General features: G+C 68.7%; 116 protein-coding genes and 1 tRNA gene (2 of these 117 running past the window's edge). 51 read left to right on the forward strand and 66 right to left on the reverse strand.

The window, feature by feature from the left end:
• The 11 genes from ACRSBM_RS28100 to ACRSBM_RS28150 all read left to right on the forward strand — a co-directional run.
• On the forward strand, positions 1-437 hold the 3' portion of the coding sequence (locus ACRSBM_RS28100) for a hypothetical protein (RefSeq protein ID WP_434447667.1). It extends 217 nt beyond the left edge of the window; only the last 437 of its 654 coding nucleotides appear in the window; the start codon falls outside the window, past its left edge; its stop codon occupies positions 435-437.
• Complete coding sequence (locus ACRSBM_RS28105; RefSeq protein ID WP_434447669.1) at positions 434-889, forward strand: TadE/TadG family type IV pilus assembly protein; 456 nt, start codon at positions 434-436, stop codon at positions 887-889. Before ACRSBM_RS28100 ends, ACRSBM_RS28105 begins: the two co-directional genes overlap by 4 nt.
• The gene (locus tag ACRSBM_RS28110; protein WP_434447671.1) at positions 886-1,293 is read left to right on the forward strand and encodes a pilus assembly protein TadG-related protein; all 408 of its coding nucleotides are present in this window, start codon (positions 886-888) and stop codon (positions 1,291-1,293) included. Before ACRSBM_RS28105 ends, ACRSBM_RS28110 begins: the two co-directional genes overlap by 4 nt.
• 45 nt (positions 1,294-1,338) lie before the next feature.
• On the forward strand, positions 1,339-1,743 hold the full coding sequence (locus tag ACRSBM_RS28115) for a hypothetical protein (protein ID WP_434447673.1): 405 nt from the start codon (positions 1,339-1,341) through the stop codon (positions 1,741-1,743).
• A complete protein-coding gene (locus ACRSBM_RS28120) occupies positions 1,740-4,544 on the forward strand; it encodes a BTAD domain-containing putative transcriptional regulator (protein ID WP_434447675.1) in 2,805 nt (934 codons plus the stop codon). The genes ACRSBM_RS28115 and ACRSBM_RS28120 overlap by 4 nt, the downstream gene beginning before the upstream one ends.
• A gap of 1,013 nt (positions 4,545-5,557) precedes the next feature.
• On the forward strand, positions 5,558-5,815 hold the full coding sequence (locus tag ACRSBM_RS28125) for a hypothetical protein (protein ID WP_434447677.1): 258 nt from the start codon (positions 5,558-5,560) through the stop codon (positions 5,813-5,815).
• Positions 5,816-5,850: 35 nt separating this feature from the next.
• Positions 5,851-6,057, forward strand: a complete 207-nt coding sequence (locus ACRSBM_RS28130; protein ID WP_434447679.1) for a hypothetical protein — start codon at positions 5,851-5,853, stop codon at positions 6,055-6,057.
• 14 nt (positions 6,058-6,071) lie between these two features.
• Positions 6,072-6,344 carry a hypothetical protein gene (locus tag ACRSBM_RS28135; protein WP_434447681.1) on the forward strand — a complete coding sequence of 91 codons (273 nt, stop codon included), beginning with the start codon at positions 6,072-6,074 and terminating at the stop codon, positions 6,342-6,344.
• 45 nt (positions 6,345-6,389) lie between these two features.
• Positions 6,390-6,653, forward strand: a complete 264-nt coding sequence (locus ACRSBM_RS28140) for a hypothetical protein (protein ID WP_434447683.1) — start codon at positions 6,390-6,392, stop codon at positions 6,651-6,653.
• Complete coding sequence (locus tag ACRSBM_RS28145) at positions 6,650-7,132, forward strand: hypothetical protein (RefSeq protein ID WP_434447685.1); 483 nt, start codon at positions 6,650-6,652, stop codon at positions 7,130-7,132. Before ACRSBM_RS28140 ends, ACRSBM_RS28145 begins: the two co-directional genes overlap by 4 nt.
• Positions 7,133-7,170: 38 nt before the next feature.
• Positions 7,171-7,758, forward strand: coding sequence for a hypothetical protein (locus ACRSBM_RS28150; RefSeq protein ID WP_434447686.1), 588 nt, complete (start codon positions 7,171-7,173; stop codon positions 7,756-7,758).
• An 85-nt stretch (positions 7,759-7,843) separates the two neighbouring features.
• Here ACRSBM_RS28150 and ACRSBM_RS28155 read toward each other — a convergent pair whose 3' ends face one another.
• The 3 genes from ACRSBM_RS28155 to ACRSBM_RS28165 all read right to left on the reverse strand — a co-directional run bounded on the left by ACRSBM_RS28155 (position 7,844) and on the right by ACRSBM_RS28165 (position 9,363).
• Complete coding sequence (locus ACRSBM_RS28155; RefSeq protein ID WP_434447688.1) at positions 7,844-8,137, reverse strand: hypothetical protein; 294 nt, start codon at positions 8,135-8,137, stop codon at positions 7,844-7,846.
• A gap of 114 nt (positions 8,138-8,251) precedes the next feature.
• On the reverse strand, positions 8,252-8,503 hold the full coding sequence (locus tag ACRSBM_RS28160) for a hypothetical protein (protein ID WP_434447690.1): 252 nt from the start codon (positions 8,501-8,503) through the stop codon (positions 8,252-8,254).
• A gap of 152 nt (positions 8,504-8,655) precedes the next feature.
• Complete coding sequence (locus ACRSBM_RS28165; RefSeq protein WP_434447692.1) at positions 8,656-9,363, reverse strand: MarR family transcriptional regulator; 708 nt, start codon at positions 9,361-9,363, stop codon at positions 8,656-8,658.
• 335 nt (positions 9,364-9,698) lie between these two features.
• On the opposite strand from ACRSBM_RS28165, the gene ACRSBM_RS28170 reads away from it, so the two are divergent.
• Both ACRSBM_RS28170 and ACRSBM_RS28175 read left to right on the forward strand, forming a co-directional pair.
• A complete protein-coding gene (locus tag ACRSBM_RS28170) occupies positions 9,699-10,103 on the forward strand; it encodes a hypothetical protein (protein WP_434447694.1) in 405 nt (134 codons plus the stop codon).
• 192 nt (positions 10,104-10,295) lie between these two features.
• Positions 10,296-11,462 carry a hypothetical protein gene (locus ACRSBM_RS28175; protein ID WP_434447696.1) on the forward strand — a complete coding sequence of 389 codons (1,167 nt, stop codon included), beginning with the start codon at positions 10,296-10,298 and terminating at the stop codon, positions 11,460-11,462.
• 195 nt (positions 11,463-11,657) lie between these two features.
• On the opposite strand, the gene ACRSBM_RS28180 is transcribed toward ACRSBM_RS28175, so the two are convergent.
• The 9 genes from ACRSBM_RS28180 to ACRSBM_RS28220 all read right to left on the reverse strand — a co-directional run bounded on the left by ACRSBM_RS28180 (position 11,658) and on the right by ACRSBM_RS28220 (position 23,016).
• Complete coding sequence (locus tag ACRSBM_RS28180; RefSeq protein WP_434447698.1) at positions 11,658-11,999, reverse strand: hypothetical protein; 342 nt, start codon at positions 11,997-11,999, stop codon at positions 11,658-11,660.
• A 148-nt stretch (positions 12,000-12,147) separates the two neighbouring features.
• A complete protein-coding gene (locus ACRSBM_RS28185) occupies positions 12,148-13,119 on the reverse strand; it encodes an NlpC/P60 family protein (protein ID WP_434447700.1) in 972 nt (323 codons plus the stop codon).
• Positions 13,119-14,177, reverse strand: a complete 1,059-nt coding sequence (locus ACRSBM_RS28190; RefSeq protein ID WP_434447702.1) for a replication-relaxation family protein — start codon at positions 14,175-14,177, stop codon at positions 13,119-13,121. The genes ACRSBM_RS28185 and ACRSBM_RS28190 overlap by 1 nt, the downstream gene beginning before the upstream one ends.
• A 15-nt stretch (positions 14,178-14,192) precedes the next feature.
• Positions 14,193-16,718, reverse strand: coding sequence for a type IV secretory system conjugative DNA transfer family protein (locus ACRSBM_RS28195; protein WP_434447704.1), 2,526 nt, complete (start codon positions 16,716-16,718; stop codon positions 14,193-14,195).
• Positions 16,719-16,748: 30 nt separating this feature from the next.
• Positions 16,749-18,566 (reverse strand): VirB4 family type IV secretion system protein, encoded by a 1,818-nt coding sequence (locus ACRSBM_RS28200; protein WP_434447706.1) that lies wholly within the window; start codon positions 18,564-18,566, stop codon positions 16,749-16,751.
• 5 nt (positions 18,567-18,571) lie between these two features.
• Positions 18,572-19,576 carry a PrgI family protein gene (locus ACRSBM_RS28205; protein ID WP_434447708.1) on the reverse strand — a complete coding sequence of 335 codons (1,005 nt, stop codon included), beginning with the start codon at positions 19,574-19,576 and terminating at the stop codon, positions 18,572-18,574.
• The gene (locus tag ACRSBM_RS28210; protein ID WP_434447710.1) at positions 19,573-21,477 is read right to left on the reverse strand and encodes a hypothetical protein; all 1,905 of its coding nucleotides are present in this window, start codon (positions 21,475-21,477) and stop codon (positions 19,573-19,575) included. The genes ACRSBM_RS28205 and ACRSBM_RS28210 overlap by 4 nt, the downstream gene beginning before the upstream one ends.
• A gap of 108 nt (positions 21,478-21,585) precedes the next feature.
• On the reverse strand, positions 21,586-21,906 hold the full coding sequence (locus tag ACRSBM_RS28215; RefSeq protein WP_434447711.1) for a pilin: 321 nt from the start codon (positions 21,904-21,906) through the stop codon (positions 21,586-21,588).
• Between the two features lie 243 nt (positions 21,907-22,149).
• Entirely contained in the window at positions 22,150-23,016 is an 867-nt protein-coding gene (locus ACRSBM_RS28220) for a hypothetical protein (protein ID WP_434447713.1), read from the reverse strand.
• A gap of 554 nt (positions 23,017-23,570) precedes the next feature.
• On the opposite strand from ACRSBM_RS28220, the gene ACRSBM_RS28225 reads away from it, so the two are divergent.
• Both ACRSBM_RS28225 and ACRSBM_RS28230 read left to right on the forward strand, forming a co-directional pair.
• Positions 23,571-24,569, forward strand: a complete 999-nt coding sequence (locus ACRSBM_RS28225; RefSeq protein ID WP_434447715.1) for a hypothetical protein — start codon at positions 23,571-23,573, stop codon at positions 24,567-24,569.
• Positions 24,566-25,492, forward strand: a complete 927-nt coding sequence (locus ACRSBM_RS28230; RefSeq protein ID WP_434447717.1) for a TRM11 family SAM-dependent methyltransferase — start codon at positions 24,566-24,568, stop codon at positions 25,490-25,492. Before ACRSBM_RS28225 ends, ACRSBM_RS28230 begins: the two co-directional genes overlap by 4 nt.
• A gap of 230 nt (positions 25,493-25,722) precedes the next feature.
• On the opposite strand, the gene ACRSBM_RS28235 is transcribed toward ACRSBM_RS28230, so the two are convergent.
• Complete coding sequence (locus ACRSBM_RS28235) at positions 25,723-26,049, reverse strand: DUF3024 domain-containing protein (protein ID WP_434447719.1); 327 nt, start codon at positions 26,047-26,049, stop codon at positions 25,723-25,725.
• Positions 26,050-26,219: 170 nt separating this feature from the next.
• Between ACRSBM_RS28235 and ACRSBM_RS28240 the strand changes: the two genes are divergently transcribed.
• Together ACRSBM_RS28240 and ACRSBM_RS28245 are read left to right on the forward strand one after the other, a co-directional pair.
• Entirely contained in the window at positions 26,220-26,486 is a 267-nt protein-coding gene (locus ACRSBM_RS28240; protein WP_434447721.1) for a helix-turn-helix domain-containing protein, read from the forward strand.
• 59 nt (positions 26,487-26,545) lie between these two features.
• On the forward strand, positions 26,546-27,790 hold the full coding sequence (locus ACRSBM_RS28245; RefSeq protein ID WP_434447723.1) for a tyrosine-type recombinase/integrase: 1,245 nt from the start codon (positions 26,546-26,548) through the stop codon (positions 27,788-27,790).
• 83 nt (positions 27,791-27,873) lie between these two features.
• On the opposite strand, the gene ACRSBM_RS28250 is transcribed toward ACRSBM_RS28245, so the two are convergent.
• From ACRSBM_RS28250 to ACRSBM_RS28270, 5 genes are all read right to left on the reverse strand, one after another.
• Positions 27,874-28,923, reverse strand: coding sequence for an ImmA/IrrE family metallo-endopeptidase (locus ACRSBM_RS28250; protein WP_434447724.1), 1,050 nt, complete (start codon positions 28,921-28,923; stop codon positions 27,874-27,876).
• A gap of 2 nt (positions 28,924-28,925) precedes the next feature.
• A complete protein-coding gene (locus ACRSBM_RS28255) occupies positions 28,926-29,864 on the reverse strand; it encodes a hypothetical protein (protein WP_434447726.1) in 939 nt (312 codons plus the stop codon).
• Between the two features lie 100 nt (positions 29,865-29,964).
• Positions 29,965-30,888 (reverse strand): hypothetical protein, encoded by a 924-nt coding sequence (locus tag ACRSBM_RS28260; RefSeq protein ID WP_434447728.1) that lies wholly within the window; start codon positions 30,886-30,888, stop codon positions 29,965-29,967.
• The gene (locus ACRSBM_RS28265) at positions 30,885-31,259 is read right to left on the reverse strand and encodes a hypothetical protein (RefSeq protein ID WP_434447729.1); all 375 of its coding nucleotides are present in this window, start codon (positions 31,257-31,259) and stop codon (positions 30,885-30,887) included. Before ACRSBM_RS28265 ends, ACRSBM_RS28260 begins: the two co-directional genes overlap by 4 nt.
• Positions 31,260-31,347: 88 nt before the next feature.
• Positions 31,348-31,488 (reverse strand): hypothetical protein, encoded by a 141-nt coding sequence (locus tag ACRSBM_RS28270; protein WP_434447731.1) that lies wholly within the window; start codon positions 31,486-31,488, stop codon positions 31,348-31,350.
• A gap of 417 nt (positions 31,489-31,905) precedes the next feature.
• Here ACRSBM_RS28270 and ACRSBM_RS28275 point away from each other — a divergent pair, with 417 nt between their 5' ends.
• The 5 genes from ACRSBM_RS28275 (at position 31,906) to ACRSBM_RS28295 (ending at position 35,305) form a co-directional block, all read left to right on the forward strand.
• The gene (locus ACRSBM_RS28275; RefSeq protein ID WP_434447733.1) at positions 31,906-32,526 is read left to right on the forward strand and encodes a DUF433 domain-containing protein; all 621 of its coding nucleotides are present in this window, start codon (positions 31,906-31,908) and stop codon (positions 32,524-32,526) included.
• Positions 32,523-32,975 carry a hypothetical protein gene (locus ACRSBM_RS28280; protein WP_434447735.1) on the forward strand — a complete coding sequence of 151 codons (453 nt, stop codon included), beginning with the start codon at positions 32,523-32,525 and terminating at the stop codon, positions 32,973-32,975. Before ACRSBM_RS28275 ends, ACRSBM_RS28280 begins: the two co-directional genes overlap by 4 nt.
• Before the next feature lie 208 nt (positions 32,976-33,183).
• On the forward strand, positions 33,184-33,723 hold the full coding sequence (locus ACRSBM_RS28285) for a hypothetical protein (RefSeq protein WP_434447737.1): 540 nt from the start codon (positions 33,184-33,186) through the stop codon (positions 33,721-33,723).
• A 99-nt stretch (positions 33,724-33,822) separates the two neighbouring features.
• Entirely contained in the window at positions 33,823-34,323 is a 501-nt protein-coding gene (locus ACRSBM_RS28290) for a hypothetical protein (RefSeq protein WP_434447738.1), read from the forward strand.
• Positions 34,324-34,444: 121 nt separating this feature from the next.
• Positions 34,445-35,305: a hypothetical protein gene (locus ACRSBM_RS28295; protein ID WP_434447740.1), complete on the forward strand. Its 861-nt coding sequence runs from the start codon at positions 34,445-34,447 to the stop codon at positions 35,303-35,305.
• Between the two features lie 146 nt (positions 35,306-35,451).
• Here ACRSBM_RS28295 and ACRSBM_RS28300 read toward each other — a convergent pair whose 3' ends face one another.
• Entirely contained in the window at positions 35,452-35,694 is a 243-nt protein-coding gene (locus tag ACRSBM_RS28300; protein ID WP_434447742.1) for a hypothetical protein, read from the reverse strand.
• 575 nt (positions 35,695-36,269) lie between these two features.
• Here ACRSBM_RS28300 and ACRSBM_RS28305 point away from each other — a divergent pair.
• Positions 36,270-36,722, forward strand: coding sequence for a hypothetical protein (locus ACRSBM_RS28305; protein ID WP_434447744.1), 453 nt, complete (start codon positions 36,270-36,272; stop codon positions 36,720-36,722).
• 527 nt (positions 36,723-37,249) lie between these two features.
• Here ACRSBM_RS28305 and ACRSBM_RS28310 read toward each other — a convergent pair.
• The 11 genes from ACRSBM_RS28310 to ACRSBM_RS28360 form a co-directional block, all read right to left on the reverse strand.
• Positions 37,250-37,323, reverse strand: a tRNA-Pro gene (locus ACRSBM_RS28310).
• Positions 37,324-37,497: 174 nt separating this feature from the next.
• The gene (locus tag ACRSBM_RS28315) at positions 37,498-38,613 is read right to left on the reverse strand and encodes a sensor histidine kinase (protein ID WP_434447746.1); all 1,116 of its coding nucleotides are present in this window, start codon (positions 38,611-38,613) and stop codon (positions 37,498-37,500) included.
• Positions 38,607-39,239, reverse strand: a complete 633-nt coding sequence (locus ACRSBM_RS28320; protein WP_434447747.1) for a response regulator — start codon at positions 39,237-39,239, stop codon at positions 38,607-38,609. Before ACRSBM_RS28320 ends, ACRSBM_RS28315 begins: the two co-directional genes overlap by 7 nt.
• Before the next feature lie 48 nt (positions 39,240-39,287).
• Positions 39,288-40,709: a ribosome biogenesis GTPase Der gene (gene der, locus ACRSBM_RS28325; RefSeq protein ID WP_434447749.1), complete on the reverse strand. Its 1,422-nt coding sequence runs from the start codon at positions 40,707-40,709 to the stop codon at positions 39,288-39,290.
• On the reverse strand, positions 40,706-41,338 hold the full coding sequence (locus ACRSBM_RS28330; RefSeq protein ID WP_434447751.1) for a lysophospholipid acyltransferase family protein: 633 nt from the start codon (positions 41,336-41,338) through the stop codon (positions 40,706-40,708). The genes der and ACRSBM_RS28330 overlap by 4 nt, the downstream gene beginning before the upstream one ends.
• Positions 41,335-42,021 (reverse strand): (d)CMP kinase, encoded by a 687-nt coding sequence (gene cmk, locus ACRSBM_RS28335; RefSeq protein ID WP_434453242.1) that lies wholly within the window; start codon positions 42,019-42,021, stop codon positions 41,335-41,337. Before cmk ends, ACRSBM_RS28330 begins: the two co-directional genes overlap by 4 nt.
• A gap of 140 nt (positions 42,022-42,161) precedes the next feature.
• The gene (locus ACRSBM_RS28340; protein ID WP_434447753.1) at positions 42,162-42,689 is read right to left on the reverse strand and encodes a hypothetical protein; all 528 of its coding nucleotides are present in this window, start codon (positions 42,687-42,689) and stop codon (positions 42,162-42,164) included.
• A gap of 58 nt (positions 42,690-42,747) precedes the next feature.
• The gene (locus ACRSBM_RS28345; protein ID WP_434447755.1) at positions 42,748-48,828 is read right to left on the reverse strand and encodes an RHS repeat-associated core domain-containing protein; all 6,081 of its coding nucleotides are present in this window, start codon (positions 48,826-48,828) and stop codon (positions 42,748-42,750) included.
• 270 nt (positions 48,829-49,098) lie between these two features.
• Positions 49,099-49,461: a chorismate mutase gene (aroH, locus tag ACRSBM_RS28350; RefSeq protein ID WP_434447757.1), complete on the reverse strand. Its 363-nt coding sequence runs from the start codon at positions 49,459-49,461 to the stop codon at positions 49,099-49,101.
• A gap of 106 nt (positions 49,462-49,567) precedes the next feature.
• On the reverse strand, positions 49,568-49,888 hold the full coding sequence (locus ACRSBM_RS28355; RefSeq protein WP_434447759.1) for an STAS domain-containing protein: 321 nt from the start codon (positions 49,886-49,888) through the stop codon (positions 49,568-49,570).
• 249 nt (positions 49,889-50,137) lie between these two features.
• Positions 50,138-51,268 carry a DUF1015 family protein gene (locus ACRSBM_RS28360; RefSeq protein WP_434447761.1) on the reverse strand — a complete coding sequence of 377 codons (1,131 nt, stop codon included), beginning with the start codon at positions 51,266-51,268 and terminating at the stop codon, positions 50,138-50,140.
• An 18-nt stretch (positions 51,269-51,286) separates the two neighbouring features.
• On the opposite strand from ACRSBM_RS28360, the gene ACRSBM_RS28365 reads away from it, so the two are divergent.
• The 5 genes from ACRSBM_RS28365 (at position 51,287) to ACRSBM_RS28385 (ending at position 54,939) form a co-directional block, all read left to right on the forward strand.
• Entirely contained in the window at positions 51,287-51,760 is a 474-nt protein-coding gene (locus ACRSBM_RS28365) for a cation:proton antiporter regulatory subunit (RefSeq protein WP_434447763.1), read from the forward strand.
• A 26-nt stretch (positions 51,761-51,786) separates the two neighbouring features.
• Complete coding sequence (locus ACRSBM_RS28370; protein ID WP_434447764.1) at positions 51,787-52,938, forward strand: cation:proton antiporter; 1,152 nt, start codon at positions 51,787-51,789, stop codon at positions 52,936-52,938.
• Positions 52,939-53,002: 64 nt separating this feature from the next.
• Entirely contained in the window at positions 53,003-54,160 is a 1,158-nt protein-coding gene (locus ACRSBM_RS28375; RefSeq protein ID WP_434447766.1) for a S8 family peptidase, read from the forward strand.
• The gene (locus tag ACRSBM_RS28380) at positions 54,157-54,378 is read left to right on the forward strand and encodes a hypothetical protein (protein ID WP_434447768.1); all 222 of its coding nucleotides are present in this window, start codon (positions 54,157-54,159) and stop codon (positions 54,376-54,378) included. The genes ACRSBM_RS28375 and ACRSBM_RS28380 overlap by 4 nt, the downstream gene beginning before the upstream one ends.
• Positions 54,379-54,471: 93 nt before the next feature.
• On the forward strand, positions 54,472-54,939 hold the full coding sequence (locus ACRSBM_RS28385) for a DUF6319 family protein (RefSeq protein ID WP_434447770.1): 468 nt from the start codon (positions 54,472-54,474) through the stop codon (positions 54,937-54,939).
• A 94-nt stretch (positions 54,940-55,033) separates the two neighbouring features.
• Here the strand turns inward: ACRSBM_RS28385 and ACRSBM_RS28390 are convergent, their stop codons facing one another.
• Positions 55,034-56,002 carry a quinone oxidoreductase family protein gene (locus ACRSBM_RS28390; RefSeq protein WP_434447772.1) on the reverse strand — a complete coding sequence of 323 codons (969 nt, stop codon included), beginning with the start codon at positions 56,000-56,002 and terminating at the stop codon, positions 55,034-55,036.
• 1 nt (position 56,003) lies between these two features.
• The gene (locus ACRSBM_RS28395) at positions 56,004-56,804 is read right to left on the reverse strand and encodes an SDR family NAD(P)-dependent oxidoreductase (protein WP_434447774.1); all 801 of its coding nucleotides are present in this window, start codon (positions 56,802-56,804) and stop codon (positions 56,004-56,006) included.
• 129 nt (positions 56,805-56,933) lie between these two features.
• Between ACRSBM_RS28395 and fabG the strand changes: the two genes are divergently transcribed.
• Complete coding sequence (fabG, locus tag ACRSBM_RS28400) at positions 56,934-57,686, forward strand: 3-oxoacyl-ACP reductase FabG (protein ID WP_434447776.1); 753 nt, start codon at positions 56,934-56,936, stop codon at positions 57,684-57,686.
• 10 nt (positions 57,687-57,696) lie between these two features.
• Positions 57,697-58,149, forward strand: coding sequence for a MaoC family dehydratase (locus ACRSBM_RS28405; protein ID WP_434447778.1), 453 nt, complete (start codon positions 57,697-57,699; stop codon positions 58,147-58,149).
• Positions 58,150-58,152: 3 nt separating this feature from the next.
• Here ACRSBM_RS28405 and ACRSBM_RS28410 read toward each other — a convergent pair whose 3' ends face one another.
• Positions 58,153-58,719 (reverse strand): TetR/AcrR family transcriptional regulator, encoded by a 567-nt coding sequence (locus ACRSBM_RS28410; RefSeq protein ID WP_434447780.1) that lies wholly within the window; start codon positions 58,717-58,719, stop codon positions 58,153-58,155.
• A gap of 38 nt (positions 58,720-58,757) precedes the next feature.
• Here ACRSBM_RS28410 and ACRSBM_RS28415 point away from each other — a divergent pair, with 38 nt between their 5' ends.
• Entirely contained in the window at positions 58,758-59,804 is a 1,047-nt protein-coding gene (locus ACRSBM_RS28415) for a DUF2855 family protein (protein WP_434447782.1), read from the forward strand.
• On the opposite strand, the gene ACRSBM_RS28420 is transcribed toward ACRSBM_RS28415, so the two are convergent.
• Positions 59,805-59,981 carry a DUF397 domain-containing protein gene (locus ACRSBM_RS28420; protein WP_434453245.1) on the reverse strand — a complete coding sequence of 59 codons (177 nt, stop codon included), beginning with the start codon at positions 59,979-59,981 and terminating at the stop codon, positions 59,805-59,807.
• A 17-nt stretch (positions 59,982-59,998) separates the two neighbouring features.
• Positions 59,999-60,811, reverse strand: coding sequence for a helix-turn-helix domain-containing protein (locus tag ACRSBM_RS28425; RefSeq protein WP_434447784.1), 813 nt, complete (start codon positions 60,809-60,811; stop codon positions 59,999-60,001).
• Positions 60,812-60,867: 56 nt separating this feature from the next.
• Here ACRSBM_RS28425 and ACRSBM_RS28430 point away from each other — a divergent pair, with 56 nt between their 5' ends.
• Complete coding sequence (locus ACRSBM_RS28430) at positions 60,868-61,143, forward strand: hypothetical protein (protein WP_434447786.1); 276 nt, start codon at positions 60,868-60,870, stop codon at positions 61,141-61,143.
• 2 nt (positions 61,144-61,145) lie between these two features.
• Here the strand turns inward: ACRSBM_RS28430 and ACRSBM_RS28435 are convergent, their stop codons facing one another.
• The 4 genes from ACRSBM_RS28435 to ACRSBM_RS28450 are packed head-to-tail and all read right to left on the reverse strand — an operon-like array spanning position 61,146 to position 64,847.
• Entirely contained in the window at positions 61,146-61,688 is a 543-nt protein-coding gene (locus tag ACRSBM_RS28435) for an exonuclease domain-containing protein (RefSeq protein ID WP_434447788.1), read from the reverse strand.
• 46 nt (positions 61,689-61,734) lie between these two features.
• Positions 61,735-62,493, reverse strand: a complete 759-nt coding sequence (locus ACRSBM_RS28440; protein WP_434447790.1) for an SDR family NAD(P)-dependent oxidoreductase — start codon at positions 62,491-62,493, stop codon at positions 61,735-61,737.
• A complete protein-coding gene (locus tag ACRSBM_RS28445) occupies positions 62,493-63,689 on the reverse strand; it encodes an acetyl-CoA C-acetyltransferase (RefSeq protein WP_434447792.1) in 1,197 nt (398 codons plus the stop codon). The genes ACRSBM_RS28440 and ACRSBM_RS28445 overlap by 1 nt, the downstream gene beginning before the upstream one ends.
• A 12-nt stretch (positions 63,690-63,701) precedes the next feature.
• On the reverse strand, positions 63,702-64,847 hold the full coding sequence (locus ACRSBM_RS28450) for an acyl-CoA dehydrogenase family protein (protein WP_434447794.1): 1,146 nt from the start codon (positions 64,845-64,847) through the stop codon (positions 63,702-63,704).
• A gap of 91 nt (positions 64,848-64,938) precedes the next feature.
• Between ACRSBM_RS28450 and ACRSBM_RS28455 the strand changes: the two genes are divergently transcribed.
• Complete coding sequence (locus tag ACRSBM_RS28455) at positions 64,939-65,559, forward strand: TetR/AcrR family transcriptional regulator (RefSeq protein ID WP_434447796.1); 621 nt, start codon at positions 64,939-64,941, stop codon at positions 65,557-65,559.
• On the opposite strand, the gene ACRSBM_RS28460 is transcribed toward ACRSBM_RS28455, so the two are convergent.
• Together ACRSBM_RS28460 and ACRSBM_RS28465 are read right to left on the reverse strand one after the other, a co-directional pair.
• Positions 65,552-65,824 (reverse strand): GlsB/YeaQ/YmgE family stress response membrane protein, encoded by a 273-nt coding sequence (locus ACRSBM_RS28460; RefSeq protein WP_434447798.1) that lies wholly within the window; start codon positions 65,822-65,824, stop codon positions 65,552-65,554. The two genes, ACRSBM_RS28455 and ACRSBM_RS28460, sit on opposite strands and share 8 nt — an antisense overlap.
• Before the next feature lie 89 nt (positions 65,825-65,913).
• Complete coding sequence (locus ACRSBM_RS28465; RefSeq protein WP_434447800.1) at positions 65,914-66,693, reverse strand: sporulation protein; 780 nt, start codon at positions 66,691-66,693, stop codon at positions 65,914-65,916.
• A gap of 136 nt (positions 66,694-66,829) precedes the next feature.
• Between ACRSBM_RS28465 and ACRSBM_RS28470 the strand changes: the two genes are divergently transcribed.
• The 5 genes from ACRSBM_RS28470 (at position 66,830) to secA2 (ending at position 74,336) form a co-directional block, all read left to right on the forward strand.
• On the forward strand, positions 66,830-69,901 hold the full coding sequence (locus tag ACRSBM_RS28470; protein ID WP_434447802.1) for a carboxyl transferase domain-containing protein: 3,072 nt from the start codon (positions 66,830-66,832) through the stop codon (positions 69,899-69,901).
• A 54-nt stretch (positions 69,902-69,955) separates the two neighbouring features.
• A complete protein-coding gene (locus ACRSBM_RS28475; protein ID WP_434447804.1) occupies positions 69,956-71,212 on the forward strand; it encodes an MFS transporter in 1,257 nt (418 codons plus the stop codon).
• A gap of 59 nt (positions 71,213-71,271) precedes the next feature.
• Positions 71,272-71,592 (forward strand): hypothetical protein, encoded by a 321-nt coding sequence (locus tag ACRSBM_RS28480; RefSeq protein ID WP_434447805.1) that lies wholly within the window; start codon positions 71,272-71,274, stop codon positions 71,590-71,592.
• Positions 71,589-71,981: a PIN domain-containing protein gene (locus tag ACRSBM_RS28485; protein WP_434447807.1), complete on the forward strand. Its 393-nt coding sequence runs from the start codon at positions 71,589-71,591 to the stop codon at positions 71,979-71,981. The genes ACRSBM_RS28480 and ACRSBM_RS28485 overlap by 4 nt, the downstream gene beginning before the upstream one ends.
• A 69-nt stretch (positions 71,982-72,050) precedes the next feature.
• Positions 72,051-74,336 (forward strand): accessory Sec system translocase SecA2, encoded by a 2,286-nt coding sequence (secA2, locus tag ACRSBM_RS28490; RefSeq protein ID WP_434447809.1) that lies wholly within the window; start codon positions 72,051-72,053, stop codon positions 74,334-74,336.
• 3 nt (positions 74,337-74,339) lie between these two features.
• Here the strand turns inward: secA2 and ACRSBM_RS28495 are convergent, their stop codons facing one another.
• From ACRSBM_RS28495 to ACRSBM_RS28515, 5 genes are all read right to left on the reverse strand, one after another.
• The gene (locus ACRSBM_RS28495; protein ID WP_434447811.1) at positions 74,340-74,699 is read right to left on the reverse strand and encodes a hypothetical protein; all 360 of its coding nucleotides are present in this window, start codon (positions 74,697-74,699) and stop codon (positions 74,340-74,342) included.
• 40 nt (positions 74,700-74,739) lie between these two features.
• Entirely contained in the window at positions 74,740-75,852 is a 1,113-nt protein-coding gene (locus ACRSBM_RS28500; RefSeq protein ID WP_434447813.1) for an aromatic ring-hydroxylating oxygenase subunit alpha, read from the reverse strand.
• Positions 75,849-76,955: an N-methyl-L-tryptophan oxidase gene (solA, locus tag ACRSBM_RS28505; protein WP_434447815.1), complete on the reverse strand. Its 1,107-nt coding sequence runs from the start codon at positions 76,953-76,955 to the stop codon at positions 75,849-75,851. The genes ACRSBM_RS28500 and solA overlap by 4 nt, the downstream gene beginning before the upstream one ends.
• Position 76,956: 1 nt before the next feature.
• On the reverse strand, positions 76,957-79,323 hold the full coding sequence (locus ACRSBM_RS28510) for a GcvT family protein (RefSeq protein WP_434447817.1): 2,367 nt from the start codon (positions 79,321-79,323) through the stop codon (positions 76,957-76,959).
• A 219-nt stretch (positions 79,324-79,542) separates the two neighbouring features.
• Entirely contained in the window at positions 79,543-80,313 is a 771-nt protein-coding gene (locus ACRSBM_RS28515) for an IclR family transcriptional regulator (RefSeq protein WP_434447819.1), read from the reverse strand.
• Between the two features lie 120 nt (positions 80,314-80,433).
• On the opposite strand from ACRSBM_RS28515, the gene ACRSBM_RS28520 reads away from it, so the two are divergent.
• From ACRSBM_RS28520 to ACRSBM_RS28540, 5 genes are all read left to right on the forward strand, one after another.
• Positions 80,434-80,754 carry a bifunctional 3-phenylpropionate/cinnamic acid dioxygenase ferredoxin subunit gene (locus ACRSBM_RS28520; protein WP_434447821.1) on the forward strand — a complete coding sequence of 107 codons (321 nt, stop codon included), beginning with the start codon at positions 80,434-80,436 and terminating at the stop codon, positions 80,752-80,754.
• Entirely contained in the window at positions 80,751-81,863 is a 1,113-nt protein-coding gene (locus ACRSBM_RS28525) for an NAD(P)/FAD-dependent oxidoreductase (RefSeq protein ID WP_434447823.1), read from the forward strand. Before ACRSBM_RS28520 ends, ACRSBM_RS28525 begins: the two co-directional genes overlap by 4 nt.
• Positions 81,864-82,331: 468 nt before the next feature.
• Positions 82,332-83,762 carry an aldehyde dehydrogenase family protein gene (locus ACRSBM_RS28530; RefSeq protein WP_434447824.1) on the forward strand — a complete coding sequence of 477 codons (1,431 nt, stop codon included), beginning with the start codon at positions 82,332-82,334 and terminating at the stop codon, positions 83,760-83,762.
• A complete protein-coding gene (locus tag ACRSBM_RS28535) occupies positions 83,759-85,231 on the forward strand; it encodes a GMC family oxidoreductase (RefSeq protein ID WP_434447826.1) in 1,473 nt (490 codons plus the stop codon). Before ACRSBM_RS28530 ends, ACRSBM_RS28535 begins: the two co-directional genes overlap by 4 nt.
• Entirely contained in the window at positions 85,231-86,691 is a 1,461-nt protein-coding gene (locus ACRSBM_RS28540; protein ID WP_434447828.1) for an APC family permease, read from the forward strand. The genes ACRSBM_RS28535 and ACRSBM_RS28540 overlap by 1 nt, the downstream gene beginning before the upstream one ends.
• On the opposite strand, the gene ACRSBM_RS28545 is transcribed toward ACRSBM_RS28540, so the two are convergent.
• The 10 genes from ACRSBM_RS28545 to ACRSBM_RS28590 form a co-directional block, all read right to left on the reverse strand.
• A complete protein-coding gene (locus tag ACRSBM_RS28545) occupies positions 86,671-88,218 on the reverse strand; it encodes a helix-turn-helix domain-containing protein (RefSeq protein WP_434447831.1) in 1,548 nt (515 codons plus the stop codon). The two genes, ACRSBM_RS28540 and ACRSBM_RS28545, sit on opposite strands and share 21 nt — an antisense overlap.
• On the reverse strand, positions 88,215-89,513 hold the full coding sequence (locus ACRSBM_RS28550; RefSeq protein WP_434447833.1) for an MFS transporter: 1,299 nt from the start codon (positions 89,511-89,513) through the stop codon (positions 88,215-88,217). Before ACRSBM_RS28550 ends, ACRSBM_RS28545 begins: the two co-directional genes overlap by 4 nt.
• A 10-nt stretch (positions 89,514-89,523) precedes the next feature.
• Positions 89,524-90,255 (reverse strand): 3-hydroxybutyrate dehydrogenase, encoded by a 732-nt coding sequence (locus tag ACRSBM_RS28555; protein ID WP_434447836.1) that lies wholly within the window; start codon positions 90,253-90,255, stop codon positions 89,524-89,526.
• Between the two features lie 306 nt (positions 90,256-90,561).
• On the reverse strand, positions 90,562-91,581 hold the full coding sequence (locus ACRSBM_RS28560; protein WP_434447839.1) for an LCP family protein: 1,020 nt from the start codon (positions 91,579-91,581) through the stop codon (positions 90,562-90,564).
• Between the two features lie 76 nt (positions 91,582-91,657).
• Positions 91,658-92,044, reverse strand: coding sequence for a DUF3037 domain-containing protein (locus ACRSBM_RS28565; RefSeq protein WP_434447842.1), 387 nt, complete (start codon positions 92,042-92,044; stop codon positions 91,658-91,660).
• Positions 92,028-92,795, reverse strand: a complete 768-nt coding sequence (locus ACRSBM_RS28570) for a HipA family kinase (protein WP_434447845.1) — start codon at positions 92,793-92,795, stop codon at positions 92,028-92,030. Before ACRSBM_RS28570 ends, ACRSBM_RS28565 begins: the two co-directional genes overlap by 17 nt.
• A gap of 10 nt (positions 92,796-92,805) precedes the next feature.
• Positions 92,806-93,261: an SRPBCC family protein gene (locus ACRSBM_RS28575; RefSeq protein WP_434447847.1), complete on the reverse strand. Its 456-nt coding sequence runs from the start codon at positions 93,259-93,261 to the stop codon at positions 92,806-92,808.
• Positions 93,258-93,560, reverse strand: coding sequence for an ArsR/SmtB family transcription factor (locus ACRSBM_RS28580; protein ID WP_434447849.1), 303 nt, complete (start codon positions 93,558-93,560; stop codon positions 93,258-93,260). The genes ACRSBM_RS28575 and ACRSBM_RS28580 overlap by 4 nt, the downstream gene beginning before the upstream one ends.
• A 52-nt stretch (positions 93,561-93,612) precedes the next feature.
• Positions 93,613-94,692, reverse strand: a complete 1,080-nt coding sequence (locus ACRSBM_RS28585) for a lactonase family protein (RefSeq protein ID WP_434447851.1) — start codon at positions 94,690-94,692, stop codon at positions 93,613-93,615.
• Between the two features lie 123 nt (positions 94,693-94,815).
• Complete coding sequence (locus tag ACRSBM_RS28590) at positions 94,816-95,646, reverse strand: PPK2 family polyphosphate kinase (protein WP_434447854.1); 831 nt, start codon at positions 95,644-95,646, stop codon at positions 94,816-94,818.
• A gap of 140 nt (positions 95,647-95,786) precedes the next feature.
• On the opposite strand from ACRSBM_RS28590, the gene rocD reads away from it, so the two are divergent.
• Complete coding sequence (rocD, locus tag ACRSBM_RS28595; RefSeq protein ID WP_434447857.1) at positions 95,787-97,022, forward strand: ornithine--oxo-acid transaminase; 1,236 nt, start codon at positions 95,787-95,789, stop codon at positions 97,020-97,022.
• 74 nt (positions 97,023-97,096) lie between these two features.
• The gene (locus tag ACRSBM_RS28600) at positions 97,097-98,476 is read left to right on the forward strand and encodes a DUF2252 domain-containing protein (RefSeq protein ID WP_434447860.1); all 1,380 of its coding nucleotides are present in this window, start codon (positions 97,097-97,099) and stop codon (positions 98,474-98,476) included.
• Here the strand turns inward: ACRSBM_RS28600 and ACRSBM_RS28605 are convergent.
• Positions 98,442-99,050 carry a hypothetical protein gene (locus tag ACRSBM_RS28605; RefSeq protein ID WP_434447861.1) on the reverse strand — a complete coding sequence of 203 codons (609 nt, stop codon included), beginning with the start codon at positions 99,048-99,050 and terminating at the stop codon, positions 98,442-98,444. The two genes, ACRSBM_RS28600 and ACRSBM_RS28605, sit on opposite strands and share 35 nt — an antisense overlap.
• 55 nt (positions 99,051-99,105) lie before the next feature.
• On the opposite strand from ACRSBM_RS28605, the gene ACRSBM_RS28610 reads away from it, so the two are divergent.
• Positions 99,106-99,510: a GNAT family N-acetyltransferase gene (locus ACRSBM_RS28610; RefSeq protein WP_434447863.1), complete on the forward strand. Its 405-nt coding sequence runs from the start codon at positions 99,106-99,108 to the stop codon at positions 99,508-99,510.
• Here ACRSBM_RS28610 and ACRSBM_RS28615 read toward each other — a convergent pair.
• The 3 genes from ACRSBM_RS28615 to zapE form a co-directional block, all read right to left on the reverse strand.
• Positions 99,507-101,102 (reverse strand): ABC-F family ATP-binding cassette domain-containing protein, encoded by a 1,596-nt coding sequence (locus ACRSBM_RS28615; protein ID WP_434447864.1) that lies wholly within the window; start codon positions 101,100-101,102, stop codon positions 99,507-99,509. The two genes, ACRSBM_RS28610 and ACRSBM_RS28615, sit on opposite strands and share 4 nt — an antisense overlap.
• A gap of 49 nt (positions 101,103-101,151) precedes the next feature.
• On the reverse strand, positions 101,152-101,397 hold the full coding sequence (locus tag ACRSBM_RS28620) for a DUF3040 domain-containing protein (protein ID WP_434447867.1): 246 nt from the start codon (positions 101,395-101,397) through the stop codon (positions 101,152-101,154).
• Positions 101,398-101,519: 122 nt separating this feature from the next.
• The gene (gene zapE / locus ACRSBM_RS28625) at positions 101,520-102,506 is read right to left on the reverse strand and encodes a cell division protein ZapE (RefSeq protein WP_434447869.1); all 987 of its coding nucleotides are present in this window, start codon (positions 102,504-102,506) and stop codon (positions 101,520-101,522) included.
• A gap of 66 nt (positions 102,507-102,572) precedes the next feature.
• Between zapE and ACRSBM_RS28630 the strand changes: the two genes are divergently transcribed.
• Entirely contained in the window at positions 102,573-103,226 is a 654-nt protein-coding gene (locus ACRSBM_RS28630; RefSeq protein ID WP_434447871.1) for a dihydrofolate reductase family protein, read from the forward strand.
• Positions 103,227-103,243: 17 nt separating this feature from the next.
• Entirely contained in the window at positions 103,244-104,308 is a 1,065-nt protein-coding gene (locus ACRSBM_RS28635) for an ATP-dependent DNA ligase (RefSeq protein WP_434447873.1), read from the forward strand.
• On the opposite strand, the gene ACRSBM_RS28640 is transcribed toward ACRSBM_RS28635, so the two are convergent.
• Positions 104,305-105,174, reverse strand: a complete 870-nt coding sequence (locus tag ACRSBM_RS28640) for an EamA family transporter (RefSeq protein ID WP_434447875.1) — start codon at positions 105,172-105,174, stop codon at positions 104,305-104,307. The genes ACRSBM_RS28635 and ACRSBM_RS28640 overlap by 4 nt on opposite strands.
• Positions 105,175-105,318: 144 nt before the next feature.
• On the opposite strand from ACRSBM_RS28640, the gene ACRSBM_RS28645 reads away from it, so the two are divergent.
• On the forward strand, positions 105,319-106,821 hold the full coding sequence (locus tag ACRSBM_RS28645) for an alpha/beta fold hydrolase (protein WP_434447877.1): 1,503 nt from the start codon (positions 105,319-105,321) through the stop codon (positions 106,819-106,821).
• A 568-nt stretch (positions 106,822-107,389) separates the two neighbouring features.
• Here the strand turns inward: ACRSBM_RS28645 and ACRSBM_RS28650 are convergent.
• The 5 genes from ACRSBM_RS28650 to ACRSBM_RS28670 form a co-directional block, all read right to left on the reverse strand.
• On the reverse strand, positions 107,390-108,079 hold the full coding sequence (locus ACRSBM_RS28650; RefSeq protein ID WP_434447879.1) for a DUF6319 family protein: 690 nt from the start codon (positions 108,077-108,079) through the stop codon (positions 107,390-107,392).
• Between the two features lie 116 nt (positions 108,080-108,195).
• A complete protein-coding gene (locus ACRSBM_RS28655) occupies positions 108,196-108,423 on the reverse strand; it encodes a hypothetical protein (RefSeq protein WP_434447882.1) in 228 nt (75 codons plus the stop codon).
• Positions 108,424-108,761: 338 nt separating this feature from the next.
• A complete protein-coding gene (locus ACRSBM_RS28660; protein ID WP_434447885.1) occupies positions 108,762-109,139 on the reverse strand; it encodes a hypothetical protein in 378 nt (125 codons plus the stop codon).
• Between the two features lie 246 nt (positions 109,140-109,385).
• Positions 109,386-110,387: a non-homologous end-joining DNA ligase gene (ligD, locus tag ACRSBM_RS28665; protein ID WP_434447887.1), complete on the reverse strand. Its 1,002-nt coding sequence runs from the start codon at positions 110,385-110,387 to the stop codon at positions 109,386-109,388.
• Between the two features lie 9 nt (positions 110,388-110,396).
• Positions 110,397-110,996, reverse strand: a complete 600-nt coding sequence (locus tag ACRSBM_RS28670) for a TetR/AcrR family transcriptional regulator (protein ID WP_434447890.1) — start codon at positions 110,994-110,996, stop codon at positions 110,397-110,399.
• 39 nt (positions 110,997-111,035) lie between these two features.
• Here ACRSBM_RS28670 and ACRSBM_RS28675 point away from each other — a divergent pair, with 39 nt between their 5' ends.
• Both ACRSBM_RS28675 and ACRSBM_RS28680 read left to right on the forward strand, forming a co-directional pair.
• Complete coding sequence (locus ACRSBM_RS28675) at positions 111,036-112,181, forward strand: acyl-CoA dehydrogenase family protein (RefSeq protein ID WP_434447893.1); 1,146 nt, start codon at positions 111,036-111,038, stop codon at positions 112,179-112,181.
• Positions 112,182-112,191: 10 nt separating this feature from the next.
• Positions 112,192-112,903 carry the 5' portion of an acyl-CoA dehydrogenase family protein gene (locus ACRSBM_RS28680; RefSeq protein ID WP_434447896.1) on the forward strand. 458 nt of this gene lie beyond the right edge of the window, so only the first 712 of its 1,170 coding nucleotides appear in the window; its start codon is at positions 112,192-112,194; its stop codon lies beyond the right edge, outside the window.

Below are 112,903 nucleotides of genomic sequence, written 5' to 3' on the forward strand. Positions count from 1 at the left end.
TGATCGCTCGCTATGACTACTTGCGGTTCGGCCACGACCTGTCGGACCGGACGGCCGCATGGCGTATCGACCGAGGGCGAGGTGAGTGGTTCTTCCGTGCCGGCGATCTCACCGATCACAGTCCGGCGACGAGCGCAGCCACACAGATCATCAATGCGGTGCACCTGTGTCACAGCGGGCCTGCCGCGGCCTGGCTCGACCGGACACATCTCGGCATGCTGCACCAGTTGGCGTGGAACACCTTGGTTCAGCTCTACGACACGCCCACGGCGCACGAGGACCTGCAGCCACTGGTCACGCGCCTGAACCAGGTCGCCGGCCAGGTACGCGAATCCAACCGGCGGCTCTATCACGCCGCCGCCACAACCGGAACAGACGGGCTGATCGCGCGCCTGGCCGCGATGCGCGACATCCTCACCGCGCAGGTGACACCGTGACCGCCCTCAACCGCCGGCCGTGGTGGCGCGATGATCGGGGCTCCTCGACCGCCGAAACCGTGCTGGTCATGCCCGTTTTGGTGATGTTGCTGCTCGTGGTCGCGGTGGTGGTTCACCGTGGCGTGGACGCACGGCTGCGGATCAACGACGCCGCACACCAGGCGGCCAGAGCCGCCAGCATGGAGCGCACCGCTGCCCGCGCTACCGCCCGGGCACAGGAGACCGCGGCTACCGCGCTCGCCGCGGCAGGAGTCACTTGCCAGGCGATGGACGTGAACATCGACACCGGCGATCTGCGGCCAGGCGGCACCGTGCGAGTGGTCGTCAGCTGTGCTGTCGACTTCAGTGACGCGCTGGTGCTCACTGTCCCTGGCCAGAAACGCTTGTCCGCCACGGCGATCGAGCCGGTGGACACCTATCGGTCCGTGGCCGTTTCCGGCGGTGGCACATGAAGCGTAGTTGGTGGCAGGCCGACGAGGGCCAGGTGACCGCGTTCGTCGTGGTGCTCGCCGTCGGGATCCTCGCGCTCGCGGGATTGACGCTCGACGGTGGGCTTGCACTGGCGGCCAAGGTCAAAGCGACCGGGCACGCCGAGGCCGCCGCTCGTGCCGGTGCGCAGGCGATCGACCTCAGCACCTACCGCGCTACCGGCACCGTACAACTCGTACCCGCACAAGCCATCGCAGGCGCACAGGAGTATCTGGCGGCGGTAGGCGCCACCGGAACCGTGACCGTCACCGGTACCACCGTCACCGTGACCGTCATCGCCTCACAACGCACCCAGCTGCTGAGCCTGGTCGGCATCAGCAGTCTTTCCGTGCACGGCACCGGCAGCGCAAGCCCCAACACCGAGTGAAGGCAAGCCGCGTGCCCACAACGATGTCGACGAGAGGACAAGACGATGGCAACGACCGACGAGATCCGCGAACGCATCAAGCAGGCCGATGCCGCGCGGAGCGTCCGCAGGCTGGCGGCCGCACAGCGCGTGGGCGAACTCGCCAACCGCCGCAAGGCACTGGCCTCCGAACTCGAGGAGGTCGACCTCGAACTGGGCGCGGTGCTCGCCGAGAACGAGGACGTGATCAGCGTGCCGGAACTCGCCGTGGTCACCGACCTGTCGGCATCCGACCTCACAGACTGGCTCAGCAGGAGGAAAACGGCCCGCACCAAGCGAAAGAGGCACACAGACGGCGGGACCGGCACGAAAACCCAGACACGCCAGGCACCTACACCCAGCCAGGCCTCCATGCCTCCCGCGCCTCGCTCGGAGGCCGCGCCGGCGCCGGTCCTGGCTCCGGTGACATGACCTCGCCCGGCGCGGTCCGGCGCGTCTGGTGGGTACTGGTCGGGGGCGTCCGGATCCTGGGCCGGATCGCCCGAAGCCTGATCGCCGCCGCGGTGCTGCTCGCGCTCGTGGTGGGGTTGCCGTGGGCGTTGTGGCACTACATCGGCTGGCCGCTGCCGGATCTCGTCCCGACCTGGGACGAGGTCCAAATCATGTTGCTGTCGCCGATGACGCCGACGTTCCTGCTCGACGTCCTGGCGTGCCTGTGCTGGATCACCTGGGCCGCCTTCAGCATCGACGTGCTGCGCTGCGCGACCGACTTGGCCCGCGACGGCATCGATGCTGCCCGCTCGTCCGACTGGTCGGCATCCGGCCCGGTGCACGCCCTGGCCGGAGCGTTGGTCGGCGCAGTCCTGGTATCCGTCCTGGGCAACCGCCTCACACCGGCACCGGCGGCCTCATCGTCGGCCGCGCTCGTGTCCGGCTCGCAGGTCGTGGCGACCGCCCCGGCCTGGCACACCCCCGCACACGATGCTGAGGCGGAGATCCTCCGTGCCACGTTCACCAGCTACGCACCAGACACCGAGCGAGTTCCGAGCGGTCGCGCGTATCCGGAGTCGGTCGTTGTGCTGGCACCGCATGACGGCGTCCACGACTCGCTGTGGCGGATCGCGCAACGCACCTTGGGCGATGGCGCACGCTGGCCGGAGATCTTCGAGCTCAACAAGGGCAAACCACAACCGGACGGCCGCCCGTTCACCCAACCCAGCCTGATCTTTCCCGGCGAGGAACTGGCACTACCGTCCGAGGCGCCGGTGCAGCCAACACCGCCACAACTTCCACCGACGACACCCACGCCCCCGACTACCCCGCCCCCAAGCCTGGCACCGGCCTCGCCGCACCTGACCGGCACGAACACCGCTCCGCAGGTACCACGTGAACCAGGCTTCATGTGGGGGCCAGAGCTGTTCGTCGGCTCCGGCCTGGTCGCGGCCGTCAGCGCGGCGCTGATGGCCGCCCGCCGCCACTACCGCAGCCGGTACCGGCCCGGCAGCGGCGACCGCGACGACCTGCCGGTCGCCCCCGTGGTCTACCAACTGCGCCTGGCACACCTGCGCGAGCAGGACAACGACAGCGACTTCGACGAAGACGGCGAGGACACCGCACGCCCACGGCGTGGCCCGGCACCACCGGCTGTCGTGGTCGGTGACTGCGCCGACAATCCCGACAAGTGGCCCGCTCTGGTTGCGGGGCTGGGTGTCCGGGACGGACGTGAGATCGCGCTGAACCTCGCCATCGCTCGCGGTCTCGGCCTGGTCGGGCCCGGTGCACCTGCGGCTCTGCGCGCGCTGCTTCTCACCGCGCTCACCACGTCCATGGGTCACCCCACCGGGACACCCCGCCCGCGTGAGACGACAGTGGTGGTCCAAGGGGACGACCTGGCCGGTGTACTCGGGCACAGGGCCGCACACGCACACCTGCCCACGGCGCTGCGTGTCGCGACGAGTCTCCATCACGCGCTGGACGCGCTGGAGGCCGAGATCCTGGTGCGGGCCACGGCCGCCCAAGAGCAAGCTTCGAGGACGGAGTCCTGGCCAGTGTTGGTGCTGGTGGCCGAGCCGACAGAACAGCAACGACAACGGCTGCAGGCGGTTCTGGACAACGGCGCGCCGTTCGGCGTCACCGGGCTGCTGCTGGGCCAGTGGCAACCCGGCGTGACCGCCTACGTCCGCAACGACGGAACGATCTCAGCCACCGGCCCTGGTCTGGGGGAAGTCCTGCGCGGAACACGGATGTTCCGCCTCGGTGACGACGACGCCACCGAGATCCTCACGCTCCTGCGCCAAGCCGATCCCGACGCCGCAGCGCATGCACCTGGCGGCACCGAGCCGGTCGCGGAAATCGATCTGGTCGCGGCGGGCGGCGACAGCGGCCTGGAGATCCTCGGCGCCGAGGAGATCACCGAACCATCCGGCGACCAACTGCCCGCGGCGCCGATCGACCACCTGAGCCAGACACCGCGAGAGCAGCGGTCCATTGTGCTCACGGTGTTCGGTTCGCCGGCCGTGCACTACCGCCGCTCCGGCTCCGAGGTGCAGGAGATCACCGGTGCGATAGGCCCCCGCATGCGCGAACTGCTGATCTTTCTCGCCCTACATCCCGCCGGAATCAGCCGCGAGGCACTGGTGGGCGCGTTGTGGAGGAACAACACGCAGCGACGTCCGACGAACGCCCTCAACACCACGCTCTCCCGGCTGCGCCGCACACTCTCCGCCGCCACCGGCGCGGCGAGCGGCGACATCGTCGTCAACGGGGACGGCCGCTACCGGCTCGATGCCGACATGGTGCAGGTCGACTACTGGCGTTTCGCGAACGCCGTGACCGCACGCCGCGCCGCGGTCGACGACCGCGCACGTGTGGCCGCCTACCGCGAGATCGTGGACAGCTACGGCGGGCAACTGGCCGAGGGCATCGGGGCCGAGTGGCTCGAGCCGGTCCGCGAGGCGACTCGTCGCGACGCCGTCGACGCCGTCGCTGCGCTCGCCCGCGCCCTGGTGGACACCGATCCCCAGCAGACCCTGGACCTGCTGGAGATCGCCCGCGCCTTCGACCCGCACAACGAGCGTGTGTACCGCGACATCATGCGGCTGCAGCACAAGCTCGGGCACCGCGACGCCGTTCCACGCACGCTGGCGCTGCTGACGACCCGGCTGGCAGAGATCGATGCACGACCGGACGCGCAGACGCGAGAGCTCGCGGCTCGTCTGCGGGATTCCGCAGAGCCCGGAGGTGATCGGTGTGACCAGACGCCTGTGGCATGACAGCTTCCTCGGCTGCGTCCGGAAACATCTTCTCCAGAACGGCCACCAGGACGCTATTCTGAATACAGAAGAACAAAGCGCAGCCTTATGCCCTGCCGAAATGTCCGCCGGAGGACATTACTCGTGTCCAGCGACGGCTCGACAGGTTGCCACGCACCACGATCGATGTAATCTCACCACTGACACCGGGGTATCAGGGTCGGCCGGAGCGCCGGAAGGCAGGAGCGACAGCGCCGATCCGTTGAGGGGGCCCGTGATGGATCCCCCGAGGGATCCGCTGGGGGATCCGATTAGAGGATCGCCTTCCCCGTTCGGTGATGCTGCCGGTAGCACGGCTGAAAAGGGATCCGGTGGCGTCCCAGGCTCGCTTGGCCACAAGCGGGCAGACACGTCGGGCGGGGCGGTGAAGACAGGCCGGGACTCAGAGAGAGCAGGCCTGGCCTGGTGGTCGCGAGGTGCCGATAGTTGGTGACGACAAGGTCCTGCTGGCGGCTTCACGCCGGCGTTTGCCCCTCGGCCGCGGCCTGACACTGGCCACCACACCCCCTACCACGGACCGAGACAATTTCTTTTACCCACCGGCCGACTTTCGAAATTTAAGCGCAATTCACTTCGCGGCAATTGCATTCCCGAAAAGAGTCTTGAAAATGTCGCGCCCCGCTATTGCATTTCCGCTGGGGTCGAGCTAACTTTGAATTGTCACCGGAAACGCCCGGAACATCAAAACGAATAGGGCACCCGGCGCGAGCCATGTCCGACGCACACCGCGAACGTTCGCCGCGGGAACCGTGAAACGAAACGGGGGCAGTGCCATGTGTTACACCGAAACCATGATCACCGGCGATATCGTCACCGCGTTTTGCTACTGCGGTTGGACCGAAGACCACGCCACCGAACACGACGCGGACACCGCCGCCGAACGGCACGAACACCACGCGAACTGACCCCCGACGCCACCGGGCCGGCCAACCGGCGGGCCCGCGATCACAACCACAACCGACTGGGAACTCGTCATGATCACCGCCCCGGAGTACACCGTCCGCCGGTTCGTCGATGGCCCGGCGCACGTCACCACCGTCATGTCGATCATCGCCGACACCGAGCAGATCGTGTTCGGGTTCGCCACCGACTCCGGTGGCCGGTTGCTCGGCGCGTACTACCCCGGCGATCACGCCCGCCAGACCGACTGGCGCGTGGTCACAGCGATGGGCCAGACCCACCACGTCACCGACGAAGGTCACGCCGTCGGCGGGCTGATCTCGCTGGCCTGACCACGCCACCGCACCCGCGAAAGGGGTTACCCGCAATGGGCACACGAGCCGACGCCGGGCTGTGCGCACGAGCGATCGAGTCCGGACACCACGACGACTGGACGCACGCCGCCTATGTCGACGCCTACGGCGGTGACCCGCACGCCGAACCCGTTGTGCCGCAACGGTTCACCTCGGTCGCGACCTACTACACCGCCGCCTACACCGACGGCGTCACCACCTACTTCGACGACACCGACTGACCCGGAGACCCGCTATGCCCGCACCCGCTACCGATCCCGCGCTGACCCGCACGCAGTTCGTGCACGGCATCCGCGACCTGATCAGCGACACCAGCCACACCGACCTGCCCGACCCCAACCGGTTCGACGTCGAGATCTACGACGGCCCCGAAGGCGCGGCGTTCATCAACGTGATCGCCCGGTTCCGCAACAACGCGGGCGAAGATCGCCGCCAGCACTGCCTGCTGCGCGTGGTCGAGGTCAGCACCCCGGAATGGAACCACGACTACGGCGCACCCCTCGACTGACCAACACCGCAAACCCCTACACCGCAACCGAAAGGACCCGCTGTCATGGATGTCTGGCCGGACCAGATCGACACCGTCGGCGACCTGCAAGACGCGCTCGAACAGTACGACCGCGCCACCCCGATCCGCTGGGCGGCACGACCCTCCTACCCGATGGAGTACACGATCGGGCAGGTCGTGTGCACCCCCGACGACGCCGAAGGCGACGGCACCGTGCGCCACGACCCGCCGGTCGTGTGGCTCGGCGAACGCGCCCAAGTCGGCTACCTGCCCGAACTCGCCGCCAACGCGCTGGGGTGGTCGCAATGACCACCACACCTCACGGCCTGGCCGACCGCGCGATCGCCGAGGCCCGACACCTCCGCACCACCGACCCCGCCAGGTTCGCCGCCCGCCACAACGACTGGCCACAGTGGACACGCCGCGCCGATCTCGCGCGCACCATCGCGTGGACGTTGGGAATCCGCACCGCCGACGTGATGGTGACCGACGACCCCGACCGGCACTACGGGCTGAGCCATCAGCAGCCCGGTGACCTGATCACGGTCACCGACCCGGTCACCGCGCACGCGGTGCGGTTCGTGCCCGACTTCACCGCCCAGGGCAACCGGTGGCTGCTGATCGACGAATGCCCCGGCTGCGGCGGCACCGTACCCATGGCACGCGTCGCCACCGTGGCCGATCTCGGCGACTATCTCGACCCCGACAACGACACCCAGTTCGACCACCTGCCCCTCGAACACTTCGGCGACCCCGCACACCGCACCGACTGCTCACACCGCGACTGACCACCCGTACCCATCACGCCACAACCGGGGAGGACACCGTGACCACCAAAGCCGACTTCTACGATGGTTCCGGCCACCACGCTGTATGGCTGGGTTCGCTACAGGGCAACGCCGACCCCGCAACCGTACGCACGGTCGCATGTGGACGGTTGGCGTTGGACGCAGCCGACCCGCTCACCTACGCCGACGCCGTGACCGACCTGCTCGACGTGTGGGCCGACGAGGACCACGGCCACGGCTACCACCCGCGCGACGGCTGGCCGTGGCTGTGGCCGGACAGCCGCGACACCGACTGGGTGTTCGCCTTCACCCGCGGCCGCGTGCAGATCACCACCGGCCGCGCCTGGCAGGCAGGCCCGGCGACCCGACAACCGCGTCGCGGGAATTGTCTCGCCGAGTCGGCATCCCGTTCCGCAATGGCGAGCCATGTACCCCGCCCAGGCCGTACGCCCGCACCACTGTTCACGCCGATCAGCGCGGACGACGAGCAGTGCACGGCCTGCGGAGCGACCAACACCTGCGAACGGGACTCGTTCCCCAGCTTCGGCGGGTGCACCGACTGGTGGGAACGTTGCACCGCGTGCGGCCACAGCGTGAGCGGCAGCGACATCTCCGCCATCCTCTGACGTGAACACCGGATCACCAATCCCGCCACGGACTCGTCGACGGCCCGAGCGCGTGGTCACGGCGCCTGCGCACGCCCGTGACAGCTCACCGCACCGGTCGACCCTGTCCGTGGTTGACGCGTAGGTCCGGCCACGCCGAGGGCAACTGACCGGGGCCCTGAGTGACGATCCGCCGTGCAGTACCGAGTCGCCACACCCGGCAGAGCCGGGCCACCACCATCGCTCCGACGGCACCGCACCCGGCGACCACGACAGGCCACAGCACCGCGTCGACCACAGCTATCGCCGCATTCACCGCCGCGACCACGACGAACCCCAGTACCAGGACAGCAGGCAGCACACCGCCCTCGATCCGCGTGTCCTGGCCGCGATGCCTCACGCCACATCAGTCGGGAATCCCCGCGTAGCCGTTACCCTGCACGGTAAAGCGGGACCGCGTGAGCCACCACCCCGAAGCCGCACCGCCTCGTTGATCGCGAACCCGTGCACGTGCTCACCGGGTGTCCTCTGTCGGGGGCGGTGTACCGGTTGCCGGCTCGGTGTCGTCCTCCCGATACACGAAGTCCGGCGGCAGGTGCGCGGTGCCGTAGCCGCCGCACTCACCGCACCGCCACACGTACTTCTCGGTCGCGGACATCTTGACGCTCGCCCCGGCGAGGATCGCGGGGCCGGTGACCTGCAGGCGGCGAGTCAGGTTCACCCCGTGGTGCCCGCAGTTCGGGCAGGGCGGATCGGTCACGTACATGACGAACACTCCCAGCTTTTCCGGAATACCAACACAAAATTCTGGTCTGGAGCCTGGCGGCTTCGCGACCGACGTCTCCGGTCCGGCGTGACGAGGCCGTGTTCCGGCCAGGGTCGCCCCGGCCGGAACACCCTCCACCGCCCTCACACTGGTCAGTTCGCGGACTTGGCGGTGTAGCGCTTGGGCGCGTCCTGGACCTTCACCGCGTAGCCGTCGGCGACCAGCTTGTCCACCGCGTTGGCCACCGCACCGGACGACCGGCTCAGCACCTTGGCGATCGCGCCAGGGCTGAACGACTCGCTGGCGTGCTCTGCGAGGAAGTCTTCGACCATGCCCCGCAGCGCCCCCTTGCCCAGCCGCGCCGCCTTGCCCGGGCCACCAGCGGACTCCGCTTCCGGAGTCCCTCCGCTCGCAGCGTCTACAGTGGACAACTCCGGTGGCTCGATGCCGATTGCACCGGGGTCGTCGGCTGCGGGCTTCGCCGGTTCCGGAGCGACCACCGCGGCGATGTGCGGAACAGGTTCGGGCTCACCCGGCTTACCGTCGTCGTCAACGGACTCGTCCCCGGTTTCAAGCGCGCTGATAGTCCAGGTGTCGGCGGCACGTCGGCCGCCCTGTGCAATGCCCGGCATCCGGGTCGCGCTGCCGTCGGTTGCCCAGGCGGCAAGGATCTTTCCTGCGGTAGAGCGACCAATCGCAGCCTGATCGGCCAGCTCTGCAGCGGTGGATCCGGGGTGGGAGTGCAGGGCCCGCCACAGTTTGTCCTCCGCCGCCGTGTGCTGACGCCCCGCCGTGGTGCCAGCGTCGGGCACGACGTGCAGCGGGGTGCGCAGCCGCGCGTTGTTGTTCTTCCTCGGCATGACAACCGTCCTCTTGTCGTGAAGCGTGCGTGGGGTGGTCATGCCCCTGGGGCATGTAGCCCGCCGGTGCGCATCCGGTGGTTCGGGCTACACGACTATGGACGCTTTGTCGGCAGCCAGAAGTCAAGCTGGATTTGAACAAGGACGTCTGTCTTGTTAGGACTGTCGAAGCCCGGGGCGGTTCGGTTAACCCAATCCGGTCCCTTGCGGCACACCGCTTGACACGCCCCGGCGTATCGAGCGTGGATGGACATGCCGAACGGAACCCAACATCGGTAACCATCCGCTTGCGTGGCAAGAAGATTGTGCCGCGCCCCTCACGAAGGAGCTACGCAATGACCACCGACACCGCCACCGCGACTCGCGGCCGCCTGACCGGAGAACACCACGCCGATACCGCCGACCTGACCGTCGACGACATCGCGGCCCGGCTGGTCAAGAACCTTCGCAACATCCAGTACGACGGCTTGCTGCCCGCCGACGCCGAGTTCAGCGTCACCGCCGACAACGCCGGGGACCAACCGGTGCTGCGCGTCACCGTCACCTGCGACACCGACATCAGCGACGCCATCACTGGGATCGCCGCTCACCTCGCCGCGCAGGTGTTCGGCCTGGCCAGCCACTACAACGAGGTCGACCTTGACCAGCCCGGCCACGCCCGGTTCCTGCAGCACGTCCACGTGAAGTGTGGTGACACGGCAGCAGCCACCCTCGTCGGCGCAATGGTGCAGACCGTATGACAACCGCTAACAACCAGGGCGCGCAGGACGCTTGTCGCCCTGCCTAACCAGACCGCGCAGGCAAGGTCGCGAAACCCGAGCGTGCTTACCCGGTCGAACCCGCCGACGTAACCACTCGCGTCGACATCCCGGCACCAGCCGGATATCCACGGACATCGATAGCGACCGGAAACCTGAAGGGGGACAATAATCATGTCCACCACCGACAACGCCGTAGAGTTCCACTCTCTTGCCGCCGGCACGTCCGGCACAGTCATGTCGACCGGTGACGCCCTCACTCCATCGCCACCGGGCGCCGGCTCATTCGACGCGATCGCCGTCCGCGCACGCGAGGCTTTGCCCGCTGAGACCGTGGTGATCGTTGCTGACGGCCATTCCGCCGCGCCACGACTACCTGCTGACGTGTGGGGCCTACAAGTGATCGCCGCGGACACCGCCATCGACGGCGGACAGCTCGCGCTGTTTGCCGCCCTTCCTCTGGCCGCACAACCCGACGCCCGCGTTCATGACGGTGACATCGTAGTGCGGCTGCGACACGGAGCCACCGCGCCCGCCGATAGTCCCACGTTCACCGATGTCGATGTTCTGATCGCGCGGGAAGACCAGTGGGCGCTGGCGGGAACATGGACCGGGATGGATGCCGAGTGGCCACAGCGCATCGCCGCCACCGTCACCCGGCTCATGGTGTGCGATACGAGCCCTGTGATCAAGTCGCCCGCACCGGCAGCCGCCAACGGCCGGTTCGGCGCGTTGCGCGAACTGGTGGCCGCGGGCAAGCTCCGTGACGGCGAGAAGCTGGTCTGCGCGCGTCCCGGTACGGGAGTCCGCTATGAAGCGCACGTGATCGACGGCGGTCTTCAGTTGCCCGATGGCCGCTGGTTCGCCCGTCCCTCCGGTGCGCTCACCGCGCTCGGCTACCGGCACCAGAACGGCTGGCACTACTGGTGCCGCGCCCGTGACGGCGTGCCGCTGTCCGAGATCCGGCAGGCCCCACCCCCGCGCTTTCCCTACCGACGCGAGCCGCATCTGCTCGGCATGGTGTCAGACGGCACACTGCGCGCCGGGGACGAGTTGCGTTTTGCTCAGCCCCGCAAGGGCATCGTGCACACGGCGCAGGTGCTCACGGACGGTCAGCTCCGGCTGGACGACGGCAGCTGCCATCCCTCGCCGGCAGCGGCGGTGGCAGCAGCCAGTCACGGAAGCGTGACCGAAGGCTGGCGAACGTGGCGACGCGTCCGCGACAACCGCACGCTGGCCGAGCTCCGGGACGAGCACCGCAACCGTGCCGCCCTGTCACACGCGCAGCAGCCACCTGAATCACCCACGTCGGACGGTGCCAGCCAAGAGCTGCTGTCATAAGCGCGCTGACGACATGATCATTCGCAACGGCTCCGTGTCGGAACCCACGACCACGCAAAGACCCTGTGGATTATCGAATGCGTGCACGAAGTTGGCACGTGGCTGGACTTCTTGGGTGTGGGGGTACTTATTGCCCAACCGTGGGCTGCCCCCACGACCAAGGCGACGTAGGCGGATCCGGCGGCGATCCCGATCTCACCCAGACTGATCGTGGGAAGACGCCACCACAACATAACCGCGGGCTCTGACCTCTGGCGGCGTCGCGTCGATCATCTTCAGCGCCGATGCTGTGAGTTCGTCGAGTGTCGGCCACCTGCCGACCGATTCGCTGACGCGTTTGACCTGCAACATCAACAGCCAGGAGATCGGCTCGAAGTCATGCTCGTTCGCTGCACACTCGCCATCAAAGTGCTGCCCGATCTTGTCAGGGTCCTTGCCTTCGGCCCGCATGCGCTTCCGACGCTGGTCGATCTCGGCGCGCATCGCCTTGTGTTCTTCAGAACCAGCGCGCACACCTTCATCCTTGCCGATGGCCACACACCCGCACGTAGCACACCTGATCGGTTCATAGTGCATGACAGTGCATCGGCACTGGAGGGCTCTCGGATTACCCCCGAGCGGGGATTGGGCCGTTCCTGGAAGCCCGGCGGCCTCGAGGAGGCCATGACCACTTGGAAACACCAACTCAGGATGCGTTGGAAGTCGCGGGTCGTGTTGCGGCGAGGTAGCTACCCACGGGGTCGATGCGCACGACAGTGCCGGGTTCGGGTGCGTTGACCATGTGGGTTGGCGAGATGGCGATCCCGACGTGGGTGATGCTCGCCGTGCCGGCGCCGTAGAACACCAGATCGCCCGCTCGCAGTGGCGTTCCGGCGGGCACGACAGGGCCGGCGTTGTACTGGTCTTGCGCGACTCGCGGGATGCGGATGCCTGCGGCGGCATACGCCGCCATTGTCAGTCCGGAACAGTCCCATCCGCCCTCGGCGTCCCCGTCGCCACCCCAGACGTAGGGCTTGCCGAGTTCACCACAGGCGAATCGCACAGCTGCCACAACGGGAGCGATCACTGGTTGTGCGGACGGTTGCTGCGCGACGCAGGCTGCCGCACCGCTCGCCCCTGCCTGCGCGTAGTGAGTCGCTTGATCGAGGACCTTGCGAACGTACCAGTCGGCGCGGTTGTAGGTGAAGATCGCACGGTAGAGGTCTTTGCCGTCACGGGCGCCGGAGTCGCACAGGTAGTAGGCGGCTGCGTAGATGGCGTCGTGCGGGTCGTAGCGCGACGGCGGGATCTGGCCGCCGGGCGGGATGGTGTGCCGGGAGGTCACTGCGGCGAAGGTGGGCGCCAGGAACTGCATCGGCCCACCGGCACCGGCGAAGTTCTCCCCGCTCGTGACGCCGGGGGCGTTGAGCCGCCCATGGTCGCTTTCGATCTTGCCGATGGCGGCCAGGACGCTCCAGTCCAAGCCGGGGCATTCGCCGCTGGCGCGAACGTAGAGGCGGCAGTAGCCCGGCGGGATGTCGGCGACGGGCCCGTCGCAGTTCACCAGGTTCCCGTTGCTGCCGAGCAGGGAACCGAACAGGCCTTGCACCGTCGCGGCGACGAGAAGCATCACCAGGGCAGCACCGGCGAACGTGGCGACTGCGGCTTTGGCGAGCATCACGGCTCACGCGCGGAACGGCGTGGCGGGCTGCTGGGCGCCGGTGGCATCGGGCTCACCGCGGGCAGGAGCGTCCGCCGGATGCCGTGGTCCGTCACGGGGTTGAGGCCGGGTGTGGTGGCCGTCGTGCGTTGCAGATGGGGCCACACGTCCGGGAGTTCGTGCAGGGTGTGGCGGGCCGGCTGGACGCTGGTGGTGTCCAGGGAAAGCCACACGGGGTCTGCTGGGCTGGGATTCGGTGTGCCGGGGTCGAGGAGTTCTGCGGTAGCGGTGGCGACCGGGACCTGGTGCGGGTGGTCGAGGTCGCGCCAGGCACGGGCCAGCAGGCGGCGCGCGGCGGCCTCGCGGTGACTGGTGGGCAGCCACACCAGCAGCGGGGTGGTGATACCGGTGGCGGCAGCCAGGCGAGCATAGCCATGCAGCTTGGCCGCGACCGTGGAGAGCACCTCGGTGCCGAAGTCGTACTCGAGGAAGAACTCGATCTCTCGATCGTGGTGTCGCCAGCGCCCGTAGGCGTCAGGCTTGACCAGGTCACCGAACAGGCGACCGCAGCGAACCTCGGACCACCAGGCGGTCAGGGCGTCGTCCGGGTTGTGCCGGGCGCGGGCGACCAGGGCGGTGAACCAGTCACCGACACCGACGGTGTGCGCGAGGGTGAGGCTGTGCGCGATGCCGAACGCGCGGTGCTGCCGGTAACCGAGGTCCTTGACCTCCAGCCCGTCCTCGGCAGCGAGCACGGCAGCGCCGGCGGGCGCGAGGACGTAGTGCATCGGTGCGGTGCCAAGAGTGACGAACGGCTGGAAGCGGTCCACCACCGCGTACTGATAGAGCTCGCGAAGCCGTTGCCGTGCCAGGCGAGGTGCGGTGAAGGCGAGATCGCTGACCTGGGTCGTGGTGAGTACGCGGTGTTCGTGCAGCATGCGGATGATCCACCGGTCGCGCGGGGTGAGCCGCCAGGCGAGCTGGGCCTGGTGATCCACGTTCGTGACCGTGCGCGGGCTCGGGCGAGCAGCGCGGTGGCCGCGCAACTGCCGCTGTTTCACCGGATTGGTAATCACGGAACTGCCTCCAGGTCAGTATCCGGCACGGCGGGGATCGCCGGGCTGGGTGTCCTCTGTGGTCACGACAGATGCGGTGTCGGCTGGCGGCCGGGCGGTACGGCTTCGGGCGGCGCGGCGGATCTCGCGCGCTCGTCCGGGTGTGGCAGCGGGGAGCGGATCGGTCTGAAGGGTGAAGGGCGGTGCTTGTTCGCCGTGCAGGACAAGGCGGGCGGCGGCGTGGAAGGCGCCGAGGTGGGCCAGGTCGTGTTCGCCCAGCCGGGGCGCGGTGTGACGGGACAGCTCGCGGGCGTCTTCGGGGCTCGCGGTGAAGTAGATCTTCGAGCGGGCATTGGTGCTGATGCCTTCGCGTAGTTCGCGGGGCAGCTGGCCGAGGTGCTGATGCGCGAGCACCATGGACAGCCGGAACCCGCGGGCTTCGGCGAGCATGTCCTCAATGGGATAAGGCAGGTTGAGATAGTTGTGACACTCGTCGATCAGCAGGGCGGCGTCTTTGCGTTGGCGTTGCGGGATGCGGGCGCGGGCGGTCGCGGCTTGCCAGGTGCGGGCGACCACGAGTGAGCCGACCAGGCGGGTGGTCTCCTCACCGAGTGAGCCTTTCGGGATGCGAACGAGGCAGATGCCGCCGTCGAGCACCTCGGCCATGTCCACTGTGGAAGGTCCGGCGGCGATGGCGTCGCGGACGAATGGGCGCAGTAGGAACGCGCGGAGTTTGTTCATCAGCGGGCTGACGACCTGGGAGCGTTGCGCGTCGGTCAAGTCCTCGTACCAGTCCCAGAAGCCGCGCAGGATCCGATCGGTGACGTTCGAGGTCACCCGGTCCCGGAACGCCGGTTCGGACAGCAGCGCGGGGAGATCGGCCAGTGAGGCGGTGCCCGGCTGGGCGCGCAGGGTGAGGCAGGCGGCGCGGAGCAGGTCGTCGGTGCGCGGTCCCCAGAAGGCACTGTAGACGCGGCGGAAGACGCTGACGAGATTGTCCACGGTGACGTCGGTTTCGCCGCCGTCCAACGGGTTCAGGCACGGCGGGCGGTGGCGGTCGTCAGCGTCGAACAGCACCACCCGGTCTGCGGCCGAGTGGGGCAGGCGGACCAGTACATCGGTGACGAGGTCGCCTTTGGGGTCGATCACGACCAGGCCGCGGCCTGCTTCGATGTCGGCGAGGATCATGGTGGCGAGCAGGGTGGACTTGCCGGAGCCGGTGGCACCGAGTACGTGCAGGTGCTGACGGGCATCCGGCACGTGCAGGGCGACCGGACGGCGGTGCCCGGTATCGGTGACACCGAGCGGTTTGGCCTGCGGGCCGGGCACCGGGATGCCGGGTGGTGGTGCGATGGCCCTGGCTCCGGCGCGCTGCACGCCAGGAGTGGCGTCATCGATCGGCAGGTGCGCCAGCGCGGCGAGCTCCCGCACGGACAGCAGATCTCCGGTGTGCAGGCGACGGCCGGCCAGCACGTCGACGGGTCGGCGAACGCGGCGGCGGGTGTAGTGGTTGTGTTCGGTGAACGTGGCGAACGCCGTGGCCAGCGCGTGTGCCCGGCCGCGCACGATCTCCCGTGCCTGCCGCACCTCGTCGTCGGTGGTATTCGTGGGCAGGGTGGTGGTGACGGCGTAGCGGATGATCGTCTCGTAGTGGGAGCCGCGTTGCTTCGCCACGATGGCACGGTTCTGCGCGGAGTAGTCCAAGGAGGACTGCGGATCCAGGTGCGCTGTCCTGTGTGCCGGTCGTCTGGTGTGCATGCCGGGTGTGATCCAGTCGAGCAGCTGCCCGACCACGCGGGTGGAGTGGCCGGTGTGGATGCGGCGTGCGGCGTGGCGGGCGCGGGCGAGGCGGCGGCCGGTGACCGGGCGGGCCAGGATCTGCACGCAGGCGTGTTCGTCGCGGCCAAGTCCGACCGGGGCTGCGAGCAGGGCTCGGAGTGGGTCGGTGTCGAAGTCGGTGCGGATGGGCAGGCTCTCAGGGCGGGCCAGCCGCAACTGCCCGCCCGTGCTGACATGCCGTAGTCCCGGTTCAGGTGGGAGTGGTGGGGTAGCGGGGCTGGTGTGGGTGTGCGCGCCGGGCCAGGCGGCTTCGATCGCGCGTTCCACCAGGCCGGGCGGCACGGTGCCGGGCACCCACAGCCGGATCGCGACACCTGCCTCGCTGAAGCAGTACTCCAAACCCAGGTGCGGTTGACCGGTAAGCAGGCGTGCCCAGGCCGGGCGCAGCAACCCGACCAGCTGCGCCCACAAGGCTTCCCCGCCCGCCGGATCGACGGAGGGCGGTGCGAGCACGGTGATGGTGCGGGCGTCGGTGACCCACCGCTGGTGACAACGTCGTTGCCACCAGCACCGTCCAGCTACCACCGCGACGAGCACAATGGCCAACAACGGAACGGTGACCGGCCCGTAGGTCGTGGCCCAGGCGACCAGCCGGGTGAGCACGGCGCGCAGTGCACCGGCGGGGTCACGCAGGTAGTCCTCGAGCCACCCACCGGCCTGCGCGACCGCGGACGGGATGGACGGGGAACTCGCCGCCGTCGCGGCCGAACCGAACGCGGGCATGCCGCACCTCCGTGGGAAAGTGCTGGTGCTTCAGGCGTCTTCGAGATCGATCGATGTGTCGTCGGTGTCCGGGCTCGCTGTGGGGCCGAGGTCGAGATAGGTGCGATCCACGTCGCCGTCGAGACAGTCGACGAGCTCGGCGGGTGAGGACGTGGCGAGAAGGTGCTCGGCCGGTGAAGCCACGGTCTGGAACGCCGCCCGGTGTGGTCCGACCGACAAGAGCGCGGATCCCGGCTCCGCAGACAGCAGGAACTGGCGTTCGCCAGCAGAGATGGCGAACTCGCGAACGATGTCGTCGATGGCCTGGGGCGCCTGACGGAGCAGGATCTGAGTCGCCGCGTTCGAGACGATCGTCCTGCCGAGATCGCTGGCGAGTACGTCGGCGGTGTCTTGGGTGGCGACGGTGAGGCCGGCCCAGTGCTTGCGGAACGTCTTGGCCATCCGCGCCAGGAACTCGGCTCCGGCCTGCTGCCGCATCAGCAGCCACGCCTCGTCCACCACGACGAGATGCCGTTGCCGGATCGCCGGGTTCGCCACCCGCCGCCACACCGAGTCCAAAGTGAGCAGCGTGCCGATGCCTTTCAGTTCCTCGGGCAGATCACGCAGGCTGAACACCACGAGATGCCCGTCGGGCACCACGGTGGTGGGGCCGTCAAACAAAGTGCGGAACGCGCCGTCGACGAACGGGTGCAGCCGAGCGGCGAGAGTGGTGTGCCGCCCTGCGGCGAGCGTGTCGCGCAAGTCCTTCAACAACGGCGCGGGCCGGGTCCAGGTGCGCGGGTCGGAGGTGATCCCGGCCTGCTGATAGGTCGTGGTGATGGCCCGGTCCAGCACCGCGCGTTCGTCCGCGGTCAGCTCGGCACCGAACAGCACGGCGAGCACGGTGTGCAAGTACAGACTGCGCCGCACCAAGGCATCCTTCGGTGCGGTGCGCCGCCCGTCGGGTCGAGTGTGGACCGGCAGGTCGAGCGGGTTGAGGCGGACACCGGGAGCACCGAGATGGAGGTAGGTGCCGCCGACGGAGTGGGCGAGGCGGGCGTACTCGTCCTCCGGGTCGATCACGTGCACTGTGATGCCCCGGTACAGCGAGCGGAGCAGTTCGAGTTTGAGCAGGTAGCTCTTTCCCGCTCCGGAACGCCCGAGCACCACGGCGTTGTGGTTGGGCAGCGCGAACCGGTCGTGATGGACCAGCCGTTGCGAGGCAAGGTTGTAGCCATACAACACGCCGCCCGGCGCACCGGTATCCGTGGGGTTGAGTGGTGGCAGGTCGGGTGAGGTGAACGGGTACGCCGCAGCGAGTGCGCTGGTGTCGAACACCCGCGTCATGCCGATCGGGTCGAGCCCGAGTGGCAGGGTGGTGACCCAACCCTGCAAGGCGCGGTAGCTGACGTACTTGGCATCCATCAGCAGCGAAGCCGCCAACGCGCGGACCGCCGCGGTCTCATCGGCCAAGGCTTGTTCGGTGTCGGCGTGCACGGTCAGGTACAGGCCGAGCCGGAACAACTTGCCTTCGCCGCGGGCCACGCGGGCGGACAGCTCGTGGGCGTCCTGGGCGGCGGCGTCGACGTGCGGGTCGGCCAGCCGGTCGTGCTCGGCGGTGTGTCGCCGTGTCGACTCCAACCGGGCAAGCTGTTTGCGCAGTCGATTCGCGGCGGTGACCGGGTCGACCGGCTCGACGTGCAGCGAAATGTCCAGCCTTCCGGGATGACCGAGCAGCGGGGTGAGCCAGCCAGGATGGACCTCACGCGGGTAGCCGGTGACGGCGAAGCTGGTGACCCAGTCGCCGCCTACCCGCAGGTGCCGGGTGCCGACGCTGATCGAGTCCGGGGTGAACGCCTGTGTGCCCATGCCGGTCACTCCTCGTCCTCGTCAGACCAGTCCTGTGCGGTGGTGATGACCTCGTCACTGGAGGCGATGAGAGCGGCGGGCGGCAGCAGGGTGTCGGGGTTGCACGCGGCGACCAGCACGCTGGTGGTGCGGGCTGCGTCCAGTGGGGTGAGCGCGATCCCTGCCGGGCCCAGTAGCTCGGTGGCTTCGTGCAGGCGTCGCACGAGCCGGGATTCCGCTGCACGGCGGGCGGCGGACGTGCTCGGCCGGTGTCGGGACGGCAGCCACGACGGGTGCGTTGGAGTGGTGGGCAGGGGTTCGCGCAGGATCAGCAGGAGCTCGCGGCGCAGCAGGTCGGTCTGCTCGCCGAGCTGGGCGAGGTAGTCGGCGTGCTCGAGCGCGGCTGCCTCCAGCGCGGGGTGCGGCAGGCCTGCGGCCCGATCGCGGAGCTCGGCGATCTGTGTGGACAGGTCGAGGTGTTCGGTGCGCACGAGCACCTGCACCGGGGCGGTGAGCGAGTGCAGGTAGCGGGCGAATCCCGCGACCAGGGCCTCCTGCTCGGCCGGTGTGCGCAAAGCGAAGTTGATGGTCGAGCAGGAGGCCATCACGGCCAGGCCCTCCGTGCCGAGGTCCACCACGCCGGCTGTATCCACGCCCTCGGTGGGCAGTCGCAGCGGCGCGACCCGCTCCGCGGAGTTGTCGGTGGCGCGGTCCAAAAGCCACTGCGGCGCAGCCTGCACACCGTCCGGCGCGGCGACCCGATGCCGCGGGGTGAGAACGTGGCGGATGGCGGCGAGCAGCACGACATCCAGCGGCATCCCGTCGCGCTGGCCGAACGTCAGGACCACCGCCAGCACACCGACCGGGACGGCCAGGGCGAGGAACACAGGCCACGGCAGAAAGCTCCGTGTGAGAGTCCAGCTGACGTACAGCAGTGCCCCGGCGGTGGCGAGCAGGGTGAGCTGGCGGGCGGTCAGCCCGGCCAGCACCCGGTCCGGCCGGTCGACATCGGCGGGAATGTGCACGGTCATCGAGAACCTCCCTGACTGGGGCCACGACCGCCACGGCGAGCACCGGCGGCGGGCAGGTCCAAGGGCAACTGCAGCTGCGATCCCGTGGGCCGTGGCGCTGGCGGTGGTGTGGGCCGGTCGACGGGTGGACGCGATGTGCGCCGGACGTCCAGCGGCAACGGGTACTGACCGCTGCGCAACGGGCGGTTGCCCTGGTACGGATCGAATGGCAGCTCCGGCTGGCGCGGCGCGCGTCGCCGCGCAACCGGTTGCGGTGGGGGCGGTGGAACCGGCGAGCGGGATGTGCGTTGGACGTCCAGCGGCAGCGGGTACTGCCCGTTGCGCAGCGGCCGATTGCCTTTGAACGGGTCGAACGGCAGCTCGAGCTGACGGCCCGCGGGCCTCGCCGAAGTCGGCGTATCCACATGGGACGGAGGCGTGGTCTTGGCGGTGCGCTGTACCGCGAGCGGCAGCCGATACTGGCCGTCGCGTCCCAGGACAGGCCGGTTCTCCGGCCAGCCATCGTTCAGAGGCAGCGTCAGCTGAGTACTACGCCTGCCCGATGTCGCCACGCTCGGTGACACTCCAGGGCTTGGGACGCTGGACTTCTGGCGACGCTGACGACGCAAGCCGGTCAGTGGCAACAAGTACTGGCCGCTGCCGTCCACACGGGTGCGTGCGTACGGATCTGCCGCACTGTTCCCGCTACCGGCTCGGCTCGCCGCGGAGCCGGCAAGCGCGCTTGAGCCTGCTCCGCCGCGCAACAGACCGAACGTCTTGTACATGACGAACGCCCGCAGCAACGACCCGAGCAGCGACCGGCGCCCACCGCCGAGCTGGATGTGGTGCATAACCCAACTCGGGATCTTGACCAGGATCCACAGCAGCGCGCCGGTGACTATCAGGTTCACGATGCCGTCCGGCGTCGGCCCGAAGATGGTGAAGCCACCCTCGGCGAAGAACACCCGCAACGCCGTGATCAGCGCCAGCGACTGGCCGAGCTGGATGCCCAGCACTCCGAAGAACGCACGCCACCACCAGCGGGCAATCCCGTCGGTGTACGACAAGCCATGGCCCGCCAGCAACAGCGGCGCCCCCGCCAGCAGCACCACAGTCAGCGCGACCCGCACCACATAGGTGCCGACCAACGCGACGAGCAGCACGACGATGCCCAGCGACAGCAACACGCCGAAGACCCCGCCGCTGCTGACCGAGTTCATTACCGTGTGCGTGAACAACGCCGACAGCGTCTGTGCCGCACCACTGGGATCCACGCCCTGCGCGACCAACGCATACGACAGGGCGTTGGCGATCTCGATCGCCTTGGCCGCCAAGAACAGCGACAGGTTCGACGCCAGGAACCCGGCCGCGATACGCGGCACGGTCTCGCGAAGCGCGCTGCGGGTCTGCAGGGTCTCGTACGTCATCAGCACGATCCCGGCCACCATGACCAGCAGCACGTAGCAGGCCACCGCGATGCCGCGAGAGGACTCCCACAACTCCCCCACCCGTGGCAGTTGCTCCAGCGTCGGAGTGGTCAGCAGCGTCTCGCCGACCAAGCGCAGCAACGAGTTCAGAGCCCCGACGACCAACGCCCAGAAGAAGTTCGTGATGCCGTCCGCGATGCAGGCCTCGACATCGGTGATGCCGCAGTCGCCACTGGCCGGGCTCGGCGGCGCCGACGGTGTGGTGACCGGTGGTGCGGTGACCGTGCTGGTGGTGGGTTGTGGGATGCACTGCGGTGGCAGCGGCTGCCCCGGTGCACCTGTACGGCACGGGTCCGGTGGTACTTGGTCCGCCGTACCGCTGGGCTGCGCGGTGCCGGTGGGCCTCGGCGGCACGACCGGATTCGGCTGCGCCACCGCGACCGCAGCCAGGCCGCCGAGCACCACCACGAGCCCGGCCAGCAGCAGCCACACCACCAGCCGTCGCGATACACCACGCCTCCGCCCCTGGGGTGCGGAAGCCGCCGAACGGGCCGAGGCGACGGAGGTGGGCACCGTGTGACCGGACCTGTGCGCGGGCATCGGCTACGCACCCACAATGCCCTTGAGCACCGCCACGATCAGCGGCGCGAGCGCGGCCAGGCCGTAACCCCAGGCGGCGGCCTTGAAGCAGTCCTTGGACTTCTCCTGTTCCCCCGGATCACCCGCGCCGAAGATCCGGCGGACCCCGCCGATGGTGAAGAACACCGTCGCCAGGGCCGCCAGAATTCCCATCAGCCAGTTGCGGATGTTGGTCAGGACCTCGTCGAGCGTCTGCGCCAGCGCGACCACCTGGACGGTCTGCGCGCGGGCTGCTGACGACGTGGCGAGCAATGCCACCACAACCAATTCGGCCGCCAGCACCATCTGCCGACCCCGGTGAGTCCTCCGAGGTGTGTGCTCGGCGATGCCGTGCTGTGCGCGGTCCGGCGAGTCGTGACCGCAGGCCACGACTCCACGCCGCGGCTCCGGTGCGACAGCAGTGCCGGATGAGTCCGAGCGACCGTGATGAGGGCGTTGGCGACGTGGTGTGCGGTGTGGGATGACGCGCATCGGGCACCTCCGGAACGGGCCTGTGGTGACGCGGGTGGCAGTGGTGTCCCGCACCTCTCAACTGCGTTCACAGGACCCGTTTTCGGACACGCGACGGCGACTTTTCTTTGGCCGGCCCGACCCACGACCAGTCACTGGGCGTGATGGCGCGCTGACTCGCGTATTGCGGGTGAAGGCCATCCGCGCAGCCACGCAGTCGACGAGTTCGGCATCGTGAGCGGTTGAGTCGTGCTCGTCGGTGGCGCCGGTGAGGTAGGCGACGAGCTTGCGTTCGGCGCGCAGCCGCGCTCGCAGCAAGGTGTGGTAGTTGATCCCGTGCGCGGCGGCGTAGTCGCGGGCGGAGATCTCCTCGAGCCTGGTCGCGCCGATCATGTCGGCCTGCTGCGCGGTGATGACGCCGTCGGCCACCGCGCGGGCGAGCACGAGATCGGGATGTCCCCAGGGTTCGGGTGGCGGCTCGGAGCGGAACTGCTCATCGATCGGGGCGGGCCGGTCCAGTTCCTCGCGGATCAGCCGCTTCCCGGCGGCGCGGGCGGCGGCCTGCAGCCGCTGCATGATCCACGGTCGGCCGGTGTCGATCCGGGCGAGCTCGTCGAGGAATCCCGCGAGCATCGCGGCGTACACGTCGGCCGGGTCGCCGGCGTACGGGCCGACCAGCCGAGCCGCCGCGGTGATCAACCCCGGCAGCGCCAAGCCGACGCAGCCGACCGTCCACGCACCCCGCTCGGCACGCGCCCGCTCGACCACATGCGCCCACACCTGATCCCGCACCGCAGCCGTGCGGCGGGCCGTCAGCAGCCGCTGTCGCACCTCGTGCAGCGGCACCGGCCGGTCCGGGAAACCGTCGAACAACCGCCCGTCGACCGAGATCGGATTCGGGCCTGACACCAGCAACCAGAATGCCCGCGAGGCGACGTCGAACACCGACCCGCCCGACGATTCCTCCCGCTCGCCACCTGTGAAGTAGTCAGCCATGACACACGCTCCCTTGCGCGTTGATACGAACACGCCAAGGAAGCCACGGCAGCTACTACAGAATTACCACCAAACTACTACCGCGCAACTACGCGAGAACTTCAAAGATCACAAAGAATCCAAAACTCCGCACCGGCGGCCAGTCCGCGGGATCGCGCGACCCAAACAGGGCAACCGTCGAAGTAATGCGCTCTAGCTGCGGTTATCCGACCTCCGTAGTAGATCGATAGTAGGCGTGTAGTAGCCGCCAGTCCGGCCGGTCGCACGCCGATGAACACCTCTTCCGAATTTCATTGAAAAATTTCTTCCGCTCGTCGTTGACCACCAATGCCCGCGGCGTGCGAGGACACGCTCGGCTGCTTACGTACGTGGAATCCTGGCCCCACAGCGGGGTTTCACGCCTCAGGAAAAAGTTCAGGACGGGCGTGTCCGAAAACGGGTCCTTTTCGCGCAGTTGAGAGGTGCCGCACGGATTCATCGACCTCACGGCTGCGGAGGACCCCATGGCCCCACGAGACCACCGACCCGACACCGACACCCGGACCCGCGCATCCCGGACCGGACCGCCCAGCCGAGACACCCGGCGCGAGCCGCAGTCACCCACCCGCCCCGCCACCCGACGCCGCGGCAGCACCGCCACCGCGCGCCGCAGCGGGCCTCCGACCCCGGCCACCGTCTGGGTGTGCGGGCACCCGCCCACCGACCCTGCCGCGATCTGGCCGACACCGGTCGTGAAGAAGGTCGTCACCTCGTTCACCGCTCCCGGCGCACGCGTCGTGCTCCTCACGACCACCGCCCCGCCCGACGCTGCCGGGTTGGCCTGCCCGGTGCCGGTGGCCCGGCCACAGACCGACGACGACCGCGCACTCGCCACCGCCACCGATGCCGTCCGCACGCTCGGCCGCGACACCCACGTGATTCACATCGATCCCGATGCAGCGGCGGCGAGGCATGGCTCGACACCGTTCTGGGCCGACCTCGTCGGCGATCCCCAACCGAGTCCGGACCACACCACCGAGCCGCCGCCGGAACTGTGCGACCGGCCGGAGACAGACACGGCCGCGACCGCGGATCTGGTCATCGCCAACCTGCCGCCCGAGCGACTCGTCGACGGTCTTCGTGATCACGTCGCACTGCTCGCGGCGCGTCTGCTGCGCACCGGCTGCGTCCTCGCCGTGCTCACCCACAGTCACCGCACCGGCGGGCGGCTGGTCGACCCGAGCGGGCCGATCGTGGCCGCTGCACAGGCCGCCGACCTGCTCTACCTCCAGCACATCGTCGCCGTCCACGCCCCCGTTCGCGACGGTGACTTCACCCTCACCGCGAACCCGGTCGAGATCGATCGCGCCGAACGGGAACAGCATCACGCCACCGTCCGCGACCTACCCACGCCGCACCGGATGGCTCACTCGGACGTGCTCGTCTTTGCACAGCCGCGTGATCACGAACCACTGCCCTTGTCCATCGCCGCCGCCGTCCGCGAGAACGGGATCATCCGATGAATCACACCACCGAGACCCGTTCCACGTTGTCGGTATGGGCGACCGCGCAGACCTCTCCAGCCACCCAGCGCAAGGGCCGCTACACACCTGAGTCGACCGCGCATCCCGCCAAGATGCTGCCCGAAGTCGCCCGGCACGCCATTACCCACTACACCCAGCCCGGCGACCTCGTGCTCGATCCGATGTGCGGCATCGGCACCACCCTTGTCGAAGCCGTGCACCTCGGCCGCCACGCCGTCGGCGTCGAGTACGAACCGCACTGGGTTGGCGTCACCGAAGCCAACCTCGAGCTCGCCCGCAATGCCGGCGTGCAGACCGAGGGACGCGTGTTCGACGGCGACGCCCGGCACCTGTCGGCGGTGCTACCGAAGCATTACCTCGGGCAAGCCGCGCTCGTGGTCACCTCACCCCCGTACGGGCCGTCCACCCACGGCCAGGTCGTCACCGGCGACGGCGGGGTGCACAAGTACCACCACCTCTACGGCAACACCCTCGACCGCGGCAACCTCGCCAACATCGGCCACCACCGCCTGCTCGCCGGGTTCACCCGCATCCTCACCGGCTGCGCCGCCTACCTCCGACCCGGCGGACACATCGCCATCACCATCCGCCCCTGGCGCGAACACGCCGAGCTCATCGACCTGCCCTCCCAGATCCTCGCCTGCGGTGAACACGCCGGACTCATCCCGGTCGAACGCTGCGTCGCCCTGCTCGCCCGCGTCGCCGACCACGACCTCGTCCCGCGCGGCAGCTTCTTCCAACGCGACTTCATCGCCAAACAACGCCGCGCCGGACTCCCGCTACACCTGATCGCGCACGAGGATGTGGTGGTGTTCCGGACCGGTTTGAGGCCCGCGAGGGCGCATAGCCAGTCCACTACGGACACAGACGTGTGCCCAGCATCGTACCGGCGGACGACGTGACGCCGCCGCACGCCGCGGCTACACCGGCATCGTCGACCGCGTCTGGCCGCGGCCGGATCGCATGGTGTGCCGACAACGACCCGCACGTCGCCATGCTGCTCGATATCCGTATGCCGGGCGTCCCAGATCTGGGCGACCTACGCGCCGCCGACTGGGACTCAGAGCCCACTGTGGACACCGTCACCGCGGCGTTGCCATGCCTCACTGTCGCGGTTGGTTCGCGAGGTCGGTCACCAGAACGCGCGGTTGGGCTCGTCGATCACATCCAGCAGTGCGGCGGGCGAGGTCTGCGCGGGCACGTCCGGCAGCAGGTGCCAGCGGGTGTTGCGATCGGGCCAGTACAACCGCCAGCGGGTGCCATCGTGGCGCAGCTGGGCGATCGGCCGTCGACTCCACTCGGGTCCGAAGTCTTCTCGCCACGGCGCTCGGACTTCCAGGATCGTCACGTTCGATCCGCGCACGGCGTACTCGACACGCACCTGATGCAGTGCGTGTGCCGGGATGCGCTGCTCGCACCAGCGAGCGATCTGACGCAGGTGGGTGTCCGGGACGGCCATAGCGCTGATCGTCGCAGAACCAGGCGAGCGTCACGCAGCGAGCTGCGGTCAGGCCGCGGCAGTCTGCTCCCTCAGAAAGCAGAAGCCGCAGACGCTGCGTTGGTGACCGATCCGGCTACTCCCGATGTCATGGATGCAACCTGGACCGTCACGGGTCGAGGTGAAGGGACATGAGCGGTCGCATCGTCAGGACCGAGTCGCCGGGTACTCCGGCTTCATTCCGTGAGGACCTCGCCACCATGCTGTACACGCCGGCGCAGGCCGCGGAAATGTTGTCCGTGAAGGAGAGCTGGCTACGCCGCAAAGCGGGTCGCCGCGCAATACCGTGCACGTTCGTCGGCAAGCATCTGCGGTTCTCGCTCGCAGACCTCAGAGGCATCGCCGAAGGTGGTGCGCAGGCCGTGCGCCCCGCACGAGGACGACCTCGTTCCCGCTGATCAGCGTCTTGAGGGCAAGCACGGAAGCGCTTGCCCTCTTGCGTACACAATGCGTCCATATGCCCGTCAAATCGATCGACGGGAGGAAACCGATGGCCTGGGCAGAGAAGCATGGAAAAGGCTGGCGCGTCCGCTACTGGAAAGACGACGGAACACTCGGCTCCATCTCCGGATTCCCCACCAAGACGGCGGCCGACGACCACGCCGACACCATGGAGTCCGACCAACGCCGTGGCACCTGGATCGACCCCGCTGCCGGGAAACTGTCCCTCGCGGAGTGGACCGTCGACTGGCTCGACGCACTCGACGTCTCCCGCAACACCGAGACCCAGTACCGCAGCCTGCTCAACAACCACATCCTGCCCCGCTGGGGCGAGACCTCGCTCTCGGGCATCACAGGGATAGCGGTGGCCGCGTGGGCCAAGAAGGTCCGAGCATCCGGTTACGCCGCCGCCACCGTGCAGACGATGATGAAGATCCTGTCGATGCTCCTCGCCGACGCCGCCGACGAAAAACTCATTGCCGCCAACCCCATACGACCCCGACGACGCGGCAGGCGCCAGCGCACCAAGATGCGCGAGCGCATGTGGGCCACACCCGAAGAAGCGTTGCGTCTCGCCGACAACGCGGCACTCCTTCTTGGCCCCTGGGCCGCGGTCCTCATCGCCACGGCCGCGTGGACCGGAGCACGGTGGGGCGAGCTCACCGGACTGCAACGCACCAACATCCACCTCGACGATGGATGCTTCGAGATCGACCCCGACATCGGCGCCCTGCACGAGATCAACGGCCACTTCGAACTCGGCCCACCCAAGACCGCCGAGTCCGCCCGCACGATCACCCTCCCGCCGTTCCTGATCGATCTGCTGCGCGTCCTTCTCGACAGCCACGACCATCCACACGCGTTCATCTCCGCCGAGGGCGAATACCTGCGCCGCTCCAACTTCGGACGCCGCGCCATGCGCCCCGCCGCCGACGGCAACCTCAACCGCAAAGCCCCGCCCGTGTGGATCCAGCCCGTCAAACCCGGCCTGACGTTCCACGGCCTGCGGCACAGCCACAAAACCTGGATGATCGCCGACGGAGTCCCCGAAATCGCCCAAGCCGCCCGCCTCGGCCACACCCTCGAAGACAAGATGCAGAAGGTCTACTCACACATCGCCGCCGAGGTCGAACACCGCCTCCTCGACGGCCTGCAAGCCAGGTGGACCAACGCGGTCGCCTGTGTCGGCAGTGATACAGGGATCAACGACTGGCGCAAAGACTCACAGTTTGGCGTGGACACTGGCCGCTTCACCGGCTGACGGCGGGAATCAAGGTCCGTTGAGCACATCAACGTACGTAAGCGCCGAACCCCCGCCGAACTTCCTGGCAGGGGGCGTGGGCATCAGTCAGAGCATTCCCGACACATCGATCCGACGAATGAGTGCCCAGGCTTCTCGGTGAAGCACCCCAGACACAGCTTGGCGTGCGGAGCGGCGGCTGCTTGGCACGAGCAACGTCGACAGGTAGGGCAAAAGTGATCGTCGCAAACGCTGCATGCCGCGCCAGTCGGATAGAAGTCGGCGCTGCAGTTGTCACACCACGAGGTCTCGTATCCGGCCGGCACGTTCTGGCGAACTGAGAGCCCGCCCCATGGTGGGCTATCCGTGACGAACACACCGAAGGCATAACCCCCGCTCACCACGACGTCGCCATGCAGCGACTCGGTTCGCGCACGCGAGGGAAACCACAGCTGGTCTTCGCCACGAGCCTGTCCACAGCGAAGACCATCAGCGAGGATCGTGCCTTGTTGCGGTGTGTTGCGCCGGATCGGCAAGGTGCCGTTGGCGCGCGCGGTGAAGCGAGCCACCACGTGCTCGGTCAGGTCCGCATCAAGCTCCACCGTTGCAACGACGACGTAGCCCGGTGTCAGCAACTGCTGCGCCATCGCGACCGCACAGGCTTCGCGGCTCGCGTCCGTGGTCCTGAACAGACGCAACACCGCGGCGGCTGTGACTCCGCCCCCGCCCAGAGCACGCTCAACCGCGTCATCCCCGATGAGGAGCAGCGCGGCCAGCGCGTTGCAGATGTCCTCTTCCAGATCGGCGCGTTCGGCGTCGCTCCAAAGCAAGTCTGCAAGCTCACCGTCGTGGTCAATGAGAAAGTGCGCGAACTCGTGTCCCAGGCTGAAGAGCTCACGCCCAGGGCTGGCGGTCTCATTGAGCACAATCCGCGGCGGCTTCGTGTCACGCAGGTACGCCGCAGCGATCGGGCACGATGATGCGCTTGCGCGAACGCTGTCGTGCTGCAGCAACACATCTGAGCGGCCGGCGATCGCGCCGTACAGGTCCGTACGCAGGCTGTCCGCCAAGCCGGGTTCAATCGTTTCCCGTCGCTGCAACAGTTCGAATGCAAGCTGCCTGACAGCATCGGACGAATGTCTGCTCTTCGGCAAGGTCAATCTCCTCGGCCAAGCTTGTCGAGAATCTCCTCCCAGAACGCAACATCGTCGCGTTCGACATCCTGCCGACGTGCGGCTTGCAAGGAAGGCAACAGCTGTACGGCACTGACCATGTCGATGTCCCGCTCAGCGGCAATCTTTCGGACGACGCTGAAACGCCGTGGGCTGTTGAGTACCTGCCTCAGGCCCTCTGGCAGCGGTCCGACCGAGCGAACCAGCTCAAGTGGATCTATGTCGTCAAGCTCAGGGGCGAGCTGCTCAGCTTGCGCCAATGTGAGCCGGGCATGCCCGTTGGCGATTGCACGTGCATCAGCGAGCTCCACATCCAGCAGCCGCGCCAGTCGTGAAGGTGGCAAATTTGCCTTGTGCAGCATGTCGGGCAACGACACACGTTCATCTGTTTCTGCTTCGTCGTCGAGCTCCGCCACAGCGATTCGGGCAAGCTGGAACGACAGCTGGTTCTGGAACTCGCGTCTTGCCTCCACATCGTCGGCCGCGCGCCCTCCAACAGTCTGTTTCACGGTGGTGACCTGTCCGGTGAGACTTGCTTGCCACAGGTCTAGACAGTCGGATAGGACCGGTGGGCCGACATCACCCAAATACGCTTGAAGGGTGAACAGCGGCACTGGCGTCGCAAGCGCAACGAACACCGCGACAGACACCGGAAGCGGGTTCTCATCCGCGGCCAGCACAGCGGTGAACGGATCGGCATACGTGACGTCAACCGTGACCGGTGCGAACGTTGCATAACCCTCGTCGATCTCCAGCAACGTGCCCAGGACCGACTCGTCGGCCCAGACCGCGCGCCACATCTGTCCGACTTCGACGTTGGGCAACTCACGTGCCAGTAGTCGCCCCAGCTCCCGCACTGCCTCGGCGGCCTCCGCAGACGCATGGGAATAGCTCACGAACACTGCGGAAGTCCTGCGGCTCACGGAGTCATCGTTAGCACGCATCATGCCTCCCGGTTGTCCACATCTTCTCCATCGACGTCGCTGTTCAACGAGCACGCATTGCTAAGACGGCGGACCCCGCTCAACTGTCCACGCTGCTACGCCGCTCTGCTTCCACGCGTTCGGTGAGTGCCCTCAGCATCGCAACGCCTTCGTCTCCTCTCGGCAACAAGTCAGCCAGAAGCGACTTCAACCTCGTCTGAGCGAGGGCCACGGCGGAGTGGCCAAGGCCGATGTGGGAAGCCGCCGCGCGCGAGCTCTCGTCGATGAATGGCAGGACCGCCTTGTCACGCTCGGTCAGCTGTGCCATCACCGCCCCAACCCGATCCGCGATCTCAACCTGCTCGAAGTCCGAACGGGCCGGCGGGTCCAGAGCGTCGATCGGCACGGTGACAGGCATGACGTCCAGGTCGAACCGGCGCGCGATTACGCGAGCGAGCGCCGCAAACGTGACACTGCCCTGCGCGGCCTCCAGCACAGCGCGTACGAGTGCCACCATGTCCGCACGATCTGCCAGCGGCCCTTCCCGTTTCGCATCCGGGCGCCACCGCCGCCGCGTGACGTCGACCTTCATGGCGGCACGAACGAGCACCGCCTCGTCGCCCCCGAACGGCTCCACCGGGCCGTTGGCAAGCCGCAAACGATCGCCTTCAGCGAGCAGGCCGGGTTCGGCGGCGACGACGTCCTTGATCCGCCGGATCTGGGTGCCGACCACCGTCGTGCGAGCGAGGTCGCGCAGATAGTTCAGGACCGCGACCTGCAGCAGGCGCGCGAACGACTCGTCGTCATACGCCTGCGCGGCGAGCTGCACCAAGCGTTCGGTGCTGCGGTGCCCCGTCAGGAAGTCGTGCGCGGCGCTGATGGCCGCCTCGCGATTCCAAGCACGGAAGCCTGCAGGAGGCGGGTGGTTGTGCGAGCGCCCGACTTGCTCGATCGTCTCGTACAACAGCTGTGCCCCCGCGTTGTCGAGGGTGCCGGTGGCGAGAAGTGTGTTGAGGGTGCTCACGCCATCCCCACCATCTTCAGGACCTGACCGATGTAGGGCTCGGGTAGCTGGCCTTGGAACCGAGTGTGTTGCGGCATGGCGAAGAAACGGATGTCGATCCGGCGCATGTAGTGCTTCGCGAAAGCCCCGTCCCTGTCAAGGGCGAGACTCAAGTCAGCCGGGTGCTTCACGTGGCTCCCCCTCACCTCCCCCATGCTGGTCCGCGTCACCACCAGAGCATCGGGGAGCACATCGTTCGGAGCACGTACCACGACAACGGGCCGGGTCGGCTTCTTGTTGCCTCCGTAGACGGTCGTGTCGACCCAGTACACGTCGCCGACACTCGGCACTCCGCTCGGGTGCGGGTTGGCCGCCGGCAGTACGACCGCCACGGGCTGTCCCCTTTCTGGTGGACCGACTCTAGCGTGACCTGTCCCACATACTGGAGCGGCGAGCCGCCCGACCCGGCTCGCCGCCCCCTCACTTGCCCTTGCCCTTGCGGGGCGTCTGCGCGAGCGCCGAACCCGCCGCCGTCTTCGACGCCTTCCCGGTCCGCCCGTCCCGAAGAACCTTGGAGGCAGCCTGCGCCGCGGCCTTACCGGTCTGCTTGCCCTTCGCCATGTCTCACCTCCTCTCGGCCCGCGCGCCCTCGCGCGCTCGCCAAGGCAAGACGGCGAACCGCACGCGTGTGTCCACAAGGCGCCCCGACCGGCTTGTGAACGCAACGCGCACCTCTGCTAGATGCACACCGACCTGCTGCCACACCAGGTACGCGGACATGCGCCCCGTTGACAGCTGCGACACGCCCCTCACCGCGGCTTGAGGTTCCCGAGAACAGGCCTCGTTGCAACCCGGTTGGTACACGGTCAAGGTGGGCTTGCCCGAATGCGGTCGCACCTCAGCTATCGCCTAGCCCGTTCGCGTGACACGTCACTGAATGGGGTAACGCCCCTGATCGGGGGGCCGATCACCCTCTAACCAGGGCTTTGTTCTGCCATGCTGACAGCGTGAGCGTGGCGGACATCAGAAGGGAGGTGGATGTTGTTCCCCGTTGACGTGGCGTCGGTGCTCAGTGGTGCTTCCGTACGACAGCTGGATCACTGGCGCAGGACCGAACTGTTGGTTCCCGAATACTCGACGCAGCCTGTGCGCTACTCCTTCCGCGACCTCGTCGCGTTGCGGATCGTGATGAAGCTGCGCACGGACCTCAGCCTTCAGAAAGTCCGCAAGGCGTTCGGCAACCTCCCGGCGTATAACTTCACGCACCACCCAGGTGAGTACCGGTTCGGCACCGACGGCGACACCATCGCGGTCATGGACCTGGACGACCAGCAGTGGACCGACCTGGTGCGACAACCTGGGCAGCCTCACCTGTTCACCCTCGCCGAGGTGTTCGCTCCGTTCACCACGCAGACCGGCCGCAAGGTCGTCGACTTCATGCGCCCCCGTAAGCGTCTGCAGGTCGACAGCGAGCGGATGGGCGGTTGGCCGACGATCGCGGGGACCAGAGTCGGCTTCGACACGGTCGCCAACTTGATGGAGGACGGCTCGCTGACCGCTGAAGACGTGCACTACTACTACCCGTCTGTGGCCGTAGAGGCCGTGGCCGACGCCGTCAGCTTTGCTGAGGACGTAGTGCTGGCCAGGAGCGTCGCGTGAGGTTCTTCATCGACGAAAATCTTCCCCCACGCCTGACGGACCCCTTGGACGTGATCTTCCGAGGCCATGAGTTCCGATCGTGTATCCACGAGGGACTGAGCGGCACGCTCGACATCCCCTTGTTCGAGATTCTGCGCGCCCGGGAGTTCGAGGCAATCATTACCAAGGACACTGGCCAGGTGGGACGCAACGACGACGAGCGCCGCGCCCTGCACGAATGTGGCGTCCACTGGATCGGTGTGAAAGAGCCGTCCGCGCGCGGCCTCCAGCTCGTGACAGCGTGGGTCGCCAGCATCACCGCCGCGATGCCGCACATCCTGGAAAAGATCGCCCAGGCTGACTGCCAACCTTCGTGGTTCAGCGTGAAAGGCATCACCCACCAGTCGGCGCAGCGTATGGACTCGGGGGAACTGTGGCGCCCACGGTGGGGTTCTCGCCCGGCAGCATGACGCGAGTTGATCACGTACGCCCGGATCTACCTGGGGCACGAGCACACCACAAAGTTCCGGCCGGCCACCGGCTCGCCGACATGTAACCGGGGTGGCCTCGTCATAGCCAGGTCGTACGTTCTTGTCACAAGAGACACGCCGACCTGACTCGGCAAGACAGGGAGTCGGAGTGCCGGACCCAAGCATCTTGCCGAACGTGGTGACGGCCGTGGCGACGCTCGCCGCCGGGCTCGGGGGTGTCAGCCTGACGCTGCGCCACGGCAACCGGCGCTTCGAGCTGGAACAGCGGGACCGGTGGCACGCGGGGCAACGGCAAGCCGTTGCCGAACTCCTCCACGTCGGGCACGAGTGGGCTCTGGCCGCCAACGTGATGCTCATGCGCATCGCGATCACCGCCAACGAGGAAGCGATCGCCGATTCGTCCGAGCAGCGCAAGTACCGCACAAAGCGCGAAGAGTTCGGGCGCGCATTGGTGACCGCACGCCTTGTGGTCACTGAGCCAGGTCCGAACGGTCCCGTGCGGGCGCTGTCCACTCTGTACGCGGACATGCCGATGGCGTTCCGGAAGGCAATGAGATCGTCCTGCGACAAACACCGCAGGGCTGACGAAGTAGCCGTCGACCTCGGGCGGATCATGATCGACGAGGCCGAAGAACACTTGCGGGGTGATCGAGACCGCTGCCCTGGAGCGCTTCTCTCGACCGGCGGCTCCACCGGCAGGCCGACGGTTCCGCCTGTGGCGACGTAAACCCGTAACGGCGGCGGAGCCGTCCTCGACGTGACCAGGGACGGGTCAAGCCGACCCGGTCGGCAAGGAGGCAGGGTTGGACTTCGGTGATGTGCCCGCGTGGGCGGCGGCAGGCGTCGCGCTCGTCGCGGCGATCATCGCGGTGGTCGCCGCCAGGTACTCCAGGCGACAGGCAACGGCCGCAGAAGCCAGGCACAGGCGGCACGCGACCAGGTCGCCTTGCTGCGCAAGCAGATCGACATGGCCGAACAGGACCGGCACGAACAGAACGCGCCGCAGTTCACCATCGCCTACAACCCAAGCTTCGGTCACGTCGGAGAGGCGTCGTGGCACACCATCTCCTACACCTCTGGGCCATCGCAGTTGGACAAGGTCACTATCTCGCCAGCTCCCGGTTCCGAGATCGACGGCGTAGGCGTCGACGAGGACGAACAGAACAAACGCTCGTCGATCGAACTGACGTCGATCGTCAGCGGGGTCGGGCGCGAGTTCATCGCATGGCTCAACGACAAGGACTCCGGCACGGTCTTCCTTGTCAGCGCGGAGACGGCGACCGGCAAGTGGGGGCCAATGGCCGTGAAGGCTACCGACGACTACTGAGGCTCCACACGTACTTCCCCCTGCGTTTTCGACTCATACGGACGATGCACGGCCGTACCCTGCTGGCCAACGTAGAGACGCGCCGAGCTGACTCGGCGAGACAAGGACGACCATGCAGGGAGTGGCAGAGAACGCACCGCTATTCGACACGGGCGACAAGATCACGCTAGGGGCGATGATCATTGCCCTGCTGGCGATGGGGGTTGCCATTTGGCAGGCGTGCGAGGCACGGAAGTCACGGAAGGCAACCGAGGAACAGGCCGACACCGCCAAGAAAGTCCTGGGCGAGACCGAAAAGCAGAGCGCGGCGGCAGAAAAGTCCGCCACCGCCGCGATGCTCTCGCTCGGGTCCACAGAGCGAGCGGCGGGCGCGGCCGAAGAACAAGTAGTCCTCGCACGCCAGGCGGTTCAGACGGCCAAAGACCAGGTGGTCGAAGCACGCAAGGCCGTGGAGGCCGCGGAGGCGCAGGTCGTGATAGCAATGAGGGCGGCTGAGGCCGCCGAGAGATCAGCTCGCGCAGGGGAAAACGCGAACGAACTCGCACAACGTGAAGCCCACAAAGCGATGGCGCCAAAATTCCAGCTCACCCACTACCGAGGAACCGGGCTGAGTGACATCAGGATGGTCATGACAGACGGGCCTCGTCTGTCAGTCGTTACCGTCCGCCCTCAGGGACGGAACGCCGAACTGGTGCAGGGCTTCACGATGAAAGGATCTTCTGGGCCGCCCGTCGCTGTGCTTGAGCTCGAGGACATGCACAAGGGCGACACGTACGAGCTCGTGGTCCACCATCCCCAGGTCCCCGGGACAACCACCATCGCCATTGATCTGCACTGTGTGCCTGTCAACCAAGACGTGGAGCCTTGGACAGTCACCGAGACTTTCGAGCTGGTACCGCCCGTTCGGGTCGCCACTGCTCGTTTCTCGCGAGGCCCACAAAATCCAGGGCGCGGCCTGTTTCACGACGGGGAGCAACTCTGAGCACAAGCAGCGCACCGTGCCACACCGCGCGAAGTGCAGACGCGTGCGCAGCACCACATTCAGCCTTGCGGCCAACCACCTAGCGCTCCAACCGGAGTCGAGCCCCCAGTGCGGCTCCACCCCTTGGCCCGTTCTCGGCGCGGGTTTCAGTAGCCGAGGCTGCCCATCCGGAGGTCTGTCACTGCCCCTTGGACAGCGCCGCACGGCCACGGCTTCGCGCACTCGGCGCACTCGTCCCCGTCAGCGGGAGAGTGCTTGGTCAGCATCTGGTGCACAGCGCTCCACCACATCGTCTTGTCCCGGCAGTTGAGCCGGTGGTCTCGAAGGCTCGCGGACTCCCGAAGGGCCCAGGCGTAGATGGCGCGGCGGTCGCTCTGGTTGTCGGTCATGCCGGGAGCGTGCGGTGCGTGTGTAACCCGTCGGCTTCCTGCCCGTATGTGCCGTAACGGGTCCACCTACAGACCCGATCTGTTCCACATGCGCTCCCGCCGGATGGTGCTCGGTGTCTCGATAGTCCTCGGGGCCGGTTCTGTGGGGTGTTCGTCTCCGACACCAGGAACACCCATGCCGGCGCCAGCCCCGGTCACCGTTGTGTCGACGGTGATCGTGACGCCGACTCTGCCCACACGGCGGAAGGTGTTCATCGCGGATGCTGTCGAACGCTAGGTGGTGGAGATCCTCAAGGACGAGTACAAGATCTCCGGCGTCGGCGAGGCGACGTGCCCCGAGGGTCAGCTGGTCACGCCCCGGCAACTCGTTCGTCTGCATCGTGTCGGTCGGAGGTGCAGACAAGTCGGTGAAGGTCGTCGTGAAGTCCGCCTACGGGGAGTATGAGGTCGGCCAACCTCGTTGATCGGCGACACGATGCCGGTCCAAGACTGCGACAGATCCCTACCTCTATCCCTCTCGTGTACGACTGATGTACAGTTGTCGTGTACATCAGTCGTACACGAGAGGGATACACATGGACATCGCGATCCTGAGGTCGTCGGTCACCGCAGCACTGGAAGACTTGGACTCCGTGCGGAGTCGCCTTGTCGATCTACTGGCGGACATGGATCGGTCGGCCGACTCCATTCAAGTACCGAGACAAGGCCGCTGGACGCGTGAGATGGTGGCGACGCTGTGGGAGAACGTGCAGCATCTCAACGGCGTGCGCGCCCTGTTCGAGGTGACCGCCGAAAACCCGAACACGCCGGTCACGTTCACCGATGTGCTCGCTCGCTCCGGCCTTTCCGAGCAGCAGCAACGCAACGAGCATTCCCGCTTGAGCAGGGTGGCGGCCGAGCTGTTCGGCGAGAAGCGCTGGCCCATCGAGAACTGGCAGGGCAGCACTCCGCGGTCGGGAGGCAAAGCAGAGATGCTGTACCGAATGAGCGGCACCGTCGCCGCGTGGTGGATCGAGTTGACGCGGTAACGAGCGGGCAGCTAAACCCAACCGCGCCGCCCGACCGGCCAATGCGCTCATGCCCGTCACCGCGCAGTGAATACCACGCCGAAGGTCGCACCATCGTCACATCGGCGCGACTCTCACGTAGCCCGACCCAGCGCCGCTCAGCTCAGCGGCCGTAGTCGACGGCATGACCATCCCCTTGCGCTGTGGGCAGCGAGCAACGCCAGCCAGCACATGGCGGGCCGGCACCCAGCACGCCTACGCCAGCGCTGGCGTTGAGGTCGCCAATGAACCACCAGAAACGACAACTGTGCGCCGCAGCGGCCATCGGGAAGCAGTGCAGGAGGAACCACCCGGACGGGGTACGGATTCGCGTTCGGCAACGCGACCCCATTTCACCGCCAGAAAACGGATCCTCCCAAAATCCTCCCAAAACCCGGGTTACCCACCAGTACAGACCACAGTGGACGGTCAGAGGAAGATCGAAAAAGCACACGAAAAAGCCCGCCGACCTGGGCTTTCACCCAGAATCAGCGGGCTGATTCAGACCGTCGGGACGACAGGATTTGAACCTGCGACCCCTTGACCCCCAGTCAAGTGCGCTACCAAACTGCGCCACGTCCCGGCCACACTCCCGGTCTCCCGGCGTGCAGAGGAATCGTACAACACCGCGGACAGAGATCAAAAACAGACCCCCGCAACGGGCTGGGAGCTGCGGAAATACGGCGGGGACCCGAAGTTCGGGTCCCCGCTGTCCCTCGGTCCGACCGATCCCCCGATCCTCGACCGACACCGTGAACTATGCGGTGGCGGCGTCGCGGGCGCCACCGCCGAAAGTCGAGTCTTGACCGTCAACCTTCGACTTACCGGACGGTAGGACGGCGCTGACGCTGAAGCCGCCGTCTGTGCGGTACGAGGTGGTCAGGGTGCCGCCGGCCAGGCGGACGCGTTCTGCCAGGCCGTGCAGGCCCGCGCCTCCTCCGTCTGCCTGGGACGGTAGGTCGCCGGGGCCGTTGACCACCGAGACGCGTACCGGTGAGGCTCGGTCCACGGTCACGGTCACGGAGGCGCCTGGGGCGTGTTTCGTCACGTTGGTCAGGGCTTCTTGGACCACGCGGAACAGGGCGCGGGACACCGCCGGTGACAGTGGGGCGTCGCCCGTTTCGGAGAGGGTCACGGAGACGCCGGCTACTCGGGCTCGGTCGATCAGTTCCTGCAGGGACGGGTAGGTGGTGTCGGAGTTCAGGAGGCCTAGGGCCGCTCGCATTTCGGAGAGGGATTCCTTTGCCAGGGCTCGTAGGCGTAGGGCGGTTTCGCGGACGGCGGGGTCCGGGGCGGTGGCGGCGAGGGCGGCGGATTCCACTGCTATCAGGGTGGCGTGGTGGCCTACGGCGTCGTGGATTTCGCGGGCTATGCGGGCTCGTTCCGCTGCTCTGGCCGAGGTTTCCTGGGCTTCGAGTTCTGCGGCTCTGGCTCTGCGGGTTTCGTAGAGGGACTGGGTCAGTTCCTTGCGGGTGGTGACCAGGGCGCCCAGGACCGTGGGGGCGGCGGCGAGGCCGAACGCGAAGGCTGTGGTCAGGAGCAGCGGGCCCAGGGGGATGGACTCGACGACGATCACCGGGGTGACTGCGGCGATGGTCAGCAGGATGATCCAGAAGACCTGGATCGGGATGGACTTTTCCTTGCGGCCCAAGCGGAACTGGGCTACCAGGGCTGGGGCCCAGCCCAGGCCGCCGGCTACCGCGGGGACGCACAGCAGGGAGGCCAGCCACGGCCAACGCAGGCGTACCGACAGCAGTAGTGAGGCGGCTATCGCGGTCCACAGGGACCATGGGAACGGGCGGTCCTGCGTCAGCAGGACTACTCCCGTGGTGATGCCCACGGTGAGGATCTCGCGCAGGAGCGGTTTCACCACACACCGACCTGGTGCGCGACCAGGGCCGCCTGCACCCGGTTCTCCACGCCCAGTTTGGTGAGGACGGTGGAGACGTAGCTCTTCACCGTCGCCTCGGACAGGCAGAGTTCCCCGGCGATCGAGTGGTTCGAGCGGCCGGCGGCGACCAGTTCCAGGACCTGGCGTTCGCGGGCCGAGAGGGAGTCCAGCTGGCGGTTGGCCCGGAAGCCGCGGAGGCGGGGTAGCAGGCGGGCGGTGATGCGCGGGTCCAGGACGGCGCCGCCGGCGGCTAGGTCCACCACGGCGCGGACCAGGGTTTCCGGCTCGGCGTCTTTCAGTAGGAAGCCGTGGGCGCCGAGGTCCAGTGCCGTCGCCACGTAGTCGTCCAGGTCGAACGTGGTCAGCACGGCGATCGCGGGTGGGGTGGCCCACGTGCGCAGGCGTTGTAGGGCCTCCAGGCCGTCGACGCCTGGCATCTGGACGTCGACCAGCACGACGTCCGGGAGGTGGGCCAGGACCACCTCGATGAGTTCGGCGCCGTCGGCGGCCTCGCCGACCACCTCGACTCGTCCGTCGGCCTCGAGGAGGACTTTCAGGCCCCGCCGGAGCAGGGCCTCGTCGTCGGCTAGCACCACGCGTACGGCCACTGACCCAACCAACCGCACGCCCTGCCAAAGGGCAACCAGGTGGCGGCCCTACTTCTTGCCGGCTCCGGCCTTCTTCTTCTCGCGCACGCGGACGGAGATGCGGACCGGGCTGCCCTCGAACCCGAACTCCTCGCGGAGCTTGCGCTCGATGAACCGGCGGTAGCTCGCCTCCAGGAAGCCCGTCGTGAACAGCACGAACGTCGGCGGGCGGGTCGAGGCCTGGGTCGCGAACAGCACCTTGGGCTGCTTGCCGCCGCGCACGGGCGGCGGGGTCGCGGCGATCAGTTCGGTCAGCCACTGGTTCAGGCGGCCGGTCGGGACGCGGGTGTCCCACGAGTTCAACGCGGTGCGCAGCGCGGGTGCGAGCTTGTGCACGGCGCGGCCGGTCAGGGCCGAGATGTTGACCTTGTCGGCCCACGGCACGCGCACCAGGCCGCGTTCGAGCTCGCGGACCATCTCGTTGCGGCGGTCCTCGTCGACGAGGTCCCACTTGTTGAACGCCAGCACGCACGCGCGGCCCGACTCGACCACCATCGTCAGGACTCGGAGGTCCTGCTCCGCCAACGGCTCGTGCGCGTCCAGCAGCACGATCGCGACCTCGGCGGTCTCGATCGCGGACTTGGTGCGCAGCGAGGCGTAGTACTCGGCGCCGCTCTCGAACTTCACCCGCTTGCGCAGGCCGGCGGTGTCGACGAACCGCCAGATCTCGCCGTCGAGCTCCACCAGCGAGTCGACCGGGTCGACGGTGGTGCCGGCGACCGCGTCGACGACCGAGCGGTTCTCGCCGGTCAGGCGGTTCAGCAGTGACGACTTGCCGACGTTCGGCTTGCCGACCAGGGCGACGCGCCGGGGGCCGCCGTTGCGTGCGCCGAAGTCGTCGCGCGGGGTCTCGGGCAGCCTGTCGAGGATCACGTCGAGCAGGTCACCGGAGCCGCGGCCGTGCAGACCGGACACCGGGAACGGCTCGCCGAGGCCCAGCGACCACAGCGACGCGATGTCGGCCATCAGCCGGTCGTCGTCCACCTTGGACGCGCACAGGATCACGGGCTTCTTCGACCGGCGGAGCACCTTCGCGACGGCTTCCTCGGTCGACGTGGCGCCGACCGACCCGTCCACGACCAGCAGGATCACGTCCGCGGTCGCCATCGCGAGCTCTGCCTGCGCGGCCACGGAGGCCTGCAGCCCGACCGCGTCCGGCTCCCAGCCGCCCGTGTCGACCACGGTGAACTTGCGGCCGTTCCACAGCGCGTCGTAGGCCACCCGGTCACGCGTCACGCCCGGCACGTCCTGCACCACGGCCTCGCGGCGGCCGATGATGCGGTTGACCAGGGTGGACTTGCCGACGTTCGGCCGTCCGACCACCGCGAGCACCGGCTGTGGTGGCGTGGAGTCCTCGCCGGAGGAGCCGTCGAGGTCGTCGAAGGCTGACCAGTCGGCCTCGTCCTCCCAGGTGCCGTCCAGGTCCGTCATCGTCTTCCCTCATTCATGCGTTGTCCATCGAGTTCGGCGACCAGTGTCGCCAGGCGGTCGCGCACCTGCTCGGTGGCAACGCCGAGGGCCGCCCGTCCCTTCCCCTCGGGGAGGTGGAACGGCTCACCGATCAGCACGTCGACCTCGGGCCGCCAGCCCTTGGCCTGGTACGTCCCGCGGCAGGCGATCGGCAGCACCACCGCGGCGGAGGTCTTGGCCAGCCAGGCGGCACCGTTCTGCGCGCTCGCCACGTCACCCTCGCCGCGCGTGCCCTCGGGGAAGACCCCGATCACGCCACCGGCTTTGAGGACGGACAGCGCGCTGACCAGTGCCGTGCGATCGGCTTCGCCCCGTTTGACGGGTATCTGCCCGATCTTGCGCAGGAGGTGGCCGGCGATGCCCCTGAACATCTCCTGCTTGATCAGGAACGTCACGCGCCGGGGCAGCACCCCGAACAAGATCGGCCCGTCAGACATCGAGCTGTGGTTGGCGACGACGACCACGCCGCCGCTCAAGGGTACGCGGTCGAGGCCACGCACCCGAATCCGGAACTGCCAGGCGTAGGGAACGCGCCCGATCCAGCGTCCGAGGTCGAACAACCAGGGCACTGTTCCCTCGGGAACGCTCACCCGGTCACCCGCAGGCCACGCTGCTCCACGAGGCGCAGCAAGGCGGCGATGGTGCCGGCGAGGTCGAGGTCGGTGTTGTCGAGCTCGACCGCGTCCTCGGCGGCCTTCAACGGCGACACCGCGCGCGTCGAGTCGTAGTTGTCGCGCCGTTGCACGTCGGCCAGCACCGCATCCACAGTGGACTGACGACCGGCGGCGTTGTCCTGCTTGGTCCGGCGCGCGGCCCGGGCGTCCGCGCTCGCCGTCAGGTAGACCTTCAGCGGGGCTTCCGGCGACACGACGGTGCCGATGTCGCGCCCCTCGACGACGATTCCGCCGACGTGGTCGACGGCGTCGGCGATGATCGCGCGCTGCTGGGCCACGAGCACCTCCCGCACGTGCCCGGCCGCGGACACGGGCGAGACCGCCAGCGTCACCTCGGGGCCGCGGATCTCGGCCGACACGTCGTCACCGTCGAGCGTGATGCCCGGCCTGCCGGGGTCCGTGCCGACCACGAGCACGGCGTTGTCGGCGACCTCGGCGACCTTGACCTCGTCCGTCGGGTCGACCCCGGCGCGCAGCACCGCCACCGTGATCGCCCGGTACATCGAGCCGGTGTCGAGGTAGCGCGCGTCCAGCGCCATCGCGAGGCGCCTCGCCACGGTGGACTTGCCGGTGCCGGACGGTCCGTCGAGAGCCACCACACCGCGCAACTGACCCTGGCCCACAGCAGCTCCCTCCGAGACACCCACGGCCCACATTGTGCCTGGTGCGGACGCTCACACCGCAGGCGGGACGACCTCGGCGGCAACGGCGTGCCGCCGAACGGCCTCGCGGCGGCACTTCAGCCGGCGGGGTGCAGCACCAAAGCGGCGTCCATCAACCTGAGCCGACCGGCACGGGCCTCGGCGAGCGCATGCGGCCCGACCCGGTACGTGGGCGTCCGGACGTGCTCGCCGGTGGGCCGGTGGTACCGGACCAGGTCGTTGGAGGTCAGCCGGGACAAGATCCGCCACACGGACCGGACGAACTCCTCCAGCTCGGGCTCGACGACGACTCCCAGCGTCCCGGCGGACAGTGTGCCGTCCACCACCCTGCCGCGACGCCACTGCAGGGCCTTGCCCGTCTCGACGCCCCACACCGCACCGTTGCTGCGAACCTCGACCGGAAGCACGGGATGCAACGACGTGGGCCACACGTACGCGATGGACCGGGCCTCGAGAACGGAGCCGAGCACCGGCGGCGTGTCCGCGTCCGCCCACGGGCCGGAGTCGAGGATGCGGACGTCCGGGTGCGCGGCCGTGATCGCGGCCTGCAGGGCCACCTCGTCCTCCGGCAGCAGCAGCACCGGGGACAGCTTCTTCCTAGCCACCGTCACCTCCGCGGAATGGCGGAGGGGGCGCCGAGAACGACGCCCCCGAAAGCCACGATCACCTTATCTTCGGGACCATCATGACGGGCCCCTTGCCCCACAGGTGGATGTCGATCGCGTTGCCCATCTCCCGCGGATTCGCCGTCACGCCGTCGGCGAGCGTGTCGACGGTCTGGACGAAGAACGGTGAGCCGTCCTCCAGCTCGAACTCCAGGTCCGCGAAGCGCACCTCACCGTTCGGGCCGGGGATGCTCTTCTCGGGTTCGCTGCCGCCACCCACGTGCTTCCAGCCGGGGTTCACCTCCAGCATCTCGTCACGGATGTCGTTGAGCTGCTGCTGCGTGGCCGGGCTGCCCTTGCGGCCGTGCGGGTTGCGGACGACCCGCGGGTCCTTGCCGCTCGCGCACTCGCACTTCGACGAGTGCTTGGCGACAGCACCACCGCAGTTGTGCACCAGCAACGGAGTGGCGCCCGCCAGCGCGTAGTAGGTGTTGGTGCCGTTGATGGTCAGGTCGAACGTGCGCTGTGAGGCCGTGTAGGCACGCACCGCCGTGATCTGGACGAACGTGCCGGCAGCCGTCCTGAGCAGGTCGCCGGAGCGCAGCTCGCCCGCGTCCACCCAGCGCCCGGCCGTCACCGACCAGAACGGGTGGTTGTCCGTCGCCGTGATCGTCGCCGACGAGCCGTCCTCGGTCCGCACCGTCACGTCCACATAGGACTTGTCGTGGTCGGTGCGGATGGTGAAGAACACCTGCTGCGAAACGGACTGGCCCGACTGGGGCTCGGTGGCGACGACGGTGTCGCCGGGCTGGACCTCCTCGATCGGCTTGGTCGTGCCGTCGGCGAGCAGCACCCTGGTTCCCGCCGGGAAGCTGTGCTTGGCACCGACCGGACACGCCTCGGGTTTCTTCTTCGTCGCCGCTTTCGCTTTGGCCGCGGCGGCTTTGGCGCGTTCGGCGGCTTGGGCCGCGGCCTTGCGCGCGGCCTCCTCCGCCGCCGCACGAGCCCGGGCGGCCTTCTCCGCGGCTGCCTTCGCGGCCGCTGCGGCTGCCGCACGAGCGGCCTCGGCCGCCTTCTCCGCGCCCTGGATGATGGCGCGCGCCCACTTCAGCTCCTGGAAGAAGGTGACGACGGCCTTGCCCGCCTTGAAGATCGCCGCGATGATCTTCGGGGCCTTGAAGATCTTGCCCCACGGCAGTGCGCCGACGACCATCGACACGCACGCGCCCAGATCGCCCTTGAGGCAGTTCATGATGTCGTTGATCCCCAGGAACTCCATGAGGATCTGGCCGCCCGCCTCGAGGATCACGTCGAGGACGCTCTTGCTCTGCAGCTGTTGCGCCTTCGCGACGTCCTCGGGGCTCGGACCGGTCGGCTCGGTGGCGCCGTTCTCCAGCGTCGAACCACCGCCTCCGCCCGCGTCGACCACCGCGCCGGTCGGGTCGGTGAACGCCAGCGGGTTGTTCTCGGCGTAGGCGTACGCCGAGATCGCGGCGCCCGGCTGCGGCATCGGGTCGGTCGAGGTGAACCGGCCGGTGTCGGGGTTGTAGTTGCGGGCCCGCAGGTAGTAGTTGCCCTCACCGGAGCTGGAGTCCTGGTACTGGCCGGTGTACTGCAGCGGGTTCGCGGGACCTGCCTGCCCCGGCGTCAGGGTCGGGCCCTGGCGCGGGTTGCCGAACGGGTCGTAGTCGTAGCCGGTGAGCGGTTTGCCGTCCGGCGACAGCATGTTCGCGGTGCCGCCGAGCCAGTCGTGGGTGTACGGGTGCACGCCCGCCGCCGGGTCGAGCAGCGCCAGTGGCTCGTCGTCCGGACCGTAGGTGAACGCCCGCTTCTCGAGCTGGGCCCCGGCCGCGTTCGTGGTCGTGTCCACCGCGATCTGCGGGAGGGTGCCGTTGGTGTCCCACGACCAGCGCTTGGTCGTGTCGCCGCTGCTGCCGGCCAGCCGCAGACCCGTCGCGTCGTAGGAGAACGACGTCGTGACACCGGAAGCGCTCGTCGCCGTGGCGAGCGAGTTGTCCAGGTGGTAGGTGGCCTTCTCCCGTCCGGCCTTGGTCTGGTTGCCGTTGATGTCGTAGTCGTAGTCGGTGACCGTGGTGGATCCGCGGTCCGGCTGCACGATCTTCTTGGTGAGCTGGTTGGCGGAGTCGTAGTGGTAGTGCGTGACGTCGTCGCCCGCGGTGCCGGTCCGCTTCTGCTGGGTGCGGTTGCCGACCAGGTCGTACTCGTAGTCGATCCGGCCCGCCGCGGCGGTGTGCCTGCCGCAGTCGGCCGCCGCGTAACAGGCGGACTTCACGCGGTCCACGTCGTCGTAGGCGTAGGCGACCGACTCGGACACGCCACCGCGCGTGGTGACGACCTTGACGGGGTTGCCGACCGGGTCCAGGTCGATCTGGTACTTCGACACCGGGTCCTGCACGTCGGGCCGCGGCGGGCTGCCGGGCACGCGTTCGGTGCCGATGCCGGTGAGCCGGCCCGCGTCGTCGTAGGTGCGGTTCTCCACCAGTCCGGTGGCGGCGGGCAGTGTCGTGCTGGTGCGCCTTCCCGCGGCGTCGTAGCCGAACCGCCAGGTCGCGCCCGCCGTGGTCTGCTCGGTGATCCGGCTGTCCGCGTCGTAGCCGGTGGTGACGCGAGTGCCGTCCGGGTACTCGCGGGAGGTGATGTTGCCGCGGACGTCGTAGTCGTAGGTGAACGTCTCGGTGCGGTCACCGGCTTCGCGCCGGACGACGCGTTTGACCTGGTCTTCGTCGTCGTAGGTGACATCGCGTACGCCGAGCGGATCGCCGTAGGACGTGATGCGGTCCTTGGCGTCGTAACCCCACGTGTAGACGGGGCCGCCGGTGCCCAGCGCCCGGCGCTCACGCCGGTTCACGATGTCGTAGGTGTTGACGATCGTGCGCTTGGCGCGTTCCTCGGGCGAGATGTGCTCGTGCTGCCACCGGGTCATCATCGTGAGGAGGTTGGCTTCGGCGTCGTAGCTCGCCTCTACCCTGCGCCCCAGCGGGTCCACAGTGCTGGTCGGCCGGCCTGCCCGGTCGTACTCGAGCTTCGTCGTGCGGAAGTGCGGGTCCCGCACGGACTTCAGCAGGCCGTCCTCGTAGTAGTCGTAGACGGTGGCGTTGATGTCCGGCGCGTGCGGGAAGTACCGCGCGTCCGCCTGGTGAATGCTGTGGACCTGGTTGTCCTCGCGGTAGCGGTAACGGGTGGTGTGGCCGTTCGCGTCGGTGACCGAGGTCGGCCGGTTGTTCGCGTCGAAGGTCGTGGTGGTGGCCTGGTCGAGTGCGTTGATCACCTTGACGCGGTTGCCGGCCAGGTCGTGCTCGACGTGGGAGGTGAACCTCTCCTTGTCGGCACCCGGCAGGTTGCCGCGTGGTTCGGTGCTGGCCACAAGCAGGCCGTCGTCGCTGTACTCCCACGTGGTCTTGCCACCGGCCGCGTCGGTGCGGCTGGTCTTGTTCCCCGCTTCGTCGTAGGTGTACTTGACCGAGTTGCCGCCCGCGTCGGACTGCGAGGTCTGCCGGCCGTTGCGGTCGTAGGCCATCGTCGTGCCGCGGCCCAGCGTGTCCGTGGTCGACGTGACCTGACCGGTGTTGGAGCGCTGGAACGACGCCGTCTTGCCGAACTCGTCCACTGTGGACGTCGTGCGGTCGAGGTCGTCGACCTTGATGTCCTTGTGCACGACCTGACCGCCGGGATACGGCCGGGACAGGCGAACCAGGTTGTCGTTGGCGTCGTAGCGGTACGTGGTGGTGAAGTCCGCCGGGTTGGCGCCGGGGGCGTTGCCGCGCGGCGACGTGGTCGACTGCATCAACCCCTTGGCGTTGTACTGGTACGACGTGACGAGGTCGGGCTCCTTGCCGCCCATCTCCGTCCGCACGGCGGCGCGCCGGCCCGCGTTGGTGTAGACGACCCTCGTCGTCTTGCGGGGATCGGTCACCGCCTCAAGGCGCCCGTTGTCGAGGTAGCGGTTCCTGATTTCGAGCCCCACGGGGTTGATCGTCGCCCGGACGCGGCCGACCTCGTCGTAGAACGTGCGCGACGAGTGCTCCTTGCCCGGTTCCCGGACCTCGACGGTCCGGTCCTGCTCGTCGTAGCCGAACCTCGTGGTGAACTGCCAGCGGTTCGCGCCCGCGACCGTGCCCCGCGGGTCGGTCTCGGTGACGCGGCGGCCGGACCTGTCGTAGCCGAGCTCGGAACGCCGGCCCTCCGGTGAGACGACGGCCGCGACCAGGCCCGCGTTCGGCTGCCCGTCCGCGATGTACTCGTACCGCGTCACCTTGCCGCGCTGGTCGGTCTGGCTGATGCGCAGGCCGCGCTCGTCGTAGGCGTAGGTGATCGAGTGGTTCTCCGCGTCCGTGCTGCGGATCAGCTCGTCGAACTCGTTGTACGTGTTCTTCCAGACATTGCCGTTGGCGTCGGTGAACTCGATCGGGTTGTTGCGCGCGTCGTACTTGGTTTTCTCGTCGAACCTCATCGCGGCCGGCGCGCGCCGGGTCACCGGGTTGCCGTTGAGGTCGAACAACGTCTCGTGCTGGTTGTGGTTGCCGTTGACGATCAACGCGCGGTTGAGCGACTTGGTGTAGCGGTGGTTGTCGGTATCACCGGCACCGCGGCGGGTGTAGAGCAGCACGTTCCCGCGGTAGCCGTCGCGGACGACCACACCGTCCGCGTCCGTCGTGGTGGCTTCCTGGGTCTCACCGTTCCACGCGAACGTGGTGGCGTTGCCCAGCGCGTCGGACTGCTTGGTGACGCGGCCGTCACCGCCGTACTCGTTGCGGATCAGGATGATCCGCTTGTGGTCCTGCGGGCTCTGCACCTCGGTGAGCCGGTTGTCGGTGCCGTAGCGGTACTTCCACTTGAAGCCGCGCGCGTCCTTGTAGACGCTCAGGCGGCCGGCGTCGTCGTACTCGTAGAACGTCTTGCGGTGGTCGGGAAGCGCGATCCAGCGGATGCGCTCGTTCTCCACCCGCACCTTGACCACGCGACCGGACGGGTCGGTGATCTCGACGCCCTCACCGGTGTACGCGAGCCTCGTGGCGACGCCGCGCGGTGTGCGGACCGCGACCAGCTTGCCCTGACCGTCGAACTCGTAGGTGATCTGGTTGAGCGTCACGAGCTCCCAGCCGGACGCGGTCTTGCGCAACGACGAGCGCACACCGGGCGGCCGTTGGAAACCTCCACCCTCGGCGGTGCGGAAGAGCACCTGCGCGCCGTCGTCGGCGAGCACCATCGCGCCCTCGTCCGTCGGCGTGACGCGCATGCCGTACGACCAGGCCCACCCGGTCCCGAACAGGCCCGGGACCGTCAGGCTCGACGAGTACACCCGGCTCGACGCGAACGGGATGCCGAACGACGCCAGCGACAGGTCGGTCTCGATCCGGGTGTACGCGCCGGTCGCCGTGCTGACGCCGTCACCGCGGAACGCCGGCCGGGCTCCGGTGCTGCTCAGCGCGGTGCCGCAGCCGCAGCCGGACACCTGCTCGACCGGCAGCGGGTCCGGCAGCTCGGTCGTGCGCGGCCGGCTGTTCGGGCTCGGCGCCGACACCAGCTCCTCACCGGAGTCCAGCACGGCCGCGATCGTGACGAAGTAGTCCTTCTCGCTGTCGAGCGCCCAGCCTTCAGCCGCGCCGAACGACCGGCAGAACTGCCGCACCGCTCCACATTGGACGTTCAGGTCGGAGCGCGGCAGCGTGGTCGACGCCTGCTCGGTTCCGCTCTGCGCCTCGAAGACCCGGACGCGCCAGGACTGCCACGGCCGCGGGTCGTCCTTCACGTCGAAGTACGCCACCAGCGAGGTGTCGCCGAGCGCGAAACCCGACCGCAGCTCGACGTTGGCGAACACCTCGTCGGCTTCGGCCCTGACCTGGGCCAGCCTCGCTCCGTCCACTGTGACCGGTGCGCCGGCGGCCTTGACGCCGTACGGCACCACCGGTGGCCACTTGTCCGGCGGTACGGCCTCGTCGGGCCGCGCGGACGCGGGCTCCGGCCGGTCCACCGGTCCGGCACCCGCGCTGACGCCAGGCGCGGCCCCGGCCGCCGGCCCGTACGTCACGGCCTGGAGCAGGCTCGCGCCCATCACCAGGACACAGCTCAGTGCTAGCAGGCGCGCCCGGCGCGCCCGGCGCGCCACCCGAATCCCCACAGCTCCCCCTGCCCCCAAGGTTCCGCCGGTTCGCGCCAACGCCGGTCACGACTTCCCCGAGGTGACCCAGAACAATGCGCGCTACGAAGCAGGCGGGTGGTTTCGCCTCTCTTCCTATCGGCAACGGACCGGCGGGAAAACACCCGTTCGGGGGACTTCGGACATTCCTCTCCGCGTGGGAAAAGCCCCGATTCCGTGAGAAAGCGGTATCGACCGGCGAAATTTCCAAAAGGCTTGCGCGGACCCGGTCGATCAGGTGTAAAGCACGCTTCAGTGGTTCAGATCGGTCCTGAGCGCCGCCGCGCCGCGGAGGTAGACGTGCTTGACCGACGAGCGCGGCACGTCCATCTCCACATGCGCCAGCAGGCGGATCACCCGCGGCATGGAGCCCGGCACGGCGATCTCGGTCGCGGAGAGCAGTGGCACGTCCGACAGCCCCGCCTGGCGGGCGGCATACGCGGGGAACTCGGACACTAGATCGGGTGTCGCGGTGAGGATCACGCTGATCAGGTCGTCCGCCGTCAACGCGTTGCGCGCGAGGACTTCCCGCACCAGCTCGGCCGTGGCCTCCAGCACCAGCTCGCGCGAGTCCGCGTCGATCTGCGTGGCACCTCTGATCGCTCGTACCGCCATGCGATCGAGGCTAGTGGTGTCACTCGGAACGGTGCCGGGCGAATTCGCGGTCGGACGGGTGCGTCACCACGCCACCAGCAGCGTCCTCAGTGGACATCACCGCACGTCATCCGCCGACGACGATGTTCGGGAACCGCACGGTGAGGCCGAGCAGGTTCACGACGTAGGCACCCCAGCCACCGCCGAGCAGCACGAGCCGCCGGCTGCCCAGCACCCTCGCCGTCTCGAGCAGCACGTGCAGGCCGCTCGACCCGATGAACGTCAGCTCGGTGAAGTCGACCACGACGTCACCGTCGCCCTCCCCGAACTCGCAGGCGAGGAGGAGCTCCGAGCGGAGCAGCGCACTGGTGTTCAGGTCGACCTCGCCGCTGAGCGCCACCACCGCTCCGTGGCGCCGCACCCGCAGCTGGCCTGTTTTCTGTTCCATCGTGCGCCTCACCGATCAGGAGACAGCAGGTCGCGCATCGCCGCGAGCACGTGCGGTGCGCTGGTTTCGCTCAGTGAGCATCGGCAGCGGGAGTGTCCGGCTCGATCACCGAAACGGCTACGACCGGACACCCCGGACGTCCGCGCCACCGCCGCGAACCTGGTCCCCTCACCATGAGACGTCAGCGGGGGCCGCGTACGCCAGGGCCGGAGGGCTCTGCGAGAGCCTCCGAGGCGGTGGCCGGACGCCCTACGGCGACAGGTCCGCGAGCAGCAGCCCGCTGCGCGGCTTCGGTGTGAAGTAGGTGCTCTTGCGCGGCATCTTCTTGCCCTCCAGTACTTCCCGCAGCGGCACGGGCGCGATGAGCAGCACCGCCTCGGCCTCGACGGACGGGTCGACGACGGCCCGCACGCCCGAACTCTCCGGATCGAGCCCGAGCGCCTCGCCCAGCAGCAACGACTCCACGACGGCGTGGTCGATGCCTTGCCCCGCAGGCAGTTCGACCCGCAGCACCTCGTCGGGGCAGCGCACCACGACCACTCCCGGCGACGGATCGACGACGTAGGGCAGCGACGACACCGTCAGCCCGACGCGCTCCCACGCCGTCACCAGATCGGCCGCGCCCAGCCCGGTGCCGGCGATCGCGCGGTGGATCGGCCCGACCCGCAGCCCCGGCCCGGACGTGATGAGCGCCAGCAACCCGGACAGGCCCGCCTCCCGCGCCGCCGCCACCCTGTGGTTGCCGTCGGCCACGAGCAACGGATGCGCACCGGCCGCCGCGAGGAACGCCTCCTGCCGCGCACCCGGCCCGACGAGCCACACCCAGTGCCGCCGCCCGCCCGAGTCCACCAGGGACACGGCCGGCTCCTCGGTCATGCCGAGCACCAGCTCCGTCAGCCCGTCGTGCCCAGAGGAGTTCGCCCCAGAGGAGTTCAGCCCGGTGTTCGGGACGAGCATCGCCGCGCTCGTGGCGATGCCCAGCGAGGCCAGCACCCGGCCGCGTTCGGCGACCACGTCGGGGTAGACGTCCTCGGTGTGCGCGATCGCGTCCGGGTCGACCAGGCACAGCAGACCGCACGCCGTCCCGTCCGGTCCGTCCACCCGGTACGGCGCGACGACGTCGGTGACCTCGCGGTAAGCGCGCCGGATGAGCACCGCGAGCTCAGCGCGGGCGTGCGGCAGCGCGTCGAGCAGCCCGGTGCCCGCGGCCAGCGCCGCAGGCGTGCGGTGGGGGTGCTGGACGGCCAGCAACGTGCCGTGCGGGGCTCTCGCCAGCGCCCCGATCACCTGGCCGGGTTCGGCGAACTCGTCGACGTCCGGGCCGGGCACGCGGTCGCGCACCACCCACCCTCGTCGCACCGGACGTACTCGCGGAGACATGCACGTATCATGATCTGTGTGAACGTAGAGATCACGCCCCTGCCGGGCATCGGAACGCGTCAGGACTTCATGATCCGCGCCGGACGCCGGGTCGGTGTGATCACCTACCGCGACGGCAAGTTCGAGCTCATCGTCTCGAAAGCGAGCGATCCCGACTCCTGCTCCGCCTCGATACCCCTCTCACCGGAAGAGGCGAGCACGCTCGCGGGCCTGCTCGGCGCGCCGCAGCTCGTCGCCCACCTGCGCGAGGAGCACCGCGACATCGCGGGCATCACGACCCGTCAGCTGCCGGTCACCGCGTTCGCGAACCACTCGCTCGGTGAGACCGCTCTGCGCACCAGGACCGCTGTGTCCATCGTGGCCGTCGTGCGCGCGGGCAACGCCCATCCGTCGCCCGGCCCGGAATTCCTCTTCGAAAACGGTGACCTCGCGGTCGTCGTCGGCACCGCGGAGGGCCTCGATGCCGCCGCTGAGATCCTCCACGGCGGTTAAGCACAGTGCACGAGACAACAATTGCCATGATCCAGCTCGGCGCGGTGTTCTTCGGCCTCGGTCTGCTGGGTCGTGTGGCTCGGCGTGCCGGAATCTCCCCGATCCCGCTCTACCTGATCGGCGGCCTCGCGTTCGGGCACGGCGGGCTCGTCCCGTTACACGGCATCGAGGAGTTCACGCACCTCGCCAGCGAGATCGGCGTCGTGCTGCTGCTCCTGCTGCTGGGTCTCGAGTACTCGGCGTCCGAGCTCACCACGGGCCTGAAGCGCTCGTGGATGGCCGGCGTGCTCGACCTGGTGCTGAACTCCGCGCCGGGCGCGATCGCGGCGCTGCTGCTGGGCTGGGGCCCGGTCGGCGCGCTGGCGATGGCCGGCGTCACGTACATCTCGTCGTCGGGCATCGTCGCGAAGGTGCTGGGCGACCTGGGCCGGTTGGGTAACCGCGAGACGCCGGTCGTGCTGTCCGTGCTGGTCTTCGAGGACCTCGCGATGGCGGTGTACCTGCCGGTGCTCACCGCGGTGCTGGCGGGCGTGAGCTTCGTCGGCGGACTCACCTCGGTCGGCATCTCGCTGCTCGCGATCACCGTGGTCCTGGTGGTGGCGTTGAAGTACGGCCGGTTCATCTCGGCCATTGTGGACAGTCCGGACCACGAGGTGTTCCTGCTCAAGCTGCTCGGCTCTGCCCTGCTCGTCGCGGGCGTCGCCTCGCAGCTGCAGGTCTCCGCCGCGGTCGGCGCGTTCCTGCTCGGCATCGCGATCTCCGGGTCGACCGCCGAGAACGCGACCCGCCTGCTGGAGCCGTTGAGGGACCTGTTCGCCGCGATGTTCTTCGTCGTGTTCGGGCTGAACACCGACCCGCGCTCGATCCCACCCGTTCTCGCGATCGCGGTGGCGCTGGCCGCCGTCACGACGGTGACGAAGGTGGTCACGGGCTGGTGGGCGGCCCGCCGGCAGGGCATCGGCAAGATGGGCCGGATGCGGGCCGGCGCGGCGCTCGTGGCGCGCGGCGAGTTCTCCATCGTCATCGCCGGACTGGCTGTGGCGTCCGGTCAGGTGAACGGCGAACTGGCGGCGCTGGCGACCGCGTACGTGCTGCTCATGGCGATCCTGGGCCCCATCGCGGCCAAGTACGTTGAGCCAATCGGTGAATTCTTTCAGCGCAGAAGGCAAATGGCCTGAAACAAGTGCCCCGATGTGACGACTCTCTAGTGAGGGCTAGTACGGAGAGTAGGGGCGAATCGTCATGACCGAACCCGCGGAAGTGGAGACCACCGGCCGGTTCCTGGTGCTGTTGCAGGAAGACGCCATCGAAGAGGGGGTGGCCGAGCTCGGCGCGATCGCCGGGTTCGACCCCAACAGCGGTGATCTGGACCCGGAGGCCGTCCAGGTCTTCCCGGAACTCGGTGTCGCGGTGGTGTCCGCCGACCCGAACCTGCTGGCCGAGCTGAACGGCGCCGCCGAGCGCCCCGGCCCGGTGCGGATCGTCGAGCCGGAACGCGTCGTGCACGTGTTCGCGGCACCGGCCGAAGAGGAGGCACCGGAGGCAGCGGCCGACGAGTCCGCGCTGACCTGGGGGCTGCAGGCGGTCGGCGCCGACGTCAGCACGGCCACCGGTAAGGGCGTCAAGATCGCGGTACTCGACACCGGCTGGGAGACGAAACACCCGGACTTCGAGGGTCGCGCGATCACCACGAAGTCGTTCATCGCCGGCGAGGACGTGCAGGACGGCCACGGCCACGGCACGCACTGCATCGGCACGTCCGCGGGCCCGCGCAAGCCCGCGACGCTGCCCGGTTACGGCGTGGCGCACGAGGCCGAGATCTTCGCGGGCAAGGTCCTGTCGAACGCGGGCTCCGGCTCCGACGGCGGCATCCTCGCGGGCATCGACTGGGCGGTCTCCAACGGCTGCGCGATCATCTCGATGTCCCTGGGCGCCGACGTCCCGGCGGGTACCCCGTACTCGCAGATCTACGAGGCCGTCGCCCAGCGCGCGATGGCCAAGGGCAGCCTGATCATCGCCGCCGCGGGCAACGCCTCCGCACGCCCCGGCCGCGTCGCACCGGTCGGCCACCCGGCCCGTTGCCCCAGCATCATCGCCGTGGCCGCGATCGACGTGAACCGCGCGATCGCGTCGTTCTCCTCGGGCTCGGCGGACAAGATCGGCCAGATCGACGTGTGCGCGCCCGGTGTGGACGTCCACTCGTCCTTCAAGCTGCCGGAGAAGTACCGCCGGCTGCGCGGCACGTCGATGGCCACCCCGCACGTGGCCGGGGTGGCGGTCCTGATCGCCGAGAAGACCGGTGCGCGCGGCTACGAGCTGTGGGCGCGTCTCGTCGGCACGGCCCTGCGTCTGCCCCTGCCGTCCACCGACATCGGCAGCGGACTCGTCCAGGCGCCATGACCGCTGCGGTGGACCAGGTGATGGTCTCCGTGACCGAGGGCAGCCTCCCGCGGGTGCTGGACGACCTGCGGGAGGCGGGCCTGGTGGTCGACACGGTCCTGGAGGCCCTGGGCGTGGTCACCGGCACCGCGGAGATCCGCGCCATCCCGGCTCTGCAGGCGGTGCCCGGCGTCATCGACGTCGAACGGCAGTGGCGCGTGCAGCTCCCGCCGTACTGACTAGGCTCTGCGGCGACCCCATTTACAGCTGATCGAACAAGTGTTCTATGCTGTGTGCGGGGTCACGTCGTTGCGCAGAGAGGAAACCTGATCGTGTCGGACACGCTCACCGAGGTGCAGGCAGTCGAGGAGACCGTCGTGGAGGAGACTCCGGCGTCGGCCCCCACGGCCGAGAAGGCCGAGGCTCCGAAGCCGGTGGAGGCTCCGAAGGCCGTCGAGGCTCCCAAGGCGACTGAGGCCCCCAAGGCCGAGAAGCCGAAGGCCGGCCGTCCCAAGAGCACGGCGAAGAAGACCCGCACCGTCGAGCTCACGCTCACGGTGACCGGCACCGCCGAGGGCGAATGGCAGGCCGACCTGGTCCACGGCACGCAGCGCGTCGTGTCGGGCCTGGTCATCCCGGCCATCGCCGTGGCCAAGGCGGCCAAGGAGCTGCACGAGGACATCGCGGAGGGCATCGAAACGGTGCTCGAGGCGGCGCGCGACCAGCACCGCACCCGCATGGAGGAGCTGGAGGCCGAGCTGGCCAGGGTGAAGGCCCAGCTGGCGGAGCTCTCCGAGTAACTCGGCAAGACGCGAAAAGGGCGGCCCGCACCACGCGGGCCGCCCTTTTTCGCACGGCGGAGGGCACGCGGGGACCCGCGTGCCCTCAGAACGGCTAGCGGGACGGGTCCAGCAGGAGTTTGCCGGTGGTCCGGCGGGAGCGCAGGTCCTCGTGCGCCTGCCGGACCTCGGCCATGCCGTACTCGCCGCCGGGGATCGCCTTCAGCTTCCCGTCGACCACGAGCCCGAACAGCTCGGCCATCGCGCGGTGCACCAGCGTCCCGTGCTCGGCGTCGCGCACCTTCAGGGCGTGCGGCAGCCACATACCCGCAACGGCCGTGGAGTGCACCAGCAGCGCCCCGAGGTCAGCCGGCTTCGGCCTTTCCCGCGAGGCCATGCCATAAAACGCCAGCCGCCCAAAAGGAGCCAGCGCCACCAGCGACTGATCAGTGGTCGCCCCTCCAGTCATGTCCAGCACCACGTCGACCCGGCGGCCGCCGTTGGCCTCTTTCAGCGCGGCGGTCATGTCCTCAGCGCGCGAGTCGATCGCCACGTCCGCGCCCAGGTCCAGCGCCAGCTTCCGCTTGTCGTCGGACGAGGCGGTGGCGATGACCCGTCCGGCACCCCACAGCTTCGCCAGCTGGACGGCGATCGTCCCCACTCCACCGGCGGCGGCGTGCACGACGACCGACTCGCCGGGCTCCATGTGGGTCGACTTGCGCAGCAGAAGCCACGCCGTGGCCCCCTGCACGATCAACGACAGCGCGGTCAGGTCGTCCACACCGTCCGGAACGTCGAAGGTGGTGGCAGCGTGCGCCACGGCCTTCTCCGCGTACCCACCGGAGTTCGTCAGCGCGACGACCCGGCGCCCGTCCTCCGTCGTCCCGACGACCTCGCCGCCCGGCACCAGCGGCAACTGCATCTGCGCCAGGTACGAGTTCTCGGCCTGGTGCGTGTCCGCGTAGTTGAGGCCGGCGCGGGAGACGTCGATCAGCACCTCGCCCTCACCCGGTACCGGGTCGGGCAGCTCCACCTCCTGGAGCACCTCGGGCCCGCCGAACTCGGTGATCTGGATGGCTCGCACGTCAGCTCTCCTTGAGCGCGATCGAAACGGGGTCCTTGTGGGCGGCCTCGACGCGCGACCCGTCGGCGGCGCGCGGGCCGGGCGGGTTGCGGAAGCCGAACGGCTCCGAGGCGCGGCCGGCCTGCACGAACCACGCCTCGCCGGTCCCGGAGCCCTCCACGATGGACATGAAGGTGTCCACCACGGCCGACACCGGCAGGATCGGCATGCCGATCTCCTCCAGCGTCGAACGCAGCGGCTTGATGATGTCGGTGTCGGCGAACGCCGGGCACAGCGCGTTCACGCGCACGTCGGAGTAGGCGCCGCCGAGCGAACGCACCAGTCCGACCACGGCGGCCTTGTTGGCGCCGTAGACGGGGTCGCCGGGCATCGGCATCAGACCGGCCATCGAGGCCGTCGCGATGATCTGACCGCCGCGCTTGCGCACCTCGGGCAACGCGTAGTGCGTGCCGTAGACGACGCCGTCGAGATTGATGGCCATCGCACGGCGGTACGTCTCGACGTCGAAGTCGTCGCCCAACGAGCAACCGGTGCCGATGCCGGCGTTCAGGAACGCGATGTCGAGCCCACCGAACTCGCGCACGGCGGTCTCCACCGCGGCCGCCGAGTCCGACGGCACCGTCACGTCGCAGCGCACGAACACGCCACCGACCTCGTCGGCGACGGCCTTGCCCTGCTCGGCGTCGATGTCGGCGAGCACCAGACGCGCACCGCGTTCAGCCAGCCGCCGGGCGGAGGCGGCACCGATGCCGTTGGCTCCGCCGGTGATGAGCGCGACCTTGCCGGTGAGTTCCACGGGCACCTGCCTCCTCGAATTGCCACATTCCGACCAGTCGGTATGGTCGTCCGAACAGGGCCTGGACGTCAAGCGGACTGATAGGTAGGTTACTAAGCGCTTGCTTAGCTCACCATCCCCAACGAAGGAGGACCCGTGGCCGACAGGGTTGCGATCGTCACCGGCGCGGCTCGTGGCATCGGTGCCGCGGTCGCGCAGCGTCTCGCCGCGGACGGCCTGGCCGTCGCGTTGCTCGACCTCGACGAGCAGGGCGTGCTGGACGGCGCCGAGAAGATCGCCGCGAGCGGTGGTCGTGCCATCGGCCTCAAGGTCGACGTCGCCGACGAGGAGCAGGTCAACGCTGCTGTCGCGAAGGTCGCCGAGGAGCTCGGCGCGCCGACCGTGCTGATCAACAACGCCGGCGTGCTGCGCGACAACCTGCTGTTCAAGATGACGTCCGACGACTGGGACACCGTCATGAACGTGCACCTGCGCGGCGCGTTCCTGATGAGCAAGGCCGTACAGGCCTACCAGACGAAAGAAGGCTTCGGCCGCATCGTCAACCTGTCGAGCACGAGCGCCCTGGGCAACCGCGGCCAGGCCAACTACTCCGCCGCCAAGGCCGGTCTGCAGGGCTTCACCAAGACCCTCGCGATCGAGCTCGGCAAGTTCGGCGTCACGGTCAACGCGATCGCGCCCGGCTTCATCGCCACCGAGATGACCAAGGCGACCGCCGAGCGCATGAAGATCTCGTTCGAGGACTTCCTCACCGGTGCCGCGCAGACGATCCCGGTCGCGCGGGTCGGCCAGCCCGAGGACATCGCGCACACCGCGTCGTTCCTCGTCAGCGAGGGCGCCGGGTTCGTGTCCGGCCAGGTCATCTACGTCGCCGGCGGACCGAAGGACTGAGGCCACCACCATGCGCGCTTTCGAGAACATCGACGAGCTGGTCGCCGCGAAGGGCGAGCACCTCGGGTTCGGCGAGTGGCACGAGGTCACGCAGGAGCAGGTCAACCTGTTCGCCGACGCGACGCTGGACCACCAGTGGATCCACATCGACGTCGAGAAGGCGTCGAAGGGCCCGTTCGGCGGCCCGGTGGCGCACGGTTACCTGACGCTGTCGCTGGTGCCGTACCTGGTGCGGGACATCTACACCGTCAAGAACATCAAGATGGGCGTCAACTACGGCAGCAACAAGGTCCGCTTCCCGCAGCCGGTGCTCGTCGGCGCCCGGGTGCGCGCGGGCGTCGAGCTGCTGGACGTCACGGACATCTCGCTGGGCAAGCAGCTCGTGACCAAGGTCGTCGTCGAGATCGAGGGCAGCGAGAAGCCCGCGTGCGTGGCCGAGATCGTCAGTGTCATCGTCCCCTGACGATCAGGGCCTGAGGCTGTGGATCAGCAGGTCCGCGTAGTGCTCCGCCAGCCGCCCGGCCGGGATCTCCCCGTCCGGGCGGTACCAGGTGCCCAGCTGGTGCAACGACCCGAAGAAGTAGTACGTGGCGACGTCGGCCGGCACGTCGGCGCGGAACGTCCCGTCCCGCTGGCCCTCCTCGACCAGGGCGCGGAACATCTCGTGGAAACGCCGCCGTTCCGCCCGCACCTCCCGCTGCTTCTCGGCCGAGAGGTGGTTCATCGAGCGGAAGAACACCTTGGCGGCGTCGAAGTCCTCGATGCTCGTGACGATCACGTCGATCGCGGCCTCGCGCAGCCGCGTGGTGACCGGCCCGTCCGCCGAGGCGATCTTCTCCAGGTGTTCGGTCTGCAAGCGCAGCAACCGCCCGTAGATCTCGTGCAGCAGGTCGTCCTTCGACCCGAAGTAGTGGTACATCGCGCCTTTGGTGACACCGGCGTGTTCCACGATCTCCTGGACGGCGACCCGCTCGTACCCCTTGTCCGCGAACAGGCGGGTGGCGGAATCGATCAGTCTTTCAGGCACGGTCACGACCGGAGCGTACCTCCCGACCAAGGAGAACCGAGGCAATGACCACTCGCTGGACCCTCGTCGTCGACCGTGACGACCTCGCCAAAACCGAAGTCCTGCACGACGAACTGCCCGCTTTGTCCGACGGCGAGGTGCTGCTGCGCGTCAGCCGCGCCGGCCTCACCGCCAACAACGTCACCTACGGCCTCATCGCCGACATGATCGGCTACTGGCGCTTCTTCCCGACCACCGCCGAGGGCCGCGGCGTCATCCCGGTGTGGGGTTTCGCCGACGTCGTGGAATCCACTGTGGACGGACTGCCGACCGGCACCCGCGTCTACGGCTACCTCCCCATGTCCAGCCACCTCGTGGTGTGCCCCAGGCTGACCTCGTCCGGTTTCGCGGACGCCGGCAAGCACCGCGGCGACCTGCCGGCCGTGTACAACAGCTACCTCGTCACCACCAGCGACCCGGCCTACGACGAGCGGCTGGAAGACCTCCAGGTGCTGTTCCGGCCGCTGTTCCTCACGTCGTTCCTGCTCGCCGACCAACTGGCGGACAACGACTTCCACGGCGCCCGGACGGTCGTGTTCTCCTCCGCGTCCAGCAAGACGGCGTTCGGCACCGCGCAGTGCCTCCGTGACCGGGGAGGCCGGCTCGTCGGCCTGACCTCGCCCCGCAACGTGGAATTCACGACCAGCCTGGGCCTCTACGACACCGTGCTCCCCTACGACGCCGCCGTCGACCTCGAACCGAGCGTCTACCTGGACTTCAGCGGCTCGGCCGACGTCCGTTCAGCGCTACACGACCGCCTCGGCGCGGACCTGCGGAAGGACATCTCGATCGGCCTCACCCACCAGGCCGCGCCGTCCGACCAGCGCTCCGAGTTCTTCTTCGCCCCGAACCAGCTGCGCAAGCGCACCGCCGACTGGGGCGCCGAGGGCCTCGCTCACCGCTTCGGCGAGGCGTGGCGCGACTTCACCGCGCGGGCGGGCGACTGGGTCACCGTCGTCACGCACACCGGACCCGACGAGTTGGCCGAGGTCTGGCAGTCGGTGCTGGCGGGCAGGACGAACCCCGCTACGGCCGACGTGATCACCTTCTGATCAGCGGTCCAGCTCACCGCCCTTGACGGTCGCGAGGAACGCAGCCCAGGCGGGCGCCGCGACAGTGGTGTCCGCCTGGCCCTTCGAGTCACGGATACGGGCGGCGGGGCCGTCCAGGGCGATCTCCACGCACTCCGTGTTGTCGCCGGCGTTGCTCCGGCTGCTCTTCCGCCACACAGCAGACAAGTCGATCCCTACCTCTCAGCAGCCAACCTCCCGATCCAATCGGCGGACCCGTCCGGCGTCAGCGCCAGCTTCGAGAGGTGCTTGAAGAGCACTTTACTGGCCTTCACCCGTTCGCTGTCCTCCACGTGCGCGGCGCCGGCGGGATGTTCGACGTAAAGCACGGTCATGTCAGCGAGGTGGGCGAAGTCAAGCAGGTGGAACGATCCGGTGTACCCGTCGTTCAAGCCCGCGGTGAACGGCAGGACCTGCACCCTCACGTTGGGTCTCGTGCCCATCTCATTGATGTGCAGCAACTGCTCGCGATCAGCAAGAGGAAAAGCCGCCTCGGCGATGATCGCGTGATATTCGAGCCCTTCATCGGTGACCAGCCGCTCCTGCCGCCGCGTCCGAACCGCGATCTGGTTCTCGATCCATTTTCGTGAGCGCTGAACCTGCCATCCTGCGAACAATGCACGCATATAACCCTCGATCTGCAAGAGGCCAGGGATGTAACCGAGGGAGAACGTGCTCAGCCGGGTGGCGTCGTGCTCCAGGCTGAGATAGCCGTGGTCAGCGACGCGATAGGGGTGCCACCAGCCCTTCTCGCTGGCGCGCTCCCACATGTCGATGTACGGCGTCTCCTCCGAGACGAGCACTCCGTAGAGGTCGAGCATCGCGCGCAGGCCGTGGTACTCCGGCAACTGACCGTTCTCGATGCGGCTCAGCTTCTGATAGTTGTAGCGGAGCTGGAACGCCGCCTCCCGCTGACTGATCCCGGCCCGTTCGCGCAGCTTCCTCAGCGCCTCGCCGAGGCGCACCTGCCGGAACGTTGGGTCGGTCATAACCCCAAACGTTACGGATCAGATCTGACATTCGTGAATCACGGTGGCGAGGTCTGGTGAGGACCGTCCTCGTCATGGAGTACGTCCACAGCATCCAGTACCACCGGCGCAGCCGGAACGGCCGGCTCACCCTCGCCTACGTCGAGGCCGTGACGGATCATGGTTGGTACATAAGGAAAGAAGCCGACTGGAAGTCCCGCTACACGGTCGCCTGCGCGACGGAGTTCCTCGCGCGGGTGTCAGCGGACGCGGGCACGTTCGCCATCACGGTGTGGCGGGACTCCACCCGAGTCTGCACGGTCGGGATCGACTGGAATCCCCCGAACAGGTGATCTCACCGCCGGAGCAGCTCGGCCAGCAGGCCCGCGATGTTGTGGGCGTCGTCGTGGCCGCGGTGGTGTGTGCCGTCGAGCTCGTGCCCGGCAAGGCGCACCGCCTCGGCCATCCCGACCTCGCGCGGCAGCTTGTTGACCAGTGCGAAGAGCGTCTTGACGTTGACGTGCCGCGGCCCGAACGGGTACTTCACGCCGAAGTCCGCGCACTGGCGTTCGAACATCTTGCGGTCGTAGTCGCCGTAGGACGCCCATACCCGGCGATCCGACCGGTACTCCTTGCGCAGCAACGCGCACGCCTCGGCGAACGACACACCGGCGGCGACCTGGTCGGCCGTCAACGTGGTCAGCTGAGTGCAGAAAGGACTGACGGACGACCGTGTGGGCCGTACGAGGACGCTGCGCCGCTCACCGCGAACGCCCGACTCCACCGAGACCGGGCAGATCCCGATCTCGATGATCTCCGAGACCTCACCGGGAGGCGGCGTCCCTTCCCAGCAGGTCGACTCCACGTCGACGACCAGCACCTGATCCAAGGCAATCACGTGCTGATCGTCCCCGACGTGTCCAACGACTAAACGATGACAGCGCCTAAACGATGACAGCGCCACCGTCGACGACGAGCGTCTCGCCGGTGACGTACCCACCGGCGGGCGAGGCCAGGAAGACGACGGCCGCGGCCAGCTCCTCCGGGTCACCGATGCGCCCGGCGGGCAGTGCCGCCTGCATCTTCTCCAGGTAGCCGGGCGGGTACTGGTCGGTCATCTCCGAGGCGAAGAAGCCGGGGCAGATCGCGTTGACGCGGATGCCCTTGCGCCCGGTCCACTGCTGCGCCAGGTCGCGCGTGAGGCCGAGCAGGCCGGCCTTCGACGCCGAGTACGCGGCCTGCGGGATGCCGCCGGTCACCAGGCCCAGCACGCTGGAGATGTTGATGATCGAGCCGCCGGACTTCATGACGGCGGCGGCCGCCTGGGCCATCCAGTAGGCGCCGTTGAGGTTCACGTCCATGACGCCGCGGAACTCCTCCGGCGTCTCCCGCGAGGCCGGCACCGCGGAGGCCACACCGGCGTTGTTCACGAGCACCGACACCGTGCCGAACTCGGCGGCGGCCCGCGCCACCTCGCGGCAGTCGCCGGGCTGCGAGACGTCCGCCTGCACGACCAGCGCCCGACGACCGGCGGCCTCGACCAGGCCTGCGGTGTCCTTCAGCCTGTCCGCGCGGCGGGCGGCCAGCACGACGTCCGCGCCCGCCTCGGCCAGGCCGCGCGCGAACGCCACGCCCAGGCCCGAGGACGCGCCGGTGACGATCGCGACCTTCCCGTCCAGACGGAACTTGTCCAGGATTCCCACTACGAAAGCCTTTCCAGGATGATCGCCATGCCCTGACCGCCGCCGACGCACATCGTCTCGAGCCCGAACTGGGCGTCGCGGGCCCGCATGCCGTTGATCAGGGTCGTCATGATCCGCGCGCCGGTCGAGCCGAACGGGTGGCCCAGGGCGATCGCGCCGCCGTGCACGTTCAGCCTGTCGGTGTCGATGCCCAGCGCGCGCTGCGAACCGAGCACCTGGACGGCGAACGCCTCGTTGATCTCCACCAGGTCGATGTCCGAAATGGACAGACCGGCGTGTCCCAGCGCCTGCCGCGTGGCGTCGACCGGGCCGAGGCCCATGATCTCCGGCGACAGGCCCGAGACACCGGTGGACACGATGCGCGCCAACGGAGTCAGCCCCAGCTCACGCGCCCGCACGTCGCTCATGATCACGACCGCGGCCGCGCCGTCGTTCAACGGGCAACAGTTGCCGGGCGTGACCGTGCCGTCGGGCCGGAACGACGGCTTCAACGCCGACACGGCCTCGTAGGTGACGCCGGCACGCGGGCCGTCGTCCGCCGACACGACGGTTCCGTCGGCGAGAACGACAGGGGTGATCTCGCGGGCGAAGAAGCCGTCCGCGATCGCCTTCTCGGCGAGGTTCTGCGACCGCACGCCGAACTCGTCCTGGTCGTGCCGCGAGATGCCCAGCCGCGTCGCGACGTTCTCGGCCGTCTGGCCCATCGAGATGTAGTAGTCGGGCAGCTTGCCGTCCAGGCGCGGGTCGGTCCACGGAGTGTTGGACGCAGCGGTGTCCACGGTCCGTTGCTGCGCCTCGTCGAACAGCGGGTTGGACGACGGCGCACCGGAGTGCATGTACCGGGAGACACACTCGACGCCGGCGGAGATGAACCCGTGTCCCTCCCCCGCCTTGATGGCGTGGAAGGCCATCCGCGCGGTCTGCACGGAAGACGCGCAGAACCGGTTGACGGTCGTGCCCGGCAGGGTGTCGTAACCCAGCTGCACGGCCACGCGGCGCGCGAGGTTCTGGCCGTGCTCGTCCTGCGGCTCGGCGCACCCGAGGTGCAGGTCGGTGATCTCGGAGGCCGGGAGGTCGCCCAGCGCCGCGGAGATCACCTGCGTGGCGAGGTCGTCCGGCCGCAGCGAGACGAGAGAACCCTTGCGGGCGCGGCCGATCGGCGACCGGGCGGTGGAGACGACGACTGCTTCAGGCACAGCACACTCCTTCTACAGGCCCAGGTCGCGGCCGATGAGTTCCTTCATGATCTCGTTGGAGCCCGCCCAGATCTTCGTGACGCGGGCGTCCATCCACGCGCGGGCGACGCGGTACTCGGTCATGTAGCCGTAGCCGCCGTGCAGCTGCACGCAGGCGTCGATGACCTCGTTCTCGATGTCGGCGCTCCAGTACTTCGCCTGCGCCGCCTCGACCGCGGTCAGCTCGCCCTTGACGTGCTGCATGGTCAGGTTGTCGATGAACGCCTGTGAGACGTCCAGCTTGGTCCGCAGCTCGGCGAGCAGGAACTTGTTGTGCTGGAACTTGCCGATGGACTGCCCGAACGCCTTGCGTTCCTTGACGTACTCGAGCGTCTCCTCGAAGACGCCCTGCGCGTGCGCGAGGTTCGAGATCGCGCCGCCGATCCGTTCCTGCGGCAGCCGCTCCATCATGTAGATGAAGCCCTGGCCCTCCTCGCCGATCATGTGCTCGGCGGAGAGGCGGACGTCGGAGAAGAACAGCTCCGCGGTGTCGGACGGGTGCTGGCCGACCTTGTCGAGCTTGCGGCCGCGCTCGAAGCCGGGCATGCCGGTCTCGACGGCGAACAGCGTGATGCCGCGGGCGCCCTTGGACGGGTCGGTGCGGGCCGCGACGACGATCATGTCTGCGGTGTAGCCGTTGGTGATGAACGTCTTGGAGCCGTTGAGGATCCAGTCGTCACCGTCGCGCACGGCGTTGGTCTTCAGCGCGGCGAGGTCGGAGCCGCCGGAGGGCTCGGTCATCGCGATGCCGGTCTTGATCTCGCCGGTGCACATGCCGGGCAGCCAGCGCTGCTTCTGCTCCTCGGTGCACAGGTCGACGAGGTAGGGCGCCACGACGTCGCCGTGGATGCCGAGGCTCGACGCGACGGCCGCGTTGACCCGGCACAGCTCTTCGGCGAACACCGTGTTGAACCGGTAGTCGTTCGCGCCGCTGCCGCCGTACTCCTCGGGGATCTCCAGGCCGAGCAGGCCCTGGCGACCGGCCTCCAGCCACACGTCCCGGTCGATCACCCGTTCCTCGATGAACTTCTCGACGTTCGGCGTGATCGTGCGCTCGACGAACGCCTTCGCCGACTCCCGAAAAGCGGCGTGATCCTCGTTGAACAGCGTCCGCTGCACCACTACCTCCATACTAAGCGGTTGCTTAGCGCTAAGCGCACGCTTAGCGTGCAGTACGATCCATCACCTGTCAACACGCAAGGAGCACCCGATGACCACCGGACTGGACGGGTTCGCGTTGCTCGACGAGACCTGGCGCACGGTCACCCCGGACGCCGCCCGCCGGATGCTCATCGCGGCCGTTCGCGCGTTCGCGGAGAAGGGATATCACGCCACGACGACGCGTGACATCGCTTCACTCGCCGGGATGTCCCCCGCGGCCGTGTACATCCACTACCGGTCCAAAGAGGAACTGCTCTTCAACATCTCGCTCATCGGTCACGAGACATCGTTGACACTGCTGTCGAGCATCGACGGCGTCGACGCGACCGAACGGCTGAAGAACGCCGTGGCGGCGTTCGCGGGATGGCACGCGGAGTTCCACACGACGGCGCGGGTGGTGCAGTACGAGCTCGGCGCGCTCTCTCCCGAACACCACGCGGAGGTGGCGGAGCTGCGCCGGCAGATCGACCAGCGGATGCGGTCCTACATCGCGGACGGCATCGCGGAGGGCGTGTTCGACGTCCCGGACCTCAAGGGCGCGACCCTGGCCGTGCTGTCGCTGTGCATCGACGTCGCGCGCTGGTACCAGCCGGGCGGGAAGCGGACCCCGAACGAGATCGGCGCGATGTACGCCGACCTCGTCCTCAGGATGGTCCACCCGGCTACCTGACCGACTTGCGGCCGTACATCCCGGCCACGACCGAGACACCGACCGCCGCGACGACGAGCTGGACGATCACCTCGATCCAGTCGATGCCGGGCGTGTCCTGCACGCCGAGCAGTCGCGCGATCCACGTCCCGATGAACGCGGCCGCGATGCCGACCAGCAGGGTCAGCCAGATCGGGATGTTCTGCCTGCCAGGCGCGAGCAGCTTGCCGAGCAGGCCCAGGATCAGACCGATGATGAGCGCGCCGATGATGCTCTCGATGGTCACGGTCGCCTCCTCCTCCGTTTGTTCCCGTCATACCCGGGAACGTCCGAAGAAAATCATCCCGTCACTCACCGAGGTCCGCAGCGCGAGAGTTACCAGCGGCTGCCGGAGACCTGGCTCATCCACTGGTTGATCGTGGCGGTCCAGTCCGTGCCGACGGCCTGCTGGTGTGACACGGCGAAGCGGCCGTACGCGTCTCCGCCAGCGCGGAGCAGCCCGGCGCGCTTGTCCGCCTCCAGGATCACGTGCAGCTCACCCGGCGTGGTGACGAACGTCAGCTCGACCTGCTTGACGCGGCCCGCGAACTGCGGCGGCGGGTAGAACTCGATCTCCTGGTAGAAGGGCAGCTGCTGCGGCACGCCGTGGATGCGGCCCTTCTCGTTGTCCGCCTTGGTGAAGCGGAAGCCCATGTGGCCGAACGCCTGGAGCACGGCGTCCTGCGACGGCAGCGGGTGCACCCAGATGGGGTCGAGGTCGCCGGGGTCGACCGCGCCGCGCACCTCGAGCTCGGTGCGCAGGCCGAGCTGCATGCCCGAGAGCTGCGCGCCGCCCACGACGTTGATCGGGCACTCGAACGGCACCGGGAGCTGGAACGGCAGCGACATGTTCTGGTGCGGCTGCGCGACGATCCGCTGCCCGACGGAGAACTTGTGGAACTCCATGTTGGTGTTGTACTCGTTGTCGCCGCTCTCGATCTCGACGCGGGTGAGCAGCGCGAGCGTGACGTGGTCGATCTCGGCCGGGTGCTCGCCGCCGGCGATGCGCACCTCACCGGACAGGACCTCGCCGGGCCTGACGTTCGGGTTGGTCAGCACCGTGTCGACAGTCGGCCCGCCCACGCCGAACGCGCGCATCATCCTCTTGAACACCACTACGGCCTCCTGAAGCCCTTCGCAAGTTTGCGGGGAAGTCTGCCAACTCAAACGTCCGTTTGCGGCGAAGCGTTCCGTTGACGTCTCAACCCCACGATCGGTTCCGTATGGACTTCCGTTCACTTCAGATGGCAACATGCGACCGCCGTCACATACTAAGCGGTCGCTCAGGAGGTTGTCCGTGCTGCTCGTCGCCAACCGGGGTGAGGTCGCCGTCCGCGTGCTGCGCGCGGCAGCTGACCTGGGGATTCGCACCGTGGCGGTGTACGCGGAGGATGACGCCTCCTCGCTCCACGTGACGCTCGCGGACCGTGCTGTCGCGCTGCGCGGACCTTCGCCCTACCTGGACGTGGACCAGCTTCTGGATGCGGCCGAGGGGTGTACGGCCGTGCATCCGGGGTGGGGATTCCTGTCTGAGAACGCCGCGTTCGCTCGGGCGTGTTCGGCGCGCGGGCTGACGTTCGTGGGGCCGTCCGCTGACGTTCTGGAACTGCTCGGTGACAAACGGCGAGCCCGTGACCTGGCGGCGTCGCTGGGAATCCCGGTGCTGGACGCGGTGCCCGGCGAGTTCCCCGTGATGGTGAAGGCGGTCGCCGGTGGTGGCGGCAAGGGCATGCGGGCGGTGTTCGCGCCCGAGGACCTCGACAGTGCGGTCGAGGCGTGCCGGGCGGAGGCGCTGGCGACGTTCGGGGTGGGCGAGGTCTACCTCGAACGGCTACTGCCCTCCGCCCGGCACATCGAGGTGCAGCTGGTCGGGACGTCCGTGCTCGGCGACCGCGACTGCTCGTTGCAGCTGCGGCACCAGAAGGTCGTGGAGATCGCGCCCGCTCCCCTGCTCGATCCCGCGCTGCGCAAGGCGCTGCACGAGGCGGCCCAGGCCATCGCCACGGCCGCCGGGTACACCGGGGTCGGCACGGTGGAGTTCCTCGTGTCCGGCGACTCGTTCGCGTTCCTGGAGGTCAACCCCCGGCTGCAGGTCGAGCACACGGTGACCGAGATGGTGTCCGGAGTGGACCTCGTGCGCACCCAGCTGCTGCTGGCGTGGGGCGGCGACGTCGACTTCACACCGCACGACCGCGGTTCGGCCGTGCAGGTCCGGGTGAACCAGACCTCCGGCGGGGTGCTGTCGTCGTTCGGGCTGCCGTCCGGCCCCGGTGTCCGCGTCGACACGCACGGGTACGTCGGCTACCGCGTCGGCACGCGGTACGACGGGTTGCTCGCGAAGCTCGTGGTGCACGGCGAGGACCTGGACGTCGCCCTGAACCGGGCGCGGCGGGCGTTGCGCGAGTTCCGCGTCGAGGGCGTCTCCACGAACTTGGAGTTCCTCCAAACGTTGCTGACCCGCGACATCGTCGGTGCCACGACCGACTTCATCGTCGAGGAGCCCGTGTCGGGGATGCGGGCTCCGCTGGCGGGCACGGTGGTGGCCGTCGCCGCGGACTCCGTGGTGCTGGAAGCGATGAAGATGCAGCACGTCGTGCGGGTGTCCGGCGACGTGCTGGTGTCGGTCGGCGACACGGTGGCCGAGGGTCAGGTGCTCGCCTCGGGTGCCGGTGAGTCCACTGAGGACGTTCTTGAGGTGAACTTGGAGCACGTCCGCCCGGATCTCGCCGAAGTGCTGGCACGCCACGACTTCTCCCGCCCCGAGTCCGCCGCGAGACGCCACGCCGCCGGTGGGCGGACCGCGCGGGAGAACATCGCGGACCTCTGCACGGACTTCGTCGAGTACGGCGGCCTGGCGATCGCCGCCCAACGCCGGCGCCGGTCGCTGGAAGAGCTGATCTCCCGCACCCCCGCCGACGGCATGGTGGCCGGCATCGGTGTCGTGAACGGCCAACGGATCGTGGCGATGTCCTACGACTACGCCGTGCTCGCGGGCACCCAGGGCCTGCGTAATCACCAGAAGAAGGACAGGCTGTTCGCGCTGGCGCAGCAGGAGAACCTGCCGGTGGTGTTGTTCGCCGAGGGTGGCGGAGGACGGCCCGGCGACACCGACCACAGCATGGTCAGCGGCCTCGACTGCGGCTCGTTCCACGCGTTCGCTTCGTTGAGCGGCCAGGTGCCGTTGGTGGGCGTGGTCGCGGGCCGGTGCTTCGCGGGCAACGCGGTGCTGCTGGGCACCTGCGACGTGATCATCGCGGTCGAGGGCGCGAACATCGGTATGGGCGGCCCGGCGATGATCGAGGGCGGCGGGCTCGGCACGTTCCGGCCGGAGGACATCGGGCCGTTGGACGTGCAGGTGCCAAACGGTGTCGTGGACATCGCGGTGGCTTCGGAGGAAGAAGCGGTGGCCGTCGCCAAGAAGTATCTCTCCTACTTCCAGGCTCCCGCAGGCGTCCCCTCGCCGAGCGCGCAGCCTTCGCCAGCGCCCTCGGGGGAACCCCTAAAAACAATTCTCCCAGACAGCACCGACAATTTCGGGCCGTCCGGCGGCCACTCGTGGACGTGCGCGGACCAGCGCCTCCTCCGCCACGCCGTCCCCGAGAACCGCCTCCGCGCTTACGACATCCGCGCCCTGATCAACACCCTCGCCGACACCGACTCCGTCCTCGAACTCCGCAAGGGCTTCGGCAGGGCCATCGTCACCGCCCTCGTCCGCGTCGAAGGCCGCCCCATCGCGCTGATCGCCAACGACCCCACCGTCCTCGGCGGCGCGATCGACGCCGACGCCGCCGACAAGTGCGCCCGCTTCCTCCAGCTCGCCGACGCGTTCGACATCCCGGTCGTCTCGCTGACCGACACGCCGGGCTTCATGGTCGGCCCCGACGCCGAGCGGACCGCCACCGTCCGCCACCTCACCCGCATGGTCGTGACGGGCGCGAACCTGACCGTCCCCTTCGGACTCGTCGTCCTGCGCAAGGCGTACGGCCTCGGCGCCCAGGCCATGGCCGGGGGCAGCCTGAAGGTCCCGCGGTTCGCCGTCGCCTGGCCCACCGGCGAGTTCGGCCCGATGGGACTCGAAGGCGCCATCAAGCTCGGCTTCAAGAAGGAGCTCGACGCCATCGCCGACCCGCTGGAACGTCAGCAGCGCTACGACGAGATGGTCGCGATGGCCTACGAGCACGGCAAAGCCCTGAACGTCGCCTCGGTCTTCGAGATCGACGACGTGATCGACCCGGCCGACACCCGCCGCTGGATCGCCACGGCGCTGGCCCCCGCAACTTCCCGTCCCCACGGGAAGAAACGCCCGTTCATCGACACGTGGTGAGGAGAATCCGTGGTCAGCGTCGCCCCTACGGAACAGAAGACCTTACGCAGGCTCATGGCAGCCGGACTCGTCGGCTCGAGCCTTGAGTGGTACGACTTTTTCATCTACGCGACCGCCGCGGCACTGGTGTTCCCCAAGCTGTTCTTCCCCGAGGCAACGCCGCTCGTGGCGCTGCTGCTGTCGTTCAGCACGTTCTGGGCGGGCTTCGTCGCGCGCCCGCTCGGCGGCCTGGTGTTCGGGCACGTCGGTGACAAGTTCGGCCGCAAGCCGGCGCTCGTCATCTGCCTCGCGCTGATGGCGGGGGCGACGTTCGTCATCGGCCTGCTGCCCACCACGGCGTCCATCGGCGTCGGCGCACCGGTGCTGCTGGTCCTGCTGCGCTTCCTGCAGGGCATCGCGGTCGGCGGGCAGTGGGGCGGCGTGGTCCTGCTGCTGACCGAGACCGCGGGTCCGCGCAAACGTGGCTTCGCGGGCACGTTCGGGCAGGCCGGCGTTCCGATCGGGGTGCTGCTGGGCAACGTCGCGTTCATCAGCGCCACGACGTCTCTCTCGCCGGAAGCGTTTGCGTCGTGGGGCTGGCGGGTGCCGTTCCTGGCGTCAGCGCTCCTCTTCCCGTTGGTGCTCTTCATCCAACTGAAGGTCGAGGACAGCCCGGTCTTCCGTGAGTTGCAGCAACGCCGTGCCAACGCACCGGCCGTGAAGCACGCACCGCTGAAGGAGGCCCTGCGGACGCACCGCAAGCCGATCCTGCTCGGCGCGGGCCTGATGTTCGCCTCCAACGCGATCTTCTACGTGTCGATCGCGGGCGTGCTGTCCTACGCGACCACCACGCTCGGCCTCTCCCGCGAGTCGGTGCTGGTCGTCAGCCTGCTGTCGTCGCTCGTGAGCATCCCGGTGATCCTCTACGCGGGCCACCTGTCCGACCGGCTCGGCCGCCGTCCGCTGATCGTCGCGGGCGCCGTCGGCCTGATCGTGTGGGCGTTCCCGTACTTCCTGCTCGTGGACACGGCCTCATTGCTGTGGATGTTCGTCGCGATGACGATCGGCGGTGTCGCGTCCTCTCTCGTGTACGGGCCGATCGCCGCCTACCTGGGCGAGCTGTTCGAGCCGCACGTGCGGTACTCGGGCGCCTCTCTCGCGTACCAGCTGGCGTCGATCCTGGTCAGCGGTGGCACGCCGTTCGTGATGACGGCCCTGCTGGGCGCGACGGGGACGTCGATGTCGGTGTCGGCGTTCCTGCTGGTCATGGGCCTGTGCACGCTGGTGTCGGTGATCAGGCTGCCGGAGACGCACCGGCCGGAACGAGCCTGATCAACACGTGATGCGATTGGTGCTACCATGGTAGCACCAATCGCATTACCATCAGGAACATGGCGGTCGAGAAGTTGAGCGTGTCCTTGCCCGGCGTCGTGGTCGCCAGGGCGCGGCGTGCGGCAGACCGGGCAGGCGTGCCGCTGTCCGCCTGGCTCGCGGACGCGGCGGAGGCGGCAGCGGATCTCGCCGAAGCCCAGGCAGCCGCTCAGGACTACGCGGCGCAGTTCGGTGAGCCGGACCAGGCTGAGCTCGACGAGATCCGCGCGGAGCTGGCGGAGGCGGGCGTCGGCGCTCCCGAGTCACCGGCGGAGGCGGCGGCTCGTGCCGCGGCTCTGGCACGACTCCTGGGCCTGCCGGAAGAAAGGCAAGCCGGTTGACCAAGCGTGGCCTGATCCTGGACGCGGGCGCGTTGATCCACGTCGAAGGAAACCCGAGAGGGCGCGTTTACGCGGCTTGCCGCTACGCGTTGGACTCGGGCACCCGCGCCCTGCTGCCGACCGTCGTCCTGGCCCAGGTGTGGCGTGGCACCGCTCGGCAGGCGCCTGTGGCGATGCTCCGCCGGATGTGCCAGCCCGTCCCCTTCACCGAGGACGTGGCCGAGGCGGTCGGCAGGCTGCTCGCTCTCGCCGGCACGTCGGACGTGGTGGACGCGGCCGTCGTCATCGCGGCGGTGAGCAACAACTGCGCGGTGCTCACCTCAGACCCTGCTGACCTGGGCAAACTCGCCGACGCCGCCGGGATCCCGGTTCCGTTCATCACGGTCTGACCGGACATTTCCGGCTTCACAGTCAAGTACTCTGCGGAACCTGGAGCCGATGCCGTACGTTGCTGCGTCGTGACCACTCTCATGGCGCGCTTCAAGCAGCGGATGCGCAGGTTCGCGCAGAAACCGGGCTCGGTCGACCTCGCCCCGTTCCAGGCTCTCCTCAAGGACGTGGAGAAACACGCGGACGCCTTCGCGGCGTTCAGCGACGAGGAGCTGACGGAACACGCCAAGAAGTTGCGCGAGAAGAGCACGGACACCGAGCTGGTGGCCCTCACGCGGGAGGCCGCCGAGCGCGCCATCGGGCAACGTCCGTTCGACGTCCAGGTGCTCGGTGCGCTGGGCATGCTCAGCGGCCTTGTCGTCGAGATGGCGACCGGTGAGGGCAAGACGCTCGCGGGCGCCATGGCCGCGGCCGGGTTCGCGATCAAGGGCAAGCGCGTCCACGTGGTCAGCGTCAACGACTACCTCGCCCAGCGCGACGCGGAGTGGATGGGGCCGCTGTACCGGCTGCTCGGCGTCACGGTCGGCTGGATCAACGGCAGCTCGAAGGCCGAGGAGCGCCGCGAGGCCTACCAGTGCGAGGTCACGTACGCGCCGGTCAGCGAGATCGGGTTCGACATCCTGCGCGACCGGATCGCCACGAGCCCGGACGACCTGATCGTGCCGGAGCCGGAGGTCGCGCTGATCGACGAGGCCGACTCGGTGCTCGTCGACGAGGCCCGCGTGCCGCTCGTGCTCGCCGGCTCGACCAGCTCGGAGGCAGCCGACCCCGTCATCGCCGACCTGGTGAAGCGGCTGCGGCAGAACCTGCACTACGAGATCGACGACGAGGAACGCAACGTCTTCCTCACCGGCGCGGGCTCGGAGGCCGTCGAGCGCGCGCTCGGCGAGATCGACCTGTACTCGCAGGAGCACGTCACCTCCACGCTGTCGAAGGTGAACGTGGCGCTGCACGCCCAGGTGCTGCTGCACCGCGACGTCGACTACATCGTGCGCGACGGCAAGGTGCATCTGATCAACGACACCCGCGGCCGCGTCGCGAAGCTGCAGCGGTGGCCGGACGGCCTGCAGGCCGCCGTCGAGGCCAAGGAGAACGTGCAGACGACCGAGTCGGGCGAGATCCTCGACTCGATGACGGTGCAGGCGCTGCTGTCGCGGTACCCGACGCGTTGCGGCATGACCGGCACCGCCGTCGCCGTCGCCGAGACGCTGCGGGAGTTCTACGAGCTCGAGGTGCTCGTGATCCCGCCGAACAAGGAGAACATCCGCGAGGACGAGCACTTCCGCCTCTACGCGACGCTGGAGCAGAAGGAAGACGCGATCGTCGAGGAGATCAAGACCGTCCACGAGACCGGGCGGCCGATCCTCGTCGGCACGCTCGACGTCGCCGAGTCGGAGCGGATCTCCTCCAAGCTGCGCGCCGCCGGCATCGAGTGCGTGGTGCTCAACGCCAAGAACGACGCCGAGGAGGCGTCGATCATCGCCGACGCCGGCTCGTACCAGCGCATCACGGTCTCCACGCAGATGGCGGGCCGCGGTACGGACATCCGTCTCGGTGGCCACGAGGGCGAGGACCACGACCGGATCGCCGAGCTGGGCGGCCTGTACGTGATCGGCTCCGGCCGCCACTCGTCGTCGCGCCTGGACGACCAGCTGCGCGGCCGCGCCGGCCGTCAGGGCGACCCCGGCGGCTCGGTGTTCTTCTCGTCCATGCAGGACGACCTGATCACCCAGTACGCGCCGGACGCCGAGGATCCGTCCGAAGTGGACAACGACGGCCGCGTGCGCGACAAGGGCCTGCTGCACACCTTCGAGCACGCGCAGCGCGTTGCCGAGGGCGTGAACCTCGAGATCCACCGCAACACGTGGCGCTACAACAAGCTGATCGAGCACCAGCGCGACATTCTGCTCAAGCACCGCGACGTGGTGCTGCGCACGGACGCGGCGTTCGAGAAGGTTGGCGAGAAGGAAGGCGTGTCCGACGAGGTGGCCGCCGACGCCGCCCGCAAGATCACGCTCTTCTTCCTCGACGACCTGTGGACGCACCACCTGACGTTCCTGTCGGACCTGCGCGAGGGCATCCACCTGCGGGCGCTGGCCCGGCAGAACCCGTTGGACGAGTTCCACCGGGAGGCCATCCCGGCGTTCAACAAGATCGTGCCGGAGTCGTGGGAGCTGACCAGGGAGAAGTACGAGGCGGCCAAGATCACCGACGACGGCTACGACCTCGCCGACGCCGGCGTGAAGCGCCCGAGCTCGACGTGGACATACCTGGTGCACGAGAACCCGTTCGGCTCCGGGCTGGAGGAGACGATGAAGGGTCTCGTGAAGATGGTCCGCGGCCAGCGCCGCTGACGGTCAGTTCTTTCCGGGGACGATGAGGTCGTCCGCGGGTCTGGCGGGCCGGGGCAATGCCTCGGCCCGCCTGCCTGTCCTGGGGGCCGCCGTCCTGGACGAGGCCGTCATGGGGGTGGCTGTCGGTGTGGCTGTCACGGGTGTGGGCGTACCGGACATGACCGCGCTCGACGTCGCTGTCGTCATCTCCTCGGAGAGCGCTCTGATCTCCGCGAGGATGTCCAGGTGCTCCTGCGACGGCGGCGGTCCCACGAAGTTGGACCGGTTGTGCGCCGTCCGTTCCGCTCGCTCGGCCAGAAGCCGGATCCGGCGGAGGAGATCGTGCTCCCCGTCCGGGAGCATGAAGTCGGTCTGCTCCATCACCCGTGCAAGCTTGGGCGTGCACGGGTGACCAGTCGATCCCCTAGTCGGCTGATTCGAGTTTCTGAAGCAGCCAGGCGTGGAAGCCCCCGATGTGGTGCTCCGACGGCACCAGCACCCCACCATGCGCGTAGGCACGTGAGGCCATCGCCGGCTGGCATCGCTCGCAGGCTTCGAAGTCCTGTTCGTTCACCCGGTGGAACAACTCGACCGAGCGAGAGACATCACGGCCGGTGTCGACCACTTCCCTGGCGTAGAGCCAATCGCACTCCACGATGGTCCGATCGACGGCCACCGGATACATGCGGTGAACGATCACGTGGTCCGGCACGAGGTTGATGAAGACCTGCGGCTTGATCGTGATGGCGTAGTACTTCCTGTCGCGTTCCTCTTCCAGGGACGCGAGTTTGCCGAAGCCCTCGCCGCCGTCGACGGTGAAGCCCTTGATCTCGTCACCGAACTCGGCGCCGTGCCCGACGTAGTACTGGGCCGCGTAGCCGTCGGCGAACTCGGGCAGCACCTCGGTGAGCTCGGGGTGGATCGTCGCGCAGTGGTAGCACTCCATGAAGTTCTCGATGATCAGCTTCCAGTTGGCCCTGACGTCGTAGACGATTCGTTTGCCCACGGACAACCGGTCGATCTCGTAGCCGTCGATCGCCTCCAGCGTGCCGAGGCGTTCGGTCACGGCGCTCAGGACGTCATCGGCGAAGTCGGGCGGTTCCTCGGCGAGATTCACCCAGGCGTACCCGAGCCACTCGCGCAGGTGAACCTTCGTCAGGCCGTACTCCACGCGGTCGACGTCCGGCATCGAGGTGAGGTTCGGTGCGGCGATCAGCTTGCCGTCCAACGCGTAGGTCCACGCGTGGTACGGGCACTGGAACGCGCGCTTGACACTGCCGGCCTCGTCGACGCAGAGGCGCGCGCCGCGGTGCCGGCAGACGTTCAGGAACGCGTTGAGGCCCCCGGTGCGGTCACGGGCGATGAGCACGCTCTCCCGCCCGACCTGCACCGTGCGGAAGTCGCCGGGGTTCGGCAGGTCGCCGGACCGGACCGCGCAGAACCACATCTCCTCGAAGATGCGGGCTTGTTCGCGCGCGAAGATCGCGGGATCGGTGTAGTAGCGGCCCTCAAGGGTGGAGATCAGGCTGCCGGTCATGCTCCGCCTCTCAAGCGAGCAGGGTCGAAAAGGGCGATCGGGTGCCGTGAGGTCCCGTCGATCGTGAGGTCGGCGAGGATCTCGCCGACGACGGGCACGAACTTGAAGCCGTGCCCTGAGAAGCCGCACGCCACGGTCACGTTGTCGTGCTCGGGATGGCGCGCGATGACGAAGTTCCTGTCCGCGGTGTTGGTGTACATGCAGGTCGCGGCACGTTGGAAGCGGCCGGCGAGGCCGGGCATCGGGGACCGGACGGCGTTCGCGATGGCCTCGACCTCGTGGTCGTGCACCGTGCGGTCGATGGTCTCGGGCGTGCAGATCTGGCCGCCGACGTGGAAGGCGACCTTCACGGCGCCGTCGCGTTCCGGGAAGCCGTAGAAGTTCGTGCCGTCGGCGCGGTCCCAGATGTAGATCGGGTGGTCGCGGAAGTTCTCCTCGGGGGTGAAGAAGAACTGCACCTGGCGTTCGATCTCAAACGGGATTCGCAGGTCCCGCAACAACTCCGGCGCCCACGGTCCGGGGCACACCACGATGTGCCCGGCCTCGTACCGGCCGTTCGCGGTGGTGACCCGGCCCGGCTCCCAGTGCGTCACCGGTTCCTCGAAGCGCAGGTCGGCACCGGCCCGCTGCGCGAGTGCGAGATGAGCCTGCACCGCCGTCTCCGGCACGACGAGTCCGGCGCCCGGCTCGTACAGCGCGATCTCGTCCGCGGCGGGGTTCAGCGTGGGAAAGCGTTTGCGGATCTCCCGCGCGTCCAGGACCTCGTGCTTCAGCCCCCACTGCTCGGCGCTCGCCCTGCTGCCCGTGACGGCACGCGACTCGGGCGCGCCGACGATGATCCCGCCGACGCGGTGGAAGATCCGTTCCCCGCTGTCGCTCTCGATCTGGTCCCACATCTCATGCGCCCTGAGCAGCAACGGCACGTACGCGGGATCCTCGAAGTAGGCCTGGCGCGTGATCCGGGACCCGCCGTGGCTCGACCCGTGCGTGTGCGCGGGCGTGAACTTCTCCAGCCCCAGCACGCGTTTGCCGCGCTGGGCGAGCCGGTACGCGGCGGCGCTGCCCATGCCGCCGAGTCCGATGACGATGACGTCGTAGGTCACTTCAGCTCCTGAGCCGCTTCATCTCGGGGTCGAACAGGGGCTCCGGCGCCGGACGCGCCGTGAGCCTGCGACCGAAGTACTCGATCTCGACCTCGTCGTCGATCTCGCTGGGCAGCCAGGCGTACGCGATGTTGAGCCCGGTCGTGTACCCGTAGGCCGCGCTCGTGACGTAGCCGACCGGTTCGCCCTGGTGGAACACCGGTTCGCTGCCCATCACGACGCTGTGCGGGTCGTCGATCGTGAGGCAGGTGAGCTTCTTGGTGGAGGGCAGGTTGTGCAGCGATCCCTTGCCGAGGAACTCCTTGTCCATGCGGACGGCGAACCCGAGTCCCGCCTCGAACGGGTCGTGCTCGGTCGTCATGTCCGTGCCCCACGACCGGTAGCCCTTCTCCAGCCGGAGGCTGTTGAACGCGCCGCGCCCGGCCGCGATGACCCCGTGCCGCCGCCCGGCCTCCCACAGCGTGTCCCACAGCTTCGGGCCCAGGTCCGCGGTGGTGTAGAGCTCCCAGCCGAGTTCGCCCACATAGGACAGTCGCAACGCGGTCACCGGGACGTTCTTGACGAACGCCTTCTGCGCGGTGAAGTAGCCCTTGTGCGTGTCCAGCGTGTGCGAGACCTCGTCGAGGAGGTCGCGCGCCAACGGGCCCCACAGGCCGATGCAGCACGTGCCGGCCGTGATGTCCTGGACGTGGACGTTCTCCGGTGCGTGCCGGGTGAGCCAGTCGAGGTCGAGGTTGCCGTTCGCGCCGACCTGGAACGTGGTCGCGTCGAGGCGCGCGATCGTGAGGTCGCTGCGGACACCGCCCTGCTCGTCCAGCAGCAGCGTGTAGACGACCGCGCCGGGCTTGCGGTTGAGGTTGTTGGTCGTCATGTGCTGCAGGAACTCCAGCGCGCCGGGACCGCTGACCTCCAGCCGTTTCAACGGTGTCATGTCGAACAGCGCGACCCGCCTGCGGGTCACCAGCGCCTCGGCCCCGCAGATGGGCGACCAGTACCGGCTCGCCCACTCACCCCGCGGGGGAACCTCGGCGACCTCGGGCAGATCGGCGTTGGCCTCGTACCAGTGCGGCCGCTCCCATCCCGACGCTTCCAGGAAGAACGCCCCGAGCTCCTGCTGCCTGCCGTGGAACGGGCTCGTCCGGAGCGGCCGCGGGCTCTCCATGGGCTGCAACGGGTGCAGCACGTCGTAGACCTCGACGAAGTTCTGGCAGCTGCGCTCCAGCACGTAGTCCGGCGCCAGCTGCACCTGCTCGAACCGGTTGAGGTCGCTCGAGTGCAGGTCCAGCTCGGGCTGCCCGTCGACGATCCACTCGGCCATCGACCTCGCCACGCCCGCGGAGTGCGTGATCCACACCGCCTCGGCGACCCAGAACCCGGCCAGGCGCGGATGCCGCCCCAGCAACGGCATCCCGTCGCTGGTGAAGGAGAACAGCCCGTTGAACCCGCGGTCCACCCCGGCCCCGGCCAGCGCCGGGATCAGCTCGACGGCCGCCTCCCACGACGGGGCGAAGTCCTCCTCGGTGAACGGCAGCTCCGAACCGGTGATGTCGTTGGCGGCGATGGGCATGGGCCGATGCCCGTAAGCCCCGATTCCCAGTGCCTGGCCGTGCGCCCGGAAGTACAGGTCGGCTTCCTGGTGCCGCAGGATCGGTTGCCGCGCCAGGGCCTTGGCGTCGGCGTTCAGGGCGCCGGTGAAGACGTACTGGTGCGCCATCGGCACGAGCGGGATGGTCAGCCCGACCATCTCCCCGAGCACCGGACCCCACATCCCGGCGCACGACACGACGATGTCGGCCGGGAAGACGCCGGTCTCGGTGCGTACGCCGGTGACCCGGTCCCCCGCCGTCTCGACCGCGACGACCCGCTGCCCGAACTCGAACCGCGCTCCCCGCTCGATCGCCCGCCTCGCCTGCGCCTCGGAGGCATCGACGGGTTTCGCGAGGCCGTCGCCCGGGATCAGGAACCCGCCGAGGAGCTGGTCGCGGTCGAGCAACGGATGCAGCCGCGCGACCTCGTCCGCGTCGACCAGCCGGCTCGCCACACCCCACGACGTGGCCCAGCCGTGGCGGCGGGACAGGTCGGCGAGACGTGCCTCGCTGGTGGCGATCTCCAGGCCGCCGACCTGGTCGAAGCAGCCGAGAGCGGTGTACTTGCCGACGGTGTAGCGGGCGAACTGGGTCATGCTGCGGCAGGAGTTCGTCTGGAACACCAGGCCCGGCGCGTGGCTGCTGGAGCCGCCGGCCGCGACTCCCCGCGCCTGGTCGAGGACGGTGACGTCGGTGAAGCCCCGTTCGGTGAGCTCGTCGGCCAGCGCGCAACCGACGATCCCCGCCCCCACGATCACCACGCGAGGCACTGCACCAGGCATCAGGACACCCCTTCGCCGCAGTTGCGCGAAACAGAACCCGTTCCGCTATTTGCAACAAGTTGCGGGCAGCGCGTGCGGCTGTCAATACCGCCGTTCGGGAATCCGATGTTTGACGGTCCGTGAAACCGGGCATTCAGGGAGGTTCACCCTGGCGCGTCCCACCAGAACCCGGCGTTCGGCGGCACGCTCGCCGAACGCCTCCTGGGTCCTGTGGCCAGGTCAGCCCGCGAAGTAGCCGAGCTGCGCGGAGAGGTCCGCGGCCGCCGACGACATCGCCGGCACGATCTCCTCGACCCGCCGCCGCGACAACCGGTACGACGGCCCGGAAGCGCTCATCGCCGCGACCACCTCGCCGCGATGCCCGCGCACCGGCACGGCCACCGCGTGCAGACCCAGCTCCAGCTCCTCGAAGCACGCCGCGAACCCCTGCGACGCGACCGTCTCCAGTTCGGCCAGCAGCCGGGCGCCGTCCACGACCGTCTTCTCGGTGTAGGAGTCGAGCGGCAGCGACACCAGCCGCTTGCGCTCGTCCGGCGGCAGGTACGCGAGCAGGACCTTGCCGGACGAGGTGGCGTGCAGGGGCGTGCGCTGGCCGATCCAGTTCACGGCCGAGACGGCAGCGGAGCCGCGGGCCTGGGTGATGTTGATGGCGACGCCGGCGTCGTGCACGGCGATGTTGACGGTTTCCCCGAAGGAGTCGGCCAGCGTCTCGCAGACGGGCTGACCGAGCTTGGTCAGGTCCATGCGGCCGGTGGCGGCACCGGCCAGACGGACGACCCCGAACCCGATGGCGTACTTGCCTCTTTCCCCGAGCTGCTCCACCAGACCTCGTGACTCCAGCACGGAGACGAGTCTGGACACGGTGGATTTGTGCACGCCCAGCTCACCAGCGATTTCGGTGATACCGGCCTCGCCTTGGGCGAGCAGTTCGAGCACGCTGATGGCTCTGTCCACGGACTGCACCTGAGCTGCCGAGTCGGAGTTGCTCATCGCGCAACAGTAACCGGCAGGCAAAACAACCCGCTCGAACTCTTGACGGCGCGTCGCGCGGGGCTCACATTGTGTTGCGTCATTCGGAACGTGTGCCGTGTCACGCAACGGAGGCCGACGATGATCCGCGCCTGCGCTCTCATGGACCTGCCCCCAGGGGAGGCGGTTCGCATCGTCGGCCCTTACGCACCGATAGCCGTCTTCAACGCCGACGGCGTCCTGTACGCGATCGATGACACCTGCACCCACCAGGACGCCTCCCTCAGCGAGGGATGGCTGGAGGGTTGCTTCGTGGAATGCCCGCTGCACGCCGCGAGCTTCGACCTTCGCACTGGCGAGCCGACTTGTCTGCCCGCCAAAAGACCTGTGAGGACCTATCCCGTCTACGTGAAAGATGGAGAGGTCTATGTCGATGTCGAAGTGAACAAGGACGTGGCGTGAGGACAATCGCGATCATCGGCGCTTCACTCGCCGGTTTGAGGTCTGCGCAGGCACTGCGCCAGCAGGGGTTCGACGGGCGGCTCGTCGTCATCGGCGACGAGATCCACCTCCCGTATGACCGGCCCCCTCTCTCGAAGGACTTCCTCCTCGGCAAGGTCGAGGCGGTGCCGCTCGCGGACCAGGAGGACCTCGACGCACTCGACGCCGAGTGGTGCCTGGGCGTGCGGGCGACCGGGCTGCTCTCCGCCCGGGAGATCGCGCTGAGCGACGACTCGACGGTCGAGGCCGACGGCATCGTCATCGCGACGGGCGGCATGCCGCGAACAGTCGCCAACGCGCACGTCCTGCGCACGCTCGACGACGCGATCAAACTCCGCGAGGCGTTCGGCACCGCGCAGCACGTCGGCGTGATCGGCGCCGGGTTCATCGGCGCCGAGATCGCGTCGAGCGCGCGTGCCCTCGGCAAGGACGTCACGGTGATCGAGGCGCTTCCGACGCCGCTCACGCGCGTACTCGGCGCCGAGATGGGCACCGCATGTGGACATCTGCACAGCGACCACGGATCAACGTTGATTACCGCCGTCAATGTTGATTCCGTCAACGTTGACGGCCGAATCAACCTCGCGGACGGCCGCCGTGTCGACGCCGACGTCGTCGTCGCGGGCATCGGTACGCGTCCGGCGACGGACTGGCTGCGAGACGGACCGGTTCATCTCGGCAATGGTGTGCTGTGCGACGCCGGCGGCGTGACGAACGTGCCGAACATCGTCGCCGTCGGCGACGTCGCGAACTGCGCGGGACACCGCGCCGAGCACTGGACGTCGGCGACCGAACAGGCACAGGTCGCGACGCGCAACCTGCTCGCGGGCGAGACGGTCGCGACGCACACCAACGGCGGTTACGTCTGGTCGGATCAGTACGGCGTGCGAATCCAGTTCATCGGGCGAGCGACGGAGGACGTTCGCGTCGAAGATGGGTCCATCGAGGACAGGAAGTTCGTCGCGACCTATCGAGACAGCAGCAATCCGGAGGACATCGTCGGCATCATGGCGATGAGCAACGCACGGCTGTTCACGCGGCTGCGCAGGAATTTGAAGCAGGTGGTGTGAGTACGAGCTTCATCGCGTACTTCAGCTCTCGAACGGGTGCGTCACGGTGCCCGGTTCTCGCCCGTGCCGGGCGGGGCCGCTGTCGTGAGGCGCCCGGTTGAGGGACGAAAAACGCCTCGGACGGGTGCGTCACCGGTTCTCGCCCATATCGGGGCAGAGCCGCTGCCGTGAGGTTCCCGGCTGAGGAGTCCCGGACGGGTGCATCACGGTGCCCGGCTTCGCCCGTGGCGGGCAAGGCCTTGCCGTGAGGCTCCCGACTGAGGGGCCTCGGACGGGTGCGTCACGGTGACCGGCCCTCGCCCATACCGGGCAGGACCGCCGCCGTGAGGCGCCCTGTCGAGAGGCGAAAGGCGCCGTGAAGCGCGGCACGCACACCACTTGAGACGGTCGTCACGGTTTACCGCCATCGGCGACCGGCTACACCCCGATGTCCTAGGTGGACAGACGAACCAGGGAGGCGTGTCGCCGGTGCGGCAGATCATCAACCCCTTCGACCAGAGTGTTCTCACCGAGGTCGAGGACCAAACCCGCGAACAGGCGATCCAGGCGATCGCGAGGGCGAGAAACGCCTTCGACCACGGCGACTGGCCGCACTCCAGCCCCGAGCACCGTGCCGCGGTACTGAACCGCGTCGCGGACCTCCTGGAGCGCGACAAGGAGGACATCGCCCGCACCGAGACGCTCGACACCGGCAAGACGCTGGTCGAGAGCCGCATCGACGTGGACGACGTCGTCGCCGTGTTCCGCTACTACGGCAACCTCGCCGGGCTGCTGCACCCGAAGATCGTCCAGGGTGCCCCGGACGACGTGATCAGCCGCATCGACTACGAGCCCGTCGGTGTCTGCGGCATGATCGCGCCCTGGAACTACCCGTTGCTGCAGGTCTCCTGGAAGATCGCGCCGGCCCTGCTCGCGGGCAACACGCTGGTGGCCAAGCCGAGCGAGATCACCCCGCTCACCACCATCAAGCTGTTCGAGCTGCTGCACGAGGCCGGAGTGCCGGACGGCGTGGCGAACATCGTCCTCGGCACCGGCCCCGAGGTGGGCGCCCCGCTGAGCGAGCACCCGGACGTCGACCTGATCTCGTTCACCGGCAGCCTCGCCACCGGCCAGCGGATCATGGCCGCGGCGGCGAAGACGGTGAAGAAGGTCGCGCTCGAGCTCGGCGGCAAGAACCCGAACATCGTCTTCGCGGACGCCGACATCGACACCGCCGTCGACTACGCGCTCACCGCGGCGTTCTTCCACGCCGGCCAGGTGTGCTCGTCCGGGACACGGCTCATCGTGCACAGCAGCGTCTACGACGACTTCGTCGGCGAGGTCGCGCGCCGGGCCGACCTCATCAAGCTGGGCAACGGTTTCGACGAGGACACCGAGTCCGGGCCGCTGGTCTCCGCCGAGCACCGCGCCAAGGTCGAGAGCTACGTCGAGATCGCGAAGCAGGAGGGCGCCACCCTCAAGGCGGGCGGCAGGCGGCCGGAGGAACCCGAGCTGCAGAATGGTTTCTTCTTCCGCCCCACCGTCTACGCGGACTGTCACCAGGACATGAGGCTCGTCCAGGACGAGACGTTCGGCCCGATCATCACCGCCGAGCGCTTCGAGACCGAGGACGAGGCCGTCGCGCTCGGCAACAACACCGACTACGGCCTCGCGGGCGGTGTCTGGAGCCAGGACCTCGACAAGGCGCAGCGCGTCGCGAAGAAACTCCGGCACGGCACGGTCTGGATCAACGAGTTCGGCCCCTACCTGCCACAGGCCGAGTGGGGCGGCTTCAAGCGCTCCGGCGTGGGCCGCGAGCTCGGCACCGCGGGCCTGCACGAGTACACCGAGCCCAAGCACGTGTACCAGAACCTCAAGCCACAAGCCCAGAACTGGTTCGCGCGAAGGGACTCCCAGTGACCGCGTACGACTACGTCATCGTCGGCGGCGGCACGGCGGGCTGCGTCCTCGCCGCGAGGCTGACCGAGGATCCCTCGATCACGGTCGCCGTCATCGAGGGCGGTCCCTCCGACGTCGGTGACGAGAAGATCCTGAACCTGCGCAACTGGATCAAGCTGCTCGAGACCGAGTACGACTACGACTACCCCACGGTCGAGCAGCCGCGCGGCAACTCGCACATCCGGCACAGCCGCGCCAAGGTGCTCGGCGGGTGTTCCAGCCACAACACGCTGATCTGCTTCAACCCGCTGCCGCAGGACTTCGACGACTGGGGCCACGGCTGGACGTGGGACGCGATCGGCCCGTACTACGACAAGGTCCAGCTCAACATCATCCCGGTGGCCGAGAAGGACCGGAACCCGATCGCCAAGGACTTCGTGGCCGCGGCCCAGCAGGCCACCGGCGTGCCGGAGGTCGACAACTTCAACGCGAAGCCGTTCGAGGACGGCGTCGGCTTCTTCTCCATCGCCTACCACCCGGAGAAGAACAACCAGCGCTCGTCGGCGTCGACCGCGTACCTGCACGAGATCCTCGACAGCCGCAAGAACCTGACCCTGCTGCTCAACACCTGGGCCGGCCGGATCGAGCTCGACGGCACCCGCGCGATCGGCGTGCACACCGACAAGGGCTATGTCGAGGCGAACAAGGAGGTGCTGCTCTGCGCGGGCGCCATCGACACCCCGCGGCTGATGATGCTCTCCGGTGTCGGCGACGCCGAACACCTGAACAGCATCGGCATCGAGCCGAAGCACGACCTGCCCGGCGTCGGCGAGAACCTGCTCGACCACCCCGAGTCGGTCATCGTCTGGGAGACCACGAAACCGCTGCCGGAGAACTCGGTGATGGACTCCGACGCGGGGCTGTTCATCCGGCGGGACGAGTCCGATCCGCGACCGGACCTGATGTTCCACTTCTACCAGATCCCGTTCACCACCAACACGGAACGCCTCGGCTACCCGAAGGTGGAGCACGGCGTCTGCATGACGCCGAACATCCCCCGGCCGCACAGCAGGGGCAGGCTGTGGCTGAAGTCCAGTGACCCCGCGGAGAAGCCCGCTCTGGACTTCGGGTACTTCACCAACCCGGACGGCTACGACGAGCAGACGCTGGTCGACGGCTTCAAGATCGCGCGCCGGATCGCCGAGCAGGAGCCGCTGAAGTCGTGGCTCAAGCGGGAGATCGCGCCCGGCCCGGACGTCACGAGCGACGAGGAACTGTCCGAGTACGGGCGCAGGGCCGCGCACACCGTCTACCACCCGGCCGGCACGTGCGCGATCGGGTCCGTTGTGGACGGTGAGCTCAAGGTCATCGGGCTCGAAGGCCTCCGGGTCGTCGACGCGTCCGTCTTCCCCACGATGCCCACCGTGAACCCGATGGTCACGGTCCTCATGATCGGAGAACGTGCCGCCGACCTGATCAAGGGGGCCTGATGAGTCTCACAGCCGAGGACAGGCTGAAGGACCTCGGGTACACGTCGGAGTTCAAGCGGGACATGAGCCCGTGGGCGAACTTCTCCCTGGGTTTCACGTACCTCTCCCCCGTCGTCAGCACGTACACGCTGTTCGGCGTCGCCCTCGCGCTGGGCGGCCCGCCGATGATCTGGAGCTTCGTCGTCGCGGGCGTCGGCCAGTTCCTGGTCGCGCTGATCTTCGGCGAGCTCGTCGCGCAGTACCCGGTCGCGGGCGGCGTGTACCCGTGGGCACGCCGCCTGTGGGGCAAGCGCTGGGCGTGGATGACCGGCTGGGTCTACCTGATCGCCCTGTTGGTCACCATCGCGTCCGTCAGCTACGGCGCAGGTCCTTATCTCGCAACGCTTCTGGGCTACAACGCGACCGTCGGCAACACGGTGCTGTGCGCGATCGCGATCATCGTGGTGTCCACGCTGATCAACTACGCCGGCACCAAGGTGCTGAGCTGGGCCGCGATCTTCGGGTTCGCCGCGGAGATCATCGGCGCGCTCGCCGTCGGCATCTGGTTGCTGGTGGACAACCGGGTCCACGGCCTGGGCGTGCTGTTCGACAGCTTCGGCGCGGAGGGATCCGGCAGCTACCTGCCCGCGTTCTTCGCGGCGGGCATCATCGGCCTCTACCAGTACTACGGCTTCGAGGCGTGCGGTGACACCGCGGAAGAGGTCAAGGACCCCGGCCGCGTCATCCCGAAGGCCATGCGCCGCACCATCTACATCGGCGGCGCTGCGGCCACGTTCGCGTGCCTGTCCCTCCTGCTCGCGGTGCCGGACTTCGGCAAGGTCATCAGCGGCGAGGACGCCGACCCGGTCACGAACATCCTGACGAACGCGTTCGGCCCGGTCGGCTACAAGATCGTGATCGGCGTCGTGCTGATCTCGTTCCTGTCCTGCACGATGTCCCTGCAGGCGGCGGCGTCCAGGCTGACGTACTCCTACGCCCGCGACAGGATGTTGTTCGGGCACAAGGCACTCGCGAAGTTCAACCCGAAGCGCCACATCCCGCCGTACGCGCTCGCGCTCGCCGGTGTCGTCCCGGTGGTCATCGTGTTCGCGTCGATGCTGTCCACGAACGCGCTGGACAAGATCGTGTCGTTCGCGACGCTCGGCATCTACCTGGGCTTCCAGATGGTGGTGTTCGCGGCGCTGCGGGCGAGGCTCAAGGGCTGGACGCCGTCCGGCGAGTTCACGCTCGGCCGCTGGGGCCTCGTCGTCAACGTCCTGGCGCTCGCGTACGGCGTCGCGGCGATGGTCAACATGGTGTGGCCGCGCACTCCGGACGCGCCCTGGTACGACAACTACGTCGTGATCCTCAGCGGCACGCTCGTGGTGGGCATCGGCCTGGTGTACATGCTGATCGCGAAGCCGTTCGGCAACTCCGACGCGCCGGCCGGGGACGCGGTGCTATCCCAGCAGGCGAAGTAGGCGCAGGGCGAGCTGCACCTCCAGCACACGGTCCGGCGACTGCCACTCGCCGAGCAACGACGTCACCCGGTCGAGCCGTTGCGTGACCGTGTTGACGTGGAGGTGCAGCTCGGCCTTGGCCCGGCTGAGGTTCGCGCCGCAGCGGAAGTAGACCTCCAGCGTGTGCACCAGTTCCGTGCCGCGTTCGGAGTCGTAGTCGAGCACCGGCCCGAGCACCGACCGCACGTACCCGGACACGTCGGCGCGGTCGCCCAGCAGCACCCCGACGAACCCGAGGTCGGCCATCGTCGCGGCGTCCTTCTCCCGGCCGAGCTGCCGCAACGCCTTCAGGCACCGCCGCGCCTCCTCGTAGGCCGCCGCGATCCCCACCGGGCCCGCGACCGGCCCGCACGCGCCGACCGTCGCGTCCAGCGCCTTCGCCACGTCCCTGGCGACGTCCGTGGACGCCGACGGCAGGGCCAGCACGACGTCCCGGCCGCGCGACCCGGCCAGTCCCCTGTGGACGGAGGCGTAGTGCGTCGCCCCGGAGAGGTTCCCGTCCGCCACCAGCACCACGTGCGGATCGGTCAGCTCGACACCGACCCGCCGTGCCCGCGCCAGCAGCCCGGCGGCGTCCCGCCCGTCCAGGATGTCGGTGATCAGCTCGCCGCGGACCTTGTTCTCCGCCTCCGCCACGGTCCTGCGCAACAGCAACAACAACGCCGTCACCGCCGCCGACCGCTCGAACAGCCGCCGGTCCGCGTCCGACAGGTCGGGACGGCCGGACAACGCGATCCCGCCCAGCAGCTCCGATCCGGCCAGCACGGCGCACACCCACACGTCGTCGAGCAGCACGGCCCGCCCGCTGGCCCGCACCGCCTGCGCGGGCACGACGTCCAGCACCTCGACCGGTCCGCCGAGCAACTCCGCCACCGCGGCGGCCACGTCGGCCGAGGAACCGCCGCGCAGCACCAGGTCCGTGAGCCGGTCGTGGGCCTCCTCCGCCCGTTTCATGGCCTCGTTGTGCGACTGGATCGTCGCGAACAGCGACGCCGTGTCGATCGCGATGGCGGCGTGGTCGGCCAGCGACGACAGCAACGCGACCTGCTCCGGCGGGAACTCCCTCGGCCTGCGGTCGGCCGCGTACAGCACGCCGATCACGGTCGAGTCGAGCTTCAGCGGCACGCCCAGGATCGCCGTCAGGCCCTCGTCCCGCACCGCCGAGTCGATCGGCCGGGTGTGGTTGAACCGGGCGTCGGCGAAGTAGTCCGACGTCGCGTACGGCCGCGCGGTCTGCGCGACCAGCCCGCCCAGGCCCTCACCGAGTCCGAGCCGGACCTTCTGGAACAACGGCGAGAACGACCCGTCCGTCACCCGCATGTAGGTGCCGGCCGGGTCGTTCATCGACAGGTAGGAGACGTCCGTGCCGAGCAGCGTCCGCGCCCTGCGCACGATCGAGCGGAGCACCGCGTCCGGGTCTCGCATGCCCGCGAGCTCGGACGCGGTCTCGAACAACGCCGCCAGTTCGGCCTCACGCCGTCGCGTCACACGCCAACCCTGTCACGTTCCTCCAGATCCGCACCACGGGTCTCACGCGCCAGCGCGATCGCGACGACGGTGATCACACAGGTGATCAGCACGTAGATCGCGATGGGGAACGACGACTTGTACGCCTGCAACAGTGCCGTCGCGATCAACGGGGCCAGCGCGCCGGCCACGATCGACGCGAGCTGGTAGCCGACCGACGCGCCCGAGTAGCGCACCCGCGTCCCGAACAGCTCGGAGAAGAACGCGGCCTGCGGCCCGTACATCGCGCCGTGCAGCACCAGACCGACCGTCGTCGCCACCGTGATCAGCACCGGGTCCTTCGTGGCGAGCAGCGGGAAGAACGCGAAGATCCACCCGGCCATGCCGACCGCGCCGACGAGGTAGATCGACCGCCGCCCGAACACGTCCGACAGGTGACCCCACACCGGGATCGTCACCAGGTGCACGGCCGACGCGATCAGCACCGCGTTGAGCCCCACCGACTTCGACAGCCCGAGGCCGGTCACCACGTACACCAGGATGAACGCCGTGATCACGTAGTACGACACGTTCTCGGCGAACCGCGCGCCCATCGCGATCAGCACCTCGCGCCAGTTGTGCTTCAGCAGCTGCAAAGCGGGCGCCTTCTCCGGCTCCGGACCCTTCTCCTTCGCCGCCTTCGCCTGCGCCGCCAGGAAGACCGGCGACTCGGACACCGAGAGCCGGATCCACAGCCCGATCACCACGAGCACACCGGAGAGCAGGAACGGGATCCGCCAGCCCCACGCCAGGAAGTCGGCGTCCGACTGCACGGCCGCCAGCACCGCCAGCACACCGGTCGCCAGCAGGTTCCCGCACGGCACACCGGCCTGCGGCCACGACGCCCAGAAGCCGCGCCGCTTCGGGTCGCCGTGCTCGGAGACGATCAGCACCGCCCCGCCCCACTCACCGCCGAGCGCGAAACCCTGCACCAGCCGCAGGAACGTCAGCAGCAACGGCGCCAGGACGCCCACCGACGCGTACGTCGGCAGCACGCCCATCAGCATCGTCGCGCCACCCATCAGCAGCAACGACAGCACGAGCAACTTCTTGCGCCCCAGGCGATCTCCGTAGTGGCCGAACACCAGGCCGCCCAACGGACGCGCCAGGAAGCCGATCGCGTACGTGGTGAACGCGAGCAACGTGCCGGTGAGCGGGTCCGCCGTCGGGAAGAAGAGCTTGTTGAACACCAGGGCGGCCGCCGAGCCGTAGAGGAAGAAGTCGTACCACTCGACGGTTGTCCCGATGAGCGACGCGCCTACCACTTTTTTGATCATCGACAACTCCTCATTGAGCAGTCCAGCCGCCGTCGACGGCCAACGACGTACCTGTGACAAAACTGTTGTCGCACAACCACAGCACGGCGCTGGCGACCTCGGAAGGATCGATCAGCCGTTTGACCGCGGTGCGCTGGAGGAAGATCTGCGACGAGACGTCGGCCTCGGAGATGCCGTGCACGCGGGCCTGGTCCGCGATCTGCTTCTCCACCAACGGAGTCCGCACGTAGCCGGGCGCCACGCAGTTGGACGTCACGCCGTGCGGGGCGCCTTCGAGAGCGGCGACCTTGGAGAAGCCCTCCAGGCCGTGCTTCGCGGCGACGTAGGCGGACTTGAACGCGGACGCGCGCGCCCCGTGCACGCTGGAGATGTGGACCAACCGGCCCCAGCCGGCGGCGTACATGTGCGGCAGGACGTGGCGGGTGAGCCGGAACGCCGCTCCGAGCATGAGGTCGACCATCGCCGAGAAGCGCTCGGCGGGGAACTCCTGGATGGGCGCGACGTGCTGCACGCCGGCGTTGTTGACGAGGATGTCGACCTCGGCGGGCAGCGCGGCGACCGGCTCGGTCAGGTCCAGCACGTGTCCGACGCCACCGAGTTCCTCGGCCAGTGCGAGGACGCGGGGGTCGCGGTCGACCAGGTGGACCTTGGCGCCCTCGGCAGCCAGTGCGCGGGCGCAGGCCAGGCCGATGCCGCTCGCGGCTCCGGTGACCAGCGCGCTGTGACCCGTGACACTCGACATGACCGGAAACGGTAGGCGTCACGCGGCGTGATCAACATGTGGCTGCCCCACATAACGCCTGGTGACAACGTGGCTTTAGCCAACATTTAGCGTCTCGGAGGCATATCGCGGGAGAAGAACGGGTACAGAGGCGTAAGCTCCCGTCACCTGAACGGGGGAAGATCCATAAGAGGGGGCTCCACGCCATGTCCACAACGCCTATTTACGACGACCTCCTGCGCGAGCTCGAAGGCATCGCGCAGGAGGCCGGTCTCACCAGTTCGGAGCCCACGTCCGAGCCGGCCGAGTCCTAGCTACTTCGGAGGGCTACTTCGGAGGGGCGATCAGCTCGGCGGGCACCGGCTCGTCCTTGCTGATCAGGTCGAAGAGCTGCGAGGCCTTCTCCTTGTTCCACTGCACGACCGAGCCCGCACCGGGCACCGTCGGCGTGGAACCGACCGGCACCGTGCCGCTCGTCGCGTCGCTCATGTTGAGAGCGACGCTCGCCAGGTGCCACACGTGGTCGTCCTCGTTGACCGACACCGAACCCGACGCCGCGTTCATCAGCGGAACGAGGCGGAACGGGTTCGCGAGCGTGGCCGGGCTCTTGACCTTCTCGAACAGCGCCGACAGGAACTGGCGCTGGTTCTGCACGCGCTGCAGGTCGGCGGTCGCGAACGCACGCGTCCGCACGAACCCGAGCGCCTGCGGCCCGTCGAGCTCCTGACATCCCGCGGGCAGGTCGATGCCGGCCAGCGGGTCCTTGATCGGCTGGTCGAGGCAGATGTCGACGCCGCCGACCGCGTCGACCATGTCGGAGAACCCGCCGAAGCCGATCTCCATGTAGTGGTCGATCCGCACGCCGGTCGCGCCCTCGACGGTCTGCACGAGCATCTGCGGCCCGCCGAACGCGTACGCCGCGTTGACCTTGTTGCGACCGTTGCCCGGAATGGCGACGTACGAGTCACGCGGAATCGACAGCAACACCGGCTTCGCGGCGCTGTTGTCCGGCAGGTGCAGCATCATGATGGTGTCCGTGCGCCGGCCTGCGGCGTCACCGGTGGCGAGCGCGTCCTTCTGCTCCTGCGTCAAGCCCTCCCGCGCGTCCGACCCGACGAGCAGCCACGTGGTGCCCGCCGTCTCGGCCGGACGGCCCTCGTACTCCGGCAGCGCGTTGATCCGCGTGAGCGTCGAGTCGACGTAAAACCCGAACCCGACGGCACCCAGAACCAGGACGAGCAGCAGCACCAGGATGACGCGTCCGGGACGCTTCTTCTTCCTCATCGGCCGCTGCGGCGGCATGGGACGCCGCGGCTGCTGGTAGCCGTGGTGATACCCAGCGCTCATGTGTCGCCAACCCCGATCGCTTTAGTTTCGCTTTGCACCTAGGGACGCCGTTGGTCCCTCGAGGTTGCGAGGAAACCTACCGGGGCGGCAGGACCAGCGCCTCGAAAAGGCGGGTGACCTCGGCGGACGGGTCGTCGGTGAAGCCCGTGTGCGCCGGTGAGGTCTGGACGATCGTGCTGCGCGGCGCCGTGAGCCAGCGGAAGCGCTGCCCCACCGTCGTCGTGCTCACCGGACCGGCCTCGGGAGTGCCGTCGCACGAGTTCGCGAGGTGCTTGAGGCTGGTCTCCAGCACCTCCACGTCCAGCAGCGGATCCAGCGCCCGCAACCGGTCACCGTCCACATAGGTCTTCGCGCACAGGAAGTCCAGCGGCGCGCAGTAGACGATGACGCCGACGTTCATGAACTCGCCCCGCTCCTGCCGCGGCACCGCCCGCAGCAGCGCGTACTCAAACACGTGCGGCACGCGCGGCCTCCAGCGAGTCGACCCAGCCGCGGTTCGCGAGGCGGTAGGTGAAGAAGTCCTGGTAACGCTGACGAAGTTCGGCGGGGTCGCCCTCCAGCCACTCGTCGGGGACGAGCGCGAGCACCTCGTCGAGCAGCTCCGGCGTGACCCGCGCCGCCATCTCGGCGTCCACTTCGGACACCGAGGCGGCGGCGGGCAGCATCGCGTGGTCGGACGCGTCGTAGCGGTACTCCTTGGTGGCGGGCCGTTCCGCGCTCCACGAGTAGTGGAAGTACAGCGAGGCGCCGTGGTCGATCAGCCACGGTTCCCGGTGCCACAGCAGCATGTTCGGGTTGCGCCAGCTGCGGTCCACGTTGAGCACCAGCGCATCGAACCACAACAGCTTCGTCGCGAGCTCGGCGCCGGGGTCGCGCACGACCGGGTTGAAGTCGAACGAGCCGGGCAGGTAGTCGAGTCCGAGGTTGAGACCGCCGCTGGCCCGCAGCAGCTCCTGGACCTCCTGGTCGGGTTCCGCGCGCGCCAGCTCGGGGTCGAGGTGCACCAGGACGATCTCCGGTATCCGGAAGCCCAGCCGCCGCGCCAGCTCGCCGACGACGACCTCGGCGACCAGGACCTTCACGCCCTGCCCCGCGCCACGGAACTTCACCACGTACATGCCCAGGTCGTCGGCCTCGACCAGCCCCGGCATCGACCCGCCCTCGCGGAACGGCGTCACGTACCGGGTGGCCGTGACCTCCCTCAATGAACTCACCGGGGCATGATCACACGAAGGCCTGCCGGAAGCCGAGCAGAATTCCGCCCCAGCCACCCTCACCGCCGACGCCGTCACGCACCCGGTCCGGCCTGGTGAAGTGCCGCTCGAACCCGCGGTGCACCAGCTCGACGCGCGTGCCGGAGCCCTCCGGCGTGAAGGTGATCTCCACTTCGGACGCCCGCGCCGGGTCCGGGTCGTAGGCCCAGTCGCCGTCGAGGTGCCAGGCGAGCAGCAGCCGCGAGGGCGGCTCCCACGCCGTGACCGAGCCCCAGTCGCACTCGGCGCCGTCCGTGCCGATCTCGTACCAGCGACCGCCCTCGCGTGGTTCGACGACGACGTCCTCCAGGTCCGCCTCGCCGATGTGGTTCGCGGGCGGCCACCACGTCACGAACTTCTCCGTGAACACCTTGAACGCGTGGTCCGCACCGGCGTTGACCAGCACGGACCGCCTGACTTCCGTCATTGTTCCTCCACCACCGCAGCGAAGTTCGCGAGAGCCTGACCCCACACGTCGTCGAGGTAGTCGCGCAGCGCGGCCACCCCGACGTGGTCGACCGAGTACCGCCGGCGCGTGCCCTGAGCCTCGACGCGGACCAGCCGTGCCTGCCTGAGCACCTTGAGGTGCTGGGACACGGCCGGCCGCGACACGGGCAGCTCGGCGGCGATCTCCCCCACCGCTCGCGGCCCGGCGGCGAGCAGGGTGAAGATCTCGCGGCGGGTCGGGTCTCCGAGCGCCGCGAACGCCGTTTGGTAAGTCTCCACGAACGGTAAGTCTGCACTCACCGAACCGGCGAAGTCAATGCCCGGAGGGGCGTTACCCCAGTCGTGCAGGCAACACGCAGACCGGGATCTCGGTCCGGAGCGGCGTGCCGGACGGCGTGATCTTGCCGGTCCCCCGGTCCACCGTGAACGACGTCACCAGGTTCGAGTTCTGGTTGGCGGCGAACAACAACGACCCGGTCGGGTCGAACGTGATGTGCCGCGGGTACTTGCCCCCGACCGGCGTGGTGCCGACGAGCGACAACTCCGCGCCGTCGACCGCGAAGTGCGCCACGCTGTCGTGACCACGGTTGGACAGGTAGACGTGCTTGCCGTCACCGGAGACCAGCACCTCGGCCGGATAGTTCCGCACGCCTGAGGATGGCGCGGTCGGCAGCACCTGGCCCGGCGTGAGCTTCCCGTCCGCGTAGGCGCAGGACACGATCGTCGAGTCCAGCTCGTTCGCGACGTACGCCGTCTTGCCGTTCGGGTGGAACGCGATGTGTCGCGGTCCGGCGCCCGGCTTGAGCTTCGCCGTCGAGACGAGCTTGAGCCGTCCGCCGGTGAACGAGTACACGAACACCGAGTCCGCACCGAGGTCTACCGCCGCCGCGTACCTACCGGCCGGGTCGAACACGATGTGGTGCGCGTGCGGGCCCTTCTGGCGTTCCGGGTCCGGCCCCGACCCCTTGTGCTGCACCTTCTGCGTGCGCGCGCCGAGGCTGCCGTCCGCGTTGACCGGGAAAACGCTGAGCGAGCCGGACGAGTAGTCGGCCGTGATCAGGTACTTCCCGGACGGGTCGAGCGTCAGGTGGCACGGGTCGGCGCCGCCCGTCGGCTGCCGGTTGACCACCTTGAGCGTCGCCGCGTCGACCGCGGTGACCTCACCCTTGGTGTTCTCGTTGACCGCGTAGAGGAATTTGCCGTCGCATGACTCGATCACGAAGGACGGGTTGACCACACCGCTGATCACGCCTGTCGCCGTCAACTGGCCGGTCGTGGTGTCGTAGGTGCCGACGCCGATGCCCTTGGCGCCCCCGCTCCAGGTCGTGTAGGCGCCGAAGAAGACTCTCCGCGTCGCAGCCGCCGCTTCCGCGGTTCCTCCGGTCATCAGCAGTCCCGCTCCCACACCCATGGCTCCGAGAAAACGTCGCCGGTCCACACCCACGTCCGCACCTCCGGATAGTCTTCGGCGGCGGCTCGTTCCACACTGGCCCAGACCACTGCGGTCGGGCAATAGGCGCAACGAAGATTGCGTCTAGCGCAACGGGTCGTTCGAGATCAGCCGGGCCTTCTCGGCCTCGAGGTCGAACGCCGGCGGCGGGAACTTCGGGTCCATCTCGCGCAGGGTCTCCAGCAGCAGCCGGCTCACGGCCCAGTTGCGGTACCACTTGCGATCAGCGGGAACCGCGTACCAGGGCGTGTCCTGACAGTTCTTCAGCGCCTGCGTGTACGCGTCCTGGTACTTGGACCACTTCGAGCGCACGTCGATGTCGGCCGGGTTGTACTTCCAGTTCTTCCTCGGGTCGTCCAGGCGGGCGAGCAGCCGTTCCTTCTGCACCTCCGGCGAGATGTGCAGGAAGCACTTGATCACCGTGATGCCGCTGTCCGCGAGCTCGTGTTCGAAGGCGTTGATCTCCTTGTAACGCTTGCGCAGCTCGGCGGCGTTGACCAGGCGTTCGACCTTCGGCACGAGGACGTCCTCGTAGTGGGAGCGGTCGAACGCGCCGATGCGGCCCTTCTCGGGCAGGACCTTGCGGATGCGCCAGAGGTAGTGGTGCCGCAGTTCGGCGGCGGTCGGTTTCTTGAACGACGCGATGCGCACGCCCTGCGGGTTCACCAGGCCGACGACGTGCCTGACCACGCCACCCTTGCCCGAGGTGTCCATGCCTTGCAGCACGAGCAGCACCGCGCGAGAGTCCTCCGCGTAGAGCGCTTCCTGCAGGGCGTCCAGCTCGGTCCCGGTGGCGGCGAGGTCCTCGGCCGCCTCCTTCTTGTTCCCGGGACCGATCGGCCGGCCTGCCGGGTCGAGGGTGGAGAGATCCACCTGATCGAGGCGCAGGGCTTCACGAACCGACTTCTTCGCCATCATCTGACCGTAGCGATTCACCGCCTCGTCTGCCCGCTGTGCACGAAACCGCCACCGATTGGTGAATCTACGCAATGAACTGAGGTCGTGCGCAATGCTTCACGGCTGAATTCGCTTGTTCCGGCCCCTAGCCTTGGAGGATGACCGCCATCGCTGAGCACAACACCACCACCAGCGCTGACTACGTCGGGCTCGACGAGGAATGGAGCACGCACAACTACCACCCGCTGCCGGTGGTCATCTCGCACGGCGAGGGGGCGTGGGTCACGGATGTCGAAGGCCGCCGCTACCTGGACTTCCTGTCCGGCTACTCGTCGCTGAACTTCGGGCACCGCCACCCCGCCCTGGTGGCCGCCGCCGTCGAGCAGCTCGGCCGCGTCACGCTGACCAGCCGCGCGTTCCACCACGACCAGTTCGGCCTCTTCTGCCGCGAGCTGGCGTCGTTGACCGGCACCGAGATGGTGCTCGCGATGAACTCCGGCGCCGAGGCCGTCGAGTCCGCGATCAAGGTCGCGCGCAAGTGGGCGTACCAGGTCAAGGGCGTGCCGGAGGGCACGGCGGAGATCATCGTCGCCGGGTCCAACTTCCACGGCCGCACCACGACGATCGTGTCGTTCTCGACCGACGAGACGGCGCGCAACGACTTCGGTCCGTTCACGCCCGGCTTCAAGGTCGTCAAGTACGGCGCCCTCGACGAGATCGAGTCCGCGATCTCGCCGCGCACGGCCGCCGTACTGCTGGAGCCGATCCAGGGCGAGGCCGGCGTCGTCGTGCCGCCCGCCGGGTACCTGGCCGGGATCCGCCGCCTGTGCGACGAGCACAACGTGCTGATGATCGCCGACGAGATCCAGTCAGGGCTCGGCCGCACCGGCGAGCTGTTCGCACTGGACCACGAGGGTGTGCGCGCCGACCTCTACACGCTCGGCAAGGCCCTCGGCGGCGGCATCCTGCCGGTGTCCGCCGTGGTCGGTTCGCGGGCGGTGCTGGGCGTGCTGAAGCCCGGTGAGCACGGGTCGACGTTCGGCGGCAACCCGCTCGCGTGCGCCGTGGGCCGCGCGGTCGTGCGGCTGCTCGAGACCGGCGAGTTCCAGGAGCGCTCCCGCGAGCTGGGCGCGTACCTGCACTCGTCACTGGGCGCGCTGGTCGGGTCCGGGGTGGCCGAGGTGCGCGGGCGCGGGCTGTGGGCCGGCGTCGAGATCGCGCCCGGTGGCCCGGTCGGCCGGGTGGCCTCCGAGGCGCTGGCCGCGCGCGGGGTGCTGTGCAAGGAGACGCACGCGTCGACGTTGCGCGTCGCGCCGCCGCTGGTGATCACGCGTGACGAGATCGACATGGGTGTTCAGGCGATCGCGGAGGTCGTTCGTCCCGATTTGGGGTGATTTGCGTCCCTGCCCAGGTCACAAATGCGGCGGACGAGCCACCAGGGTCGTCCGCCGCGTGCATCATGACTCGTATGGGTGAACGGGTGCGGGCTCAGGCCGCTGTCGCGCTGGGCAGGTGGACCGAGCCGGAAGAGGTCTACGCGCAGGGCCGCGCGCTGGCGTCCTCTGTGGACTTCAAGGCGCACCGGGCCGTGTCGCTCGCCTCGAAGCGCCCGTCGGTGCTGGAGTTCATGAACGCCAGCAACGACGGACGGCTGGAGCACCTCGTCCCGTTGCGGGTCGGCCGGATGCTCGCCAACCCGTTCGCGTTCTTCCGCGGTTCCGCCGGGCTGCAGGCGGGCGACCTCGCCGCCGGGTGCTCGACCGGGTTGCACGCCCAGTTGTGCGGTGACGCGCATGCGGCGAACTTCGGCCTCTACGGCACGCCCGAGGGCCAGATCGTCATGGACATCAACGACTTCGACGAGACGCTGCCGGGTCCGTGGGAGTGGGACCTCAAGCGGCTCGTGGCGTCACTGGTGCTGGCGGGCCGGGTCGGCGGCGTGTCGGACAAGGGCTGCCGTGAGGCCGCCGAGGACGCCGTGCGCGCCTACCGGGGCACGATCCGGCACCTCGCGGAGATCCCGTTCATGGACTCGTGGACCGCGCTGGGCGACGAGTCCACGCTGTCGAAGGTCAAGGCCGACGACCTGATCAACGACTTCTCCAAGGCCGCCGAGAAGTCGCGCAAGAACACCAGCGCGCGCTTCGCGGCGAAGTGGACCGCGCACGACGGCGAGAAGTGGCGGTTCGTCACGAACCCGCCGACGTTCACCGACGTCATCCCGGAGACCGCGGACGCCGTGATCGCCGCGCTGCCGTCCTATGTGGACACGCTGCGTGAGTCGCGGACGAACCTGATCCTGCGCTACGGCGTGTCGGACGTGGCGTTCCGCGTCGTCGGCACAGGCAGCGTCGGGCTGCGCAACTACCTGATCCTGTTGCACGGCAACGGTTCCGAGGCTTTGGTGTTGCAGGCCAAGGAGGCACGCCCGTCGGCCCTGCGGCCGTTCCTGGACGTCGAGCCCGCCAGGCACGAGGGCAAGCGGATCGTGCACGGCGCGCGGCTCGTGCAGGCGGAGACGGACATCCTGCTCGGCTGGACGACGATCGAGGGCCGGCCGTTCATCGTGCGGCAGTTCCGCAACCGCAAGGGCGAGATCGACGCGACGACGTTGAAGCGTGACGACCTCGACGACTACGGCCGCTTCGCGGGCGCCCTGCTGGCTCGCGCGCACACCAGGTCGCTGGACCCCCGCCTGCTCGCCGGGTACTTCCAGCACGGCGACGGTGACGACCTCGACGAGGCGTTCGCGAAGTACGCGTTCGACTACGCCGACCAGACCGAGGCCGACCACGAGGAGCTGACCAGGCTGGTCAAGAACGGGACGCTGCCCGCGCACGTCGAATGATCGCCTCCGACACGAGCCACAGCGTCACGGCGTTGAGCACGTGCCACAGGAAGTGCGTACCGCTCGGGATGCTGCCGCACAACGGTTCGTCCACCGTGCGCAGCGTCAGCGAGACCGCGAACACGGCGGCCGCTCCGGCGAACCACCCCCAGTCGCGGCCGGCGAGCGGGGCGAGGACCAGCAGGGCGAGCAGCGCGGGCAGGTAGATGCCGGGGCCGACCCGGACGAGCAGGCCCACCGCCACGGCGAACACGACGAAGACCGGTGCCGCGATCCAGGCCCGTGACCAGCGGACCTGCCGGTAGTGGTGGGCGAACACCACCACGTAGTACAGGACGAACACGGCGATGAACGCGCTGTCCAGAGCACCGGTCAGCGCGGTGGCGAGCGTGTGGAAGCTCAGGCTCGCGAGACCGACCAGCGCCAGCAGCACCGGGAGCGCTCGCAGACTGGGCGGGGCCTGTTTCCTGAGCAGCAGGAGCGCCGCGATCAGGAACGCGAGGTTCGTCAGCGCGTTGAGCGGCTCGGCCCACAGACCGGGACCGAGGCGTTCGCAGTAGGCGTCGACCGACACGCCAGCGGTTCTACCGCACGAAGGTGAACAGCACAGTTGTGCATAACCTGGCGGTATGAAGATCCGCCGCGCCGCCTCCCCCGACGACGTGTTCGCCGCCGCGCACCTGTTCGACGCGCCGCCGCGGCCGGACGCGACCGCTCGGTTCCTGGCGCAGGATCACAACCACCTGCTGATCGCCTACGTCGGCGACCAGCCGGCCGGGTTCGTGTCCGGTGTGGAGACGACGCACCCGGACAAGGGCACCGAGATGTTCCTGTACGAGCTGGGCGTCGACGACGCGTTCCTGCGCCGCGGCATCGGCACGGCCCTGGTCGAAGCGCTCAGAGCCCTTGCCGCGGAACGGGGTTGCTACGGCATGTGGACCGGCACCGCCGCGGGTGACGCGGCGGCGCAGGCCACCTACAAGAAGGCGGGCGGGTCGGTGGACGACGGCGCCTTCGTGTCCTGGGAGCTCTAGCTCCAGACCGGCTCGTCCACTTCGGACACCCTGCCGTCCGCCCGGAAGTGCAGGAACCGGTCGAACGACTTCGCGAACCACCTGTCGTGCGTGACCGCGACGACCGTGCCCTCGAAGTCGTTCAGCGCGTTCTGCAACGCCTCCGCCGAAGCCAGGTCGAGGTTGTCCGTCGGCTCGTCCAGCAGCAGCAACGTCGCCCCGGACAGCTCCAGCAGCAGGATCTGGAACCGCGCCTGCTGCCCGCCGGAGAGGTTCTCGAACCGCTGGTCACCAGCGTGATGCAGGCCGTAGCGCTGCAACACCGACATCGCCGCGCCCCGGTCCTTGCCGGCTCGCTGCCCCTCGCCGTGCCAGAGGATGTCCACGAGCGTGCGGCCGAGCCACTCCGGGTGCTCGTGCGTCTGCGCGAACAGGCCCGGCACGACCCGCGCGCCGAGCTTCCACGCCCCGGCGGTCCGTACCTCGTCTCCGCCGAGCAGCCGCAGGAAGTGGCTCTTGCCCGACCCGTTCGAGCCCAGCACCGCGACCCGGTCGCCGAAGAAGATCTCCTGGGAGAACGGCTTCATCAGCCCGGTCAGCTCCAGCTGTTCGCACGTGATCGCGCGAACGCCGGTGCGGCCGCCCCGCAGCCTCGGGTTCACCTTCTCGTCGGTGGGGATCTCCGGCGGAGGGCCTGCCTCCTCGAACCGTTGCAGCCTCGCGGCCATCACCCGGTACTTCGGCGCCATCGACTCGTAGTACTTGGCCTGCTGCTGCAGGGTGCGTACCAGTTCCTTGAGGCGATCGTGCTCCTCGTTCCAGCGGCGGTGATCTTCCTCGAGCTTCTCGATGCGCTTGGCGCGGGCGGCGTGCCAGGTGCCGAACGAGCCCGCGTGCGTCCACGCGGAGTGGGCCTCGACCGTGACGACGTGCGTGGCGGCGTTGGCCAGCAGCTCGCGGTCGTGGCTGACGACGAGGACGGCCTTGTCGGTGGCCTTGAGACGCTCCTCGAGCCAGCGTTTGCCGGGGACGTCGAGGTAGTTGTCGGGCTCGTCGAGCAGCAGGACCTGCTCGTGGCCGCGCAGCAGCGTTTCGAGGACCAGGCGTTTCTGCTCGCCGCCGGACAGGGTGCGCACCTCGCGGAACCGGGCCCGGTCGTAGGGCAGTCCGAGTGCGGCGACGGTGACGGTGTCCCAGAGGACCTCGACGTCGTACCCGCCGGCCTCGCCGTAGTTCGTGAGGGCGTTCGCGTACCGCATCTGGGCGGCTTCGTCGTCGGTGTCCATCAGCGCGAGCTCGGCGGCGTCGAGCTCCTCGGCGGCGTTGCGCAGCGCTTCGGGTGCGACGGAGAGCAGCAGGTCGCGCACCAGCGTGTCGTCGCGGACCGAGCCGATGAACTGCGGCATCACCGCGAGCCCGCCCTGCACGTGCACGCTGCCCTGCTTCGGCGTGAGCTCGCCCGACAGGATCCGTTGCAGCGTCGTCTTGCCCACGCCGTTCGCGCCCACGAGCGCGACCACGGTCCCGCCGCTCACCTTGAACGAGACGTCGCGGAAGAGCTCCCTGCCGTCGGGCAGGGCGTACGCGAGCCCGTTCGCCTCCAGATATCCCACGCCGGAGATGGTCGGGGTTGTCCGGCTTCCGGCGCCAGCGAGTTTCCGGTCAGGACAGGCGCAGCGGGTACCGGCGGAGCACCACCGCCGCCCCGGTGACCAGCAGGCACTGGAACGCGGGGCCGAACGCGCCGATGACCGTCAGCAGCACCGTGAGGCCGCCGAAGACGAGCAGGAGCGCGTAGAACAGCCAGGGCCGAACCTGCCGGTTCATGGTGCGAGCCAGCCTCGGTTCGTCCGCCAACAACCGCTGCTCGATCTCCTCGAGCGAGCGGCGCTCGGCTTCACTCAGCATGGGGGCCTCCGGAGGACGTCGGGACGTCATCATTCCCACTCGTCACCAGTGGATACTCGAACGCCGCCGGAGTCAAACTCGCGTCGGCCGAACTTCACGCCATCGCCTGACCGGGCCGCGTCTCAGCGGCTGAGCGCGACCAGCCGGCTGACGGCTCGCAGGTACTTCTTGCGGTAACCGCCGCGCAGCATCTCATCGGTGAACAGCTCCGACAGCGGCCGCCCCGACACCGCGACCGGGATGTCGCGGTCGTAGAGCCGGTCGCCGAACGCCACGAGCCGCAGCCCGACGCTCTGGTCCGGGGCCTGCTTGACGTCCTTGAGGTGCACCGCGGTGACACCGTCGAGCAGCCGGCCGTACTTCGACGGGTGGATGCGGGCGAGCGCCTTGCACAGGTCGTCGAAGTCGTCGATGGTCGAGCCGCCGGTGTTCGCGGCCTTGGTGACCAGGTCGGAGTCCGACATCGGCGGCGGGGCGTCGGGCAGGCCGCGGTGGCGGTAGTCGGGGCCGTCGACGCGCACGACGTCGAACTTCGAGGACATCGACTGGATCTCGCGCAGGAAGTCGGCGGCGGCGAACCGGCCCTCGCCGAGCTTGTCGGGCAGCGTGTTCGAGGTGGCGGCGACGTGCACGCCGGCCGCGATCAGCTCCTTGATCAGGCGCGTGACCAGCATCGTGTCGCCGGGGTCGTCGAGCTCGAACTCGTCGATGGCGAGCAGCTTGTGGCCGCTCAGGCGTCTGACGGCCTCGGGGAAGGTCAGGACGCCGACGAGGTTCGTGAGCTCGACGAACGTGCCGTACGCCTTCGGGCCCGGCACGGCGTGCCACAGCGAGGCGAGCAGGTGGGTCTTGCCGACGCCGAAGCCGCCGTCGAGGTAGAGGCCGAGCTTGCCCTCTTCCTCCGTGCGCGAGAACAGCGACCACTTCTTGCGGCGGACGCTGACCCGCGCGGCGAACAGGCGGCCCGCCTCCACCGCGGCGGCCTGGCTGGGCTCGTCCGGGTTGGGGATGTAGGTGTCGAAGCTGACGGTGTTGAACCTCGGCGGCGGCACCAGGCCCTCGACCAGTTCGTCGGCACCGATCTGGGGATCCCGGTCGGACAAGCGCATGCCCGCAGCTTATCGGCGTGATGGGATGGGTTCGTGCAGATGTTGTGGCCCTCACCGGGCGTTGAGATGACCGACACAGCCCTGGAGTCGCTCTACGCCTACCCCCCGGACCGGACGTGGGTGACCGCGAACTTCGTGTCCAGCGTGGACGGTGCGGTCTCGGTCGACGGGCGGTCCGCGGGGCTGGGCTCACCGGCCGACAGGAAGATCTACCTGCTCGGCCGCGAGCTCGCCGACGTCGTCCTGGTGGGTGCGGCGACGGTGTTGATCGAGGGCTATCGGGGTGCGCGACGGGAGAAGCCGTTGCCGATCGCCGTGGTGACGTCGCGCGGGACGCTGACGCCGGACCTGCCGCTGTTCACCGACACCACCGTGCCGCCGATCGTGATCACGTGCGCGGCGGCGCGGATGCCGTCGCTGCCCGCCGACGTGATCATCGCCGGTGACACCGAGGTCGACCTGGGGGTGGCCGTCGCCGAGCTCGCGGCGCGGGGGCTGCGCCGGGTCAACCTGGAGGGCGGGCCGCGGCTGTTCGGGTCGATGGTGGCCGAGGGGCTGGTCGACGCGTTGAACCTGACGGTGTCACCGCTGCTCGCGGTGGGGGACGCGACGCGGATCGCGCATGGTCAGGTGGTCGCGCCCGTGGACCTGACGCTGGAGTCGGTGCTGCGCGCGGACGACGTGCTGTTGTTGAGGTATCAGCGGCGGAATTCCAGCTGAAGAGGCAGGATGTGCGCGTGGACCTACCGCTGACGCCACCCCTGCAGCCGATGCTCGCCACCGCGGTGGACGGCATACCGGACACGGGCGACCTGCTGTTCGAGCCGAAGTGGGACGGCTTCCGCTGCGTGGTGTTCCGCTCCGGCGACGAGGTCTTCCTGCAGTCGCGCAGCGGCAAGCCGCTCAACCGCTACTTCCCCGAGGTCGTCGCCTCGATGCTCGACGTGCTGCCCGAGCGCGTGGTCGTCGACGGCGAGCTGGTGGTCGCCAAGAACGAAGAGCTGGACTTCGACGCACTGTCCGAGCGCATCCACCCGGCGGCGTCGCGGGTGACGATGCTGTCGGAGTCGACGCCGGCCACGTTCGTCGCGTTCGACCTGCTGGCACTCGGGTCGGACGTGCTGCTGGAGTCGCCGACGATCGCCCGGCGCGAGGCGTTGCTGGCGCTGCCGGGGCTGAACGTCACGCCCGCGACCACGTCGGTGGAGACGGCACGGCAGTGGTTCACGCTGTTCGAGGGCGCGGGCCTGGACGGCGTGATGGGCAAGGCGGCGGACGGCCCGTACACGCCGGGCAAGCGTTCGATGATCAAGGTCAAGCACGCCCGCACCGCCGACGTCGTGCTCGCGGGCCTGCGCTGGCACAAGGACACCGAGCCCGGCACGGCCGTCGGCTCACTGCTGCTCGGCGTCTACGACTCGGACGACGTGCTGCACCACATCGGGGTCTGCGGCTCGTTCAAGGCCGCCGAACGCCGCGAGCTGGCGGCGGAGCTGGCGCCGTTGATCACCGAGTCGTCCGGCCACCCCTGGGCGAACCCCCAGCCAGGCCAGCGGATTCCGGGCGAGATCAACCGGTGGCGCGGCAAGCAGGCCGAGTACGTGGCGTTACGGCCCGAACGCGTGCTGGAGATCCACTACACCCAGACCGAGGGTGAGCAACCCGTACGGTTGCGGCACAACGGCCAGTTCGCGCGGTGGCGCCCGGACCGCGAGCCGCTGTCGTGCCGTTACGACCAGCTGGAGATCCCGGCCCGCTACGACGTGGCCTCGGTGCTGAAGGGCGAGCTCCGGGCCCGTTAGACGTCGGGCTTCGCCGATCGCGTCGCACCGATGGACGCGACCACGACGCAGCAGACGGCGACCCACTGCGCCGGTTTGAGCTGTTCCCCGAGCAACAGCAGACCGGCCAGCGCGCCGACCGCCGGTTCCATCGACATCAGGACCCCGAACACGCGTGGCGGCATGCGGCGCAACGCTTCCAGCTCCAGCGAGTACGGGATCACCGACGACATCAGCGCCACCGCGAACGCCGCCACGAGCACGACCGGGTCGAGCATCGCGGTGCCTGCCGACGTGACGCCGAACGGCAGCGCGATCACCGCGCCCACCACCATCGCGAGCGCGAGGCCCTTGCCGTCGCTCGTCTGGCTGCCGAGCTTGGCCGTCACCAGGATGTACGCCGCCCAGCACGCGCCCGCGGCCAGCGCGAACAGCACGCCCGTCCACAGCAGACCGCCCTGCGCGCGCGTGAGCAGCACCACGCCCGCACCCGCGAGCAGCACCCACACGCCGTCGAGCCAGCGCCGTGACCCCACGACGGCCACCGCGAGCGGTCCGAGGAACTCGATGGTCACCGCCGCGCCGAGCGGGATGCGGGCGAGTGCCGCGTAGAAGCAGAGGATCATCGCCGCGAGCACCACGCCGTAGGTGGCGACCGTCACGAGCGTGCGGCGGTCGAGCCTGAGCGACGGGCGCCAGATCACGACCAGCACCAGCGCGGCCACGACCAGGCGCAACGTCACCGTGCCCGCCGCGCCCGCGACCGTGAACAGTTGCTTCGCGAGCGCCGAGCCGACCTGCACGCTGACGATGCCGAGCAGTACGAGCGCCGTCGGCGGGATGCCGCCCATGAGGCGAGCGGCGGGAAGCCGATCAGCGTGAGCCATGCACCAATCGTGACTCACGCTGTCCATTGAGAATCCGTGCCCTGACTCACCTCCTATTCACCTTCGCCGTGCGACGCTCAGCTTCCCGGAGTGTGAACGAGAGTGAGGAAATCTGTGCGTCGCGCTGCCTTGGCCCTACTGGCAGTGAGCGTGCTGACGGCGTGCAGCGCGGGACCCTCGACGAGGCCGGTGATCGCGGTCAAGGGCGAGGAGAACCAGCCCGTCGACCAGAGCGCGCTCGCCGGGCCGCAGCCTGTGCCCCCGCTGGAGGAGTACAAAACGGACTCGCTGGCGTGGTCGCCGTGCAACGAGCAGATGAAGGACCGCCTCGGCGCGGACGTTCCCGCGGGTGAGCAGAAGTACGAGTGCTCGCGCATGACCGTCGTGCTCGACCCACCGGGGCGCCCCGGACGCGGCACGCTCGGCATCGCGTTGATGCGCGTCGGCACCGGCAAGAGCGCGCTGGTCGTGGTGAACGAACCCGGCGGCGAGCCCGGCACGGTGAAGGCGGCGCGACTCGCCGCGGCGTTGCCGAAGGACATCCTCAGCACCTACACGATCATCGGCATGGACCGGCGCGGCACGGGCCGTTCGGACGGCATGTCGTGCGTGCCGCCGGCGACGCGCGCACAGCTCGTCGAGTACGACCCCGCCGAGACCGAGCAGTCGGACCTCGTCGTCGCGGCGGGCGAGGCGTCGCAGGAGTGCGTACTCGACCTCGAAGGCAGGCTGACCGCGTTCGACTCGTGGCGCGCGGCCGCCGACCTCGAACGCCTCCGCGACTACCTCGGCACCGACCGCCTCAACACCATCGGCCTCGGCGAGGGCTCACGCGTCATCACGACCTACGCGCAGCGCTACCCGAACCGCATCGGCCGCACCGTCCTCGACGGTGCCCCGGACCCGACGCTTGACCAGGTCGGCGTCCTCGAGTCCCGCGCCGTCGCGGCCGAGGCGACCTTCGAGGCGTTCGCCGCCGACTGCAAGACCCGCGGCTGCGCATTGGCGAACCCGCGCGAGGACGTCCAGGCGCTCCTGACCCAGCTGCGCGACGGCCGCGTGCGCGGCGAGTTCGTCGACCTGACCCCCGGCTCGGCCCTGAACGCGATCCTGATCGGCCTCGCCGACCGCTCCCGCTGGCCCGCACTGGCCGACGCCGTCGTGAAGGCCCGCGCCGGCGACCCCGGCGGCCTGTTCGCCCTGCTCGACCCGCTGGTGAACGACCTCGACGAGAACCCGCCGCGCTTCGACGCGGGCCTGATCATCGCCTGCAACGACACCTCCACCCGCATCCCACCGGACCGGGTGAAGGCGCTGACCGCCGACTGGCAGAGCAAGCACGCGATGTTCGGCGCCCTGTTCGCCCGCCAGCTGCTGCACTGCAACCCGTTCCCGCCCCCCAAGGCCGAGAAGCTCGACGCCCTCAAGAGCGCACCCCCGATCGTCGTGCTCAGCACGGCCAACGACGTCTCGACGCCCGCTCCCGGCACCGAGCACACGGCGCAGCGGCTGCCGGGGTCGGCGCTGATCGGGTGGCAGGGCAGCGGGCACGGCGCGCTGGGACTGTCCGGCTGCGCCACCACGGCGGTGCGCGACTACCTGATCGACGCCAAGGTGCCGTCGAACGGGACGGTCTGCCCGCCCTGATCGGGGGCGGCTGCTGGCCGGCGACAACGACGGGTTCCCGCTGCCGCACCGGCACGGCTCACGGGTGGGCTCGTTCGTGGGCGTCGTGAGGAGATCCGCCGCGCAGAACCACCGGCGGGTTCGTTTGCGGGCTTTCTCAGGAGATCCCCCGAACAGCACCGCCGGCAGGCCCGCTCGGGGGCGTCCCCAGCAGACCCACCAAGCAAACACCACCGGGCAAACACCACCGGCGGGTTCGTTTGCGGGCTTCGGCGTCGCGGACACGTTCGTCAGCGGGGTCGCGGACGGACCTCACCCAGGCCGGACATGGCGCGAGGAGCCTCTCGCGTGACCACGACGCGAAGGCTCCCCGCCCGAACCTAGGGTCAGCAGCTCGAACAGCAGCCGCAGCCGGGACCCGTGCACCCGGAACAGCACCCACACGTACCCATCAGGGCCTCCCGTACTCCAAGCCGGACCTGCGCGGGACCTCCGCGCACCCCACGGTCCGCCCCGGCACCAGCCCTGGGAAGCCCTCTCACCCGAACGCCCGGAGACAACCACCGGGGCGTCGCAGCGCGTGATGCCGCTACGCGCCCAGATCGTCCAGGGCCTTTTGAGCGGCCTCCAATTCGGCGCGCAACTGCTCCACCCTGGCGAGCTGCTGGGCACGCGCCGCGTTCAGGACGCCCTCGACGATCTCGGCGACCTCGGGCGTGAGCAGCTTCGCTGCCTGCGCCACGGCGGCCGGCGGTACCGGGGTCGAGCGAACCGTCTTGCGGCTGCCCTGCAGCACCTCCACGGCCCACTCGCCTTCGCCCGTCGTCACCAGCGTGATCGTGACCTCGGGGGTGGCGCCCTTCGCGGACGGCTTGCGCGCGGCGGGTTTCGGAGCCGCGGGCTCGACCGGAGCGGCCGCGGGTTTCGGCTTGGGGGCCGCGGGTTTCACCGGCGCCTCCGGGACGTAGGGGTGGAAGATCTCAGTCTCGCGCGGTGGCTCCGGCGGCGCCGCGGGAGGGGCCACCGGCTTCTTGCGCGGCGGCGGCTTCTCCAGCGTCAACTCGGCCGGGGAGAAGGACATCTCGTCCTTCGAGCCCGTGGGCCTGACCTGGATGAAGTCGCCTTCCTCAGGATCGGTGAACGTCAGGATCTTCGCCGACCTCCCGGCCTCCATGCCCACCGCGGCCGCCGTGAACCACACCATCGGCTGAGTGCCTTCGGCCAACTGCGAGCGCAGGCTGTCGACGTCCTCCGCCGACAGCCCGCTCTTCTTCGCCATCGCGCTGCCTCCCCACCGTTCGAACACCTGTGCCCCAGCATGCCCTACATCCCTGACATTTCTGAGCACGGGGTGGGCCGCAAGATCAAGTGGGAACGCTCTCGCGACGTGGGGGTTCAGGCCTCTTCGGCACGCAGCCGGTACTCACACCCGTACTCGACCGCGTACGACAGGTCGTAGACGTGCACGATCTTGGGACCGCCGTGCAGGTGCACGTACGTCACGGTCTGCTTCGGGTCCTCCGGCGTGGACGGCAGCGAGTCGACCCGTCCGTCGAGGGGCCCGCCGACGTACCGGACGACATAGGGCTGGGACATCGCCACCCCCTCTCGTGTGCCCCTCATTCTACGAGGTTGGCGGCCAGGAGCCTGCAGATCATCAGCTCGCTGGTTTGATCTTCGTGAAGAGGCCGCCGGGGCAACGGGCGAGGATGCGGATTCGATCGTGATGCCGTGCTGGTCGGGGACGCCGCGGGGGTGTCGCCCAAGACGGTAGCTGACCCGGGCCGCCGGCCCCGGAGAGTTCGCCTGGGCTTCCCGTTCCTCGCCATTCAGGCGGGGCGAAACCCGAATCAATGGAGTTCGACACCCAAAATACTTACCGTGCTTTCATTCAGCACACCGGCGTGGCGGCCTCCATATTCAATGAAGACGCCGGCACTCCTCAACGCGGCCGGAACCCGCTAAAGGTTGCAGTGGATACCGGCGGACGCGTTCGTCCGAACCCTGAAGTGCACGGTCCGGTCGTTCGGCCGGTCCCACGAGCCGCGGAACGCCCAGTTCTCATACCCGCCTTCGTTGGCACGCACGAACGTGCCGTCGACGAACGCGACGGTCCTGAAGCCACCCGCCTCCTCGCAGTACTGCGGCTTGTTCAGGTTCGTCGTGTGGCTGCGGCCGGTGCGGTAGGTGATGACGTTGTACCTGCCACCGAACCTGTCGAACACCCGGTTCACTCGCTCGAGAGTGCCTTCGGGCGCGGCAACGGCAGCAGGGGCGGCGACGAGACTCATGCCGACGACGAACGCGCCGGCCATCGCCGCAATGCGGTTCTTGCGCAAGGCAGTGCTCCTTCACTGTTGATTGTGCCGCCACCACGAAACCGGGCGGTGGCGATTCGGGACCTAGCACTCACGCTACTGGGTTCCACAGTTGAAGGGGTATATCTGTACATCTTTCGGCGCGAGCGTATCAATTCGCGAACGTATCAATTCGCGTTCATCCTTCGCACCGCCGAACATGAGCGACCGCGCCTCAATTGGGCAGATCTGCCCGTAACCGGCTCGCTCAGCCGCGAGCGGGATCCGTCACTCCTGTTTGCGCGCCCGCGAAGGCTGCACGCGCATCGGCTCGCCCGGCATCTTCGGGTAGTCCGGCGGGTACGGCATCTCCCCGCGCGGATCCGCCGCGTACCACTCCAGAAGCGTCTCGATCCCGAACGCCTCCGAGTCCAGCGAGGCGTGCGGATCACCGCGCTCCTCCAGGTACTTCGGCACGGTCAGCACGTCGAAGTCATCGGGGTCCACAGTGGACAGCTCATCCCACGTGACCGGTGTCGACACGGTCGCACGAGGGGTGCCGCGCACCGACCAGGCGGACGCGATCGTGCGGTCTCGAGCGGCCTGGTTGAAGTCGATGAACACCCTGGAGCCGCGTTCTTCCTTCCACCACGCGGATGTGGCGAGGGAAGGAGCGCGCTTCTCGACCTCACGGGCCAGCGCGATCACGGCGTGCCGGACGTCGATGAAGTCCCACTCGGGCCGGATCCGCACGGCGACGTGGATGCCGCGGCCGCCGGAGGTCTTCGGGTAGCCGGTCAGGCCGGCGTCGGCCAGCACCTCGCGCAGCACGAGGGCGACACGGGCGGCGTCGGAGAAGTCGGTGCCCGGCTGCGGGTCCAGGTCGATGCGCAGCTCGTCGGGGTGGTCGACGTCGGAACGCCGCACCGGCCACGGGTGGAAGTCGAACGTGCCGAGGTTCGCCGCCCACACGATCACGGCCTCGGAGGTCGGGCAGATCTCGTCGGCGGGGCGGCCGGACGGGAAGCGCACCTGCACCGTCTCGACGTACGCGGGAGCTCCCTTCGGCACGCGCTTCTGGTAGAACGCCTCGCCCTCGACGCCGTCGACGTAGCGCTTCAGCACCACCGGGCGGTCGCGCAGCACGGACAGCAGGACGGGCGCGACGGTCCGGTAGTACTCGACCACCTGCCCCTTGGTGATGCCGCGTGCCGGGAAGTACGGCTTGTCCGGGTTGGACACCCGCACCAGCTGGTCGCCGACCTCTACCTCGATCGCCTTGGAAGCCACGCCACGACCCTAGAGGCCGCGCACGAACGCCGCGAGCGCCAGCTCGAAGCTGTCGCGGTCCAGTTCGCGCGCGACGCCGGGCAGGAGGTGGGCGCGGTCGAGGTGCGGGTAGCGGCCGGAGTAGTCGGCGGGGTCGGCGGAGAAGCCGCTCGAGAACGAGCTCAGGGCGGAGCCGAAGACGATGTACATCAGGCCCGCGACGATCATCGTGGCCTCGCGCCGCGACCAGCCGGCGTCGACCAGGGCGCCGTGCAGGAGGTCCAGGCGCTGAAGCGACTCCTCACGCCCGGCCGGGCCGTACGCGAGGAACGGGACGATGTTCGGGTGCGAGGAAAGCGCCGCACGGTACGAGCGCGCGCACCGGATCAGGCCCTCGCGCCAGTCGACGGTGAACCCCGTGACGTCGACCTCGGCCAGTATCGAGGACGCGACGTCGTTGAGCAGCTGGTCCTTGGTGCGGACGTGCCCGTACAGCGACGCCGCCTGCACGCCCAGCTCGGCGGCGAGCTTGCGCATGGACAGGCCGTCGAGGCCATCGCGATCGATGATGGCCAGAGTCACCGACCTGATGCGGTCGGGACTCAGCAGAGGGGTGCTCGGCCGGGGCATGTGGGTTAACCTAACACTGTTCGGTTATCGGGAGGGCCCGTGGATCTAACGCTTTCGGACGAACACCGGCAGCTCAGGGAGCTGGCCCGGCGGTTCACCGACGACCGCATCGTCCCGCACGCCACGCGCTGGGACCGTGAGGAGGCGATCGACCGGGACCTGGTTCCGGCGCTGGGCGAGATCGGGTTCCTCGGCCTCGGCATCGACGAACGATACGGCGGATCGGGTGGCGACAACCTCGCCTACTGCCTGGTGCTCGAAGAGGTCGCGCGCGGCGACAGCGCGGTGAGGGGCATCATCTCCGTCTCGCTCGGCCTGGTCGCGAAGTCGATCGCCCGGCACGGCACCGAGGAGCAGAAACAACGCTGGTTGCCGGGTCTCACCGCGGGCACGAAGATCGGCTGTTTCGCGCTCACCGAACCCGGCACCGGCAGCGACGCGGGCAGCCTCGCGACGAAGGCCACGAGGACGGGCAACGGCTGGGTCATCAACGGCCGCAAGGTCTTCATCACCAACGGCACGTGGGCGGACGTCGCGCTCGTGTTCGCCCGGACCGGCGGGCCGGGCCCGAAGGGCATCAGCGCGTTCCTCGTCCCCACCGCCGCGGAGGGCTTCACCGCCACCGAGATCAAGGGCAAGCTCGGCATGCGCGGCCAGGCCACCGCCGAGATCACCCTCGAGGACGTCGAGGTGCCGGAGGACGCCCTGCTCAGCACGGAGGGCTTCAAGCTCGCGATGGGCGCGCTCGACAAGGGCCGCATGTCCGTCGCGGCGGGCTGCGTCGGTGCCGCGCGGGGCGCTCTCGAGGCCGCGCTGAAGTACGCCGGGGAACGCGAGCAGTTCGGCAGGCCCATCGCGGGCTTCCAGCTCGTCCAGGAGCTGCTCGCGGACATGGCCGTGGAGACCGACGCCGCCAGGCTCCTCACCTGGCGGGTGGCCGACCTCGCGGACCGCGGCGAACCGTTCGGCACCGAGGCGAGCATGGCCAAGCTCTTCGCCAGCGAGGCGGCGGTCAAGGTCGCCAACAACGCCATCCAGGTCTTCGGCGGCTACGGCTACATCGACGAGTACCCGGTCGGCAAGTACCTGCGGGACGCCCGCGTCACGACCCTCTACGAGGGCACCAGCCAGATCCAGAAACTGCTCATCGGCCGCGCGCTCACGGGCGTGAACGCGTTCATCTGAAAGGAAAGCAATGGACTTCACGCTCGACGAGGAGCAGAAGGAGATCCGCGACTGGGTGCGGACCTTCGTGCGCAAGGAGATCGTCCCGCTGGAGCCCGAGGTGCTGCGCCGCGAACGCGCGGGCGAGCCTGGTCTGCCGAAGGCCGAGCTGAAGGCGCTGCAGGACAAGGCGAAGCAGGCCGGTTTCTTCGGTGTGCTGACGCCGCAGGAGTACGGCGGCATGGGTCTCGGCGCGATGATGACCGCGCTCATCGAGGCGGAGCTGGGTCGCAGCTTCGTACCGTTCCGCTTCGGCGGCTACGCGGACAACATCCTGTTCCACGGCAACGAGGAGCAGAAGCAGCGCTACCTGCTGCCGACCATCTCCGGCGAGCGCGTGTCGTGCTTCGCGATCACCGAGCCCGGTGCCGGCAGTGACGCCAAGGCGATCCGCACGTCCGCCGTCAAGGACGGCGACGAGTGGGTCATCAACGGCGAGAAGACGTTCATCACGCAGGGCAACGAGGCCGACTTCGTGATGGTGTTCGCGGTGACGGACAAGGAGAAGGGCGCCGACGGCGGCGTCACGTGCTTCCTCGTCGACCGCGACATGGGCTGGAAGTCCGAGCCCATCCCGACCATGGGCCAGTGGGGTCCGGCGGCGCTGGTGTTCGACAACGTCCGCGTGCCGGAGGAGAACATCCTCGGTGAGGTCGGCAAGGGCTTCCACCTCGCGATGCAGT

This window comes from Lentzea xerophila (genome assembly GCF_051094245.1).
Lineage (GTDB): Bacteria > Actinomycetota > Actinomycetes > Mycobacteriales > Pseudonocardiaceae > Lentzea > Lentzea xerophila.

Bases quoted from the DNA above. Each gene is read 5' to 3' on its own strand.
- ACRSBM_RS28110 (WP_434447671.1), top strand. From the start codon at position 886: ATGAAGCGTAGTTGGTGGCAGGCCGACGAGGGCCAGGTGACCGCGTTC.
- ACRSBM_RS28115 (WP_434447673.1), top strand. From the start codon at position 1,339: ATGGCAACGACCGACGAGATCCGCGAACGCATCAAGCAGGCCGATGCC.
- ACRSBM_RS28120 (WP_434447675.1), top strand. From the start codon at position 1,740: ATGACCTCGCCCGGCGCGGTCCGGCGCGTCTGGTGGGTACTGGTCGGG.
- ACRSBM_RS28125 (WP_434447677.1), top strand. From the start codon at position 5,558: ATGATCACCGCCCCGGAGTACACCGTCCGCCGGTTCGTCGATGGCCCG.
- ACRSBM_RS28130 (WP_434447679.1), top strand. From the start codon at position 5,851: ATGGGCACACGAGCCGACGCCGGGCTGTGCGCACGAGCGATCGAGTCC.
- ACRSBM_RS28135 (WP_434447681.1), top strand. From the start codon at position 6,072: ATGCCCGCACCCGCTACCGATCCCGCGCTGACCCGCACGCAGTTCGTG.
- ACRSBM_RS28140 (WP_434447683.1), top strand. From the start codon at position 6,390: ATGGATGTCTGGCCGGACCAGATCGACACCGTCGGCGACCTGCAAGAC.
- ACRSBM_RS28145 (WP_434447685.1), top strand. From the start codon at position 6,650: ATGACCACCACACCTCACGGCCTGGCCGACCGCGCGATCGCCGAGGCC.
- ACRSBM_RS28160 (WP_434447690.1), bottom strand. From the start codon at position 8,503: ATGTACGTGACCGATCCGCCCTGCCCGAACTGCGGGCACCACGGGGTG.
- ACRSBM_RS28165 (WP_434447692.1), bottom strand. From the start codon at position 9,363: ATGCCGAGGAAGAACAACAACGCGCGGCTGCGCACCCCGCTGCACGTC.
- ACRSBM_RS28170 (WP_434447694.1), top strand. From the start codon at position 9,699: ATGACCACCGACACCGCCACCGCGACTCGCGGCCGCCTGACCGGAGAA.
- ACRSBM_RS28175 (WP_434447696.1), top strand. From the start codon at position 10,296: ATGTCCACCACCGACAACGCCGTAGAGTTCCACTCTCTTGCCGCCGGC.
- ACRSBM_RS28185 (WP_434447700.1), bottom strand. From the start codon at position 13,119: ATGCTCGCCAAAGCCGCAGTCGCCACGTTCGCCGGTGCTGCCCTGGTG.
- ACRSBM_RS28195 (WP_434447704.1), bottom strand. From the start codon at position 16,718: ATGCCCGCGTTCGGTTCGGCCGCGACGGCGGCGAGTTCCCCGTCCATC.
- ACRSBM_RS28200 (WP_434447706.1), bottom strand. From the start codon at position 18,566: ATGGGCACACAGGCGTTCACCCCGGACTCGATCAGCGTCGGCACCCGG.
- ACRSBM_RS28205 (WP_434447708.1), bottom strand. From the start codon at position 19,576: ATGACCGTGCACATTCCCGCCGATGTCGACCGGCCGGACCGGGTGCTG.
- ACRSBM_RS28215 (WP_434447711.1), bottom strand. From the start codon at position 21,906: ATGGTGCTGGCGGCCGAATTGGTTGTGGTGGCATTGCTCGCCACGTCG.
- ACRSBM_RS28225 (WP_434447715.1), top strand. From the start codon at position 23,571: ATGGCCCCACGAGACCACCGACCCGACACCGACACCCGGACCCGCGCA.
- ACRSBM_RS28230 (WP_434447717.1), top strand. From the start codon at position 24,566: ATGAATCACACCACCGAGACCCGTTCCACGTTGTCGGTATGGGCGACC.
- ACRSBM_RS28235 (WP_434447719.1), bottom strand. From the start codon at position 26,049: ATGGCCGTCCCGGACACCCACCTGCGTCAGATCGCTCGCTGGTGCGAG.
- ACRSBM_RS28240 (WP_434447721.1), top strand. From the start codon at position 26,220: ATGAGCGGTCGCATCGTCAGGACCGAGTCGCCGGGTACTCCGGCTTCA.
- ACRSBM_RS28245 (WP_434447723.1), top strand. From the start codon at position 26,546: ATGCCCGTCAAATCGATCGACGGGAGGAAACCGATGGCCTGGGCAGAG.
- ACRSBM_RS28270 (WP_434447731.1), bottom strand. From the start codon at position 31,488: ATGGCGAAGGGCAAGCAGACCGGTAAGGCCGCGGCGCAGGCTGCCTCC.
- ACRSBM_RS28275 (WP_434447733.1), top strand. From the start codon at position 31,906: ATGTTGTTCCCCGTTGACGTGGCGTCGGTGCTCAGTGGTGCTTCCGTA.
- ACRSBM_RS28300 (WP_434447742.1), bottom strand. From the start codon at position 35,694: ATGACCGACAACCAGAGCGACCGCCGCGCCATCTACGCCTGGGCCCTT.
- ACRSBM_RS28305 (WP_434447744.1), top strand. From the start codon at position 36,270: ATGGACATCGCGATCCTGAGGTCGTCGGTCACCGCAGCACTGGAAGAC.
- der (WP_434447749.1), bottom strand. From the start codon at position 40,709: ATGACGGACCTGGACGGCACCTGGGAGGACGAGGCCGACTGGTCAGCC.
- aroH (WP_434447757.1), bottom strand. From the start codon at position 49,461: ATGGCGGTACGAGCGATCAGAGGTGCCACGCAGATCGACGCGGACTCG.
- ACRSBM_RS28355 (WP_434447759.1), bottom strand. From the start codon at position 49,888: ATGGAACAGAAAACAGGCCAGCTGCGGGTGCGGCGCCACGGAGCGGTG.
- ACRSBM_RS28360 (WP_434447761.1), bottom strand. From the start codon at position 51,268: ATGTCTCCGCGAGTACGTCCGGTGCGACGAGGGTGGGTGGTGCGCGAC.
- ACRSBM_RS28370 (WP_434447764.1), top strand. From the start codon at position 51,787: ATGATCCAGCTCGGCGCGGTGTTCTTCGGCCTCGGTCTGCTGGGTCGT.
- ACRSBM_RS28375 (WP_434447766.1), top strand. From the start codon at position 53,003: ATGACCGAACCCGCGGAAGTGGAGACCACCGGCCGGTTCCTGGTGCTG.
- ACRSBM_RS28380 (WP_434447768.1), top strand. From the start codon at position 54,157: ATGACCGCTGCGGTGGACCAGGTGATGGTCTCCGTGACCGAGGGCAGC.
- ACRSBM_RS28405 (WP_434447778.1), top strand. From the start codon at position 57,697: ATGCGCGCTTTCGAGAACATCGACGAGCTGGTCGCCGCGAAGGGCGAG.
- ACRSBM_RS28415 (WP_434447782.1), top strand. From the start codon at position 58,758: ATGACCACTCGCTGGACCCTCGTCGTCGACCGTGACGACCTCGCCAAA.
- ACRSBM_RS28425 (WP_434447784.1), bottom strand. From the start codon at position 60,811: ATGACCGACCCAACGTTCCGGCAGGTGCGCCTCGGCGAGGCGCTGAGG.
- ACRSBM_RS28455 (WP_434447796.1), top strand. From the start codon at position 64,939: ATGACCACCGGACTGGACGGGTTCGCGTTGCTCGACGAGACCTGGCGC.
- ACRSBM_RS28470 (WP_434447802.1), top strand. From the start codon at position 66,830: ATGCGACCGCCGTCACATACTAAGCGGTCGCTCAGGAGGTTGTCCGTG.
- ACRSBM_RS28475 (WP_434447804.1), top strand. From the start codon at position 69,956: ATGGCAGCCGGACTCGTCGGCTCGAGCCTTGAGTGGTACGACTTTTTC.
- ACRSBM_RS28480 (WP_434447805.1), top strand. From the start codon at position 71,272: ATGGCGGTCGAGAAGTTGAGCGTGTCCTTGCCCGGCGTCGTGGTCGCC.
- ACRSBM_RS28500 (WP_434447813.1), bottom strand. From the start codon at position 75,852: ATGACCGGCAGCCTGATCTCCACCCTTGAGGGCCGCTACTACACCGAT.
- ACRSBM_RS28510 (WP_434447817.1), bottom strand. From the start codon at position 79,323: ATGCCTGGTGCAGTGCCTCGCGTGGTGATCGTGGGGGCGGGGATCGTC.
- ACRSBM_RS28515 (WP_434447819.1), bottom strand. From the start codon at position 80,313: ATGAGCAACTCCGACTCGGCAGCTCAGGTGCAGTCCGTGGACAGAGCC.
- ACRSBM_RS28520 (WP_434447821.1), top strand. From the start codon at position 80,434: ATGATCCGCGCCTGCGCTCTCATGGACCTGCCCCCAGGGGAGGCGGTT.
- ACRSBM_RS28540 (WP_434447828.1), top strand. From the start codon at position 85,231: ATGAGTCTCACAGCCGAGGACAGGCTGAAGGACCTCGGGTACACGTCG.
- ACRSBM_RS28550 (WP_434447833.1), bottom strand. From the start codon at position 89,513: ATGATCAAAAAAGTGGTAGGCGCGTCGCTCATCGGGACAACCGTCGAG.
- ACRSBM_RS28555 (WP_434447836.1), bottom strand. From the start codon at position 90,255: ATGTCGAGTGTCACGGGTCACAGCGCGCTGGTCACCGGAGCCGCGAGC.
- ACRSBM_RS28560 (WP_434447839.1), bottom strand. From the start codon at position 91,581: ATGAGCGCTGGGTATCACCACGGCTACCAGCAGCCGCGGCGTCCCATG.
- ACRSBM_RS28575 (WP_434447847.1), bottom strand. From the start codon at position 93,261: ATGACGGAAGTCAGGCGGTCCGTGCTGGTCAACGCCGGTGCGGACCAC.
- ACRSBM_RS28585 (WP_434447851.1), bottom strand. From the start codon at position 94,692: ATGGGTGTGGGAGCGGGACTGCTGATGACCGGAGGAACCGCGGAAGCG.
- ACRSBM_RS28590 (WP_434447854.1), bottom strand. From the start codon at position 95,646: ATGGCGAAGAAGTCGGTTCGTGAAGCCCTGCGCCTCGATCAGGTGGAT.
- rocD (WP_434447857.1), top strand. From the start codon at position 95,787: ATGACCGCCATCGCTGAGCACAACACCACCACCAGCGCTGACTACGTC.
- ACRSBM_RS28600 (WP_434447860.1), top strand. From the start codon at position 97,097: ATGGGTGAACGGGTGCGGGCTCAGGCCGCTGTCGCGCTGGGCAGGTGG.
- ACRSBM_RS28610 (WP_434447863.1), top strand. From the start codon at position 99,106: ATGAAGATCCGCCGCGCCGCCTCCCCCGACGACGTGTTCGCCGCCGCG.
- ACRSBM_RS28620 (WP_434447867.1), bottom strand. From the start codon at position 101,397: ATGCTGAGTGAAGCCGAGCGCCGCTCGCTCGAGGAGATCGAGCAGCGG.
- zapE (WP_434447869.1), bottom strand. From the start codon at position 102,506: ATGCGCTTGTCCGACCGGGATCCCCAGATCGGTGCCGACGAACTGGTC.
- ACRSBM_RS28630 (WP_434447871.1), top strand. From the start codon at position 102,573: ATGACCGACACAGCCCTGGAGTCGCTCTACGCCTACCCCCCGGACCGG.
- ACRSBM_RS28640 (WP_434447875.1), bottom strand. From the start codon at position 105,174: ATGGCTCACGCTGATCGGCTTCCCGCCGCTCGCCTCATGGGCGGCATC.
- ACRSBM_RS28650 (WP_434447879.1), bottom strand. From the start codon at position 108,079: ATGGCGAAGAAGAGCGGGCTGTCGGCGGAGGACGTCGACAGCCTGCGC.
- ACRSBM_RS28655 (WP_434447882.1), bottom strand. From the start codon at position 108,423: ATGAGGGGCACACGAGAGGGGGTGGCGATGTCCCAGCCCTATGTCGTC.
- ACRSBM_RS28670 (WP_434447890.1), bottom strand. From the start codon at position 110,996: ATGCCCCGGCCGAGCACCCCTCTGCTGAGTCCCGACCGCATCAGGTCG.